The organism is Pedobacter metabolipauper (assembly GCF_004362715.1).
Taxonomy (GTDB): Bacteria; Bacteroidota; Bacteroidia; order Sphingobacteriales; family Sphingobacteriaceae; genus Pedobacter; species Pedobacter metabolipauper.
In genome coordinates, this window is the sequence record NZ_SNYC01000003.1 from 1,171,823 (window position 1) to 1,287,165 (window position 115,343).

The 115,343-nt window shown below is 39.8% G+C and carries 110 protein-coding genes and 2 pseudogenes (2 of these 112 running past the window's edge); 49 read left to right on the forward strand and 63 right to left on the reverse strand.

The window, feature by feature from the left end; all coding sequences use genetic code 11:
- The 6 genes from pta to ATK78_RS05135 form a co-directional block, all read right to left on the reverse strand.
- Positions 1 to 2,036, reverse strand: partial view of a phosphate acetyltransferase gene (pta, locus tag ATK78_RS05110; protein WP_133574957.1) — the 5' portion only. It extends 58 nt beyond the left edge of the window; the window shows 2,036 of its 2,094 coding nt (coding positions 1-2,036); it begins with the start codon at positions 2,034 to 2,036; its stop codon lies off the left edge, out of view.
- A gap of 18 nt (positions 2,037 to 2,054) precedes the next feature.
- The gene (locus ATK78_RS05115; RefSeq protein WP_133574958.1) at positions 2,055 to 2,819 is read right to left on the reverse strand and encodes a CHASE3 domain-containing protein; all 765 of its coding nucleotides are present in this window, start codon (positions 2,817 to 2,819) and stop codon (positions 2,055 to 2,057) included.
- A gap of 107 nt (positions 2,820 to 2,926) precedes the next feature.
- A complete protein-coding gene (locus tag ATK78_RS05120; protein ID WP_243732443.1) occupies positions 2,927 to 5,068 on the reverse strand; it encodes a xanthine dehydrogenase family protein molybdopterin-binding subunit in 2,142 nt (713 codons plus the stop codon).
- A gap of 1 nt (position 5,069) precedes the next feature.
- Positions 5,070 to 6,053 (reverse strand): FAD binding domain-containing protein, encoded by a 984-nt coding sequence (locus ATK78_RS05125; protein ID WP_133574959.1) that lies wholly within the window; start codon positions 6,051 to 6,053, stop codon positions 5,070 to 5,072.
- Positions 6,050 to 6,676 carry a (2Fe-2S)-binding protein gene (locus ATK78_RS05130; RefSeq protein WP_133574960.1) on the reverse strand — a complete coding sequence of 209 codons (627 nt, stop codon included), beginning with the start codon at positions 6,674 to 6,676 and terminating at the stop codon, positions 6,050 to 6,052. Before ATK78_RS05130 ends, ATK78_RS05125 begins: the two co-directional genes overlap by 4 nt.
- Before the next feature lie 100 nt (positions 6,677 to 6,776).
- Positions 6,777 to 8,012, reverse strand: a complete 1,236-nt coding sequence (locus ATK78_RS05135; protein ID WP_166664828.1) for a peptidoglycan DD-metalloendopeptidase family protein — start codon at positions 8,010 to 8,012, stop codon at positions 6,777 to 6,779.
- Positions 8,013 to 8,335: 323 nt separating this feature from the next.
- Between ATK78_RS05135 and ATK78_RS05140 the strand changes: the two genes are divergently transcribed.
- From ATK78_RS05140 to ATK78_RS05150, 3 genes are all read left to right on the forward strand, one after another.
- Positions 8,336 to 8,665: a helix-turn-helix domain-containing protein gene (locus ATK78_RS05140; RefSeq protein ID WP_133574962.1), complete on the forward strand. Its 330-nt coding sequence runs from the start codon at positions 8,336 to 8,338 to the stop codon at positions 8,663 to 8,665.
- Positions 8,666 to 8,722: 57 nt separating this feature from the next.
- Positions 8,723 to 9,811 (forward strand): AI-2E family transporter, encoded by a 1,089-nt coding sequence (locus ATK78_RS05145; RefSeq protein ID WP_133574963.1) that lies wholly within the window; start codon positions 8,723 to 8,725, stop codon positions 9,809 to 9,811.
- Positions 9,812 to 9,930: 119 nt separating this feature from the next.
- Complete coding sequence (locus ATK78_RS05150) at positions 9,931 to 10,503, forward strand: RNA polymerase sigma factor (RefSeq protein ID WP_133575290.1); 573 nt, start codon at positions 9,931 to 9,933, stop codon at positions 10,501 to 10,503.
- 17 nt (positions 10,504 to 10,520) lie between these two features.
- Here the strand turns inward: ATK78_RS05150 and ATK78_RS05155 are convergent, their stop codons facing one another.
- Positions 10,521 to 11,774: a flavin monoamine oxidase family protein gene (locus tag ATK78_RS05155; RefSeq protein ID WP_133574964.1), complete on the reverse strand. Its 1,254-nt coding sequence runs from the start codon at positions 11,772 to 11,774 to the stop codon at positions 10,521 to 10,523.
- 133 nt (positions 11,775 to 11,907) lie between these two features.
- Between ATK78_RS05155 and ATK78_RS05160 the strand changes: the two genes are divergently transcribed.
- The gene (locus ATK78_RS05160; protein WP_133574965.1) at positions 11,908 to 12,288 is read left to right on the forward strand and encodes a YtxH domain-containing protein; all 381 of its coding nucleotides are present in this window, start codon (positions 11,908 to 11,910) and stop codon (positions 12,286 to 12,288) included.
- A gap of 210 nt (positions 12,289 to 12,498) precedes the next feature.
- Here ATK78_RS05160 and ATK78_RS05165 read toward each other — a convergent pair whose 3' ends face one another.
- Entirely contained in the window at positions 12,499 to 12,966 is a 468-nt protein-coding gene (locus tag ATK78_RS05165; protein WP_133574966.1) for a low affinity iron permease family protein, read from the reverse strand.
- A gap of 135 nt (positions 12,967 to 13,101) precedes the next feature.
- On the opposite strand from ATK78_RS05165, the gene ATK78_RS05170 reads away from it, so the two are divergent.
- Positions 13,102 to 13,530: an MFS transporter gene (locus ATK78_RS05170; protein WP_133574967.1), complete on the forward strand. Its 429-nt coding sequence runs from the start codon at positions 13,102 to 13,104 to the stop codon at positions 13,528 to 13,530.
- Here the strand turns inward: ATK78_RS05170 and ATK78_RS05175 are convergent.
- Positions 13,469 to 13,816 carry a hypothetical protein gene (locus tag ATK78_RS05175; RefSeq protein WP_133574968.1) on the reverse strand — a complete coding sequence of 116 codons (348 nt, stop codon included), beginning with the start codon at positions 13,814 to 13,816 and terminating at the stop codon, positions 13,469 to 13,471. The genes ATK78_RS05170 and ATK78_RS05175 overlap by 62 nt on opposite strands.
- A gap of 70 nt (positions 13,817 to 13,886) precedes the next feature.
- On the opposite strand from ATK78_RS05175, the gene ATK78_RS05180 reads away from it, so the two are divergent.
- Positions 13,887 to 15,440 carry an FAD-dependent oxidoreductase gene (locus ATK78_RS05180; RefSeq protein WP_133574969.1) on the forward strand — a complete coding sequence of 518 codons (1,554 nt, stop codon included), beginning with the start codon at positions 13,887 to 13,889 and terminating at the stop codon, positions 15,438 to 15,440.
- Here ATK78_RS05180 and ATK78_RS05185 read toward each other — a convergent pair.
- Positions 15,427 to 15,681, reverse strand: coding sequence for a hypothetical protein (locus ATK78_RS05185; RefSeq protein ID WP_133574970.1), 255 nt, complete (start codon positions 15,679 to 15,681; stop codon positions 15,427 to 15,429). The genes ATK78_RS05180 and ATK78_RS05185 overlap by 14 nt on opposite strands.
- A 150-nt stretch (positions 15,682 to 15,831) precedes the next feature.
- Between ATK78_RS05185 and ATK78_RS22690 the strand changes: the two genes are divergently transcribed.
- On the forward strand, positions 15,832 to 15,996 hold the full coding sequence (locus ATK78_RS22690; RefSeq protein WP_166664829.1) for a hypothetical protein: 165 nt from the start codon (positions 15,832 to 15,834) through the stop codon (positions 15,994 to 15,996).
- Here the strand turns inward: ATK78_RS22690 and ATK78_RS05190 are convergent.
- The 3 genes from ATK78_RS05190 to ATK78_RS05200 are packed head-to-tail and all read right to left on the reverse strand — an operon-like array spanning position 15,986 to position 17,872.
- Positions 15,986 to 16,639 carry a YceH family protein gene (locus ATK78_RS05190; RefSeq protein WP_133574971.1) on the reverse strand — a complete coding sequence of 218 codons (654 nt, stop codon included), beginning with the start codon at positions 16,637 to 16,639 and terminating at the stop codon, positions 15,986 to 15,988. The two genes, ATK78_RS22690 and ATK78_RS05190, sit on opposite strands and share 11 nt — an antisense overlap.
- A gap of 12 nt (positions 16,640 to 16,651) precedes the next feature.
- A complete protein-coding gene (mgrA, locus tag ATK78_RS05195) occupies positions 16,652 to 17,641 on the reverse strand; it encodes an L-glyceraldehyde 3-phosphate reductase (protein WP_133574972.1) in 990 nt (329 codons plus the stop codon).
- A gap of 51 nt (positions 17,642 to 17,692) precedes the next feature.
- Positions 17,693 to 17,872 (reverse strand): histone H1, encoded by a 180-nt coding sequence (locus ATK78_RS05200; RefSeq protein ID WP_133574973.1) that lies wholly within the window; start codon positions 17,870 to 17,872, stop codon positions 17,693 to 17,695.
- A gap of 158 nt (positions 17,873 to 18,030) precedes the next feature.
- Here ATK78_RS05200 and ATK78_RS05205 point away from each other — a divergent pair, with 158 nt between their 5' ends.
- The gene (locus ATK78_RS05205; RefSeq protein WP_133574974.1) at positions 18,031 to 18,393 is read left to right on the forward strand and encodes a response regulator transcription factor; all 363 of its coding nucleotides are present in this window, start codon (positions 18,031 to 18,033) and stop codon (positions 18,391 to 18,393) included.
- On the opposite strand, the gene ATK78_RS05210 is transcribed toward ATK78_RS05205, so the two are convergent.
- The gene (locus ATK78_RS05210; RefSeq protein ID WP_133574975.1) at positions 18,394 to 19,164 is read right to left on the reverse strand and encodes a queuosine precursor transporter; all 771 of its coding nucleotides are present in this window, start codon (positions 19,162 to 19,164) and stop codon (positions 18,394 to 18,396) included.
- 66 nt (positions 19,165 to 19,230) lie between these two features.
- Here ATK78_RS05210 and ATK78_RS05215 point away from each other — a divergent pair, with 66 nt between their 5' ends.
- The 6 genes from ATK78_RS05215 to ATK78_RS05240 all read left to right on the forward strand — a co-directional run bounded on the left by ATK78_RS05215 (position 19,231) and on the right by ATK78_RS05240 (position 25,864).
- On the forward strand, positions 19,231 to 20,376 hold the full coding sequence (locus ATK78_RS05215) for a methionine aminotransferase (RefSeq protein WP_133574976.1): 1,146 nt from the start codon (positions 19,231 to 19,233) through the stop codon (positions 20,374 to 20,376).
- Between the two features lie 23 nt (positions 20,377 to 20,399).
- Positions 20,400 to 21,203, forward strand: a complete 804-nt coding sequence (locus ATK78_RS05220) for a nitrilase family protein (protein ID WP_243732444.1) — start codon at positions 20,400 to 20,402, stop codon at positions 21,201 to 21,203.
- A gap of 15 nt (positions 21,204 to 21,218) precedes the next feature.
- Positions 21,219 to 22,253 (forward strand): N(4)-(beta-N-acetylglucosaminyl)-L-asparaginase, encoded by a 1,035-nt coding sequence (locus ATK78_RS05225; protein WP_133574977.1) that lies wholly within the window; start codon positions 21,219 to 21,221, stop codon positions 22,251 to 22,253.
- 121 nt (positions 22,254 to 22,374) lie between these two features.
- A complete protein-coding gene (locus ATK78_RS05230; protein ID WP_133574978.1) occupies positions 22,375 to 23,115 on the forward strand; it encodes a copper homeostasis protein CutC in 741 nt (246 codons plus the stop codon).
- A gap of 56 nt (positions 23,116 to 23,171) precedes the next feature.
- Positions 23,172 to 24,959, forward strand: a complete 1,788-nt coding sequence (lepA, locus tag ATK78_RS05235) for a translation elongation factor 4 (protein WP_133574979.1) — start codon at positions 23,172 to 23,174, stop codon at positions 24,957 to 24,959.
- A 23-nt stretch (positions 24,960 to 24,982) separates the two neighbouring features.
- Entirely contained in the window at positions 24,983 to 25,864 is an 882-nt protein-coding gene (locus tag ATK78_RS05240; RefSeq protein WP_133574980.1) for a bifunctional 5,10-methylenetetrahydrofolate dehydrogenase/5,10-methenyltetrahydrofolate cyclohydrolase, read from the forward strand.
- A gap of 3 nt (positions 25,865 to 25,867) precedes the next feature.
- Here ATK78_RS05240 and ATK78_RS05245 read toward each other — a convergent pair whose 3' ends face one another.
- Together ATK78_RS05245 and ATK78_RS05250 are read right to left on the reverse strand one after the other, a co-directional pair.
- Complete coding sequence (locus ATK78_RS05245; RefSeq protein ID WP_243732445.1) at positions 25,868 to 26,197, reverse strand: Rieske (2Fe-2S) protein; 330 nt, start codon at positions 26,195 to 26,197, stop codon at positions 25,868 to 25,870.
- A 136-nt stretch (positions 26,198 to 26,333) separates the two neighbouring features.
- Positions 26,334 to 27,173 (reverse strand): hypothetical protein, encoded by an 840-nt coding sequence (locus ATK78_RS05250; protein ID WP_133574982.1) that lies wholly within the window; start codon positions 27,171 to 27,173, stop codon positions 26,334 to 26,336.
- 28 nt (positions 27,174 to 27,201) lie between these two features.
- Between ATK78_RS05250 and ATK78_RS05255 the strand changes: the two genes are divergently transcribed.
- A complete protein-coding gene (locus ATK78_RS05255; protein ID WP_133574983.1) occupies positions 27,202 to 27,825 on the forward strand; it encodes a 7-carboxy-7-deazaguanine synthase QueE in 624 nt (207 codons plus the stop codon).
- Between the two features lie 51 nt (positions 27,826 to 27,876).
- The gene (locus ATK78_RS05260; protein ID WP_133574984.1) at positions 27,877 to 29,772 is read left to right on the forward strand and encodes an OmpA family protein; all 1,896 of its coding nucleotides are present in this window, start codon (positions 27,877 to 27,879) and stop codon (positions 29,770 to 29,772) included.
- A gap of 134 nt (positions 29,773 to 29,906) precedes the next feature.
- On the opposite strand, the gene kdsA is transcribed toward ATK78_RS05260, so the two are convergent.
- The gene (gene kdsA / locus ATK78_RS05265; RefSeq protein ID WP_133574985.1) at positions 29,907 to 30,722 is read right to left on the reverse strand and encodes a 3-deoxy-8-phosphooctulonate synthase; all 816 of its coding nucleotides are present in this window, start codon (positions 30,720 to 30,722) and stop codon (positions 29,907 to 29,909) included.
- A 16-nt stretch (positions 30,723 to 30,738) separates the two neighbouring features.
- Entirely contained in the window at positions 30,739 to 32,928 is a 2,190-nt protein-coding gene (recQ, locus tag ATK78_RS05270) for a DNA helicase RecQ (RefSeq protein WP_133574986.1), read from the reverse strand.
- 88 nt (positions 32,929 to 33,016) lie between these two features.
- On the opposite strand from recQ, the gene ATK78_RS05275 reads away from it, so the two are divergent.
- The 3 genes from ATK78_RS05275 (at position 33,017) to ATK78_RS05285 (ending at position 36,443) form a co-directional block, all read left to right on the forward strand.
- Positions 33,017 to 33,982, forward strand: coding sequence for a KpsF/GutQ family sugar-phosphate isomerase (locus ATK78_RS05275; protein ID WP_133574987.1), 966 nt, complete (start codon positions 33,017 to 33,019; stop codon positions 33,980 to 33,982).
- Between the two features lie 11 nt (positions 33,983 to 33,993).
- Positions 33,994 to 35,085: a mannose-1-phosphate guanylyltransferase gene (locus ATK78_RS05280; protein ID WP_133574988.1), complete on the forward strand. Its 1,092-nt coding sequence runs from the start codon at positions 33,994 to 33,996 to the stop codon at positions 35,083 to 35,085.
- Positions 35,086 to 35,171: 86 nt separating this feature from the next.
- Positions 35,172 to 36,443 (forward strand): Hsp70 family protein, encoded by a 1,272-nt coding sequence (locus ATK78_RS05285; protein WP_133574989.1) that lies wholly within the window; start codon positions 35,172 to 35,174, stop codon positions 36,441 to 36,443.
- 9 nt (positions 36,444 to 36,452) lie between these two features.
- Here ATK78_RS05285 and rlmB read toward each other — a convergent pair whose 3' ends face one another.
- Positions 36,453 to 37,223, reverse strand: coding sequence for a 23S rRNA (guanosine(2251)-2'-O)-methyltransferase RlmB (gene rlmB, locus ATK78_RS05290; RefSeq protein WP_133574990.1), 771 nt, complete (start codon positions 37,221 to 37,223; stop codon positions 36,453 to 36,455).
- Between the two features lie 205 nt (positions 37,224 to 37,428).
- Between rlmB and dnaB the strand changes: the two genes are divergently transcribed.
- A complete protein-coding gene (gene dnaB / locus ATK78_RS05295) occupies positions 37,429 to 39,003 on the forward strand; it encodes a replicative DNA helicase (protein WP_133574991.1) in 1,575 nt (524 codons plus the stop codon).
- A gap of 62 nt (positions 39,004 to 39,065) precedes the next feature.
- On the opposite strand, the gene chrA is transcribed toward dnaB, so the two are convergent.
- Together chrA and ATK78_RS05305 are read right to left on the reverse strand one after the other, a co-directional pair.
- On the reverse strand, positions 39,066 to 40,268 hold the full coding sequence (gene chrA / locus ATK78_RS05300; RefSeq protein ID WP_133574992.1) for a chromate efflux transporter: 1,203 nt from the start codon (positions 40,266 to 40,268) through the stop codon (positions 39,066 to 39,068).
- A gap of 5 nt (positions 40,269 to 40,273) precedes the next feature.
- On the reverse strand, positions 40,274 to 40,609 hold the full coding sequence (locus ATK78_RS05305) for a tetratricopeptide repeat protein (RefSeq protein WP_133574993.1): 336 nt from the start codon (positions 40,607 to 40,609) through the stop codon (positions 40,274 to 40,276).
- 87 nt (positions 40,610 to 40,696) lie between these two features.
- Between ATK78_RS05305 and ATK78_RS05310 the strand changes: the two genes are divergently transcribed.
- The 5 genes from ATK78_RS05310 (at position 40,697) to ATK78_RS05330 (ending at position 45,671) form a co-directional block, all read left to right on the forward strand.
- Entirely contained in the window at positions 40,697 to 41,434 is a 738-nt protein-coding gene (locus ATK78_RS05310) for an electron transfer flavoprotein subunit beta/FixA family protein (protein ID WP_133574994.1), read from the forward strand.
- A gap of 39 nt (positions 41,435 to 41,473) precedes the next feature.
- Complete coding sequence (locus ATK78_RS05315; protein ID WP_133574995.1) at positions 41,474 to 42,445, forward strand: electron transfer flavoprotein subunit alpha/FixB family protein; 972 nt, start codon at positions 41,474 to 41,476, stop codon at positions 42,443 to 42,445.
- Positions 42,446 to 42,490: 45 nt separating this feature from the next.
- Positions 42,491 to 43,105, forward strand: a complete 615-nt coding sequence (locus ATK78_RS05320; protein ID WP_133574996.1) for a bifunctional nuclease family protein — start codon at positions 42,491 to 42,493, stop codon at positions 43,103 to 43,105.
- Between the two features lie 149 nt (positions 43,106 to 43,254).
- Positions 43,255 to 44,520 (forward strand): nucleoside permease, encoded by a 1,266-nt coding sequence (locus ATK78_RS05325; RefSeq protein ID WP_133574997.1) that lies wholly within the window; start codon positions 43,255 to 43,257, stop codon positions 44,518 to 44,520.
- A gap of 11 nt (positions 44,521 to 44,531) precedes the next feature.
- Complete coding sequence (locus ATK78_RS05330) at positions 44,532 to 45,671, forward strand: DUF3667 domain-containing protein (RefSeq protein ID WP_133574998.1); 1,140 nt, start codon at positions 44,532 to 44,534, stop codon at positions 45,669 to 45,671.
- Positions 45,672 to 45,763: 92 nt separating this feature from the next.
- Here ATK78_RS05330 and ATK78_RS05335 read toward each other — a convergent pair whose 3' ends face one another.
- From ATK78_RS05335 to ATK78_RS05395, 13 genes are all read right to left on the reverse strand, one after another.
- On the reverse strand, positions 45,764 to 47,050 hold the full coding sequence (locus tag ATK78_RS05335; protein WP_133574999.1) for a citrate synthase: 1,287 nt from the start codon (positions 47,048 to 47,050) through the stop codon (positions 45,764 to 45,766).
- A gap of 126 nt (positions 47,051 to 47,176) precedes the next feature.
- The gene (locus ATK78_RS05340) at positions 47,177 to 47,707 is read right to left on the reverse strand and encodes a DUF3347 domain-containing protein (RefSeq protein ID WP_133575000.1); all 531 of its coding nucleotides are present in this window, start codon (positions 47,705 to 47,707) and stop codon (positions 47,177 to 47,179) included.
- 144 nt (positions 47,708 to 47,851) lie between these two features.
- Positions 47,852 to 48,391 (reverse strand): hypothetical protein, encoded by a 540-nt coding sequence (locus ATK78_RS05345; protein WP_133575001.1) that lies wholly within the window; start codon positions 48,389 to 48,391, stop codon positions 47,852 to 47,854.
- A 210-nt stretch (positions 48,392 to 48,601) separates the two neighbouring features.
- Positions 48,602 to 49,111, reverse strand: a complete 510-nt coding sequence (locus ATK78_RS05350; protein WP_133575002.1) for a hypothetical protein — start codon at positions 49,109 to 49,111, stop codon at positions 48,602 to 48,604.
- 144 nt (positions 49,112 to 49,255) lie between these two features.
- Positions 49,256 to 50,257, reverse strand: a complete 1,002-nt coding sequence (locus tag ATK78_RS05355; RefSeq protein ID WP_133575003.1) for a tRNA (adenosine(37)-N6)-dimethylallyltransferase — start codon at positions 50,255 to 50,257, stop codon at positions 49,256 to 49,258.
- Positions 50,257 to 51,054 carry a hypothetical protein gene (locus ATK78_RS05360; RefSeq protein ID WP_133575004.1) on the reverse strand — a complete coding sequence of 266 codons (798 nt, stop codon included), beginning with the start codon at positions 51,052 to 51,054 and terminating at the stop codon, positions 50,257 to 50,259. The genes ATK78_RS05355 and ATK78_RS05360 overlap by 1 nt, the downstream gene beginning before the upstream one ends.
- Positions 51,045 to 51,422 carry a hypothetical protein gene (locus ATK78_RS05365; protein ID WP_133575005.1) on the reverse strand — a complete coding sequence of 126 codons (378 nt, stop codon included), beginning with the start codon at positions 51,420 to 51,422 and terminating at the stop codon, positions 51,045 to 51,047. Before ATK78_RS05365 ends, ATK78_RS05360 begins: the two co-directional genes overlap by 10 nt.
- A 54-nt stretch (positions 51,423 to 51,476) precedes the next feature.
- Positions 51,477 to 53,336 (reverse strand): DNA topoisomerase III, encoded by a 1,860-nt coding sequence (topB, locus tag ATK78_RS05370; RefSeq protein ID WP_133575006.1) that lies wholly within the window; start codon positions 53,334 to 53,336, stop codon positions 51,477 to 51,479.
- Between the two features lie 2 nt (positions 53,337 to 53,338).
- Positions 53,339 to 54,238 (reverse strand): histone deacetylase family protein, encoded by a 900-nt coding sequence (locus tag ATK78_RS05375; RefSeq protein WP_133575007.1) that lies wholly within the window; start codon positions 54,236 to 54,238, stop codon positions 53,339 to 53,341.
- A gap of 1 nt (position 54,239) precedes the next feature.
- The gene (locus ATK78_RS05380) at positions 54,240 to 55,100 is read right to left on the reverse strand and encodes a bestrophin family protein (protein WP_133575008.1); all 861 of its coding nucleotides are present in this window, start codon (positions 55,098 to 55,100) and stop codon (positions 54,240 to 54,242) included.
- Entirely contained in the window at positions 55,097 to 56,386 is a 1,290-nt protein-coding gene (gene kynU, locus ATK78_RS05385) for a kynureninase (RefSeq protein ID WP_133575009.1), read from the reverse strand. Before kynU ends, ATK78_RS05380 begins: the two co-directional genes overlap by 4 nt.
- An 82-nt stretch (positions 56,387 to 56,468) precedes the next feature.
- Entirely contained in the window at positions 56,469 to 57,074 is a 606-nt protein-coding gene (locus ATK78_RS05390; RefSeq protein WP_133575010.1) for a DNA-3-methyladenine glycosylase, read from the reverse strand.
- Positions 57,067 to 57,543, reverse strand: coding sequence for a GAF domain-containing protein (locus ATK78_RS05395; protein WP_133575011.1), 477 nt, complete (start codon positions 57,541 to 57,543; stop codon positions 57,067 to 57,069). Before ATK78_RS05395 ends, ATK78_RS05390 begins: the two co-directional genes overlap by 8 nt.
- Before the next feature lie 118 nt (positions 57,544 to 57,661).
- Here ATK78_RS05395 and ATK78_RS05400 point away from each other — a divergent pair, with 118 nt between their 5' ends.
- The 4 genes from ATK78_RS05400 (at position 57,662) to ATK78_RS05415 (ending at position 61,406) form a co-directional block, all read left to right on the forward strand.
- Positions 57,662 to 59,830, forward strand: coding sequence for a S46 family peptidase (locus ATK78_RS05400; protein ID WP_133575012.1), 2,169 nt, complete (start codon positions 57,662 to 57,664; stop codon positions 59,828 to 59,830).
- Between the two features lie 9 nt (positions 59,831 to 59,839).
- Positions 59,840 to 60,091: a hypothetical protein gene (locus tag ATK78_RS05405; RefSeq protein ID WP_133575013.1), complete on the forward strand. Its 252-nt coding sequence runs from the start codon at positions 59,840 to 59,842 to the stop codon at positions 60,089 to 60,091.
- Positions 60,092 to 60,414: 323 nt separating this feature from the next.
- Entirely contained in the window at positions 60,415 to 60,975 is a 561-nt protein-coding gene (locus ATK78_RS05410; protein WP_133575014.1) for a hypothetical protein, read from the forward strand.
- 269 nt (positions 60,976 to 61,244) lie between these two features.
- Complete coding sequence (locus ATK78_RS05415) at positions 61,245 to 61,406, forward strand: hypothetical protein (RefSeq protein WP_243732446.1); 162 nt, start codon at positions 61,245 to 61,247, stop codon at positions 61,404 to 61,406.
- Between the two features lie 102 nt (positions 61,407 to 61,508).
- On the opposite strand, the gene ATK78_RS05420 is transcribed toward ATK78_RS05415, so the two are convergent.
- On the reverse strand, positions 61,509 to 62,675 hold the full coding sequence (locus ATK78_RS05420) for a glycosyltransferase family 2 protein (RefSeq protein WP_133575015.1): 1,167 nt from the start codon (positions 62,673 to 62,675) through the stop codon (positions 61,509 to 61,511).
- Positions 62,676 to 62,677: 2 nt separating this feature from the next.
- Positions 62,678 to 63,592 (reverse strand): glycosyltransferase family 2 protein, encoded by a 915-nt coding sequence (locus ATK78_RS05425; RefSeq protein ID WP_133575016.1) that lies wholly within the window; start codon positions 63,590 to 63,592, stop codon positions 62,678 to 62,680.
- 42 nt (positions 63,593 to 63,634) lie between these two features.
- Between ATK78_RS05425 and ATK78_RS05430 the strand changes: the two genes are divergently transcribed.
- The 8 genes from ATK78_RS05430 to ATK78_RS05465 all read left to right on the forward strand — a co-directional run bounded on the left by ATK78_RS05430 (position 63,635) and on the right by ATK78_RS05465 (position 71,861).
- On the forward strand, positions 63,635 to 64,177 hold the full coding sequence (locus ATK78_RS05430) for a hypothetical protein (RefSeq protein ID WP_133575017.1): 543 nt from the start codon (positions 63,635 to 63,637) through the stop codon (positions 64,175 to 64,177).
- Positions 64,170 to 65,294, forward strand: coding sequence for a PP2C family protein-serine/threonine phosphatase (locus tag ATK78_RS05435; RefSeq protein WP_133575018.1), 1,125 nt, complete (start codon positions 64,170 to 64,172; stop codon positions 65,292 to 65,294). Before ATK78_RS05430 ends, ATK78_RS05435 begins: the two co-directional genes overlap by 8 nt.
- A complete protein-coding gene (locus tag ATK78_RS05440; RefSeq protein WP_133575019.1) occupies positions 65,294 to 65,629 on the forward strand; it encodes an STAS domain-containing protein in 336 nt (111 codons plus the stop codon). The genes ATK78_RS05435 and ATK78_RS05440 overlap by 1 nt, the downstream gene beginning before the upstream one ends.
- Positions 65,630 to 66,157, forward strand: a complete 528-nt coding sequence (locus tag ATK78_RS05445) for an ATP-binding protein (RefSeq protein ID WP_133575020.1) — start codon at positions 65,630 to 65,632, stop codon at positions 66,155 to 66,157.
- Positions 66,158 to 66,345: 188 nt separating this feature from the next.
- Entirely contained in the window at positions 66,346 to 68,424 is a 2,079-nt protein-coding gene (locus ATK78_RS05450) for an LruC domain-containing protein (RefSeq protein WP_133575021.1), read from the forward strand.
- A 206-nt stretch (positions 68,425 to 68,630) separates the two neighbouring features.
- Positions 68,631 to 69,869 carry an MBOAT family O-acyltransferase gene (locus ATK78_RS05455; protein WP_243732447.1) on the forward strand — a complete coding sequence of 413 codons (1,239 nt, stop codon included), beginning with the start codon at positions 68,631 to 68,633 and terminating at the stop codon, positions 69,867 to 69,869.
- 3 nt (positions 69,870 to 69,872) lie between these two features.
- Positions 69,873 to 70,700 (forward strand): hypothetical protein, encoded by an 828-nt coding sequence (locus tag ATK78_RS05460; RefSeq protein ID WP_133575023.1) that lies wholly within the window; start codon positions 69,873 to 69,875, stop codon positions 70,698 to 70,700.
- 39 nt (positions 70,701 to 70,739) lie between these two features.
- On the forward strand, positions 70,740 to 71,861 hold the full coding sequence (locus ATK78_RS05465) for an acyltransferase family protein (protein ID WP_133575024.1): 1,122 nt from the start codon (positions 70,740 to 70,742) through the stop codon (positions 71,859 to 71,861).
- Positions 71,862 to 71,958: 97 nt separating this feature from the next.
- Here ATK78_RS05465 and ATK78_RS05470 read toward each other — a convergent pair whose 3' ends face one another.
- Complete coding sequence (locus tag ATK78_RS05470) at positions 71,959 to 72,747, reverse strand: glycosyltransferase (RefSeq protein WP_133575025.1); 789 nt, start codon at positions 72,745 to 72,747, stop codon at positions 71,959 to 71,961.
- Between the two features lie 177 nt (positions 72,748 to 72,924).
- Between ATK78_RS05470 and ATK78_RS05475 the strand changes: the two genes are divergently transcribed.
- Positions 72,925 to 73,908, forward strand: a complete 984-nt coding sequence (locus ATK78_RS05475) for a CgeB family protein (protein WP_133575026.1) — start codon at positions 72,925 to 72,927, stop codon at positions 73,906 to 73,908.
- Here the strand turns inward: ATK78_RS05475 and ATK78_RS05480 are convergent.
- The 4 genes from ATK78_RS05480 to ATK78_RS05495 form a co-directional block, all read right to left on the reverse strand.
- Positions 73,905 to 74,702 (reverse strand): glycosyltransferase family 2 protein, encoded by a 798-nt coding sequence (locus ATK78_RS05480; protein WP_133575027.1) that lies wholly within the window; start codon positions 74,700 to 74,702, stop codon positions 73,905 to 73,907. The two genes, ATK78_RS05475 and ATK78_RS05480, sit on opposite strands and share 4 nt — an antisense overlap.
- A 42-nt stretch (positions 74,703 to 74,744) precedes the next feature.
- Complete coding sequence (locus ATK78_RS05485; protein ID WP_133575028.1) at positions 74,745 to 75,650, reverse strand: hypothetical protein; 906 nt, start codon at positions 75,648 to 75,650, stop codon at positions 74,745 to 74,747.
- Positions 75,651 to 75,652: 2 nt separating this feature from the next.
- A complete protein-coding gene (locus tag ATK78_RS05490) occupies positions 75,653 to 77,014 on the reverse strand; it encodes an MBOAT family O-acyltransferase (RefSeq protein WP_208112299.1) in 1,362 nt (453 codons plus the stop codon).
- Positions 77,015 to 77,091: 77 nt separating this feature from the next.
- Positions 77,092 to 77,898 carry a glycosyltransferase gene (locus ATK78_RS05495; RefSeq protein ID WP_133575030.1) on the reverse strand — a complete coding sequence of 269 codons (807 nt, stop codon included), beginning with the start codon at positions 77,896 to 77,898 and terminating at the stop codon, positions 77,092 to 77,094.
- Between the two features lie 161 nt (positions 77,899 to 78,059).
- Here ATK78_RS05495 and ATK78_RS05500 point away from each other — a divergent pair, with 161 nt between their 5' ends.
- From ATK78_RS05500 to ATK78_RS05515, 4 genes are read left to right on the forward strand one after another with little or no spacing between them, the layout of a single operon-like run.
- A complete protein-coding gene (locus ATK78_RS05500; protein ID WP_208112300.1) occupies positions 78,060 to 79,007 on the forward strand; it encodes a hypothetical protein in 948 nt (315 codons plus the stop codon).
- Positions 79,007 to 80,338, forward strand: coding sequence for a flippase (locus ATK78_RS05505; RefSeq protein WP_133575031.1), 1,332 nt, complete (start codon positions 79,007 to 79,009; stop codon positions 80,336 to 80,338). Before ATK78_RS05500 ends, ATK78_RS05505 begins: the two co-directional genes overlap by 1 nt.
- Positions 80,339 to 80,341: 3 nt before the next feature.
- Positions 80,342 to 81,154, forward strand: coding sequence for an alpha-1,2-fucosyltransferase (locus ATK78_RS05510; protein WP_133575032.1), 813 nt, complete (start codon positions 80,342 to 80,344; stop codon positions 81,152 to 81,154).
- Positions 81,155 to 81,174: 20 nt separating this feature from the next.
- Positions 81,175 to 82,386 carry a glycosyltransferase gene (locus tag ATK78_RS05515; RefSeq protein ID WP_133575033.1) on the forward strand — a complete coding sequence of 404 codons (1,212 nt, stop codon included), beginning with the start codon at positions 81,175 to 81,177 and terminating at the stop codon, positions 82,384 to 82,386.
- Here ATK78_RS05515 and ATK78_RS05520 read toward each other — a convergent pair.
- The 6 genes from ATK78_RS05520 to ATK78_RS05545 form a co-directional block, all read right to left on the reverse strand.
- Positions 82,383 to 83,594 (reverse strand): glycosyltransferase family protein, encoded by a 1,212-nt coding sequence (locus ATK78_RS05520; protein ID WP_133575034.1) that lies wholly within the window; start codon positions 83,592 to 83,594, stop codon positions 82,383 to 82,385. The two genes, ATK78_RS05515 and ATK78_RS05520, sit on opposite strands and share 4 nt — an antisense overlap.
- Before the next feature lie 21 nt (positions 83,595 to 83,615).
- Positions 83,616 to 84,788, reverse strand: coding sequence for an acyltransferase family protein (locus ATK78_RS05525; RefSeq protein WP_133575035.1), 1,173 nt, complete (start codon positions 84,786 to 84,788; stop codon positions 83,616 to 83,618).
- Between the two features lie 93 nt (positions 84,789 to 84,881).
- Positions 84,882 to 86,366 (reverse strand): O-antigen ligase family protein, encoded by a 1,485-nt coding sequence (locus ATK78_RS05530; RefSeq protein ID WP_133575036.1) that lies wholly within the window; start codon positions 86,364 to 86,366, stop codon positions 84,882 to 84,884.
- Between the two features lie 2 nt (positions 86,367 to 86,368).
- Positions 86,369 to 87,544 (reverse strand): glycosyltransferase, encoded by a 1,176-nt coding sequence (locus ATK78_RS05535; RefSeq protein ID WP_133575037.1) that lies wholly within the window; start codon positions 87,542 to 87,544, stop codon positions 86,369 to 86,371.
- Between the two features lie 6 nt (positions 87,545 to 87,550).
- A complete protein-coding gene (locus ATK78_RS05540; RefSeq protein ID WP_133575038.1) occupies positions 87,551 to 89,716 on the reverse strand; it encodes a lipopolysaccharide biosynthesis protein in 2,166 nt (721 codons plus the stop codon).
- Positions 89,716 to 90,417, reverse strand: coding sequence for a TolC family protein (locus tag ATK78_RS05545; RefSeq protein ID WP_133575039.1), 702 nt, complete (start codon positions 90,415 to 90,417; stop codon positions 89,716 to 89,718). Before ATK78_RS05545 ends, ATK78_RS05540 begins: the two co-directional genes overlap by 1 nt.
- 86 nt (positions 90,418 to 90,503) lie before the next feature.
- On the opposite strand from ATK78_RS05545, the gene ATK78_RS05550 reads away from it, so the two are divergent.
- The 4 genes from ATK78_RS05550 to ATK78_RS05565 all read left to right on the forward strand — a co-directional run bounded on the left by ATK78_RS05550 (position 90,504) and on the right by ATK78_RS05565 (position 99,244).
- Complete coding sequence (locus ATK78_RS05550) at positions 90,504 to 91,139, forward strand: acyltransferase (protein WP_133575040.1); 636 nt, start codon at positions 90,504 to 90,506, stop codon at positions 91,137 to 91,139.
- A 256-nt stretch (positions 91,140 to 91,395) separates the two neighbouring features.
- Positions 91,396 to 96,168 carry an Ig-like domain-containing protein gene (locus ATK78_RS05555; protein WP_208112301.1) on the forward strand — a complete coding sequence of 1,591 codons (4,773 nt, stop codon included), beginning with the start codon at positions 91,396 to 91,398 and terminating at the stop codon, positions 96,166 to 96,168.
- Position 96,169: 1 nt separating this feature from the next.
- Positions 96,170 to 97,105, forward strand: coding sequence for a PorP/SprF family type IX secretion system membrane protein (locus ATK78_RS05560; protein ID WP_133575042.1), 936 nt, complete (start codon positions 96,170 to 96,172; stop codon positions 97,103 to 97,105).
- Between the two features lie 3 nt (positions 97,106 to 97,108).
- On the forward strand, positions 97,109 to 99,244 hold the full coding sequence (locus ATK78_RS05565; RefSeq protein WP_243732448.1) for an OmpA family protein: 2,136 nt from the start codon (positions 97,109 to 97,111) through the stop codon (positions 99,242 to 99,244).
- A 202-nt stretch (positions 99,245 to 99,446) separates the two neighbouring features.
- Here the strand turns inward: ATK78_RS05565 and ATK78_RS05570 are convergent, their stop codons facing one another.
- The 4 genes from ATK78_RS05570 to ATK78_RS05585 all read right to left on the reverse strand — a co-directional run bounded on the left by ATK78_RS05570 (position 99,447) and on the right by ATK78_RS05585 (position 101,826).
- Positions 99,447 to 100,502, reverse strand: a complete 1,056-nt coding sequence (locus ATK78_RS05570) for a sugar transferase (protein WP_133575043.1) — start codon at positions 100,500 to 100,502, stop codon at positions 99,447 to 99,449.
- Positions 100,503 to 100,504: 2 nt separating this feature from the next.
- Positions 100,505 to 100,897: a response regulator gene (locus ATK78_RS05575; protein ID WP_133575044.1), complete on the reverse strand. Its 393-nt coding sequence runs from the start codon at positions 100,895 to 100,897 to the stop codon at positions 100,505 to 100,507.
- A 162-nt stretch (positions 100,898 to 101,059) separates the two neighbouring features.
- Positions 101,060 to 101,533 carry a YMGG-like glycine zipper-containing protein gene (locus ATK78_RS05580; protein ID WP_133575045.1) on the reverse strand — a complete coding sequence of 158 codons (474 nt, stop codon included), beginning with the start codon at positions 101,531 to 101,533 and terminating at the stop codon, positions 101,060 to 101,062.
- Between the two features lie 53 nt (positions 101,534 to 101,586).
- Positions 101,587 to 101,826 carry a hypothetical protein gene (locus ATK78_RS05585; protein WP_133575046.1) on the reverse strand — a complete coding sequence of 80 codons (240 nt, stop codon included), beginning with the start codon at positions 101,824 to 101,826 and terminating at the stop codon, positions 101,587 to 101,589.
- Positions 101,827 to 102,057: 231 nt separating this feature from the next.
- Here ATK78_RS05585 and ATK78_RS05590 point away from each other — a divergent pair, with 231 nt between their 5' ends.
- From ATK78_RS05590 to ATK78_RS05600, 3 genes are all read left to right on the forward strand, one after another.
- The gene (locus ATK78_RS05590; protein ID WP_133575047.1) at positions 102,058 to 102,879 is read left to right on the forward strand and encodes an SDR family oxidoreductase; all 822 of its coding nucleotides are present in this window, start codon (positions 102,058 to 102,060) and stop codon (positions 102,877 to 102,879) included.
- 60 nt (positions 102,880 to 102,939) lie between these two features.
- The gene (locus ATK78_RS05595) at positions 102,940 to 104,328 is read left to right on the forward strand and encodes an MBL fold metallo-hydrolase (protein ID WP_133575048.1); all 1,389 of its coding nucleotides are present in this window, start codon (positions 102,940 to 102,942) and stop codon (positions 104,326 to 104,328) included.
- A 210-nt stretch (positions 104,329 to 104,538) separates the two neighbouring features.
- Positions 104,539 to 105,888, forward strand: a complete 1,350-nt coding sequence (locus tag ATK78_RS05600) for an OmpA family protein (RefSeq protein ID WP_133575049.1) — start codon at positions 104,539 to 104,541, stop codon at positions 105,886 to 105,888.
- A 150-nt stretch (positions 105,889 to 106,038) separates the two neighbouring features.
- Here the strand turns inward: ATK78_RS05600 and ATK78_RS05605 are convergent, their stop codons facing one another.
- From ATK78_RS05605 to ATK78_RS05655, 12 genes and pseudogenes are all read right to left on the reverse strand, one after another.
- Entirely contained in the window at positions 106,039 to 106,341 is a 303-nt protein-coding gene (locus ATK78_RS05605; RefSeq protein ID WP_133575050.1) for a hypothetical protein, read from the reverse strand.
- Positions 106,342 to 106,600: 259 nt separating this feature from the next.
- Positions 106,601 to 107,050 (reverse strand): hypothetical protein, encoded by a 450-nt coding sequence (locus ATK78_RS05610; protein WP_133575051.1) that lies wholly within the window; start codon positions 107,048 to 107,050, stop codon positions 106,601 to 106,603.
- Positions 107,050 to 107,835, reverse strand: a pseudogene (locus ATK78_RS05615) (RHS repeat-associated core domain-containing protein); the annotation flags it as partial. The pseudogene ATK78_RS05615 and the gene ATK78_RS05610, both read right to left, overlap by 1 nt.
- Positions 107,836 to 107,967: 132 nt before the next feature.
- Entirely contained in the window at positions 107,968 to 108,165 is a 198-nt protein-coding gene (locus ATK78_RS05620; protein ID WP_133575052.1) for a hypothetical protein, read from the reverse strand.
- 384 nt (positions 108,166 to 108,549) lie between these two features.
- Entirely contained in the window at positions 108,550 to 108,690 is a 141-nt protein-coding gene (locus ATK78_RS22695; RefSeq protein WP_166664830.1) for a hypothetical protein, read from the reverse strand.
- A gap of 313 nt (positions 108,691 to 109,003) precedes the next feature.
- On the reverse strand, positions 109,004 to 109,432 hold the full coding sequence (locus tag ATK78_RS05625) for a hypothetical protein (RefSeq protein ID WP_133575053.1): 429 nt from the start codon (positions 109,430 to 109,432) through the stop codon (positions 109,004 to 109,006).
- A 286-nt stretch (positions 109,433 to 109,718) separates the two neighbouring features.
- Positions 109,719 to 110,150, reverse strand: a complete 432-nt coding sequence (locus ATK78_RS05630) for a hypothetical protein (RefSeq protein WP_133575054.1) — start codon at positions 110,148 to 110,150, stop codon at positions 109,719 to 109,721.
- A 9-nt stretch (positions 110,151 to 110,159) separates the two neighbouring features.
- Positions 110,160 to 110,690, reverse strand: a complete 531-nt coding sequence (locus ATK78_RS22870; RefSeq protein ID WP_243732463.1) for a hypothetical protein — start codon at positions 110,688 to 110,690, stop codon at positions 110,160 to 110,162.
- 21 nt (positions 110,691 to 110,711) lie between these two features.
- Positions 110,712 to 110,855, reverse strand: a pseudogene (locus ATK78_RS23045) (RHS repeat-associated core domain-containing protein); the annotation flags it as partial.
- 152 nt (positions 110,856 to 111,007) lie between these two features.
- The gene (locus ATK78_RS05645) at positions 111,008 to 111,376 is read right to left on the reverse strand and encodes a hypothetical protein (protein WP_133575055.1); all 369 of its coding nucleotides are present in this window, start codon (positions 111,374 to 111,376) and stop codon (positions 111,008 to 111,010) included.
- 13 nt (positions 111,377 to 111,389) lie between these two features.
- Positions 111,390 to 114,797: an RHS repeat domain-containing protein gene (locus tag ATK78_RS22980; protein WP_243732450.1), complete on the reverse strand. Its 3,408-nt coding sequence runs from the start codon at positions 114,795 to 114,797 to the stop codon at positions 111,390 to 111,392.
- Between the two features lie 7 nt (positions 114,798 to 114,804).
- Positions 114,805 to 115,343: the 3' portion of a hypothetical protein gene (locus ATK78_RS05655; protein ID WP_133575056.1), read on the reverse strand. 2,806 nt of this gene lie beyond the right edge of the window; 539 of the gene's 3,345 nt are visible here — the last part of the coding sequence; its start codon lies beyond the right edge, outside the window — the gene reads right to left on this strand; the stop codon is at positions 114,805 to 114,807.

The window sequence follows — 115,343 nt, forward strand, 5'->3', positions numbered from 1 at the left end:
GTACAACCACGGCTCAGGTCATTAATGGGTTTATTTAAGCCTTGCAGCATTGGGCCTATCGCTAAGGCGCCGGTTTCCCGCTGCACGGCCTTATAGGTATTGTTTCCTGTATTCAGATCCGGGAAGATCAGCACACTTGCTCTTCCTGCAACTTCTGATCCAGGTAATTTTTGCTGACCTACGAGCGGATCTACCGCGGCATCATATTGAATCGGTCCTTCTATCTTTAAATCCGGGCGCCTGGCCTTAACAATTGCCGTTGCGGTTCTTACACGTTCTACGTCTTCCCCCTCGCCCGAACTGCCTGATGAATAGGACAGCATCGCAATTCTCGGTTCTATGCCAAAGCGTGCACTGCTTTCTGCGGATGAGATTGCTATTTCTGCAAGTTGTTCTGCGGTTGGATTTGGATTTACTGCGCAATCTCCAAATATAGCTACGCGCTCGGGCAGGCACATGAAAAAGATGGAAGATACTACCGATACACCTGGTTTTGTTTTCACAAACTGCAATGCCGGCCGTATGGTATGCTGGGTAGTATGCACTGCTCCTGAAACCATTCCATCGGCATGGCCTTTGTACACCATCATGGTTCCGAAATACGATACATCGGTCATCATATCCCTGGCCATCTCCATATTCACATTCTTGGTTTTACGCAGTTCATATAAGGTTTCTACATAATCATCATAATGTTCTGATTGTGCCGGGTTATGGATATGAATGGAATTAATATCCAGGCTTAGCCCTAATCTTTTAATGGTTGTTCCGATCTCCAATGGATCGCCAAGCAGGGTAATGTCTACAATATCCTGGGACACCAGTCTTTCAACAGCCTTTAAGATCCGCTCATCTGTTCCTTCCGGAAGCACAATGTGTTTTTTCTGGCTTTTAGCCCATTTTACCAGCTGGTACTGAAACATATGCGGCGTGATGCCTTCATAATGGAAGGTGATGATCTTATCATCGAGCATCTGCATGTCTACATATTTTTCAAATATGTCAATTGCGAGTTCTATTTTTTTACGGTTATCAATGGTGATCTTGGAATGAATAGATCCAATGGCTGTAGTTGTTTCAAAGGTTCCCTTTTGCACGGATATAATAGGGATTACGGTTTGAAGTCCCTGAATTAACCGCAGCATGGGTTCATCAGGTAAACTTCCTGCAGTAAGCACAATACCTGCCACTTTCGGATAATTTGCCGATAGATTAGCTTGCAGGGATCCAATTATAATGTCGCCACGATCGCCAGGCGTAATGATCAGTACATTTTCCTTAATATGGCTTAAAAAATTAGGCAGCATCATGGCACCGGTTACAAAATTATCAACCTGGTTGGCCATCAAATCTTCACCAAACAGCACTTTTGCATTTAGGGCCTGGGTAATCTCTTTCATGGTTGGGCTTTGCAGTCCGCTTTCCATTGGGATGATGGTAACCATAAGATCTGCCGGCAGCTGTGCAGTTAATGCAAGTCTTACTTTATCTGCATCTTCGGGGTTAACCATATTGGCAATCACCCCAAGCACCTGGACATCACGAAGCAGGAAATTTCTGTAAATGTTAACGGCAGTATTTACGAGCTGTGTAGCTGTTTTAAGTTTTCCGGTAACAACAATAACTACAGGTGCTCCGAGATTCTTGGCAATCAGTGCATTAGATTCGAACTCAAATGCAATACCTTCGCCCAGAAAATCACTTCCTTCTATTACGGTAAAATCATAATTATCTTCTAATTTCTTATACTTACTGATGATGGTATTGATCATCTCCCCGGTATGCTCTGACTCACTTTGCTGCAATACCTGCTGGCGGGTAAAGGCAAAGGTATCTGCATAATTAATGGGAAGGGAAAAATAGTCAAGAATGGCCTCAATGTGCTGCTCCTTTTGTGAATGGTCGTCTTCTGCGATAATGGGTTTAAAATAACCCACCTTTTGTGTTTTGGCAAGAAGCATATTGACCATTCCAAATGCAATTACGGATTTACCGGTATAGGGTTCTGCTGATGCTATAAAAATGTTCTTAGTCATAAGGAGCGGGATTTAATTCTATTCCAATTCGGATTTATCGATTCTGGTACTGTAATCTCCATCGGCAATCTTTTTAGCAATATTGCCGATGATTTCAATCTGTTTTTCTTTTTTCTCTTCTTTACGGATCAGCTCGTTTTGCAGGTCTACCGTGATCTGCGCATCTTTTCTTACCCGGTAATAAAATACAATGGTAATGATCATGGAGATTAATGCTGCAATACCAATTGCAATTGGGGTAAATACAGCGAATTTATTCATTTCTGCATTTCGTATGATCATCAGTTTATCTTCCCGGCTTGTCATGGCATTGATTACCAAACGTACAGAGTCCATAATTTGTTTACCTCTTAATAAGGTAGATGTAGAAGGCGGAATGCCTCTTTTCTTATCGGCCACGGTACCATCAATAATTTCGAACTTTTCTTTGATGAGATTTTCGAGTACCGGAAGGTCTTTTTGCTGTGAACTGTTGTCGATCGTCAGCATTTGAACCGAATTAAAGAAGTCCATTACGTCATCTTTAGCTCCGGTATAGGGTTCTAGAAAAGTTTCTTCATTTGACAAAAGATATCCACGCTGCCCGGTTTCGGCATCTTTCATTCGTGAAACCAGTTTATCGAGACCAAGTTTAACTTCTGCAGTATGATCCACCCATTGCTGGCTATCAATCAGTTGTGTAATACTAATGTAGGATAAAACTGAACTTAGGATCAAGATCAGTAAAGAAAAGCCAAACCCAATTAACAAGTTTCGTTTTGAGCGTTTTTGGATACGTTCCATAAAAAATTACGATAGTTTTTATGGCTTTAAAGATATAGGTAAAAGTTAGGAAAGCAAAGACAATATCGCTGGTGTTTACATTAAAACACCAGCGATTTGAAAACCCGTTAAGAAAGGATCTTATCTGGTGTAATTGGCAATGTTCTGATCCGCTTGCCGGTCGCATTAAATACGGCATTGGCTACGGCTGCTGAGAAGCCGATCAATGCGATCTCGCCCATCCCCTTTGCTCCCATCGGGTTGGTATAAGGGTCTGGTTTATTGATAAATATAACATCGATATCCGGAACATCGGCATTTACCGGCACGTGGTAATCGGCAAAGTTGTTATTGATAAATTTTCCATAGCGGTGATCAATCACTGATTCTTCTGTTAGTGCCATTCCAATGCCGCCTACCGCACCGCCAACCATCTGGCTTCTTGCTGTTTTCGGACTTACGATCTTACCGGAATCACCTACAGATACAATTTTAGATACTTTAACTACGCCGGTAAGCTCATGTACTTTAACTTCTACAAAATGAATGGAGAAGGAATACATAGAATACTTACTTTGATCGTTACCCGGACTGGATTCTTTTGTGACTTCTATAGATGGAAGGTTATTCTTTTTAAGGATCTCGGCAATGGGATCCGTCACGCTCATTCCGCTGTTGGCTGCAAGTTCTGCGAGGTTATTCTTTAACGCTGTGCAGGCATCGTGTACCGCGGAGCCTACGGTTGACATGGTTGCCGAACCACCCTGGCTTGGTGCAGGCGGTAAGGAAGAATCGCCCAGTTCAAAGGTGATCTTATTTACCGGAACGCCCAGTACACCATGTGCTACCTGAACCATTCCTGTTCCCGTACCCGGACCGATGTCACTTGAGGCACTTTGCAGCAGCAGCCTTCCATCGGCATACCATACCCCACGTACGGTTGCCTTTCCTCTTCCGGCACTAAATACCCCAGTACTCATCCCATAGCCTACCAGCCATTGACCTTCTTTATTTTGCCGCGGCTCATTCTTTCTTTTACTCCATCCCAGTTTGTCTGCGCCCAGCTTATAGGCTTCATCAACGTATTTACTGGAGAAGGGCCTGTTCTTTTCCGGATCGGTTTCTGCATAATTCTTTAGCCGGAATGCGATTGGATCCATCTTCAGTGCATGTGCCATTTCATCCATTGCACTTTCCAATGCAAATGCTCCGGTAGCTTCTCCGGGTCCGCGCATCCAGATTGGGGTTCCCACATCCAGCGGAAGTATTTTATAGGAAGTGTTTACATTGGGCGACTTATACATGAATTTAGTCATATTGACGATGTTCTCTGTAAAATCTTCATAGGAAGAGGTCTGGCCTATAGCATGATGCGTTATACCTTTCAGCACTCCATCCTGATCTGCACCCAATCCTATCTTTTGCCAGGCATGCGGCCTGTGGCCCACCAGTGTAAACATCTGATCCCTGGTAATGACCAGTTTTACAGGACGTTTAACTTTCTTTGCGGCCATGACCACTGCTATTTCAACCGGCCAGGTACGAAGTGCCATTCCGAATCCACCGCCTACAAACTCTGAGTTGACCTGTACATTTTCCATAGGGATCATGAAGGTTGATGAGATCGTATTTTGAGTTGCCTTTACACCCTGTGTTTTTGCATATACAGTAACCCTGTTTTCGGTATCCCAGTGCGCAAGCATCCCATGAAGCTCCATTGGATTATGGGTTTCTGTAGGTAATATATATTCTTGTTCAATGGTGACTGCCGAATTTTTATAGGCCTCTGCCTCTCCTCTTACATAGAATGCAGAAGATGGGTTTCTTGGTGGTTTGGCTTTACTGATATTTTCATCAAAATCAGTAGCATGTATTTCCTTATTGTAACTAACCTTTACAAGCGCAGCTGCATATACCGCACGCTCATAGGTATCGGCCACGACCATAGCTACAGGCTGTCCGTTAAATGCGATCTTGTCGGTATAAAATATTTTTAGCGTTCCGTTTGGAACAGGTTTGGTATTTGATGCTTCATAGCCTTTTACTTCAGGCCGGTTTAAATGGGAGACTACCGCCAGTACCCCCGGTGCCCGTTCAGCAGCTTTGCTGTCAATTCCGGTTATGGTGCCTTTGGTTATTGTTGAGGGCACCAACACACCATACGTTATACCGGGCAGCTGGTATTCTGCAAAGTATTTTGCTTTACCGGTAACCTTATCTATCCCATCAACGCGATCGGTATCGTCTTTTAATAGTGAGTTCTTCATCATGTTACGCTTTTGATTTGGCCTGGTTTAACGCTTCAATAATTGAATTGGGTGCCAACTTTAATTTAAAATTATTTTGGCCAAAAGATTTCGAACCTTTTAAAGCAATCTCAGATGCCAGTTTAAAATTGACTTCTGTGGCGTCTTTTCCGGTTAAAAAAGCTTCTGCTTCTGTTAAACGCCAGGGCTTGTGTGCTACCCCGCCCATAGCCAGGCGCACCTTAATGATCCGATTAGACTTCAATTCTAAGCCTGCTGCAACGGAGACCAATGCAAACGCATACGATGCACGGTCGCGGACCTTTAAATAATAGGAGTTCTCTGCAAGTGTATTTAATGGTATTTCTACGCGTATGATCATTTCATTTGCCTGAAGATTATTATCCTTTTCCGGAGTAGCGCCGGGCAAACGGTGAAAATCTACAAAGCTGATTTTTCTTTCTCCCTTTGGGTTCATGATCACCACTTGGGCATCCAATGCTGCGAGGGCGATGCACATGTCGCTCGGATGAACGGCAATACAGGCTTCTGAAGTTCCAAAAATAGCATGCATCCGGTTATATCCTTCTTTAGCACCACACCCTGTTCCGGGTTCCCGTTTATTGCATGGCATGGTAATGTCATAAAAATAACCACACCGGGTGCGCTGCATCATATTACCCCCTACAGTAGCCATATTTCTTAACTGGGCGGATGCACCCGCATTTAATGCTTGTGACAATAAAGGAAATCTTTGTTTTACAACCGCGTGTTCTGCGACTGCGGCATTGGTAGCCAGGGCACCTATATGTAATATATTCCCTTTAAGTTCTATTTGTTTTAAAGGAACATTATTGATATCGATTAGCTTTTCCGGAGCGGTTACCCCGCGTTTCATAAGATCTACAAGGTTGGTTCCGCCTGCAATAAATTTAGCCGTTTTATCTTTACCCAGCGAATCTACGGCCGCTTTCGATGTTGTGGTTCTGATGTATTGAAAATTGATCATACCGTACCTCCTGATTTTTGAACTTCTTCAATTGCATCTACTATATTTGGATAGGCACCACAACGGCATATATTACCGCTCATATACTCCCTGATATCTGCTTTTGATTTGGCATGACCTTCCCGGACACATGCTACAGCAGACATGATCTGGCCTGGTGTACAATAGCCGCATTGAAAACCATCGTGTTTAATGAATGCCGCCTGCATGGGGTGCAGCGTATCGCCTGTGGCGAGTCCTTCTATTGTAGTAATGCTTTTACCTTCGTTCATGACTGCTAGACTTAGACAGGAATTTACACGTACTCCGTCTACATGAACGGTACAGGCACCGCATTGCCCATGATCACATCCTTTTTTTGTTCCTGTTAACTGCAGTTCTTCCCTCAACAGATCAAGCAGGGTAACCCTGGGTTCAATGGACAATGCATGTTTGCTGCCATTTACATTTAAGGTTAGCGGTATCTTTTCAAACAAAGCGGCAAAGCGCTCATCTACCTTTTTATCTGCGGCCTTAAGTACGGTGACCGGGGTAAGTGCCAGCGCAGTATATAAGGTGGATTGCTTTAGAAAATCCCTCCTGCTATCTTTTTCAGGACAGTTATTGGTTTTTTTATCCGCCATAGTTTAATCTGTTTTAATCCATTTCATGATTTATTAAGTTCGTTATTTCATCTCTTAAAAAATCAATTATTTGATATTTAGAAGCAATCCATTTAATCGCTTAGGGTTTAACCAAAGATTTGATCCAACCTGATTCGTTATTGTTTGCTATAATTAGCTGATAATCTTCAAACTGTCCAAGTAAGCTGACCTCATCGCCTGCCTTAACCGTTAATTTAACAGCGGCAAGGCTATCCGGGTGATCATATACCGGCTGTGACGGAGCTTTTATTTTAATACTGCGCAAAGGTTTTGTAACGGACGAAACCCGGTTATCCCTGATAAAACCAATTACCCCATTGGGGAGTTCGGCACGGTACCATGCACCATTGGCTGCTCCAATATGAAGTATATTTTCGGATTTAAGCGCAGCAATGACTGCAGATCCTGCATCTGGCAGCAGATGCAGCGCTGTATTGTTGGTTGTGCGGACCGTGGCATTGAGGTTATTGAGGGAGGCTGAAATATTTGGTGCTGGGTTAACTACCGGATTGATATATGGAAACGGATCTATTGTGCCGGATGAAGTATAGATTCCAAAATGGAGGTGCGGTGCTGTGGTACGCGCATTACCGGTATTTCCCATTAAACCCAGTGTATCTCCTGGCAATACCTGCTGTCCTTCTACAGCAATCTGCCGATCTAAATGCGCATAATACAGCGTATAATCCTTGTTCAGAGGTCTCAGCCATACCACTTTGCCACCCAGGTTATTTTCATTAACCCGCGTAACGGTACCAGCAGCTGCAGCAACCACCGGGGTCCTGAATGCCGAGAAAATATCTACACCTTCATGTTTTCTTGAATTTGCATCGCGGCCATCACCAAAGAAACTCTGGATCTGGTTTTTACCGGTTGTGCTGAGCGGATATCCCAATGATGGACCAGAAGTAATCTCTAATGTATATTGGCCGCTGCGCAGCAATTCTGGCTGCATCCGGATCAGATATGTTGCATTTTCATCGGCATCAAATGAAATTGGGCTGTTTAGTGTGTCAGACGAAGCAATCAATTTTGACTTTCCATTGTCTTTAATCTCCATAATATCCAGGTAGATCATAAATTGTTCCGCTGGTTTTTTAACGATGCTCACCTGGATCTTCTTTCCCTTTACTGCGGTAAAGCGGTAAGCAGCTGCGGGAACTCTTTCTGCAGAAAAATATCCGGTCTCGCGAAAAGGGATTTTTATAGACAGTGCTTTTTCTAAACTTTGATCTGCCGCCTTGATCCATGCAGTACCCATTGCTGTCCGGTCCAGACCGGCACTAATCAGTTTTCTTTTATACTGTTCATGCAAAGATGCAGGCTTAAATAAATTAACTGCTCCAGAATTGCAAGAAAACAAACTGGCAGTAAATACAACAGTAAAAAATTTGATTATTTTAATTTTATCAAGTATGCTCATTAAGTATAAATTATATCTACATTTAAACAGCGTAATTCCCCATTTCGTTTTGTAACAACTTAAAGATACTGCAAGAAATAAAAGCTGATTTGTTTAATATTACTATAAATGTTATAACACGAAATCCAAGCCTTTTTTATTTCCGTATGTATAATTTTATTGCATTTAACCGAAATTAAAAGCAAGTTTATCACACACCTAATTAAACGAACGTCATGAACACAATTGGTAAAAATATCAGACAGATCCGTCAAAAAAATGGATGGAACCAGGCACATGTTGCAAAAAGACTCAGTATTTCTACGCCTGCGCTTTGTAAGATTGAAACTGGAATAACAGATATCAATTACTCAAGACTTGATCAAATTGCAAACCTTTTTGAAATCTCCATAGTTAATCTTTTGTTTGAAGAAGGTGAAAACCCGCAGTCCGAACGTCAGGAAGAAGTTAATTTGCTTAAAGAAAAATTGATGCAGAGGGAACAAGAGATTAATAAGCTTGAAAAGAAATTGATTGAGCTTTACGAAGAAGCCCGAAGAAAATAAGCTCCTGTGCGTTTTTAATTATTGGTTTGGAAATTGCTATTGTAGCTAAAAACCATTATGCAAAAACTTCAACACAGTGTATATTCCCTTCTATTTTTAGTTCTGGCTTTTAGCAGCCTATTTTTTGCCCGGGATTTTTTAATCCCGGTTGCAATGGCGGCTATATTCTCCATGCTGTTTATAAAGCTTTGCGGCTGGTTTGAAAAAAAGGGCAGCAGCAGGGGTATGGCCGCTTTATACTGCGTATTAATTTTTATAGCTGCAATTTCATTGATTGTATTTCTGTTGAGCTGGCAATTGAGCAGCCTGGCAGAAAACATCGATGAGATGAAACAAAGACTGATCAGTTTTTTTAACCGTGCCCGTGTCTGGATCAATGAAAGTGCAGGCATATCTCTTAAAGCGCAGGAGAAAATGGTTAAAGAACAAAGTGAAAGTGGTTCTGCAAGTGCAGGAAGCATGGCAGCAAGCTTTGCCGCCAGTATTTTCAGCATGCTGGTTAACACGGTACTTGTGCTGGTTTACATGTATTTATTTTTAGTTTACCGGTCACACTTAAAAAAGTTCATTCTGAAACTTGTTCCAAGGGACGAGAAGAACACGACTGTGAATGTGGTTGATGAGGCTGGTAAAGTAGCCCAGCATTACCTAAGTGGCTTGGGTGCTATGATTGCTGTGCTTTGGGTAATGTACGGCATCGGTTTTAGCCTGGTTGGTGTAGAAAATGCGATCTTTTTTGCTGTGCTTTGCGGACTTCTGGAGATCATCCCTTTTATTGGAAATCTGACCGGCACATCAATTACTGTGCTGGCCGTACTGGCCCAGGGAGGCAGCGGTAAAATGGTTATTTTAGTAATTGCTACATACCTTGTCGTTCAATTCATACAGACCTATATTCTGGAACCCCTGATCGTGGGAGAACAAGTAAATATCAATCCCCTTTTTACAATTATGGTACTGGTTTTAGGTGAGATGCTTTGGGGGGTTCCCGGCATGATCCTGGCCATCCCATTACTGGGAATAATTAAAATAATCTGTGACCACGTTCCTGATTTACAGCCTTATGGCTTTTTAATAGGTATAGAAAATCAGAAAAGTAAAAGAACAGGTGTCCTTGATAAAATCAGGAATTTATTTAAACGGTAGCATTTATGATACATTAAAATAAAACATAGAGCTATCAGGAATATCAACATATAAGGGCTTGAATTTTGTAAAATAACAGATAATCCTAATTGTTGATTATGGTAGCTTTAATACTTCCAATGTTTAATAATAATCCCGATTCCAATACAGAAGTAAATATTCCAAGGCCTGATGAGTCTGATCTTATCAATGGTTTAAAAAATGGAGAAGAACTCGCGTACTCGAAACTTTATAAAATGTATGCTGCTACCCTTTTGGGGATTATTTGCAGAATTGTAAAAACAGAGGAAATTGCAGAGGATGTGCTTCAGGAAACGTTTATTAAAATCGGAAGGTCAATTGGCCAATATGAGCCGGCTAAAGGGAGGTTGTTTACGTGGATGGCACGTTTAGCGAGAAATTCAGCAATTGACCACTTAAGAAGCCGTGGCAATTTAAACAGCAACAAAAATAATGACCTTGACATGGTATCTAATGAAGTTGACAGTTCTTATAACACAACTTATAACCCGGATACCATTGGTATAAAAAAGCTCACCTATACACTCAATGATTCTCAGAAACAAGTACTGGATCTGATCTATTTTGAGGGCTATACCCATACTGAAGTAGCTGAACGGCTACAAATACCTATTGGAACCGTTAAAACACGGATTCGGATGGCCATTCAAAATCTTCGTAAATTCTTTTAACCTAAGCTTCACTTAGATCAGCCAATGATCTTAGTTACCATTTGCTGTGCACTTACAATGGCTGCTTCTACCGTGCCGGGATGTGCACCCGTATACATTCCCTCACCCGCAAAATATAGGGTATCCTGAACCGGCTCATTCAGAATCTTTAAGGCTTCCAGGGTCTGTGGTGTTTTATAGGTGTATGCTCCGAGTATTGATTTTTGCCTCTGCCAGTTAAATACCTGCCAGGACAGCAACATTTCTTTTATGCGGGTTACCGGAAGGTTAAAAATAGATGCAACAGATGAAAGTGCCTGCTCCAGAAGTACTCCTTCTCCATACTTACTCAGTTCGATTGCCTTGTTACCTCCTACCCATCCGGTTAGAATAAAGGACTTTTCCGGAAGTTGGGTCCACCAGGTGGGAAAAACTTCCTGACTCAGAAAAAAACCGGCGTCTTTTTTCCAAAACCGTTCTTTAAATGACAAAAGTACTTTGATCACTCCCCCATAGCCTATATGCTGCGATGCTTCAAAGTAGTCGGTTAGTGCCGGCTTAAAGCTTAGGTCGAGTCCGCCCTTCTTCTGAAGGATACTTACCGGAACAGTAATTACACATTTTTGGGCATGATGTGTTAAATGATCTACCGTACTGACGGTTACACTTCCTTCTTTCCAACTGATTTCTTTTACAATTGAATGGTTAATCAATTTACAACCTTTCTTTCTGCATGCTGAAACGAGATACCTAATGAGTTTTCCATATCCGCCTTCTACCCGGTAGTCATCAGTTTCATTTACCCATTCCAGATGAAGTGATTTTACACTTACCCGATCGGGATCTGCGATATCGAATCCTTCTGCATATGCCCTTGCCTCTGCACGAAGCTCAGTATACCCGGTTCCGGGAAAATAATCATGCAAAAAATTATTCAGGGTTATGTCGGTTTCTATTTCTCCCATTTTTCGGATTAACACCTCCCAGCCATCAATCATCTCTGGCTGCTGCTGAAGGCTCCTGTTTTTTTTGCGGTACATTTCTCCGGAAACCGGCACATACCCTATTCCCGCTTCTTTGAGCAGTGCGATGGTTTGTGCGGCATCTCCATGAATAAATTCTGCACCGCCTTCAATTGTTGAATTAAAGCTCTGCTTATTTATAGAACAGATCCTGCCCCCAAATTTGCGGAGGGCTTCCAGCAGGATCACGTCATATTTACCGGACAATTCTCTTGCTGCGACCAGTCCGGAAATACCGCCTCCGATTACAATTACCGTTTCTCGATTCATTGGGTTTAATGATTACTTTTTATAAAGTACCTCAGTATTCAAATTGTTTTACAGACCTTATTGAATACCTCCGGCCAGGTCAATTTATGAAACACTTTTGAATTACAGGTGTTAACTTTAGAAACCTATGATTATGAAATATAAAAAGTTATTATCCACTCTTCAAGGAAGCAAGGATCACACACTGCCTGCAGTTGCTTTAGTAGCTGGTTTGGCTATTGGTGCTGCATTGGGAATATTGTTTGCACCTAAAAAAGGAAAAGATACCCGCGATACGATTACTGACGCTACTGCTGAGTTTACAGATCTGGTCATGAAAAAATTCAAAGAGGCTAAAGACAAGATCTTGAATTCAGAAAAGATAACAGAAATTAAGGAACAGGCAGTGGAAAGTGCCTGGGAGAAAGCCAGGGACGTCGCAGATCATTTGAAAGGACCGGAAGATCAAGCCATTGATCCCACAATAATCAATGTGTCATCTGCTGGAACTTCTGCCTGGAAAGAAAACGGTTAAGCTTAATAAAACCGGTTGACTTCTATAGATTAATCTAAAACTCAGTTTCAGGAAAATAATCAATGGATGCTGTGGGGAATATTGACCTTGCTATTTAAATTCAAAAATAGAACATCTGTTTAAAAATAGAACATCCGTTTAAATAAAACCAGCAGTTCCACGTTTGAAACTGCTGGTTTTAATACTTGTATTATTTAGTAAGGAGGCAGATCATTCGTCTCCGGGATCTGCTGCCTTTTTATTCCTTTTAGCCATATGCAGATCCTGAGCAGCATCTATAGAGTGTGACTTATGAATATCATCATCTGCCTCAGATATATCAGATAATTTCTGATAGTACTTATGAAGTACATCCAGCTCAGATTCCGTCAGGTCTTCAATATCTACCATGCGGTTACTGGCATGCCTGCTGGCTGCTATCAGTTCATTCAATTTCAGCTGTATTGCTTTAGAGTCTTTGTTCTGTGATTTCTGAATTAAGAATACCATTAAAAATGTAATGATCGTTGTGCCGGTATTGATCACCAGCTGCCAGGTATCAGAATAATTAAATACAGGTCCGGTAATGATCCAGATCACCACGATCAGTACCGCTACGCCAAAAGCTACCGGGCTACCAGTCCAATTGGTAATCTTAGTAGAAACCCTTTCAAAAACATTGTGCTCATTCTTTTTCATTTTACAGGTATTAAACTTATGAATCTCTAATATAGGATTATAACAGCATGTTCTTATATTCCATCTGTTCATTCCTTTTTTCTACAGAACAATGCCTGTTATTTTTTGTTTTTAACGTACAACACATATATATCTATGGAAACGAACCCTTACTGGATCTTTATTCTTGCCTTACCCGTAGCCTGTATTGCCTGGACAGTTACCAAAGAAGAAGTATTCAGGGAACCCAGGGAATATTGCGTAGAAAAATCAAAGAGCTGTAAAAACATTTTTAAAAGAAAGCTTTTTTATATGCTTACCTGTGAGTATTGCTTTAGTCACTATGTGACCTTGTTTCTATTGGTCATCACCAAATACACCTTATTGTACCCGGATTGGAGGGGATATCTGATCGCTGGTTTCTCTATCGTGTGGATTGCAAACGTATATATGAGCATTTATAACCTGATTCGCATTGATCTTAAGAAAGAGAAACTGATTGTACAAAAAGAAGAAGAAAAGATCAGGAATAACTCCGGCTTATCTGATCACCTATCTTCTGAACAACAGGTTCTTTTAAAATAAACCTGATATCGTCCAATGGATCCTGGTACTCATACATTGGATGTGTACCAGGATCCAGATCTTCTATAGAAACTGCCTCCCAGTTTTCTCCTGCTGCGCCCATGAAAATTTCGCCTACCAAACCACCATGGTATACGATTTTATAACTCCCGGCTTCCTGCGGATGTATATTCAGGTCAATTTTCCTACCCTGTTCTTCTATAATGATGTTGAATGGATCCATATATAAAACCAACAATCTGATAAAAAAATAGTTTGGGCCGAATTCGATTTGTTTAAGGATCATGCAAACCATTTTAGGGGTCATCATGTTCTAGTGCTGAAGCCAATATCTTTAACCTTGAAAGTATCAGACCATGAATAACGACAAAAAAAACACCTCTGAAAGGGACAGTTCTACCATTAGCGTATGGCAGGAAGGCCTTGAAAGACCAGCTGCTAACCCGGGGCAACCTGCCGATCAAACCATTTATGATGTTTTGATCGTTGGTGCTGGCCTTACAGGAATTACTACTGCATTAATGCTTCAGCATGCTGGTAAGCAATGTATTTTGATTGAAGGAAATACAATAGGCTATGGCACAACCGGGGGGACTTCTGCCCATTTAAATACCTTCTTTGATGCTACCTATCCGGAAATAGATCAGGATTTTGGAACCGATGCATCCAGGCTTGTAGCCGAAGGCGGAAAAGAAGCGTTCTCACTCATTTCTGCATTTGTCAATAAATATAACATCGATTGCGATCTTGAATATAAAGATGCGTACCTGTTCTCAGAAAATGAGAAGGAAAGCAAACAACTGGCAGACATTCTGAAAGCTTCAAAAAATGCTGGAATAGCTGTTGATGAAGCAAATGAAAATGGTGTCCCCATTTCTTTTGACCAGGCTATCCTGTTTAAAGATCAGGGTCAGTTTCATCCATTAAAATACGGCTATGCACTTGTTGAAGCCTTTAAAAGTGCAGGTGGCAAAGTCCTTGAAAATACGTTCATTGATAAGGCAACATATGAAGATGATGTCCATACGGTTTGGTCCGGGGATACTCTTTTAAAAGGTAAAAATCTGATCTATGCAACGCATATCCCTCCGGGGATCAATATTTTAAGTCTGAGGTGCGCTCCTTACCGCAGTTACGTACTCGGTATTAAACTAAAAGATGAGGCTTATCCAGACGCACTTTCCTACGACATGCAGGAACCTTATCATTACTTTCGAAGCCATGTAATTGAAGGACAAAGATACCTGATCCTTGGCGGAGAAGATCACAAGACAGGCCATGATGATCCTGAGATGGCATTTAACAACCTGGAAGCTTATGCTAGGAAACATTTTAAGGTTGATGCAGTTACCTATAAATGGTCTGCCCAATACTATGTTCCTGCCGATGGCTTGCCCTACATTGGCATTCATCCGCAAGGTAATGAGCATACTTTCATAGCTACTGGATTTAACGGAAATGGAATGATGTTTGGAACATTATCAGCAAAGATCATCTGCGACCTGATCCTTGGAAACGAATCTAAATATGCAAAATTATTTAGTCCGTCCAGAATTAAACCAATTGCTGGCTTCATGGACTTTGTAAAAGAAAATGCAGATGTTGCTTACCACTTTGTAGCTGACCGTTTTTCTGCGAAGGAAATAGAATCGCTTACTGAAATAAAAGCTGGCGAAGGCCAGATTATTGAATATAAAGATCAAAAACTCGCAGTTTACAAGGATAGTAGTGGAAAGATATCGGCTTTAGATCCGGTGTGTACGCATGCGGGATGCATCGTAAAATTCAATACCTCAGAAAAAAGCTGGGATTGTCCCTGTCACGGCGGCAGGTTTAGCATTGACGGAAAAGTATTAAATGGCCCGCCAACACAAGACCTGAAAGCCTATGACCTTACTACTTTGAAATGATCCTTTCCTGCTCATCCTCATCCTCATCGCGCTTATTTCCGAGATGTGTGTTTGGCAAATCTCCATTTTCCCGCTCCTTTTCAAAATCAGTAGGCTGATCATTTAAATTCTCTATTTCGGGTAACTCTGCATCAGTTCTTTTATCTGTACTGCTATTAAACCTTGGGACATTCAGGTCCTGAGGTTTTTCAACATTATAATCTTCAGATTCGGGTTTTGGGGTTTGCTTATTATTTTCCATGGCTAATGTGTTTAATTGGTGACTGGTAATTAAACAGAGGGCTGGATTAAAAGTTTGCCATTAGCCATAGATATGTCAAATACCATTAAAAGTTTAAACATATAAAATTTATTTATACTTTTGACTAAAATAACCATTTGGTCAAGAATTATGAAAATCATTACACCGTTATTCGCATTGATCCTGTTGCTTACTGCATGTGGCGGTAATACAGAAAAAATTCAGCTTAGGGCTCCTGAGCAAAGTACCGCAGACAGCACATCAGCAAAATTATCTACAGACTCCGTTGCTGTGGATACCACTATTATCCCATGAGTTCTTTCATTAATTTATCAAAGGCGTCCTTCATTTCAGCCAGTTCTGACTCTACTTTGGTAAGGCGTTCTTCTAAATTTCCTGAAGTTTTACTGAAGTATTCTTCTGGTGATTCTTCCAGTGTAAGATCCGGGGTTCCGCTCAGCAAATGAATATACCGGGTTTCTTTCTGACCGGCACGTTTAGGCAGCTGCATAACGTAAGGGATCTCTGGTCCGGAAAGTCCTTCCAACACTTCCTGTACCTCTTCTAAAGATTCAAATTCATACAACCTTCCTGAATTGGTATTCAGTTCACCGGGGGTTTGGGCTCCCCTGAGCAAGAGTAAACAAATGATGGCTACTTCTTTGGGTGTTACCGGAAAAACGATTGCAAAATTATGTTTATACTTAATGCTTCTGCTTGATCCGCCTGTTGCTGTGGAGATCAGTCCTTTTCTTTTTAAAGCATCCAGCGTTAATACCACGATCTGCTCATCATACTGCACCACCGGTTTACGTGATGTTTTCTGATTACAAGCTGCTGTAATTGAATTGATGGTCATCGGATAATACTCAGGAGTTGTTTTAGATTTCTCCATCAATACACCGAGAATCCTGATTTCTTCTGCGTTTAAAACGGGTAAAGATTGTGCCTGATCCATTCCATAAAAAGGTTAACGTAAGATATCTTCAATTTTAATCAGCTCTTCCGGACTAAAACTGGTATTATTTAAACAAAGTAAGGAGTCTGCCAATTGTTCTGGTTTACTTGCCCCTACTAAAACAGAGGTAATCCTTTCATCCCTAAGGATCCAGGACAAGGCCATTTGAGCAAGCTTTTGTCCACGGTCTGCAGCAATTGCATTCAGCTGGTTTAGCTGGTCAATCCTTGCAGCTGTCAGCTGGTCTTCCTGCAATGCACCATGCGTTTTCGCAGCACGGGAATCGGACGGGATCCCTTTTAAATATTTATTGGTAAGCATTCCCTGTGCCAGTGGTGAAAATGGAATACACCCAATTCCTTCTGCTGATAAAAGGTCTAACAGTCCATCCTCTATCCATCGTTCATACATAGAGTACTTTGGCTGATGGATCAGGCATGGTGTTCCCAACGCTTTGAGGATCTTTATCGCCGCTGCTGCTTCTGCAGGTTTATAATTGGAGATACCTACATACAATGCCTTTCCCTGGCGAACAATAAGATCTAATGCAGCCATGGTCTCTTCCAACGGCGTTTCCGGATCGGGACGGTGGTGATAGAATATATCTACGTAATCCAGTTCCATTCTTTTCAGGCTCTGGTCAAGACTGGAAACCAGGTACTTTTTAGAACCCCAATCTCCATAAGGGCCATCCCACATCGTATAACCTGCTTTTGAAGATATGATCATTTCATCGCGATAGCCTGAAAAATCACGCTTCAGCAATTTTCCGAAATTCTCTTCTGCCGATCCTGGAGGGGGGCCATAATTATTGGCAAGGTCAAAATGGGTAATGCCACTATCAAAAGCGAGTTTGAGGATGGCACTTGAATTTTCTAACTGATCTACATGGCCGAAATTATGCCATAAGCCAAGGGAAATGGCAGGAAGTTTAACACCGCTATTGCCGCAACGGCGATACTGCATCTGGCTATATCGGTTAGAATTTGGTAGGTAGGGCATATTTTGAGTATATTCAGCAACAGGAGGCCTGCTGCTGAATATGAATTAAATTTATTTATCAGTATTCTTTTTTTCTGTGATTTCAGTACGGATATCCTGAGCAAGAACTTTTAAGTCCTGCATTGCTTTACGTACTCTTGTTCCTGCAGCACTGTTACCAGCATTATAAAATTTCTCTGCATCTGCTTCTACTGAAGCTAATAGTTCTTTAACTTTTGAAAATTTTTCCATATTTTGATTTTTTAATTTGTAGGCCAAATATATATTATTTTAGAAATAAACGCGCATAACTTATCCTCCATTGCGTTTTTTGTTCTTAAATACTTCTTTTAAAAAACATTTTTTATTTCCATTGGTTACTTTTTTTGAAACAAAGCACCTGAAAAAATATGGATAAAGTTATATATGTAGTTGAGGATGATGATGATATCCGGTTTATCATTGAGTATATTCTGATAGAAAACGGTTATTTGGTTCAAACGTTCGCAACGGCTAAAGAATTTCACGATGAAATGGAAAAAGCCCACCCAGACCTCATTCTACTCGATGTAATGCTGCCTGATGCGAATGGAATGGACATATGCAGAGCGTTAAAAACAAATGAAAATACCAGGCACATCACGCTTGTGATCATGTCTGCCCATGCTGCAGAAAAGGCTGTTCTGGAAGAAGCCTGTGCTGATGATTTTATCAGTAAGCCTTTTGATCTGGACGAAATGGTGATGCGGATCCAGAAATTAATAGGGCGCTGATTATCCCCTTCCTGCCATTTTTATTAAACGCTGTGACAGGTCTTTTCCTAAATAGCCATCTATGATGCTATGAACTACATATAGTATAGGTGTCATTAGAATGGCCACCACAAATTTGTAGGTATAATTAACGAGCCCGATTGCCGCTACCATCTGCCAGCTCCAGTTGTATTGGGGATTCAGATAAAAGGCGATAAAAATAACCACAAAGCTATCTATAAACTGTGAAACGAGCGTTGATCCGGTTGCACGAAGCCACAATGCCCGGTCGCCGGTAATCTTTTTAATCTTGTGAAAAATAAGCACATCGGCAATCTGTCCGATAATAAAGGCGACAATAGACCCTACAATGATCCACATGCCCTGGCCAAATATTCCGGCAAATGCATTATTCATGTTTGTAGATTGTCCGTTTATCTTTTGGTTTATCCAAAAATCAGCTGGTGTAAGATTCATTGCTGCACCTACGATTACAAATGCATAAGAAATCAGCAATGCAGTAATGATAGATAAAAACCGGACCTGTTTAACCCCAAAATACTCATTGATAATGTCGGTCATGATAAATATAAGCGGCCAGGTGAGTACGCCGGCAGACATGTTAAAGGAAAGTCCCTTTACCCCCATTAAATTAATGTCAAAATGCTTAATACCTAATGTACCTTCAACAGTAAATATTTTTACACCGATAAATTCTGAAAGAATCGCATTGGCGACAAAAAAAGTACCTAAAACGAGCAACAATCTGCTCTCTTTTGTTTTAAAACTCATAGCAGGTTGAAATTATTAAATAATTTTGATATAAGAGGATAAATATTATTTCTATTTTAGCTTTACATGATCCCTATACAATCTAAACTACCAGGCGTTGGTACCACCATATTCTCAGTGATGTCTAAATTGGCTGAAGAATATAATGCAATCAATCTTTCTCAGGGTTTTCCTGATTATGAATGTGATCCTAAACTGATCAGTTTGATTACCGACTCAATGAAAATGGGTTATAACCAATACGCTCCCATGCCCGGATTGCCTGCATTACGAACCATCCTGGCTGAAAAAGTAAGTACCCTGTACCAGGCTTCTTATGATCCGGATACAGAAATAACCATTACTGCCGGCGGTACACAAGCTATTTTTACGGCGCTTGCCTGCTGCATTAACCCTGGCGATGAAGTCATCATCTTTGAGCCTGCTTACGACTCCTACGCTCCTGCCATTAAATTATTGGGTGGTTTGGTAAAACCTGTTGAACTGAGTCCCCCTGATTATGAGATTGATTGGGAAATGATTAAAAAACTGCTTACTGTAAATACAAAAATGATCATCCTGAACAATCCGCAAAATCCAACGGGTTGTATCTGGTCTGAAAAAGATATGCAGGCCCTGATCAGGTTAATTAAGGATACGGATATCCTGATCTTAAGTGATGAAGTTTACGAGCACATCACGTTTGACGAACAAGACCACAAAAGTGTGGCTTTATATCCGGAGCTTAAGGAACGCAGTTTTATTGTGGCTTCATTTGGCAAACTACTTCATGCTACCGGATGGAAATTAGGTTACTGTATGGCTCCTGATTATTTAATGAAAGAATTTAGAAAAGTACACCAGTTTAATGTGTTCAGCGTAAATACGCCCATGCAGGTTGGTATTGCCAACTATCTTAAAGATCCGGATACCTATACCGGGCTGTCTGCTTTCTTTCAACAAAAGAGGGACCTGTTCCGCGATATGATGGGTAAAACCAAATTTAAATTATTACCTTGTAAGGGCTCTTATTTTCAATGCGTTACTTACAGTCACCTGGATGATTTGAAAGATACTGACATGGCTGTAAAGCTTATTAAAACCTGTGGCGTGGCTAGTATACCGGTTTCTGCATTTTATACTAAAAATACAGACCACCATGTTTTACGCTTTTGTTTTGCTAAAAAGCAAGAAACTTTAGAAAAAGCCGTTGAAAGACTAATGAAACTATAATTTACATCCCCTAAATTAAAATTATGGAGCATTCAGACCAGCTGAATATCAATAACCTTAAGATTACCATATTCCAGGCCTACCTGTTTTGGGAGAACATCGATAAAAATCTGCAGAACCTTGCATTAAGGCTTTCTATGGGTATTAAAGAAAAGACTGATCTGATCATTTTGCCTGAAATGTTCAACACTGGTTTTAGCATGAATGCTGAAGTCCTTGCTGAAGAAATGAATGGAAAAACGATGACCTGGATGTCTGCAACTGCAAAAAAATATGAATGTGTAGTTACCGGAAGCCTAATCATCAAAGAAAACGGACAGTATTACAACCGTCTGATCTGGATGCTGGCAGATGGAAGCTGCAGCTTTTATGATAAACGGCATTTATTCGGACTTGGCGAAGAGGATCAAAACTATACTCCAGGTACAGATAAGGTTATTGTTTCCCTTAAAGGCTGGAAGATCCGTTTGGCCATTTGCTATGACCTTCGCTTCCCGGTTTGGCTCCGCAACCAAAATGAAGAATACGATATCCTGCTATTAATCGCCAGCTGGCCGGATAAAAGATCTTCACACTGGAACGCCCTGATCCCTGCACGTGCTATAGAAAACCAAAGCTATGTAATTGGAACAAACCGCGTTGGCCATGACGGCAAGGAGGTTTACCATAGCGGACATTCGCAATGCATTGATCCGATGGGTAAAACCATTTATTACAAACCCGAGGACGAAGACCTGTATACCTTTAGCATCAGTTATGATGAGCTGGTAAAAACACGGAGCAATTTTCCTTTTCTCAAAGATGCCGATCACTTTACCTTACTTTAAATTAAACACGCCATCATGTTTAACCGTAGAAAATTTATAAAAGCAACTGCCCTGTCTGCAACACTACTTGCCGTTGACCGGAAAAATGCTGCAGGTATGATCCCTCAAAATTCTGGCCATGCAGAGGTAAAGCCCATTGTAATCTCTACCTGGGATTTTGGGATTGCGGCTAACCAGGCTGCCTGGAAGGTGCTGTCTGCCGGAGGCCGGTCTTTGGACGCTGTTGAACAAGGTGTTCATGTGCCCGAAGCCGATCCTAAAAACCAGTCTGTTGGTTATGGGGGGCTGCCGGACCGTGATGGTCACGTTACACTGGATGCCTGCATTATGGATGAATCCGGGAATTGCGGCTCCGTAGCCGGACTGGAGCACATCATGCATCCAATATCTGTTGCCCGGATGGTGATGGAAAAAACACCGCATGTGATGCTTGTTGGCGATGGTGCCCTGCAATTTGCCCTTGAAAATGGCTTCAAAAAGGAAAACCTGCTCACAAAAGAAAGTGAGGCTGCCTGGAAAGAATGGCTAAAAACGGCAAAATATGCGCCGGTCATGAACATTGAAAACAAACTTTACGATAAAGCATCCCCTACTAAATTACCCGGAAACCAGTACAACCACGATACCATTGGCATGCTTGCCATTGATGCCAAAGGAAATATATCTGGCGCCTGCACAACCAGCGGTATGGCATATAAACTGCATGGCCGGGTTGGCGATAGTCCGATAATAGGCGCTGGCTTATATGTTGACAATGAAGTGGGCGGTGCTACCTCAACCGGTGTTGGTGAAGAAGTAATCCGGAATGTAGGCAGTTTCCTGGTTGTTGAACTGATGCGCCAGGGGTACTCTCCTGAAAATGCCTGTAAGGAAGCGGTGATGAGAATCATTAAGAAAAAACCAGAAACGGCTAAAAATATCCAGGTAGGCTTTCTTGCTATGAATAAAAAGGGGGAATATGGAGCCTATGCAATCCAGAAAGGCTTTAGCTTTGCGGTTTGTAATGCTAAAAAGAATGACCTTCTGATTCCCGGCAATAGTTATTACTAACCTTTAAAATATAATTGGTCTTAAGATATCAATGAATTTTAAGTATTTTAATATTTTAAGTATGATTAGCCCTTTAAATATTACTACCCTTTTAAATATAAAAACCTTTTAAATTAACACGATGGTGAATATGGAAGTCTGCGCCAATTCCGTTCGTTCTGCCCTTGCGGCGCAGGAAGGCGGAGCGATACGCGTAGAACTTTGTGATAATTTACAAGAAGGCGGTACTACGCCAAGCCATGCCCAGATTGCACTGGCTAAAAAATTATTGTCTATAAAGGTATACCCGATCATCCGTCCGCGTGGTGGTGATTTTTTATACTCTGACCTGGAATTCAGCATCATGAAAGATGACATTAAGGTCTGCAAATCGCTGAATTGTGATGGTGTTGTGATCGGGATCTTAACTGCCGACGGCAGTGTTGATCAGGAAAGGTGTGCTGAGCTTATTAAGATCGCTAAGCCAATGGGCGTTACCTTTCACCGCGCGTTCGACATGACCAATGATCTGGAAAAGGCACTGGAGGTGATCATTGACCTCGGCTGTGAGCGGGTATTAACATCTGGCGGCGAGGCTACGGCCCTCCAGGGTGCCGGTAGGTTAGCCAGCCTGATTACACAGGCTAACTGCAGAATTGTCATCATGCCTGGTTCTGGAATATCAATAGCTAACATTTCTGATATTATCGGTACTACCGGTGCCAAAGAATTTCATGCTTCTGCCAAACAGCCTGTAAACAGTGAAATGCAGTTTAAAAATGCGAGGCTGAGCATGGGTACCGGAACCGATGAATTTACCTTTGAGGTAACCGACAGCAAAACGGTAAAAAACTTAATTGAACTGGCCAATAGTGCCGAATAATCAGCTGTTAAAATACCGTAAAATAATTCAGCCAAAATCTTATCTTTGCGCCACTGATGAAGCATATACGTAATTTTTGCATAATTGCACATATTGACCACGGAAAAAGCACCTTGGCTGACCGTTTACTTGAGTATACCAATACGATTACCCAAAGGGAATCACAAGCGCAATTGCTTGATGACATGGATCTGGAACGTGAACGTGGGATAACTATTAAAAGCCATGCCATCCAAATGGACTATGTTCAGGATGGGCAGCCTTATATATTAAACCTTATCGACACACCCGGACACGTAGATTTCTCTTATGAGGTATCCCGTTCCATCGCTGCTTGCGAAGGTGCATTATTGATTGTTGATGCGTCACAGGGAATTCAGGCACAGACCATTTCAAACCTTTACCTTGCCTTAGAGCATGATCTGGAGATCATTCCTATCTTAAATAAGATGGATCTTCCCGGTGCAATGCCTGAAGAGGTTAAAGACCAGATCATCGAGCTGATTGGCTGTAAACGGGAAGAGATCATTCCTGCATCGGGTAAGACCGGCCAGGGGGTTTTTGATATATTACGTGCCATTGTAGAGCGTGTTCCTGCTCCTGTCGGCAATCCCGAAAGTGAGCTTCAGGCATTGATCTTTGATTCTGTATTTAATTCTTTCAGAGGTATCATTGCTTATTTTAAAGTGCTTAACGGCGAGATCCGTAAGGGTGATAAGGTAAAATTCGTTGCTACAGGCAAAGAGTACATTGCTGAAGAAGTAGGTACCTTAAAACTTAAACAAGCACCCAAAGACGTCATCAAAACGGGTGATGTTGGTTATATCATTTCTGGTATTAAAGAAGCCAGGGAAGTAAAGGTTGGAGACACCATTACCCATAAGGACAAACCTAGTTTAGAGCCTATTAAAGGTTTTGAAGAGGTTAAACCGATGGTATTTGCCGGGATCTATCCGGTTGATACCGATGAGTTTGAAGAATTAAGGGAAGCCATGCATAAGCTTCAGCTGAATGATGCCTCTATTGTATTTGAGCCTGAATCTTCTGCTGCACTTGGATTTGGATTCCGTTGCGGATTTCTTGGCATGCTCCACATGGAGATTATCCAGGAACGTTTGGAGCGCGAATTTGACATGACGGTAATTACTACCGTTCCCAACGTGTCTTACCAGGCTATGACGACCAAATCTGATTTGATCATTGTAAACAACCCTTCAGACTTACCTGATCCAAGTAAGCTGGAATATGTTGAAGAGCCTTACATCAAAGCAAACATCATCACTAAGTCTGAGTTTGTTGGCCCGGTTATGTCACTTTGTATTCAGAAAAGAGGAATCATTGTCAATCAATCTTATCTGACTTCAGACCGCGTCGAACTGATTTTTGAGATCCCCATGGGTGAAATTGTATTCGATTTCTACGATCGTCTGAAAACAATTTCTAAAGGATATGCTTCATTTGATTATCACCAGATCGGCTATCGCAGATCTGACCTGGTAAGATTGGACATCTTACTGAATGCAGAGCCTGTTGATGCGCTTTCTTCATTGATCCACCGGAGCAACTCTTATGATTTTGGTAAAAGGATCTGTGAGAAATTACGGGAATTAATTCCGCGCCAGCAGTTTGAGATCATCATACAAGCTTCTATTGGTGCAAAGATCATTGCCCGTGAAACGGTAAAAGCGTTGCGTAAAGATGTTACTGCAAAATGTTATGGTGGTGATATTTCCAGAAAGCGCAAGCTCCTGGAAAAACAGAAAAAAGGTAAAAAACGCATGCGTCAGGTAGGTAATGTGGAAATTCCGCAAACCGCATTTATGGCCGTATTGAAATTAGATTAATTTATAGCACACAACACAATATCATGCAGTTATTGGACGGGAAATATGTATCAGAAAAAGTTAAGCTTGAGATTGCCGATGAAGCCGCAGCTTTTTTAGCAGAAAGCGGTAGAAAACCTCACCTGGTTGCCATCTTAGTTGGTAATGATGGAGGAAGTGAGACTTATGTGGCCAGTAAAATGAAAAACTGTGAGAAGGTTGGTTTTCAATCTTCCCTGGTTAGATACGATACAAGTGTGACCGAAGCTGAACTGCTTCAGAAAATCGAAGAGATTAACCAGGATGCAGGTGTTGACGGACTAATTGTTCAGCTGCCTCTTCCAAAACATATTGATCCTGAAAAAGTAACGGAAACCATCGATTACCGTAAAGATGTGGACGGCTTTCATCCTGTAAACTTAGGCCGGATGATGCGTAACCTGCCCTGCTTTATTCCTGCTACTCCGTACGGCATCATGATGATGCTGCAAGCCTATCATATTGATACGGTTGGCAAACACTGTGTGGTGGTTGGCCGCAGCAATATTGTGGGTAGCCCGATGAGTATCTTAATGGCACGCAATGCTAATCCTGGAAACTGTACCGTAACCCTTACCCATAGCAAAACAGCCAATCTGAAAGAGATGATCTTACAGGCTGATATTGTTATTGCGGCTATTGGAAAGAAAAACTTCATTACTGCTGATATGATCAAGCCTGGTGCGGTGATCATCGACGTGGGCATGAACCGGGAAACATCTACCCAAACCAAGTCTGGTTATAAGTTGTATGGAGATGTAGATTTTGAAAACGTATCCCCAATAGCATCATGGATTACCCCGGTTCCCGGTGGCGTAGGATTGATGACCATTGTCGGTTTGCTGAAAAATACACTGGCATCTGCAAAGAAAGAAATCTATTCTTAAGGCTTAGCGCCATAGCTTTTTCAACCAACTTTCTTTAAAGCCGGCATAGATGCCATCTGGCCGGATTTCAACCGGGTACCTATCGATATAATCGCCCTGTCCCTCAGCGCCGCGTCCGGTTTTAAGGCTGTATTCCCAACGGTGAACCGGGCAGATCAGGTGTCCGTTCTTACACCAGCCACCGCTTAGGGTGCCGCCTGCATGCGGACAGCTATTCTGTACGAGGTAAAACTCACCTTCATTTTTAACTAAACATAGTTTTTTACCGCGAACAGTAACCTGAAGCACAAAATCGTGATCAGGAATCTTTTCTTCTATTTTAACCCAGTTCAAAATAAACAGCTTTAGTTTACCTTACAAACAGCTTTTGAATATTAATACGCACAAGCACCCTGTAGTGCATTGGAAAATGCAAGCGTTGAGAACGGAGAGCGCGTAATTTTCTAAGCACATATAAACCCGCCTTTGATTAGTAACTAACTTTAAAATTAAGCATTTCAGGATTTTTGATCGCATCCATCATGTCTACTTCCAACTTAAATTGTTTTTTATCTGCTGAAAGCACAGCCTTTGGATTGTCAACACTTTTTGCTGCTCTCGGAAGATTAATGATAATGGCATAAGGAATTGGCGGCATTTTCATATTCATACCTTCCAGCATCGCAAATGAATCTTTATCCTTTGCTATTTTTTGAGCCATTAACTCTGGTTTTATTTTACGTTCAAAAGAATTGGGGGTAATAATAAGATCATACTCCTTATTTGAAATGGGCAATACATCTTTATCTTTATTCGACTCCGCATCCTCCTGGGGAGCATTTCCAACCGGGATAATATCCGATTTTATTTGCGCCCTTTTAACTATGTTATTAAAATCACGAACAAAATAATTCATGTCATCCAGGTTATCACCGCTGCTGGTATACCTGATTAGGATGAGCCCTTCTTTCAAATTTATTTTCTGAGAAAGGTTCGTATTGGCAAGTATACGCAACTGCTGCTTGTTTAATGTTTTCAAAACACTGTCCGGGGTAGCTTTAGCAATATTGATCACCGTATCCTTATTCTTAATGGATGGATTATTTAACAACGAATCCGGGACCATTCCTTTAAACGCTTTAAATAACGAACCTACGTTTACCTCATAACTTAATTTATAGGAACCATTGGCATTCAGCGTGTATGTTTCTGTAGTATCAAAACAAGAGCTCAACAAAACACAAAAGATGGCAAGGAGCAGTAAACGAGAGATTTTCATAGATTGGTCATTAAAAGCCCTCAATATAGGGATATTAACTATTGCTTCCATTATTTTATTTAACTTTGTTGAATTATATATGGCACATCAAATACCAGCAGACGGCACGTTGCTTCCTTTAATGGAAGAGTTTTATACGATACAGGGAGAAGGATTTAATACCGGGAAAGCAGCTTATTTTATTCGTCTGGGTGGATGTGATGTAGGTTGCCACTGGTGCGATGTTAAAGAAAGCTGGGATGCAGAGCTTCATCCGCTTACCCATGCTGATGATATTGTTGCTAAAGCAGATGGTTTTCCAGGTAAGGCAGTAGTCATTACAGGTGGTGAGCCACTCATCTATAACCTGGATTATCTGACTAAAAAACTTCATGAAAGAAAGATCTTAACCTTTATTGAAACCTCAGGTGCCTATCCCCTTTCCGGTGATTGGGACTGGATCTGTTTATCACCTAAGAAATTTAAGGCACCAAGACCTGACATCACCCCGTTTGCAAATGAACTTAAGGTAATTGTTTTCAATAAAAGTGATTTTGACTGGGCAGAAAAATATGCAGAAACAGTTTCTGATACCTGCAAACTTTACCTGCAGCCTGAATGGTCAAAATCTAAGGAAATTACCCCTTTGATCATAGACTATGTGATGGCCAATCCGAAATGGGAGATCTCTTTACAAACGCACAAGTATTTAAACATTCCTTAGCTTTTATAAGCTATTTGTGTTAGATTTAATTTAACAGTTAAACCAGCACACATGAAGAACCTCTTGTTCGTTTTCTTCTTTTATTTGATGATCCTGAACGTTACGGCGCAAAATGCGGTGAATAAAAAGGCACAGGCTAATTTTGAGAAGGCACAGGCTCATTTGTCAGATAACAGCTACGATGCGGCCATTGAAGATCTGAATGAGGCCGTTAAGGCCGATCCCAATTTCCAGCTTGCTTACCTGCAACTCGGTGATCTGAACCGGAGGGTTAAAAACTTTGAAGCTTCTAAAACAGCCTATAAAAAAGCCATAAGCCTGGCACCTGATGCCGATGTACGTATGTATTACGGTTTGGCCGAAGCTGAATTAAACACTGGTGAATACAGTAATGCGCTGATCAATATTGGCTTATTCATAAAAAACTATAAAGGTACTGACAAAGTATTCATTCATAAAGTCCTTAAATATCAAAAGGATTGTGAGTTTGCGATTGAAGCCATTAAACATCCGGTAAAATATGAACCTAAAAATCTGGGGAATGAGATCAACTCCGTAAACAGGGATTATTTTCCGGCAATAACTGCCGATGGTGAACAAATGATCTTTAGCCGCAACATCAATGGAAATGAGGATTTTTACACGGCTTTAAAGATCAATAACTCCTGGGCCAAACCAACTCCGCTAAGTACTGCGATCAATACCTCTCAATTTAATGAAGGTGCACAATCAATTACACCTGATGGCCTCTACCTGTTTTTTACAGGATGTAACCGCCCGGATGGCCTCGGCCGCTGTGATATCTATGTAAGTCATAAAGGTGGTAAAAATTGGGGCGAACCTTTTAACCTGGGAGCGCCAATCAATACAACCTATTGGGAATCTCAGCCTGCAATAAGTCCGGATGGCAATACCCTTTATTTTGTAAGCAACCGGCCTGATGGTTTCGGCGGACATGACATTTGGAAAAGTACCCTTAAAAGTGATGGTTACTGGTCTGAACCGGAGAACCTCGGCCCGGAGATTAATACCCCATATGATGAACATACCCCTTTTATTCATCCGGATGGAAAAACGCTATACTTTTCTTCCGATGGATGGCCTGGAATGGGAAATAAGGACATCTTTCTAAGCCGATTAACAGATTCGGGTCGCTGGGGAAAACCAGAAAACATGGGGTATCCCATCAATACCTTTAATGAAGAAACGGGTTTAATCGTTACACCTGATGGTTCTGAAGGTTTATTTTCATCTGTGCTAAAAGATGGTTATGGAGATATGGACATCTATAGTTTTCAAATGCCTGAAGATAAAAAACCGCTTCCCATTACCTATGTTAAAGGTATTGTGATTGATATGGAAACCAAGTCCTTTTTAGAGGCGCAGGTACATGTGGTAAACCTGAATACCGGTAAAACGGAATACAATGACAATACTTCTAAAGAAACCGGCAGCTTTCTTACCGTAATGCCTGTCGGTTCTGATCATGCATTTAATGTGAGCGCAGATGGTTATCTTTTCTATTCTGAGAATTATCAGCTAAACGTTTCATCCATAAATAAACCTACGATCATTGAGATCGGGCTCCGCAAACTGAAGGTTGGAGATGATGTGGTCTTAAAGAATATCTTTTTCAATACCAATGAATACCGTATTCTGCCGGCTTCAGTAACCGAACTGGCCACTTTAACTGAATTGTTAAAAAACAATCCGAATTTACAAATTGAGATTCAGGGACATACTGACAATGTGGGTAATGTACTACAGAATGAGAAGCTGTCATTAAATAGGGCTAAAGCTGTTTATGACTACCTGATCCAACAAAAAATTTCAGCAGAACGCCTGATCTATAAAGGCTATGGTGAAAAAAAACCGATCGTGCCTAATGATTCTGAAGCGCAAAGAAAACAAAATAGAAGAACCTCATTTATAATTACCAGGATCTAGAATTACTTGCCGTTCTTCTGGCGATGGTATTAAAAGAAAGTACCAGCTGTAGAAACAAAGAAAGATGTTAACATCTGAAAAGCAGGTAATGTAAGTATTTAAATAAGAAAGAAGTATTTAGAATCAGAAAAGCGTTAAATAACTGCTTTTCTGATTCTAATTAATTTAACAAGCAGCTCTTCCAATAGATCGAGGTGCAGCATGTTTGCGCCGTCAGACTTTGCATTGGCAGGATCTGGATGGGTTTCTATAAATAAGCCATCTGCTCCTACAGCAATGGCGGCTTTAGCTATTGTTCCAATCAGTTCAGGTTTACCGCCTGTTACCCCGCTGCTTTGATTGGGTTGCTGCAGGGAATGCGTACAATCCATCACAACAGGCACACCAAAACCTTGCATTTCGGGTAATCCGCGGTAATCAACGATCAGATCCTGGTAGCCAAAGGTATTGCCCCGGTCGGTAAGGATTACGCGGTCATTACCTGCTTCTATAATCTTTTCAACTGCAAACTTCATAGAGCCGGCAGATAAAAATTGTCCTTTTTTAACGTTTACAACCTTATTGGTTTTCGCCGCAGCAACCAGCAGATCTGTCTGTCTGCATAAAAAAGCAGGGATCTGCAGCACATCTACGTAAGCGGCTGCCATGGCAGCTTCTTCGTGGGCATGAATATCGGTTACCGTTGGAACACCAAAGGTCTTCCCGATCTTCTCCAGGATCTTCAGTGCTTTTTCATCGCCAATACCGGCAAAAGAACTGCCTTTAGAACGATTGGCTTTACGGTATGATCCTTTAAAGATATAAGGGATCTCTAGTTTATCAGTTATGGTAACTATCTTTTCTGCAATGCGCATGGCAATTTCTTCGCCTTCGATGGCACAAGGGCCAGCCATTAAAAAGAAGTTATCCGATTGTATGTGCTTTAAATTTTCTAAAGGGAAATTGATCATGTTTATGTTATCTGCTTTAATTGCCCAGTTCAGACATGAATTTAATACGCATCAGCTGTATCTCTTCACGTGAATAATCGGACTCTCCTAGTTCTTTTAGTGCTTCATCAATGGAATCGTTTTCTGCAGACTGGAAATAATCGAATACCTCATCCTGACGATCTTCATCAATAACCTCATCTACAAAATATCCAAGATTTAGCTTGGTGCCGGAATTTACAATGGCTTCTACTTCTTTTAAAATATCATCGTAAGTTATTCCCTTCGATTTAGCAATATCTTCAAGGCCTATTTTACGATCAATGTTTTGGATGATCGATACTTTAAGCTGGGATTTATTGGCCTGTGTTTTAATGATCAGGTCGATTGGACGCTCTACATCATTGTCTTCCACATATTTCTTGATCAGTTCCAGAAAGGGACCACCAAACTTAAGTGCTTTACCATTCCCTACTCCGGAGATCTGCTTCAGCTCATCCATTGCAATTGGATAATGGGTGCACATCTCTTCCAGTGATGGATCCTGAAATACCACAAAAGGAGGTACATTTTTTTGCTTCGCTATTTTCTTTCTCAGATCTTTCAGCAACTGCAGCAGTTGTGTATCTAAAGTTCCGGTACCGTGCTTAACGTCATCTTCATCGTCATCAGCAGCACTTTCAATAGGCTCGTTCAGAACAAACTTAAGGGCATATGGATTTTCGATAAAATTATGCCCTAAGGTAGTTAAGCCCAGCAGTCCATAATTATCAATATCCTTGGAAAGGAAATTATTTAAAACGGCCTGACGGATCAGTGATTTCCAGTGATTCTCACCTTCTACTATTCCTATTGCAAATTCAGGGATCTTTGAATGTTCGTAAGCAATGGTCTGGGCAGTTTCTGAGCCCATGATCACGTTTAAAATATGGGTATCGTCAAATTTCTCACCAATTCTGGCAATCAATTTTAAGACTACGCTTAGGGATTCTTCGGCCTCAAACAATTTCTTAGGCTTTTTGCAGTTATCGCACATGCAGTTACAGCCTGTCTCATTGAAATTTTCTCCAAAATAATGAAGGATCTGCTTTCTCCTGCAAACGCCTGATTCTGCATAATCAATCACTTCTTTCAAGATCTGCGTACCTATTTCACGCTCAGCAACCGGTTTATCTTTCATAAACTTGGCCAGCTTGTCTACATCTTTTTGTGCATAAAAGGCAATACAGATCCCTTCTCCGCCATCTCTTCCGGCTCTTCCGGTTTCCTGGTAATAGCCCTCCATGCTTTTTGGAATGTCGTGATGGATTACAAAGCGAACGTCTGGTTTATCAATGCCCATTCCAAATGCAATAGTGGCAACAATAACTTCTACATCTTCCATCAGGAACTTATCCTGGGTATCAGCCCTTACCTTAGGCTCCAAACCGGCATGATAAGGTAAGGCCTTTATGCCATTTAGGTTCAGCGTTTCTGCTACCTCTTCTACCTTTTTACGGCTTAGGCAATAGATAATTCCTGATTTGCCGGTATTGTACTTGATGTAACGGATAATTTCTTTGATTACATCCCGTTTCGGACGGATCTCATAAAACAGGTTGGGCCGGTTAAAGGACGATTTAAATAAGGTGGCATCAGACATTTGTAAGTTCTTGATGATGTCTTGCTGCACCTTAGGTGTTGCCGTAGCGGTAAGTGCAATAATTGGAATGTCTTCACCCAATCCCTGGATCACCTGTCTGATCTTTCTGTATTCCGGTCTGAAATCATGTCCCCACTCAGAAATACAGTGTGCTTCATCAACTGCAACAAAAGAAATGGTGATCAGTTTAAGAAATTCAATATTCTCCTGTTTGGAGAGAGATTCTGGTGCAACGTATAATAATTTGGTTTGACCGCTTAGTAAATCACTTTTTACCTGGGCAATTTCGGTTTTATTCAGAGAGGAGTTTAAAAAGTGGGCAATGCTGTCACTTCCCCCAAAGGCCCTTAACTGATCTACCTGGTTCTTCATCAGCGCAATTAGCGGTGATATGACTATAGCTGTACCTTCCTGCATTAACGCAGGCAACTGGTAACAAATAGATTTCCCCCCTCCCGTTGGCATAATAACAAACGTATTCCTTTTTTCAAGGATATTGGTGATGATAGACTCCTGATCACCTTTAAAATTATCAAAACCAAAAAAGGTTTGTAAGTTGTCAAACAACGACTTTTTCACATCCATTTCGTGTATAAAATATTCAGTGCTATTTTTACCTCAAAATAACATAATTTTGCACTAATTAAAGCATCAATATACTAATAATTTCTGTTTGAAAAGTAAAAAATCCATAATAGGTACGGCTGTTAACACTTTACATTTAGAAGCGCAAGCAATTTTGGGCTTAATTGACAATATAAACGATGATTTTACAGAAATAATTGACTTGATTATAGAAAGTAAAGGTCGTGTTATTGTGACTGGAATTGGCAAAAGTGCCATCATTGCACAAAAGATTGTCGCCACTTTTAATTCTACAGGCACCCCTTCTATCTTCATGCATGCTGCAGATGCCGTTCATGGCGACCTTGGAATGATCCAAAAGGATGATATTGTGATGTGTTTATCCAAAAGCGGGAACACTCCTGAAATTAAGGTTCTGGCGCCTTTACTAAAACAGTCTGGAAATATTTTGATTGGAATGGTTGGACAGCTTAATTCTGATCTGGCGATGCAGGCGGATTTTGTGCTGAACACTTTTGTAGAAAAGGAAGCCTGTCCGAATAACCTTGCCCCTACAACCAGCACAACTGCCCAGTTGGCTATGGGCGATGCCTTAGCAGTTTGCCTGCTTCATGCGCGTGATTTTAATGAAGAAGATTTTGCCAGGTTTCATCCCGGAGGTGCGCTGGGCAGAAGATTGTATCTAAAAGCCGGAGATATTGCGTTAAAGAACGCGAAACCGCGCATCCACCCCGCTGCATCTGTTAAAGATGTGATCATAGAAATTAGCCAAAACCGTTTAGGTACTGTTGTTGTTATTGAAAACGATACCATTTTGGGTATCATAACGGATGGCGATATCCGCAGAATGCTTGAGCAATATTCTGATCTTAGTGACATTACGGCCAGGGACCTGATGAATACGAATCCTAAAACCATCGATAGAGATCAGCTTGCTGTTCAGGCACTTGAACTTATAAAGCAAAATAATATTACACAATTATTGGTAACTGATAAGAAAAGTTATTTTGGAATGATACATTTACACGATCTTCTTCAGGAAGGTATAATTTAAGAATTGCGCAGATGAATAAAAACAATTACGCCTTGATCATGGCTGGTGGTGTTGGAAGCCGCTTTTGGCCGGTAAGCAGAACTGAATATCCCAAACAATTTATCGATTTTTTTGGAGTTGGTAAAACACTGATCCAAAGCACCTACGACCGTTTCCTGAAAATTTGCCCTCCTGAAAATATTTTTATAGTTACCAATGAGATCTATACCGATATCATTAAAGAACAACTGCCTGGTATAGGCGATAACCAGATCCTCGCTGAGCCGATCATGCGCAATACAGCACCTTGTGTGTCGTATGGTTCCATGAAAATTGCTCAGCTGAATCCAAACGCGACCATCGTTGTGGCTCCTTCTGATCATACGATTACCAACCCGGAAGCATTTGTAACTGCCATTGAACGGTCTCTTAAAGCCGCCTCTGAAAACGATTGCTTAATTACACTCGGCATAAAACCAAGTCGCCCGGACACCGGATATGGGTACATTCAATACACAGAAAGTGTACTGGAAACAGATCCTGAAATCTTTAAAGTAAAGATCTTCACTGAAAAACCCAACCTGGACCTGGCTAAGTCTTTCGTCCAAAGCGGAGATTTTCTATGGAATGCAGGTATCTTCATCTGGTCTGCCAAATCTATAAACAAGGCCTTTTTAACGCATTTACCAGACATGCATGAGATCTTCCAGCAAGGAAACTCATCGTACAATACAGACACTGAAAAAGAGTTTATAGGCAATGCCTATCAGCAATGTATCAATATATCGATCGACTTTGCCATTATGGAAAAAGCGGATAATGTATACGTACTGCCTGCTGACTTTGGCTGGTCTGACCTGGGTACATGGGCTTCTATTTATGACATTGCCGAACACGATTATGTAGGAAATGCCGTCATCCCTTCTGAAAAGGTGATGATGTTCAATTCATCAAATTGCATGGTCAATGTTCCTAAAAATAAATTGGTGATCTTACAGGACCTTCACGATTATATCGTAGTTGAATCCAATGACACCCTATTGATCTGTCCAAGATCTGCAGAGCAAAGCATTAAACAGATTGTGGCTGATGTAAAGTCTAAATTTGGTACAAAATACATCTAGTAGTCTTTTCCTGCATTCTTTAACACATCCGGACATAGCTGAACAAGCTGGCCCGGATGTATTTTTTTATTAAATTTTTAACTGTAATGAGTAAGTTTCTTTATGGGATTGATTTTGGTACTACCAACTCTGCCCTTTCAATTTATGATGAAGAAAAGAAAGAGATCATAAAAACGATTACCGTACCTTCCATACTCTACTTCCTGAATGAACAAAAAGCTACTGAGCCTTTAAAGTATGTAGTTGGTGAAGAAGCCATTGCAGCTTACATCAATGAGGGTATGAAAGGCCGGTTCATGAAATCGGTAAAACGTATTTTACCGAGAAGCAGTTTTATAGAAACCAGGATACACAACCGTAAATATACGGCCTCAGACCTGGTTACACTGATCTTAAAGGAACTAAAGACCAAAGCCGATGAAATTATTGGTTATGATTGTGGTAAGGCCATTATTGGCCGGCCTGTATTTTTTGACGATGACAATACGGATAAGGATGCACTGGCACAACGACGCCTGATGAAAGCTGCTGAAAACGCTGGGTTTACTGACTTTAGATTTCAATTTGAGCCTATTGGAGCAGCCTTTGCCTATGAAAAGACAATTACAAAGAAAGAAAAGGTACTTGTAGCCGATCTTGGCGGCGGAACTACGGACTTTACCTTCCTGGAACTGGATCCTGATAAAGTTGGAAGCAAGAACAGAAGAAAAGACATTATTGCTACGGGCGGTATCTACATTGGTGGTGATAGCTTTGACTCCGCATTTATGTGGGAAAAAGGAACGCCTTATTTTGGAAAACACACTGTTTATGAAGCTGCACCGGGAAAGATGCTTACGGTACCTGTTTCGTTGTTCGCAAATATCTGTTCATGGGAACAAATGAACTTTTTTAACGGACTGAAAGTAAAGAACGATATGCAGAATTATTATCACTTTTCTAAAAAAGACAGGAAGTTCAAAAACCTGCTGACCCTTACAGATAATAACCTTGGATATTCCGTTTTTCAGGCCATTGAGAAAACAAAGATCGATCTTTCAAAGGGAACGCGTTCACAGTTCTTCTATTCCAATATGGAAATTGATATTGATGAAATGATCACCATTGATCAATATGATACGATCATCAATAAAGACATCCAAAAGATCAGCCAATACCTGGATGTTTTTTTAAGCAAATATCAAATACAGCCTGAACATATTGACAGTTTATTCCTTACCGGTGGAACCTCTTTGGTATCTGCTGTAAAGAACCTGTTTCAAACCAGGTTTCCGAATACGCCCATACATTCCGGTGATAATTTTATAAGTGTTGCCAAAGGCCTCGCTTACAGCGGATATTTATTTGAAGAGGAATAAAATATAAGATTAAGCTAAGGTACGCTGGCGGATGGCTTCATAAAGAATAACACCGGCTGATACAGATACATTTAATGAACTGATCTCTCCAATCATTGGTATTTTAGCCAGGTAATTGGACATCCGCATAATTTCATTGGAGATTCCTTCATCTTCAGCTCCCATTACAATGGCTGTCGGTGCGGTGTAATCGGGTGCATAGATCAGATCAGTTGTTTTTTCTGTACAAGCTACAATCTGCAGACCACATTCCTGTAAAAATAAAGCCGTTTTATGAAGGTTTGCATGTCTGCATACCGGAATCGTAAATAACGCACCTGCCGATGTTTTAATCGCATCTGCATTGATCTGCGCAGAATTTTTTGTTGGAACGATGATCGCATGAACTCCTGCACAGGCAGCTGTTCTTGCTATTGCACCCATATTTCTAACGTCCGTTATTCCATCAAGGATCAGTACCAAAGGTGTTTCTCCTTTTTCATAGATCGCTGGAATGATGTCTTCAATTTTCTGAAAGGTAATGGCAGAGATTACGGCAATGACACCCTGGTGGTTCTTTTGCGTCATCCGGTTCAATTTCTCTACTGGAACGTTATGTACAGGTGCATCTACATCCTTTAATAAGGCTTTTAACTCTACAATGATCTCACCGGTCAAACCACGTTGAATATAAATGCTTTCGATATCTTTTCCTGCCTTAATAGCCTCTATTACAGCACGTATACCAAATACAAATTCATTATTTTCTTTGGGTCTTGCTGGTCTTCTCGGGTTTTCCATTCTTTATAATTGAAGCGCAAAAGTAGCTGAATTTATGGGAATATGTACAGGTATTTTTTGGCAGCCTGAATTCTTCTTATCCACATCCTGTTGTTAGCAAATTGATGAAAATGATTTATGCGTTGTTAAAACATCTTTATCAGCTCTGTTAAAATGTGTATAAACAATTTCCGGCAGGACCTAATTTTTGTCTATTTTTGTACTTATGAGTATCGATAACGGATCACAGGGACAAGACAAAACAAATTTTACAGCAAGGAAAAGTAGATTGAATAATTCTATGAATACCCTTGGCAAAATACCGCCGCAAGCTATAGATCTTGAGGAGGCTGTTCTTGGTGCACTCATGCTTGAAAAAGATGCTTTATCCACCGTAATTGACATTTTAAAACCCGAAGTGTTTTATCATGAAGCTCATAAAAAGATCTTTGAAGCCATCCAGGGCCTGTTCCAAAAATCTAAACCGGTAGATATTTTAACGGTTACTTCTGAACTGCGTACACTTGGTCTGCTGGAAATGGTTGGTGGTGCCTATTACATTACCAATTTAACCAACCGGGTAGCTTCTGCGGCAAATATTGAATACCATGCCCGGATCATCTCCCAAAAATATATCCAGCGCGAATTGATCCGCATCTCCTCAGAGATCATTCAAAACGCATATGAAGATACCACAGATATCTTTGACCTGCTGGATCACGCTGAAAAGAATCTGTTTGACATTGCCCAGAATAATTTACGCAGGGATACCCAGAAAATGGACGAGATCATCAAACAATCTCTGGCCACACTGGAAGAACTTCGTGGTAAAAGCGATGGCCTAACCGGTGTTCCATCTGGTTTTACGGATCTGGACCGCATTACCGGCGGATGGCAGCCATCCGATCTGGTAATCATTGCTGCACGTCCCGCAATGGGAAAAACGGCATTCGTTCTTACCTGTGCCCGTAATGCTGCCGTTGATTTCAAAAGACCGGTTGTTGTATTCTCCCTGGAGATGTCGTCCGTTCAGCTCGTTAATCGTTTAATTTCCGGAGAAACCGAGATTGAACAGGAAAAGATCCGTAAAGGAAACCTTGCAGAATGGGAATGGCAGCAACTGCACAGCAAGATTGGAACATTAACTGAAGCCCCTTTATTAATAGATGATACCCCTGCCCTGAACATCTTTGAATTTCGTGCAAAATGCAGACGTCTTAAATCTCAGTACGACCTGCAGCTGATCATTATCGATTACCTGCAGCTGATGCATGGTAAAGGTGAAGGTCAAAGCGGTGGTGGTAACAGGGAGCAGGAGATCGGTAGTATCTCAAGGGCATTAAAATCAGTTGCCAAAGAATTAAACGTACCTGTTTTAGCACTGTCACAATTGAGTCGTGCCGTAGAAAGCAGACCCGGAGCAAATGGTAAAAGACCTATGCTTTCAGATTTGAGGGAATCTGGCTCTATTGAGCAGGATGCGGATATGGTATTGTTTCTCTATCGTCCTGAGTATTACGGGATCACTGAAGATGAGCAAGGCCGTTCACAGGCTGGTATTGGTGAGGTGATCATTGCCAAGCACAGGAATGGTGAAACCGGAATTGTACCACTGCGCTTTATCGGTAAGTATGTGAAGTTTACGGATCTTGAAGAAAGCTTTTCTGCGCCTACTTCTTTTTCTATGGATAACACCAATGCCGGTATGCATCCATCTCAGGATTTTGATAAACCTGCTGGTAATGTGATCATCAAACCGTCACGCATGGATGACATGCACGACGAAGATGCTCCTTTCTAAACTTGAGAATGTGAGAACGTGAGAACGTTGGGAGCAAGTTAAGAGAACGTGAGAACCATTTACTAAAAGAAATATCCGATCAGGATTCCAGCCAGAACAATAAATGGCGGACTTATTTTCGTAAAATTCAGGATCAGAAATGTAGCAATCAGGATGCCTATGGCCAAAAAATCCAGGCCGATCGGTTTAACCAGCAGCATAAATGCGGCGATGATAAAACCCACACTTACCGCATTAATCCCGCCCAGCGAGTATTTAATCCGGGTAATCTTTTTTAGATCTTCCCAAAACGGCACAATAAACAAGACCAGGATCAGTCCCGGCAAGTTGATTCCAAGCACAGCTACCGTTCCCCCAAGAATCTGCCCCGTTAACCCATATCCGAAATTACGCATGCTTAATGCCCCAATATAGCTGGTAAACGAAAAAGTAGGCCCTGGTAATGCTTGCTGAATTGCAAAGCCGGACAAGAAGCCCGAAGCGTCCAGGTAATGCTTCATCTCCACAAACTCGGTAAACATCAGGGGTACAAGCACCTGACCTCCACCAAATATGAAGATCCCGTTCCGGTAAAAATTCTCGAATAAACGAATTGGTAAGCTAAACGGAGATGTTCTGTTGACGATTGCACCCAGCAGGGCCAGGAAAAGCAGAACACCAACAAAATAGATCAGCTTTTTACGGTTGATATCGGAGAATAACCTTACCCGGATGTCACTTTCTTCTTTGGGCGTTTCCAGGGCAGAAGAAATCATTCCACCAATTAAGATGGCAAATGGAAACACATAGGCGTTTCTTAGAACAAAGGTAGAGATAGCTGCTGTAACGGCTAAAAATATGGATACCTGTGACACAAGCACCCGCTTAGACAGGTTATAGGCACCAAAGGCAACAATTCCCAGGGCAATTGGCTGAATGTATTCCAGGATATCCGCGAATTTTTTCTGCTGATCGAATTTCGCAAAACTGATTGCCGCAAAGGTCATTAATGCTGCAGAGGGTAAGATCCAAATGATGAATGTAAGGATTGACAATTTTATTCCGCCAACCTTATAGCCAATCCCAACCAGTGTTTGCGTAGAAGCCGGCCCCGGAAGGATCTGCGCTAAGGCATTCAGCTCAAGCAATTCCTCCTCAGAAATATACCTGGTGGTTTTTACGAAATATTTGAGAAGAAGTGCAAGGTGTGCCTGCGCCCCTCCGAAAGCAGTAAATGTGAAAAAAAACACATCCCTGATAAACAAAAGTTCCCGCTTGGTTAACATGTTAATTAATCGTCTTCGTAATCTAGTCCGGCAGCAGAATTATAAGCACCCTGAAGCTCAGAAAAAGCATGCATATCCCTTTTATTTCTCGTAACAACCATTCCCTTTTGATACACTTCAATGGCTTCTACGGTCTTTCCTGTCTTTTCAAGCAATTTACCCAAATGATAATACGTACCCACATAATCCGGATGTTCTGAAGTCAGTTTATAATAATATTCAAATGCCTTTTCCTGGTCATTTGAAGAATTATATTCAGTTGCTAATGCGTATAAAACAAAAGGATCATTTGGATCGTTTGTTAAAAACTCTAATAACTTAGCCAATCGGGTATTTTGCATTTTTTATCCCTGCTTTTTTAATTAGATTTGCAAAAAGACAATTTAAGCTTATCAAGCCTTATTACCTTTAAAAACAAATTTATAAGTATGAAAATATTAGTTTGTATCAGTAACGTGCCCGACACAACCACAAAAATAACCTTTACGAATGATAATACACAATTCAATACCGCAGGAGTACAATATATTGTAAATCCATACGATGAGATTGCATTATCGAGGGCTATTGAGCTTTGCGAGGGTGGAAAAGGCACCGTAACTGTATTGAATGTTGGCGAGAGTCAAACCGACCCAACCATAAGAAAAGCACTGGCAATCGGCGCAGATGATGCGGTAAGAGTTAATGCTGCACCAAGAGATGCTTACTTTGTTGCCTATCAAATTGCAGAGTACGTGAAATCAACTGATTTCGATATCATTTTATGCGGACGGGAATCTATTGATTACAATGGATCTCAGGTTGCAGCAATGGTTGGCGAATTTTTAGATATCCCATCTATCTCCATCATCAAAAAATTAGATTACGATGGTACCACTGCAACGATAGAACGTGAAATTGAAGGTGGTAAAGAAGTAATTTCTGTAACCGGAAAATTCATAGCGAGCTGTTCTGAAGGTACAGCAGAACCCAAGATCCCGAATATGCGTGGAATCATGTCTGCCAGAACCAAGCCGCTACAGGTTATCGAAGCTAAAGAAATTGCACAGGTTACCAAAGTTCAGCAGTTTGAAACCCCTCCTGCACGTGGGGCAGTTAAGCTGATCCCTGCTGAAGAGACAGAAAAATTAATCGATCTATTACACCAGGAAGCTAAAGTTATCTAATTAAAGTATTCCAAATTCAAAATATTTAATAAAGATCCTATGTCAGTTTTAGTATATGTAGAACAAGTAGATGGTAAGTTTAAGAAATCTGTTTTCGAAGCAGTATCTTATGCTAAAGCCATTGCAGATAAACAAGACGGTAATCTAATCGCTATATCTATTGGTAATGTGGAAGAAAGTGAACTCAAAGAACTTGGTAAATACGGAGTTTCTAAGATCCTTAATGTTTCAAATGACCAATTAAAGAATTTTGTGAATCAGGCTTATGCTTCCATCATCGCAGAGGCTGCAAAAAAAGAAAGTGCAGAAGTAGTGGTATTGTCCAGTTCCTTTTCAGGAAAAGGCCTGGCCCCGCGCGTTGCCGTTAAACTGGAAGCCGGCCTGGCAGATGGTGCAGTAGAACTGCCTGTTTTGGATGGCGGAAAATTCCTGATTAAAAAAACAGCATTCTCTGGTAAAGCATTTGCCATATCTGAACTTACCTCTGCAGTAAAGGTCATTGCATTAAATCCCAATGCCTTTGGCGTTAAAGAATCTGCTGTTGATGCCGCTATCGAAGCCTTTAGCCCGGAGATCAAATCAACAGACCTGAATGCAATCGTTAAAGAAATTGTACGGGCAACCAATAAGGTCTCTTTACCAGATGCTGAATTGGTAGTTTCTGCTGGAAGAGGACTGAAAGGCCCTGAGAACTGGGGAATGATCGAAGAACTTGCCGGCTTACTTGGCGCAGCAACGGCATGTTCCAAGCCTGTTTCTGATGCAGACTGGAGACCACATTCAGAACATGTTGGTCAGACTGGTATAGCGATCAGCCCGAATTTATACATTGCTATTGGAATTTCTGGGGCTATCCAGCATTTAGCAGGTGTAAGTTCATCTAAGGTTATTGTTGTAATCAATAAAGACCCTGAAGCTCCTTTCTTTAAGGTAGCTGATTATGGAATAGTTGGTGATGCCTTTGAGGTTGTCCCTAAATTAATTGAAGCGTTAAAAGCACATAAAGGTTAATATATGGGGCGTGCTTAAATATTAAGCACGCTCCTATTATTTAATATGAAAAAAGTAAAACTTGATATCGTTGGTTTATCCTATAGCCAAACTCAGTCGGGGGCGTATGCCCTTGTTCTTGGAGAAGTAAATGGCAGGAGACGTTTGCCCATTATTATCGGTGCATTCGAAGCACAGGCTATTGCCATAGAAATTGAGAAAATGACTCCAAGCAGGCCATTAACTCATGATCTGTTTAAAACATTTGCACAAACGTATAACATTGAGATCAAGGAGGTATTGATATACAACCTGGTTGAAGGTGTATTTTTTGCTAAACTGATCTGCACTGACGGTCAGGGCACACAGGAAATTGATGCAAGAACCTCCGATGCAATCGCATTGGCTGTCCGCTTTAATGCGGTGATCTATACTTATGAATTCATTTTATCTTCTGCAGGAATTGTGATCGAAGGCAACGACTTTCTATTTTTGGAGAATATAGATGCCATCCCTAAAGAACAGGGAACAGAAGATATCAACACTTCTATACCGGGATCGAGTTATAAGTCATATTCTGCTGAAGAGTTACTGGAAAAATTACAGGATGCCATTTCTAAAGAACTCTATGAAAAGGCCGCAAAGATCCGTGATGAGATAAACAAAAGAAATCTTAAATAATTTACCAATAATCGACGGTATTTTTGTTTAAAAAACTAATTTAATACCTAATTTTCGGGTAAAAGCAAACTTTTTTATCTCATTTTAGAATTTGATTTAAAATTAGTTTTATATTCAGCTTTTACTTTTAAATCAAACAAACTATTGTTATGAATGTTAAGTTCCGCTTAACTCTGATGAATTTTTTACAATTCTTTATCTGGGGATCATGGTTAATTACGATTGGAGTTTATTGGTTTCAAAACAGGCAATGGTCGGGTGCAGAGTTTGGGGCAATCTTCTCAACCATGGGAATCTCTTCCATATTTATGCCGGCAATAACCGGAATTATTTCGGACCGTTTTATTAACGCGGAAAAACTTTACGGCATACTTCATATATTGGGGTCTATTGTGCTCTTCAGCTTACCCATGGTTGATAATCCGACTACTTTTTTTTGGGTGATCCTCCTGAATATGATGTGCTACATGCCAACCCTGTCCCTATCCATTACAGTTGCCTTTTCGGCATTAAAAAGTGCTGATAAAGACGTGGTAAAAGACTATCCGCCAATCCGGATCTGGGGAACCATTGGATTCATTGCTGCACTATGGGTAGTGAGTCTAACCGGAAATGAATCTTCATCAAACCAGTTCTATATTGCTTCTGCAGTTTCTTTGGCTTTAGGCATCTATTCATTCACTTTGCCCAAATGCCCGCCATTATCCAATAAGGTAGATACGAAATCATTTGTCGATGCATTCGGCTTAAGGGCCTTTACCTTGTTTAAAGAAAGTAAATTCGTGGTATTCTTTCTTTTCTCTATGTTCTTAGGAGCTGCTTTACAGCTAACCAATGCCTATGGGGATACGTTTCTTCATGACTTCAAAAATGTTCCGGAATTTAAAGACCTGCTGGCTGTCAAATATCCAGCGATCATTATGTCGATCTCTCAGATCTCTGAAACCTTGTTTATCCTGGCCATCCCGTTCTTTTTAAGAAAGTTCGGAATTAAATATGTGATGCTGTTCAGCATGATTGCCTGGGTACTTCGTTTTGGCCTTTTTGCATTTGCAGATCCTGCAGGTGGCCTGTGGATGATCATCTTATCGTGTATCATTTATGGTATGGCTTTCGATTTCTTTAACATTTCAGGATCTTTATTTGTAGAGACACAGGTTGATGAAAAAATAAGAGGCAGTGCCCAGGGATTGTTTATGATGATGGTCAATGGATTCGGTGCACTTTTCGGTAGTTTTGCCAGTGGATTGATCATTGAAAAGTTCTTCACTTTTGCAGACCAAAGTAAGGACTGGCATAGCATCTGGATTACTTTTGCATCCTATACCCTCGTATTGGCTATTGTCTTTCCTTTTATATTTAAATATAAACATAACCGTGCAGAAGCACTGGCCATAAAAGCCATGAACCACTAATTCGATACGCCATGTCGGGTAAATATAGAAAAGAACACAACTGTCTGAATTGCGGAAGCCACGTAGAGGCACATTACTGCAGTCAATGCGGACAGCCTAACGTGGAATTAAAAGAGTCTTTCTGGACTTTTATCATCCATAGTATTGGACACTACCTTCATTTCGATTCTAAGTTTTTTCAAACTTTAAAGCCCCTGCTTACTAAACCAGGACTGGTTACGCTTGATTATATTGCCGGTAAAAGAGCCCGCTATATCAACCCGGTAAGCATGTATATCTTTGTCTCGATTGTTTATTTTTTGGTAGTGCCGCATTCCAAAACAAATAGCCACAACACCGAAAAGGATGGCCTGGCAGTTCCCGGAAAAGAGAAACAATTTACGGCTAAATCTTTAGAAGCAACCAGAAAAGAACTCGACAGCAATGCAGCTGATTTTGGGGGCGTGGTTAAATATTCAGCAGAAAAAGGATACGATGCACTGGTCAAACAAAGTTTTAAAAACTTGAGCTTCACAGAGCAGCAGATTTATATTGATGACTTAAAAAAACAGAACAAAGCCTCTCAATCAGATCATTTTGAAGAATTGATCACTTCTTTTCAAAGGATGCATACGCTGAAACAAGACAGTACTTTTGAATCATACAGCAACAGGCAGGCTAAACTTCCGGAATCGGAAAGAGATAACTGGTTTGAAAGGCAGATTAAAAAGAGGGATATCCGGATTGCTGCTAAATCTGCAAAAGGTGAATGGAGCATTGAGGCAGAACTGATCAAGTATAAGCCAAAGCAATATTTCTTACTGATGCCCCTTCTGGCATTCTTTATCATGCTCAACTTTAGAAAGAACCACATTTATTACCTGGATCACCTGATTTTCACCATCCATGGTATGACGGCCTATTTTATTGTTTCGATCGTATGTGTTCCGTCAATCAAATATATATTTGGTATTGGATCCTTTATGGGGGAGCTGATCGAATTTGGCATCGTAATCTGGATTTGCTGGTATCTGTATAAAGGGTTAAAAGTATTTTATAATAGAAGCAGAAAGGCTACGATCATCAAAATGATCTGGTTGTTCATCCTTTATGGAGCCTCACTTTACATTACCGAATCCATCATCCGGAATACGATCTATTTAATGACCTAAGCTTTAACAGAACAAGCTATATGAAGCTCATTTTATCACATAAAAAAAACGCAGGATAGCTTCCTGCGTTTTTTTTATGTGATCTGTAAGATCTATCTTCCTTCCAGTTCAACAAACTCACGATTGGTATGACCAACATAAATTTGACGCGGGCGGCCAATAGGTTCTTTGTTCTCATGCATTTCTTTCCATTGTGCAATCCATCCCGGCAGGCGGCCTAACGCAAACAATACGGTAAACATATCAGTTGGGAAACCTAAAGCCCTGTAAATAATGCCGGAGTAAAAGTCAACGTTTGGATATAACTTGCGTTCCACAAAATAAGGATCACTCAATGCGGCTTCTTCTAATTTCTTGGCAATTTCTAAAACAGGATCATCAATACCTAATTTCTCCAGAATATCATCACACGCTTTCTTAATGATCTTGGCTCTTGGATCAAAGTTCTTATAAACCCGGTGACCAAATCCCATCATACGGAAAGGATCATTTTTATCTTTCGCTTTATTGATCCATTTTTCTGTATCTCCTCCATCCTCTTTAATGCGCTCCAGCATCTCTATAACTGCCTGGTTTGCTCCGCCATGCAACGGACCCCATAATGCAGAGATACCAGCTGAAACAGATGCATACAGGTTACAATCAGATGAACCTACCATTCTTACAGTTGATGCCGAACAATTTTGTTCATGGTCAGCATGTAAGATCAATAAAGTATTCATGGCGGTAACTACTACCGGATCTATATCTACTTCTTCCGTACGCTGACCGAATATCATATTCAGAAAGTTACTTACATAATCGTATTTGTTTTTAGGATAGATTAGCGGGTGTCCTAAAGATTTTTTATAGATGAAAGATACAATCGTTGGAAATTTAGCCAATAACTTAATCATGGTCAGATCCATGGTTTCAGGTGATGAATTGGCGTTTAAAGATTCCGGGTAAAAAGTAGACAGAGAACATACCAATGAAGCAAGCTGTGCCATTGGGTGTGACTTAGAAGGGTATCCGTCCAGAAACTTCTTCATATCCTCATGGATTAAGGTATGCATTCTGATTTCACTTTGAAATCCATCCAGCTCGCTCTGTTTAGGCAGATCGCCATATATCAATAAATAGGCAACTTCAAGGAATGTAGATTTTTCAGCCAGTTCTTCAATTGGATAACCCCTGTATTTTAAAATACCTTTTTCACCATCCAGAAAAGTTATCGCACTTTTTGTAGAACCTGTATTTTTATATCCAAAGTCTAAAGTGATGTGACCGGTTAGGTCCCTTAACTTGGAAATATCTATTGCCCGTTCCCCTTCGGTACCAGTTATTACGGGGAATTCGTATACTTTCCCATCAATCTTAATTTCTACGATATCTGACATATATATTTTTATTAAAATTTATAATAAACAAAACTACCTAATCCATTTTGGATTAGTGTGGACTCCATTATAACAAAACTGTTAAATAATTATTAAAAGCTGGTCACAATGAGGTAAGAATCACAATTATTTTGCAGTTTTGATCTCTTCAATTACTGCTCCGCACTCCATCATTTCATCTCCATAGTATGGATTCTGAATATTTTTTTCTGATGCCAGCCAATCGCCGCCATTACCTTCGTTTGCCATTGGACAATGCTGAACATAGATCGCTCCCTTTTTCAGGTCCGCGTGCTTAAATAAGGCAATCACATCTGAACTTAGCGCAGTAAATGCGGTACGTTGTGCAATAATGTCTTTTGCAGAAGCAATCTTCCCGGCAGTAACCGAGGTACTTTCACATCCTTTATAATCGGCAAGACTTGTTTCTAATTTTGCGGCTTCGGCTTTAGCGGCTTCGAACTGTGTTTTAACCAAAGCATCCTTCAGGGAAATATAATCCTCATAGATGCGCTGAACTTTAGCATCACTTAACTCAACATGAGCTGCACTCTTGGTTTCTTTGGAAGTACTATCGGAAGAACGCTCCGTCTTTTTTTCTGCATTTGTACAGGAAACAGCGATCATGATGATGCAGGCTGCAAAATATTTTTTCATGAATAATAAAGTTTATTTGGTTAAAAAGCTATCCCAGCTCCGTTCAATATTTCATTTCGGCTTAAAATAGCATTTTAATTTTAAATAATAAAAAAGCCCCTGAAAAAATCAGGGGCTTTAACGATAAGGTATTAAAATTCAATGTTATAATTTGAAGCCATAAGCTAAGCGCAAAGCAAACTGACCATTTTGAGGTCTGTATGTGCTTGAAGCACTATCCTGAGTGTAACCTTCATATCTTGCACTCAGGTCTAAACCACCTGACCATGCATATCCTAAACCACCTGAATAGATAAATGACGTTTTAGATCCGTCTTTAATTCCGAAACCAGCACCTGCTTCACCCAATAGATATAAAGCTCCAATTTGCGGGAATACTTTAACACCACCTTTTACAGGGATAAAATCGTAATCATCGCCAGCATTATCTTTAGCCATCATTCTGGTATAACCACCTGATGCAACAATAGATAATTCTCTGGAAAGGTCAAATTGTAAACGTGCATCGGCACCAAGACCGTATTCAAATGGAGAACCTTTAGTTGGAAGACCACCGCTAATTCCGATGCCTAAACGAACACCTTTAGAGCTGTCCATAGTTTCCATTGTTTGAGCTTTTAGTCCTGTTGAAGCAACAGTTAAGAGAACCGCTGCAGTTGCGAAAAATTTAGTAATTGTTTTCATGATTGTTTTTCTAATTGATGTGTATAAATGTTGATATTAAATACGTTGCAAAATCCAGATCAGTTTTATATTAATTTAACCTAACTGATCCGCTGAGAGCGGTGAGAGCGGTGAGAATACATTAACTGAGATTTTGTTAAAAAGTAAGGCCCTTGTCTAATCAGACTGGAGACAAGGGCCTTATTAAATTATACTTTAATTGTAATTCGATTATAGTCTGAAACCGTAAGCGATACGTAAGGCAACCTGTCCAACAGATCCGCCATTATATTCAGCACCTTCATAACGCAATCCAAGGTCTAAACCGTTATCAAAACCATAACCTACACCCGGAGCCCATAAGAAAGCTGTTTTCTGACCATCTTTAGTACCAAATCCAGCACCTAGCTCTCCTGAGAAATAAGCACTTTCAGCAAAAAATATTTTTGCTCCTGCTTTAACAGGAATCATTGACAGGTCATCACCTATATAATCATCTTTCAATGAGAAATTAGTATAACCAGCAGAAAGGATACCTGAAATGTTAGAGCTGAAATCTTTTTGCAATCTCAAATCCCCACCTACTGCGAAGCTATATGCCTTGGTTGTAGGTACACCTAAGTTTAATCCGATTCCTAAGCGAAGCGCTTTTGAATCTCCAGATTGTGCATTAACATTTGTTGTAAAGAATATAGCTAAAGCAGCTGCTGCCGTTGCTAGAAATTTTGTAGATTTTTTCATTTTCTGATCGTTTATTTAAAGTTTAATGAAACCAATTGTTTCTGTACTGTCCACTTTACAAAACGTGTGCCATACTTAAAAAATAAATAAATATTGACTTAAAAACACTACAGGAAAAATAAACGAATATTTATTTCACAAAACTTAAACAAATGCGTTGAAATGGCCTTGATATACCGCCAGCGCCTGTTGAACCAATTCTTGTGGATTGTCTGATTTTAGCCAGTGAATATATACCCCGTCTTTTTCCATTTTCCTAAAAAATGTCATTTGACGTTTAGCATACTGACATATCGCAATGGTCAATTTTTCTTTGAGTTCTGTGAGATCCATTTCTCCAAAAAGATACGCTGCAATAAACTTATATTCAAGACCATAGAAAGTGAGCATATCTTTGCTTATACCCCGGTCTAAAAGTGTTTTCACTTCTTCAATCATCCCCGCTTTAAACCTTGCTTCCAATCTAACTGCTATTCTGTTTCTCCTAAGTATCACCTCAGATTCAAGACCAATAATCAAAGGATTTATTACCGGCCGTTCTGGCTTAATCAGGGTATTATATTTTAAATAATTAGAAATTTCTATAGCACGGATCAATCGCTTATGAGAAGATAGATCTGCATGACCTGTAAATTCATGAGGATACGCTGACAAATGGCTTCTTAAATCTTCAATTGTTAATGCTTTTAAGGACAATCGAAGTGTCTCATTTACCGGAATTGCCGTATATTCATGCTGCTGTAAGAGACTATGAATGTACATTCCGGTACCTCCGCAAAGTATTGGAAGAATATTTTTAGCTGTCAATTCATTAAATACCGCATAAAAATCTTCCTTAAATTCATTTACGTTGTAGTGATCACCGGCCTGCTTTATATCGATCAGGTGATACGGGATTAGTTTTCCATTGATCTTATATTCATTAAGATCTTTTCCCGTACCTATATCCATGCCTTTAAACACCTGACGGCTATCTGCACTAATGATCTCAGCGCGCGCTATGTTACCGGACCTGACTTTATGATTTCTAGTCTGCCTAGCGTTTTCAGTTTGTTGTGTACCGATTGCATCTGCAAGCTGAACAGCCAGACGGGTTTTACCAGAAGCTGTTGGCCCCAATATTATAAGTAAGGGATTACCGTTCATTATAGATATAATATGTATTTTAAGTTACCGGTATTGAATATTTTAATAAAGTCAGGCTCAGAACGATCATCTGGTAAACGGTGCGGAAAATACCGGATTAGTTCCTTTTTATCCAAATATATAACAGATGGCTGGGTAATTTCGGAGCACTCAAATCCAGATTCTTTATAGGCCTGCCCCAGCGACCAATCCCTGTCAGCATAGCTCATGATGTCATTGGGCTGATATAGCCCAATAAAATGCTTCAGAAGTTTAGTAAAACCACCGGTCACAGTGTATCCCGTTAAGCTTGCAAAACGAATCAGCTCAGCAGACCGATAACCAGGATCTGTATTTTTCATTCTCCTTAGGTTGCTAAAACCAGCAACAGCAACAATTTGATCATTATATTTAAGTGCAAATTTATAACGGCACTTAGCAGATGCCTGCAAGTGGTTATGGTTAAAGAAATCATCTGCAGTCTGCTGATCTACAGATATCACCTGCGTTTTTCTGCCATGAATTCGCTGATTAAATCCCAGGATTGAAGTAATTCTGCCCAGCACCTGTTCCTTACGCGTATGCCAGATATCTTGCCAGAGATGTACCAGATAAATCCCATTCTGCTGGTACCTTTCCTGAAGCGCAATCAATTCAGCAGGATTATCCAGGTCTGCTGATACCAGATGAATACTGAAATTTTTAGGCCCAAAGTGTATCAGCTGAAAGACGCCGTCTGCTGATAAACTCAATGTTACCTTAAAAAGAATAGAAAGGCTGTTCCGTACATCTTCCAGCCAGGGTAATTTTATATCCAACCGCTTTCTTTATAAATTTTATAGCCAACGGCTAATGCTTCATCAATTTGGGCCATGAGCAGATCATCCAGTTCTTTTATTTCAAAACATGATCTATCCTTTAACAATTTCAAAAGATCAGCACCAACGCTTCCATTAAGATCTGTTGTCCCATTTACTCCCATCAGATTGAAGGCCACATAACCGTCTTCAATAACTACACTGGCAAAAAACACTTCATGTACCTGCCGATCTTCAATAACTACATTTTTATCGCTCCACAGATCATAATTGGTTTCGCTGTTTGTACGGTTACTAAAACCCAATGTGGCATAAGGCTGTAAAGAAGCCCTTATGGTTTGAAAAATCTCAACAAGGTCTGTTTTCATTGTCTAAAATTAATGATTCGATATATGTAAACAACAGCTAAATAGGCATATTGTTTATACTTTGGGCTGTGCCGGCTGTTTATCTGAACTAAATTTTTCAGCCAGCCCTGCTCCGGCTAAAAGCAGTTCATTGGTAATTGTGCGCGTGTAATCGGTAATCTCAGCTTTAAAATCAATGACAGAAGCTCCTGACCGGATCTCTTCAAGCCGCTTCTCCCATTGTCCGGTTAGTTCTGCCTGCGCTATTTTTTTATCTTTAACCACATCATAAACAGCAAGCCCCTTATTTGTTGGTACCAGGTTACGCTTTTCACGGATAATGTACTCCCTGTTAATTAATGTTTCAATGATTGCGGCCCGTGTTGCAGGAGTTCCCAAGCCGCTATCCTTCATGGCATACCTCAGTTCTTCATCCTCAATGTCCTTACCCGAAGTTTCAAGCGCCTTTAAAAGCGATGCTTCATTGTATAAAGGCTTAGGCTTGGTTTGCTTTTCCAGTAAAGCTTTATTTACGATAGGCAACTCTTCTCCTTTCTTTACTTTAGGTAAGGAAGGATTTTCTTCATCTTTTTTATCCTCATCTGTATCATTAAATACGGATCTCCAGCCTGCAGACCGGATCACGGTACCATTAGCCATAAATACAGATCCGGATTCAATTGTAATTTTGGTGATCTCTTTAACACATTCCTGATGAAAAGCTTCCAGCATCCTCCCAACAACCATATCATAAATTGCCTGCTTATCGCCAGTCAGCTGATAAGGAGATTCGCCGGTTGGCAATATGGCATGGTGATCTGTTACTTTCTTCGCATTCACACTTCTTTTGTTCAGTGCGACTGTTTTTAAAAATTCCGCCTGTTTGCCAAAATCTTTATGTGTGGTTAATTTATCAATAAGATTAGGAACACCTGCAAATACATCATCACCAATATACCTGCTGCCAGTACGCGGATAAGTAACCAGCTTGCTCTCATACAAGCCCTGTAAAAGATTTAAAGTCTGATCGGCAGTAAAACCCTTCTTTTTATTTGCTTCTTGCTGCAGGCTGCTCAGATCATGCAATAAGGGCGGTGGTTCTTTTCTTGGCTTTGCTTCAACCGTTAAGATCTTTCCGCCATTTGGAAAACCTGAGGCAGCATCTTCGATCCTGGCAAACAGTTCTTCGGCTTCTTCTTTTTTATCGAAGTTATTTACAGAAACCGCTCTAAATAACTGTCCATCCTTATCAAGTTGTATGGCCAGCTGGTAATACAATTGAGGTACAAAGTTTTTGATCTCGAGAAACCTCGAACAGATCATGGCCAATGTTGGCGTTTGAACCCTTCCCAGCGAAAGCACGGAACGTGCCCCTGCAGAAATACTTAAGGCTTGTGTGGCATTCATACCAACCAACCAATCAGATTCCGACCTGCAGTGTGCAGAGTTGAATAAGGTATCGTAATCTGTACCCGGCTTAAGATTTCTAAAACCTTCTTTGATGGCTTCATCGGTCTGCGAAGAGATCCAAAGCCGTTTAAAGGGTTTCTTGCATTTTAAAAAATAATAGATATACCGAAAGATCAATTCACCTTCTCTCCCGGCATCCGTTGCAACAATGATCTCTGTAGCTTCATCAAATAACTTCTTAATGATGTCCAGCTGTTTTCTAACTCCCGGATCTTCAACCAGGCCATCTTTTGTTTTAATCTTACGGATGCCCAACTTAAACTTAGCGGGCAGCATCGGCAAATGCTGTCTGCGCCAACCGATAAACCCATATTCCTGTGGTGGTGCCAATTGCAGAAGATGCCCGAAGGCCCAGGTAAATGAATATCCCTTTCCTTCTATATAACCATCCTTCTTTCCGGTTGCACCGAAGACCTTAGCCAACTCACGCGCCACTGAAGGCTTCTCTGCAATTACAATCTTCATAATTATTCAAAAATATCTAGTCCTACCTTAAAGGTATTACAATGTGCATCTACAATATCTTTTATATCGGTAGAATAACCACCACCCATACTTACCTGAACCGGCAGTCCCTGGTCCTTACAAAACTGAAATACGATCCTGTCCCGTTCCCTGCAGGCGGCTTTGGTTAATGATAGCTTCCCTAATTTATCACTTTCTAAAACATCAACACCCGATAGGTAAAAAACAAAGTCAGGCTTAAAAGCTAATAAATTTGGAAGAGCATCATTAAGCTCAGCCAAGAACAGATCGTCACCTGTTCCATCCGCTAAGGCAATGTCCAGATCGGACTGCTCTTTCCGAAATGGAAAATTCTTGTCCCCATGCATAGAAAAGGTGAATACATTTGGTTCCTGAGCAAAGATCTCAGCTGTACCGTTACCCTGATGTACATCTAAATCAATTATCAATATACGTTTAGCTAAATTATTATTCAATAAGTAGTTAGCTGCAATAGCCTGATCATTTAACAGGCAAAAACCTTCACCCCAATTGCTCCCTGCGTGGTGCGTGCCGCCAGCAACATTAAATGCAATACTATGCCGCAAGGCATATAATGCGCCGTCTACTGTACCTTGTGCGATCCGAACTTCCCGCTCAACAAGTTGGGCAGACAACGGAAAACCAATGCGGCGCTGTTCCTTTTCTGAAAGCGTAAGATCACGAAGCTGTTCCCAATACGTCTGTTCATGAGAAAGCAGAATGACTGATTCCTTTAAAGGTTCAGGAGCGAACAAGTTATCTGTAGTGATTACACCTTCATGCAGCAGCTGCTCAGGAATAAGTTCATATTTGAGCATTGGGAAACGATGCCCTTCAGGCAGCGGATGTGCATAAAGTGAATGCCAGGCAATTTTAATCATCCTAGTTCAGGATCTCTCCTACGTGTTTTTCAATGTTATTGCAAATCTCATCAACAGGCAGATCATTGGCATCCATTCCAAAAGGATTTTCAATTTCTTCAGCAATTAATTCTAAACTGGCCAGTACATAGAGGATAAACGGAACAATAGGTATCACAAAATAACCGAGGCTGAATACCCATCCAAATGGCAGGGTAATCACATAGATAAAGATAAATTTCTTGATGAAAGCACTGTATGAATATGGAATAGGTGTTTTCATAATACGCTCACAGCCACCGCATATATCTGTAAACAGATTAACATCTGAATTAAGTATAATTAACTGTTCCTGACTGATCTTTCCAGCAGACTGCAGATCAAATACACGCGATGATATGCTGCCTGCTACCTGGTTGGGAATGTGTTTTCCGCCGTCAACTTCGATCAGCAGGCTATTCTTACCAAAATAAAGCTTTTCCCTCAAATGCTCCTTCAACGCAAAAGCATATTTAGGGATTGCATATTCAAAGAACTCCAGTTCTGTTGAATCTAATTTTAGTGATCTGAGCTTTATGGCAAAATTACGGCTAACGTTAGTGAGTGATCCGAGCAGTTTGCGGCCTTCCCACCACCTGTCATATGAAGTATTGGTTCTAAAAACGAGCAGCATGGAAATTACAAAACCCAGCAAACTGTGCATCATGCCAATATTTTTGACGTATGTAGTTTCAGAAAGCCTCAGATAATTCAGTTCCAGGTAAGCAATGATGCCAGAGAAAATACTCACGCTAATCATTAAAGGCCACAATTTTCTAAAGGTATCTGCCTTATGAATGTGAAAAATGAATGTAAACCAATCTTTCGGATTATAATTGATCATGCTAAAACCTCCTTACAAATCTTTAATAATAATACCCCGGTAGTATAAACATCCTCAAAGGAATTGTATAGCGGAACCGGACTCAACCGGATTACGTTAGGTTCTCTCCAGTCGCCCAATACATTTTGGGCAACCAATTCTTTAAAGATAGCCTTTCCTTCCTGTCTGGCAATGATAGAAACCTGGGCACCGCGATCCTGCTCTGCAGCAGGAGTGATTATTTTAAACTGCTCCGATCCAAGAGCTTTATTCACCTCATTTATAATGTAAAACAAGTAACTGGTTAAATTTTTACTTTTAGATCGAAGTACATCCATATACCCTGCTTTTTCGAAAATCTGCAGGGATGCATGATATAAAGCCATTGGCATAACCTGCGTACAGCTTACTTGCCATCCATCTGCACCTGCTTCAGGTACAAATCCTTTCTCCATCTTAAAACGCTGTTCTTCCTGGTAACCCCACCATCCTGTAAACCGGTTTAAACTGGTATCTGAAAAGTGCTTATCATGAACAAAGATACCGCTAATCCCACCAGGACCTGAATTCTGATATTTATAAGAACACCAGCAGGCAAAGTCAATATCCCAATCGTGAAGTTTTAAAGGAACATTCCCCGCAGCATGAGCAAGATCAAATCCCACTATAGCTCCTGCGGCATGCCCTGCCCGAGTGATTGCTTCCATATCGAACCATTGCCCTGTAAAGTAGTTGATCCCGCCAAAGAGCACCAACGCAATTTCATCTGCAGAATTATCGATTGCAGCAACAATATCTTCCGTTCTTAATGTATATGCTCCTGCTCCGGGAGCAACTTCGATAATGGCATCTTTGGGATCATATCCGTGAAAACGAACCTGGCTCTCTATGGCATATTGATCTGATGGAAATGCACCGGCTTCCATAATGATCTTAAACCGTTTTGCTGTCGGCCTGTAGAAACTAACGAGCAGTAAATGAAGATTTACAGTCAGTGTATTCATCGGACAAACCTCTAAAACACTTGCCCCAACTATTGGTGCCATCAACTTTTTCAGTTCTTTATGGTAAAACATCCATGGACTATCCCCTTCAAACCAACCCTCAACGGCAAGGTTCTGCCAATTGTTTAACTGAACATCCAGCACCTCTCTCGCCACTTTAGGTTGTAACCCTAATGAATTGCCGCACAAATAAATAAAGGGTTTATTATTTTGTTGAGGAAACAGAAATTCCTGCCTCAATCCGCGGAGTGGATCAGCAAGATCCATACGGCGTGCAAAAGTTAGATTGTTGTCAAAATTCATTAATTCAAAAGTACATAATAATGTAACGAATCTGCACAGTGTGCAAAAGTCATGCGATTGGTGCAGACTAATTGTTTTACAACTACTTATTCGGCTTACTCACAAATTTACTTCCCATGATGTAATATCGCCAGGGTAAAAGTGCATGGTCATCAGCGTATGCAACGCCAACGCGCGGCGACGAAATAACCTGTTCATCCAAAATCACAGAACCGGCATCGGCAATCCAAATCTCGTCTCCTAACAGATCTTTGGCATTTAAACCTTTATCTATTCCCAACGCCTTGGCAAGTGCCCCCGGACCAGCAGTTAAATTCGGTTTTAAGCGGTCTGTGTTTCTTCTTTGAAGCATAATATCCAAACCGGCAGTAGGCTCCAGTCCCCGGATTAAAACGGCATGAGGAACACCCTTAGGAGCAGTTACCACATTAAACAGGTGATGTATGCCATAACACAGATAAACGTAAGACAAGCCGCCTTCCTCATACATGATCTGGGTGCGGCTGGTAAACCTTCCGCCATAAGCATGCGATGCCTTATCTTCAATACCCTTATACGCCTCGGTTTCTACAATCATCCCTCCGGTTAGCTGACCATCAATATCTGTAAACAAATACTTGCCCAATAACTGCCTGGCAAGCACATTTACATCTTCACTCTGATAAAAAGAATAAGGCAATTTAGTCATTTAATAAACTAATTATTTTATTTAAGTACAATGCATCAACATCATCGAAATGAGAAAGATATTCACTATCAACATCCAATACCCCAATCACTTCTCCATCCTTAAAAATTGGCAGGACAATTTCTGACCGGGAAGCAGATGCACAAGCAATATGACCTGGAAAGTCATCCACATCAGGCACAATGATCGTATCAGCCTGCTGCCAGGATGCACCGCAAACCCCTCGTCCTTTTTTGATTCGGGTACATGCTACAGGCCCCTGAAAAGGACCCAAAACAAGTTCATCTTCTTTAACCAGGTAAAAGCCGACCCAAAACCAATTGAACTGCTCTTTTAAAGCCGCAGCAATGTTTGCCAGGTTGGCGATTTGATCATGCTCTCCTGTAATCAAGGCTTCTATTTGCGGAACAATAGAACGGTATTGTTCTTCTTTACCGGCATTAGTTATAATCTGAAGGTCTTCAGCCATTGTTGATCTTTTTAGTTACAGCAAAAATACTAAACCATCTTCTTAATCCTGCCATGAGCATGTAAAACCCTAATTAAATCATTAAGTTTGGAGTTTTAGAATCCTATTAATTACACCAATGAATAAGAAAACCTTATTTTTTACTTCACTATTGGCGCTCGGAATAGTTCAGTCAGGTTATATAGCACGCGAAGAAGGGATGTTTCCTTTAAGCGAGATCAGTAAACTTGATTTAAAGAAAGCTGGCCTGAAGATCGATCAAAATGAGATCTATAACCCAAATGGTACGAGCCTGGTAGATGCCCTGGTCAATGTGGGCGGCTGTACCGGTTCATTCATTTCTGATGCAGGATTAATCATCACCAACCACCATTGTGCATTCAGTGCAGTTCAGCTTGCCAGCACACCTGAACACGACTACCTTAATGATGGTTTTGTAGCAAATTCTTATGAACAGGAAATTGAAGCAAAGAATTTAACCTGCCGGATTACCGACAGTTATGAAGATGTTTCAGACCGGGTACTTGGTGCTGTAGCCCAGATTGAAGATCCGGCATCGAGGTTAAAATTAATCAATGATGTGATGAAAAACATAGTTGCTGAAGCGGAGAAAAAGGATCCTGGTATTAAAGCCGAAGTTTCAGAAATGTTCATTGGAAAGACCTATGTACTGTTTCGGTATAAAACCATCCAGGACGTAAGACTGGTCTATGTTCCAAACCGGCAGATTGGTGAGTATGGCGGAGAGACCGACAATTGGGTATGGCCGCGTCACACTGGCGACTTCTCTTTTATGCGTGCTTATGTAGCGCCTGATGGATCTCCGGCTAAATTTTCAAAGAATAACGTACCCTATAAACCTAAGAAATTCTTAAAGGTAAATCCAAAAGGGACCACTGAAGAAGATTTTGTGTTTATACTCGGCTATCCTGGTAAGACATTCCGCCACCGTCCAGCTGAATTTATTGCCTACCAGCAAAAATATCTATTGCCTTACGTATCCGATCTTTATGAATTCCAGAATACAACTTTTGAGAATATAGGTAAAAGAAATAAGGCTACGGAACTCAAACTAGCCACCAGAATTAAACGCAATGCAAACACCTTAAAGAACTACAGAGGAAAATTACAAGGTCTTAAAGGAATAGATCTTATTGCGCAGAAGAAACAGGAAGATGCGGGCTTAGCAGAATTTATCAATAGCAATGTGCCCATAAAAGAAAAATACGGCACATTGATGACCGATATTGACAATTTGTATCAAATGATAAATGGAGATGCCCAAAGGGATCTTTGGTTTGCACAGATCTACAATTCAACCAGTTTGCTCACCGTCTCTAAAAATTTAAACAGCTTTAAAACTGAATTGGACGCACAGCCGATTGCACAGAAGCAGGATTACTTTGATAAGAATATCACCAAATTAAAGCAAACTTTAAATACTACTTACGAAGCATACGATATTGAGGCAGACCGGCGCATCTTTAAAAGGATGCTTACGGATGCAGCGGCACTCAGTATGAACCAGAAAGTAACTGCTGTTAATAAAGTTACCAGTAAAGGATCTAATAGTACTGCTGCAATTGATGAATACATAGAAAATACATTTGGATTAACCCGGCTTAAAGACCCGGATTATGTAATGAACACCCTGCTTCAATCACCAAGGTCAATAGCAGCCTATAATGATGGGCTATTGTTATTTGAGAAAGACCTGGCGAAACAGGTATTAGAGCTTAAACCAGAAAAAGACCGCAGAGAAGGGATATTAAATAAACTGATGGGCGACTATGTAAATGTAAAGGAGAAATTCCTGAAAAAGGATTTCGTTCCGGATGCAAACAGCACGCTCAGATTAACCTATGGGTACGTTAGGGGATATTCTCCTGCAGACGCGTCCTACATGCAGCCTTACACCAGCATCAAAGGAATATTGGAGAAAGGAACTACAGGAAATCCTGATTTCGCCTATCCTGCCCAAATAAAAACATTATGGAATGCAAAGGACTTTGGGACTTTTGCCAAAAAAGAGCTGAATGATGTTCCAGTATCATTTCTATACAATATGGATACTACCGGAGGCAACTCAGGCTCTCCGATCATGAATGCAAATGGTGAACTGATAGGTGTAAATTTTGACCGTGCTTACGGTGCTACCATCAATGACTATGCATGGAATGAAAGCTACAGCAGATCTATCGGAGTAGATATCCGTTATATATTATGGGTAGCTTCTAAAATTGATAAAGCAGATTTCCTGCTTAAAGAAATTGGCATCAAACTTTAATCTAAAAACATGAGAGTACTCGCAGAATTACCACATCCCGAATGCAAGATCACCCTGTTTAATATGAACCAAAAATACATCGTTAAATTTGAACAGGGAACATTGGAACAAAGCTATAAATTGTCTGAACTTGACCTCAGTGGAGGAGGGGCAAATGAGATCTTTCAAATCCTGGATGAAGAATTTATAGCTACTGTTGTCGCTCGCTTTAAGGAGATGAGAACAGATTTTTCTGCAGCTTATAACAGGCAGCAGTATTAATTGATAAAGATCATGATAAAATGCTGTTATACAGCTTCTTTTATTGTAATTCAGAATAATATTCTGCAATTACGAAGAATTTCAATAAACAGATCCAGCCACAAAAGAAGTTAAGGTTTATTACAGAGTAAATAAAGATTCTGATAAACAAATGATTATGATATAACACAAAACATTATTTTGAGGCTTAAAACTGCCAAATAAATGGGAGATTTAAGGGATTAAGGTTCAAAATTGGGTATTTTAAATACCTGCTAAACTAAGGATCTAATAACCGATATTTTATTGATATTTGCATATGATCCGATCATTAAAATTTTAACATGAGACAAAAAATATTTGTACTGCTCCAGCTGACCGCCTTAATCTTACTGACCTTTTCCTCCTGCAATAAAGTAGAAGATTCATTAACCAGGGATGTGATCGTCAATCCGCAAAGTATAGAATATACCATTCCAATTATCAGTAATACAAATTCAAATGCAGCAATGGGAGAAGTAAATATTCCTATTGATCTGGACGCATTGATTAAAGATCAGGCACCCGGCTTTGGAACAAATTCGGTAACAAGTGCAAAATTGACCGGCATTAAAATTGACCTGGTAGATACCTTGTTAACAGCAAACAACTTTGCCAACCTGGAGAACATTTCGGTAAAAATTGAAACCGCTTCGCAAACGCTCAATAACGCAGCCACCTTAAGTAACCCGGATGTAAAAAACGGCACACTAAGAATACCTGTAATGGTAACAGATACTGATGTAAAAAATGTACTGAAGGAAGCACCGGTAAAATTCATTTTAACTGGTAAGGCAAGAAGAGTAACCACAGTAACGCTAAAGGCAAAGATCAGTACTACGTTTACTGTTACTGTTGAACGGTAGTGCTTACATTTGATTTTTGGCTAAATTTTAGTATATTTGCATAAAACGGGGTATCATTATACTATTTCTCTTATAATTACTTGCCAGCCAATATATATGGCTGGGTTCATTTTCTCCTGGTTGCTGATCCGTTGCCACCCGAGAATTATTATATTCAGACACATCAATGCAGCACATTGAACTTATAAAGACTGAACAGGTAAAAGCAGAGAAAAGTTATTTATTTAACTAAATACATTGAACTTATGGCTAAATCTCAGGCTACCTTCATGAAGAAGCAACTAGAAAAAAACCGACAAAAGAAAAAAGAAGATAAAGAACAACGCAAGCAGGAACGTCAGCAAAACTCATCAGGAGGAGACCTGGAAAGCATGATGGCTTACGTAAACGAATTTGGGGAGATTGTCTCTACCCCGCCAGAAAAAAAATAATAAAAGCCGCCCCCGAGCGGCTTTTATTATTTAAATCTGTTTTGTAGCTATTGGAATATCTATATCATCCGGATAGCTATAAATCTATATGCATTATACACCTTACTTTCTAACTGCTTTTTCCCAGATTACAGACTGTTCTCCAAAAAAGTACCTGTGTAATCCGGCAAGGACGGCATAGTTCATCATACAAAAATAGTAGGGGACAAAAAGCAGCTTTACACGAACCTTTTTATCCTCCAGTACTTTACCTAACCAGGCGGATAGATAAAACAGGATCTGTCCGCCAAAAATACATCCGTACACAATAGAAGGATTGTTCAATACAATGATCAGGTTAAGTATAAAAGCGGCAATCATTAAGAACGGTGTAATGGTCCATCTTAATACGCGGTGACTAACGTATTGAAAGGATAATACCGGAAACTGAAATGGGTTAAGCAATGATTTTAGCCAGATTACAGACTGGATCCCTCCTGCTGCAATTCTTACTTTGCGCTTTAATTCTTCTTTAATATTTGCAGATGAGGTTTCCTGTGCATAAGCCTCAGGTTCATAAACGATCACATACCCCTTTTCTGCAATCCGCATAGAGATCATAAAATCATCCAGGACACTATTAACAGGCACTGGCACATACAAGCTTTTGCGGATACTGAATAATTCTCCCGCGGCACCAACAACGGAATAAAGCTCCGAATCCCAGGCTTTAAGCTTCGATTCATATTTCCAGTAAAACCCCTCTCCGGCAGTAGCATCTGCTGATGCATCAACCATTACCCGCTTTTCTCCGGCAATAGCACCAACATTTTCATCCGCATAATGACGGCAGATCAAGACCAATGCATCTGCATTTAAAAATGTATTGGCATCTGTAAACACAATAACTTCTGAAGTTACCTGTTCAATAGCCCGGTGAACGGCCGAGATCTTACCCTTCCGCTCAGGGGCATGAAGCAATTTGATCTCCGGATATTTCGCAACCAGCTCATTGGTCCCATCAGATGAGCCATCTGTTACAAAGACCAATTCCAGCTTTCCTGCAGGATAATTCAGCTCCAAAGTGTTTTTAATTTTCTCATCAATGAAATCAGCTTCATTGTATGCAGCAACAATGAGTGTACATGATGGCAGGCTATTAAAATCATATTGCTTTCTTTTTGAGGTTTTAATGATCCTTTTGATCCGAACCATAAGATACAACAAGATACCGTAACCGAAAAAAGTATAAAAAACGAGGAATATTGCTATCCAGAATGAAATGATCATAATTATTTTAAAGTAAAGCCTAAATGTTTGCTGTTTATCGGATTTTTAATGTTCCAGCCAATTGCACGGAAAAGTACCGGGATAAAAGAAGATGTCCGGTCTGCAAGGTATTTCAGAATATTGCGGGGAGTTACAAAGCATAAAAAGTAACTGTAAAAAAATAGTTTATGGTGCAGATCTGCATTGCGCCGTATAAATAAGATCCGGTTACGGTTCATAAAATACTCCTTTAATGCGCTGTTCTTTCCTACTGCCAGCGATTCTTTGTGATAAATCAGCGCATTGGTATTGATCCAGATCTCAAAACCGGCACGTTTTATTTTTTCACACCAGTCCATCTCTTCATAATATAGAAAATAATTCTCTTCCATCAGCCCTGCCTGCTCCAAAGCCTTTCTCGTAATCATCATGGCTGCACCATGTATATATCCTGTGGGCTCCGCTTTACCGGCATACTGTCCTTTGTCGGTCTCAAATTGACCAATGCAGGCATTGCGGCAGGTATAATAGTTCATCGGTGTAAAACCAGCATATTGAATGGTGGCTTTGCTGTCGTAATAATTTATTTGAGGAGAAACAATCCCAATCGTGGGATTATGATCCAGCGTAGCAGATAACTCTTCTAAAATACCAGCTGTAAACTCAGTATCATTATTCACCAGAAACAGGTATTCTCCGTTCGCCTGTGTAATCCCTAAATTGTTCCCTCCTGCAAAACCCAGATTCTTTTCTGAACGTATGTAGTTTACCCGGTGTATATTACTTGTAAAATAAGTTTTGTTATCTGCAGCACTTCCATTATCAACTAAAATAATCTCTATATTAGCTTTTGGATAATACAGATCAATGGATTTAAGCAATGCCAGTGTAGCCTCAGGCTGGTTAAAATTTACAGTTACAATTGATATTAAACCCATTTATTAGTTAAACTTTTACAAACACCATCAAAATAGCATATTTTGACCGACAAAAAGAAACTTACTGACGATTTAAAAAGTTTTGAATCCCTTGACGTTAAGGATGAGGTCTTGATGGAAAAGCTTCAGGAATTTATCATTTTGCTTGAAAAGAGCGAGTTAGACTCCCAAAATGTAAAAGGAATTAAGACCAGGATTGATAAAGTATTAGACGAAAAATTAGAAGGAAAAGAACTCATCAGGAACATTCGCGAAGTCAGTTCCGCATCCATGAATAAGCTCGACCAGCTGGACCAGCTGGAGATCTTATTGGCCAACAACCATTTTGATTCAGCAAATGCCAAAAGCAACCGTTTCAAATTAGGAATGTATAAAGGGATAAAAATTGTAATTGGCTTTTTATTTATTACCTTGGGTTTTGCAATGATTATAATGCCTGCCCCTCCTTATTTTGAAATGTTTGTTATTTTCAACTTTAACTGGGACGATGGCTTTACATTAATGGATCTGATTTCTTTAATTATAATTGCGGTAGGGATATATATTATTATTAAATCTGTATTTAACATAAAAACTGATGAATAGAACCATCTTGTTGGTAGATGATGACATTATTCAACTGAGACTGTTTGAAAAATTACTCACATCTAATGGCTATTCGTGCAGAATCGCATTATCAGTTGATGAAGCTGAGCTGATCCTGAAAGAAGAAACCCCGGATCTGATCATCTCTGATTATGAAATGCCCGTAAGGAATGGCTTTGAATTCAGAAGGCACCTGCTTACTGAAGAAACGTATAAGAACATTCCATTCTTATTTCTAACATCAGTCAACGACCATGACTTTGTACAGCAAGGGCTGGATTTAAAAGCGATTGATTACATCACAAAGAATACCCCTCCTACACATGTATTGTCAAAAATAGATAACCTGCTCCAGGCAGTACGCGAACACTATGAACGCTCACTCGGTGAAATTAAGGGAATAGCGGAGAAATTAAACTTAAGGAATATTCCTAAAAAGGCGCCAGTACTAAAGAATTTTTCTATTAGCTATTTCAACCAGTCCTTTCAAAACCAGCCGGGCGGAGATTTCATAGACTTTATTAAGGTCAATGACCGGTATACATTTATTGTACTTGGTGATGTAATGGGTAAAAAATGGGGTGCCTGGTTTTTTTCTTTTAGTTTCTTAAGCTATATTAGGTCTGCCATTAGATTGTGTGTATTTGATGAAAATTATTCACTATCACAGATTATGAATAAGCTGAACCGGGTAATCTATGCAGACGAGCTTTTAGGCGAAATATTTTCAACACTCAGCATCGTCCTTGTAGATGATGAACTTGGAACTATAAAATATGCAGGTGCCGGAGATCTTCCGCTCCTGAAGTTTGAGAAGGACAGTGAAGGATTAAAACCTTTTAAATCTGATGGTATATTACTGGGATTTGCGGAACATGGAAATTACAACGAAATAGACATAGCGATGGGTGAGGAAGAAGAGATCTATTTAATTTCTGACGGCATGATCGATTTTGAGGTAGATGGAAAAAAACGATCTGATCTTAAATTATTCGAAGAAAAGCTGTTTAACCTTAAAAAAAATAAGGTAACAGCAGATGAGATAAAGAACAATTTATTCAACAAGCACGTTTCTCAGGTAGACGACTGCAGCATTATTATATTAAAAAAAATCTAATGGACATTACAAAACAAAACATCAATGATGTTTTATTAATTACTATTGAAGATAAAGATGCCAACCTATCCAAATCAGAACATTTTAAGGAGCAGGTACTCAATGAAATTACCCTTGGTGCAAGAAAATTGATCGTATCCTTTGAACGGGTAGAATATATTGACAGTTCATTTCTGGGCGCCATGGTTGCCATATTGAAGAACTTACTGCCACAGGATGGTAAACTAGTACTTATAGAACTTAATAGTGATATCAATAACTTATTTGAACTTACCCGGCTTGACAAGATCTTTGATCTAAAAGATTCTCTTGAAACAGCCCTAAAAGAATTTTAGATGAAATTCCTGCCTGTAACTATAGATCTGGAGATCCCGAACGACATTGATAAGCTATATGATTATGCAAAAAGGGTATTGGCAAATATCCTTGAGCATGTTGAATTGGATGTATCACAGCAGCAAAGAATTAAACTTATACTTGTTGAACTGGTAACCAATTCAATCAAACATACTTCAGATCCAAATACCCAGCTTCAACTGATCATTGATCATCCGCATTTAAGTATCCAAAAAATGGAGAAAGGCCTTCAAATACAGTTTAGTGCCTCTTCACCGCAAATTCCATTTGAAAATATAGACCATATCCTGAAAATTAGTTTCTCACAGGAAAATAAACACCAGATCCAGCCCTTAGATCAATATCGGTTCAGATTTCTAAATCCATTCAAAGATGAAGGTCTCAGTATAGATCACATGCCAGAACATTTTGGATTGTACATTATTACCCTTGCATCGGATAGTTTCATTTATCAATACGACCCTCAATTAAAGGAAAACAGGTATATTGTAAATATTGACCTGTAATTACAATTTTTGGCACAGCACTCACTACGTAGAAAATATTCCCCAATAGGGGAATATGACCCTACTAAAAAAGAACATTAAAACCAGAAATCCCCATTCTTTTACAGCATATGCCCCCTTTTATTCTGGCATTATTTTCAAGTACATAAGCTGATACTTAATCATTATTTAATTTCCCGCTCAGCTTTATGAACAAGAACTTACTCTTAATTACACTCAGCACTGCCTTCCTTTTTCTTATCGGATGTAAAAAAGAAATATCCGGAACTGAAGATCCATCTAAAGTAGCAGGAGAAAAAGTAGCTCCTGATGGCTTTGCATATCAAACCACTAAAAAGGTTGATATTGATGTTAGGCTATTGAGCCGTAATGATAAACCGGTTACCGGAGTATTGGTTTCTTTATACGATCCTGCCAATCCGATTATTGGAAAAGAGATCACTAAGGTTATGAGTGATAAAAATGGATATATCAGAACAAGTATCGTGGTCCCTTCATCATTAGATACCATAATTATAGATCCTGCTTATGTAGGGTTAATCCGTAATGCAAAAGCTTACATACAAAACAATAGCCTATCTGCTATTATTGGTGGTCAGCAGGGATTTAGCGGAAATATCGTCATACAGAAATCAGTTGCAGAATCAAAGAAATTAAGTTATGTAATGAGTTCGGGCATAAGTTCAATTGGTAAAAACGCAGATAATGCAGCAGCATATATGTACAGCACTGGTGATTATGATGCACTAGGCAGGCCAAAAAACTTAGAACCGGTAGATAATATTGATTTTTCTGAATTGATGAAACAAATCAATCATGCACTTCCTGAAAGACAAGCCGTAAAAGAAAAATACATCGCTACACAAGTTCCTTCAGACCTTAGAATTGAAAAATTAGCAGACGTATGGATCACCTTCGTACATGAAGGTGCAGATTACAGAAACTCTTTTGCCTATTATACCTACCCTACCGCTCAAAAACCTACCAAACCAGAAGACATTAACGATATCCATTTAATATTCCCCAATGCATCCCTTAAAGGTGCTGTTGGTGAAGGCAACATGCTGCAAGGAGATAAAGTTAAGATTGGAAGATTTCCAGCAGGAACCTCTATAGGATTCGTGTTACTGCAGGATGCTTACAGGGGATCTGGCGTTATAAATTATGGCGCAACCAAATTCTTCTCAACAGAAGGCCTTAACCCTGAAACCGACAACCGCTTAAAAAGACATAACGTTGTTTTAAACAATGTTGCTCAAAAAACATTCCTGATTGGTTTTGAAGACATCAACAGAATGCCAAACCAGGGAAGTGATCAGGATTTTAACGATCTTGTGGTATATGCACAGTCTAATCCGGTTGAAGCAATTTCACCAGTTGATGTTCCTTTCCTGGATGAAGACATTGTTGATACAGATTCAGATGGTGTACCAGACTACTTAGACAAATATCCGAAAGATCCTGAAAGAGCTTATGATCGTTATTACCCAAGTGAAGATGTATGGGGAACTACAGGTTTTGAAGACATGTGGCCATTAGAAGGTGATTACGATCTGAATGACCTGGTAATAAGCTACCGCTATAAGTTTGCAATGAATTCAACAAACTTTGTAGTAGACATGACCGCTGAATACAAACCACTTGCTGCCGGTGCTGAATTTCAGAATGGATTTGGTGTTCAATTACCGATCCTTCCCGGACAAATAAAAAATGTTACCGGGATGAATATATCCGGCAATTACATCAAACTTGACAGTAAAGGTTTGGAAAGCAATCAGCGTAATGCGGTTATAATACCTTTTGACAACTACAGGAATCTATTTGGAGCAGGTACAGGATATATAAATACACGCCCAAATACCGCTAAAATCGAAAGTGACGCAGTAACACTTCTACTTACATTTAACAGTCCTATTGATGATGAATTTACCGCATCGGCACCATTTAACCCGTTTATGATCAGTAACCTGGAACGTGGCAAAGAAGTCCATTTGGTAAATCATCAACCAACAGATCTTGCAAATATTAAATTGCTGAAATCTGCAGCAGACGATTCTGATGCAGGTTCCGGACGGTATTACATCACCAGGGAGAACAGGCCATTTGCACTCGACTTCTTCGGACCTTTTAACTACCCGCAAGAAAGTGTATCAATTACAGACGTTTATCTTCATTTTTCAGAATGGGCAAGATCAGGCGGATTAAAATATCCGGACTGGTATGAAAACTATAACGGCTATATCAACACCAAACTTATTTATAAATAACGCGTACCGTGTTATTTAACTCTCTCAGTTTTGCCTTTTTTTTACCAACAGTATTAATTCTTTACTGGCATTTTACGAAAAGTAACTTGAAGCTACAGAACATCCTTCTGTTGATTTCAAGTTACTTTTTTTATGCCTGCTGGGATTACAGGTTTTTATTCCTTCTTATCTTTTCTACCCTTCTTGATTATTTTACGGGTATTAAAATGAGTGAAGCAAAGAGCCAAACATCAAAAAAAATATGGTTCTGGATCAGTATTGTAATTAACCTTGGCTTTTTAGGCGCGTTCAAATATTTCAATTTCTTTGTAAGCTCATTTTCTGAAGCGATCTCCATGCTGGGTTTCCAGATCAACCTGGAAACACTTAAATTCATTCTGCCGGTTGGCATTTCCTTTTACACGTTTCATGGATTATCCTATGTTATCGACATTTATAAGAACAGGATAGAGCCGGAAAGAAACTTTGTCACCTATTCTCTCTTTGTTAGCTTTTTCCCGCTCCTGGTTGCCGGGCCTATAGAACGGGCCACCCACCTGTTGCCTCAAATTAAAAGGCAAAGAACATTTAACTATGCTAAAACGATTGACGGACTCCGGCAGATCCTCTGGGGACTATTTAAAAAAATAGTGATCGCTGATAATTGCAGTGAGTATGCCAATTATATCTTCAATGACAGCGGCCACCATTCAGGAAGCACCTTAGTTTTGGGTGCACTCCTTTTCACTTTTCAGATTTACTGTGATTTTTCAGGGTATTCAGATATTGCATTGGGTACGGCCAGGCTTTTTGGGATCGAATTGTTAAAGAACTTTTCCTTTCCCTACTTCTCAAGAGATATCGCAGAATTTTGGCGTCGCTGGCACATTTCCTTATCTACCTGGTTTAGAGACTATCTATACATCCCATTGGGTGGAAGCAGAGGTGGGATACCAATGAAGGTTAGAAATACATTCATCATATTTATCGTAAGCGGTTTTTGGCACGGAGCCAACTGGACCTTTTTGTGCTGGGGGTTTTTAAACGCCCTTTACATCATGCCATCCATCCTGTTCAGCACGAACAGAAGCAATCTTGATACGGTTGCCCAGGGTAAATACTTACCCTCTTTCAGAGAGCTGACAGCGATGCTCCTTACATTTGGATTAACGGTGTTTGCATGGATTATTTTCAGGGCAGAGAACATCAGCCATGCCTATCAGTATATCAAAGGAATTTTTTCCAGGTCGCTATTTACAGTACCAGACATCCTGCCTAAAACAGTATTGATCTTAACAGGAGTATTCATGCTGATGGAATGGTTTGGCAGGGAGCAGCAGTTTGCCATTGCACGTGCTGGCGCAGGATGGCCAAGACCATTAAGGTGGGTATTCTACCTGGTTCTGGTTCAATTCATCATTTTCTATGCCGGTAAAGAACAACAGTTTATTTATTTTGAATTCTAGCCTGTGAAAGATCTATATATTAAATTGTCCTTTTTCATCTTATTATCCGCGATCATTTATCACATTAAGCCTTTATACTTGTTTTATAATGACAGGTATATGGAAACCGTGGCAGGAAAAGAAATTTATCACGCCATCCATAAAAGTAAGTCTAAGAATAAGTGTAAAAAACTATTGTTAGGTGATAGTGTTGCAGAGCAATTATTTAGTAACGAAACCGATCATGGAAACACAACCTCATTAGCTACCAATGCGGCAGTTACCATGGCAGGGCAATTCTTTCTTTTAAATAATTATCTGAATGCAGGCAATAAAATTGACACGGTATACCTGCTTTTCAGACCTTTAAGCTTCGGAAAGAATTTGGATGAGCAATTCACTTATCATTATTTCTTAAAACCATTTTACAATCAGGAATACATTCCTTTATTTACTAAAACAGCAATACAGCAAGCTGAAAAAATACCTTATGCCCAGTTCTGCAGTTACCCAACTTTTTTAACCACAAACTGGGCACCCGATTTTGTGTCGAAAGACAAAAACAAGTTCACATTCCTGTCACCGATATCTGTTGAATATTTACAAAAGATCCAGCAGCTGGCCAGCCTTAAACATTTTAAGTTTATCATACTTTCTACACCAATGAGCCATATTTTCAAACGGAAAATAGCAGCAATGAATCAGCAAGAGATCACAGAATATGGCCTTCAAAATGAATTTGGAGACTATTTCAAATCAATCACCTATCTTAACGACAGTAACTTTGTGGATAATATTCATTTGAAAGACCCGGTAGCCTATCGGACACATTACAAACAAGAAATCAATTAAATAATATACAGAAGCGGGAAATACTGATCATTATTTGCTATGAAATACATTAAACAATTAAACAGCCTAAGGGCAATTGCTGTGATCCTCGTGATCGCATCTCATTGGCTTGCGGCAACCCATATTTTAAATACATTGCCCTTAGGGCAAATGGGTGTTGATATATTTTTTGTTCTAAGCGGATTTCTGATCACCTCCATATTACTTCAAAATAAGGAACTGGCAGAACAGGAACAGTTATCAAAAGTCAAAGTGCTAAAAGTTTTTTACTGGCGCAGAACACTACGGATCTTTCCAATTTATTATCTTACCATTACGATCCTCTACCTGATCGGAGAAAATACAGGTACAGATATCCGTTCTTCTATCGGCTATTTTTTAACTTACACATCTAATTTCTATTTCTTTAATATTTCAGCCTGGGACGGTCTTTTGTCTCATCTATGGTCACTTGCCGTAGAAGAACAATTCTACCTGTTCTGGCCGTTTCTCATGCTGTATATCAACAGTAAATACCTTAGACCAATGATCTTTATCTTTATTGCCGTTGGGATTGGAAGCCAGTACCTCTTGCAGGATGTACCCATGAACAGGATCTTAACCATAACCTGCTTTGATGGATTTGGACTTGGCGCATTGCTTGCCTGGCAAATCAGATATAGATCAATCAGCAAGCTTTATATGGTACTCAGTGTGGCCTGCATGGTTGCCGTCGCCGTTTTCTGTTTCGGCGTATATCAAAAGCAATGGACATTTATTCCATTGAGAACATTGATATCGATTATCTCCCTGTGGATAATTCTATACATATACCGGTATGAATCCTCAGATCAGTTGCGATTTAAATTTATCCTGAACAATAAGGTCTTAATCTTTCTTGGAAAGATCAGCTATGGATTGTATCTGTATCACAACATGATCCCGGTATTCCACAACCGGTTTTTAATCGGATACCTGGGGATTAATATCCCCGGTTATTTTGGAAGCTATGAAGGCAAGATCTTCCAATTGGAAAACATTTGTCTGTTGATCGGAATATCCTGGCTGTCATTCGTGCTGATTGAAAACCCATTTCTAAAAATGAAGTCTAAATTTGACCACTTACTTGCAAAACCAGCAAAAGCATCAGACAATCAGATCATTCCAGCTACAATCCATTAATCTCTATTAAAGGTTATAATTGAACTGGAAATCGCCCCATTATAGAGCGGGTGCTAACAGTCGTTAGCATTACCTCATCACGTATTTCTTAGAGATCTTATCTTTTAAACTTTGTATCGATATGAAGGTCATAATTATACTTAAAGAAGCGGTATACAGCCCTTACTCCTGCTACTAAAGGATTGCCGCTTTGTTTCCAGTTACTTCGTTGCACGGTACTAGGTTCTGCTGCAGAATTTTCCTGGATAAACAAACTGTTAAAATCATCATAAAACAGGGCTTTACCATGATTCTGTATAAAGGAAACGCACATTTCATATTCCGTTTTATCCGATTTAATACCTTCTGTATATTTCCCAAAGCGGTCAAAAAAGGTACTTCTTCTTAAATGGGGATGATCACTGTAATTGTATATTTTATTCTTATCCATAAACCAGGGCTTATACAGCATCTTAGAAAAACCTTTCTTATAGGACTGCAGGTAAGGATGTCTGAAATAGGCATAAAAGCGGGCAATATCGATCTCCGGTTCTTCATTCATGAGTTGTAAAGCATCCATAAAATGAGGCAGAAAGATGGATGTAGGAATAAAATCCTCCTGAACATACAAGGTGTATGGTGTTTTTACAGCCATTTGGCCTTTATTGAGATTATTTCCAAGGCCACCATTTACAGGGGTGGTAACCAGCATAAAATCAAATTGTTCTTCAAGTTCCTTAAGCCGGTTTAAGTGCAGTTCGCTACTTGCATCATCTGATACGATAATTTGATTGAAATATATTTCCTGGTCCTTAAAAGTACGCAGCAGCCGTTCTAAAGAACTGCTCCTATTGAAATGCGTAATCAATAAAGAGACGTTTTCAAACCGGTTTTCTTTGGTATTCATGAATAGTAATTTTATGCGTATTTACAATACAGGCTTTAAACCAAAGATATTAAATAAAATGACTCTGCAAGGCCCTATTGTATATTTTATAGCATCAAATTGGGGCTTTAAATTGTATCAAAACTAATTTTAATTCTTACCTTAACGAGCTATTAGAAATCACGATACCCGGTTACAATGACAGACTATACCACTGCACTAAAAGATAAGCTTCATGGAAAAAAGGTACTTTTTATAGGTGCTAAATTCTACTACTTTAATGAGGAGATCATTTCTAAGATGAAAAAGTATGGGGCTGAAGTAACCTTTTATTACGAACGCAACGTTTCTTTAAAATATGGCATCGCTAAAAACATATTTCCTAAATATGCAGCGGTACTTGAAGATACCCATTATAAGAACATCATAAAGGATGTGCATGGTAAGCCTTTTGATTACCTGTTTGTGATCCGCGGATATAAGATGGAATCCTGGTTTATTGAAGAACTGAAAAGACAATCACCTGGTCTTAAAACAATCATGTACCAGTGGGATTCGATATACAACTGGGAATGCGACTACAGATACTTAATCCCTGATTTTGATGTGACCAAAACCTTTGATTATAAAGATGCTGCTGACCTCGGACTGGAATATGTACCAACTTTTCATACCGATGAGTTTAAAACAGCAGCTACTCAGAAACCGATATATGACCTGTTCTTTTTTGGTGGCTATTCGTATACCAGATATGAGTTTGTAAAGAGATTTAATGCCTATGCAAAAGAGCGGAATATCAAGCTGAAGATCCATCTCGCAATCAGTCTTAAATATTACCTCAGGGAACGTTTATCAGGTAACAAGCTGGATTTAAAACTATTGGCATTACGCCAGCTGAATAAGCAGGAGTATTTTTCATTGTTTAATAAATCAAACATCATTGTAGACTATACAAATCCCGCACAAACAGGAATTACAATGAGAACGCTGGATGCGCTGGGAGCTGGTAAAAAGGTATTAACATCTAATGAATATATTAAGAAAGAACCAGGTTACAATCCGGAACAAGTGGCAACTTTTGATCCTGCCAACATCCATATCGATTCTGAATTCTTATCCCATCAAACATTCCCAGCCCAGGATTACTCCATTGAAAGATGGTTGAATTCGATATTTGATTAATCCTTTTTTAAGGATGGATACGCATTAAAGTCCTTATGGAACTTAACCATTTTATATTGCAGATAGATCTTGCGAAGTAAACGGGTAAACAAGTTTGTACTGTTTTTCCAGTCTTTTCTGTAACTGGCAGTACTTGGCTCGTCAGCATTATTCATTTGATCAAATAACCCATCAATTTTATTAAAAATAAAACCCTTTCCACCATTCTTTAGAAAAGAAAGACTCATATTATATTCTGCAATATCTACATTTACCCCTTCTTTATACCTTCCGAACTTGTCCAGAAAATCACTTCTTCTAAGATGAGGATGGTCACTATAGCAATAAAACTTCATGTAACCAGGGTACCACAGTTTAAAATCCATAAGCTCAAAACCCTTCTCAAAAGGCTTTCTGTATGCATACGGATAATAAGCATAGAAGCGGGCAATATCCATTTCAGTATGTGTATCTAAAAGTTGCAGTGCATCAGAAAAATGTTCCGGGAATACATCTTTTGGAACAAAGTCTTCCTGAACATATAAGGTAAACGGTTTGGTAACCGCATCCTGACCTTTATTGATGTTATTGCCCAATCCTTTATTAACCGGAGTAGTAACAAGTTTAAAGTTAAACTCATCCTTAAAGGCTTCCAGTTTATCGAGATGCTCCGGCCGGCTAGCATCATCAGAAACTATGATTTCTCCAAATTTACATTCAAGAGACTGCATTTTGGTCAGCAATCTTCTTAATGATCCCGATCTGTTGTAGTGTGTAATTAATAAAGAAACATTGCTAAAATCCCTGCTGCCCATAAATAAATATCAATCTTAAACTTGAATGAACGAATATAATAATTAACGGAAGATCTCCATGATCTGTTTTGTAAAATCGGTTGCCCCACTTTTAGAAAGGTGAATCTCGTTGAAGAACATTTTTGGATCATTTCCGTATAAGTCCCCATAATTATAATAAGCAACACCTTTAGATTTCATCAAATTGCCAAACGCCACTGCATTATTTTTGTAATCGTTATCAATGATAATATCTGCTACTGGTGCTGTAAATAAGATCAGTTTGATGTTGTACTGTTTACACAGATCAATGATGAGATTTAAAAATTTGTATTTACCCTTCAGATCAAAAGTCATATGACGTAGTTTTTCTGGGGCCTTATAATTCACATTGGGGTAAAAGAAATCACCAAATTGATCAAAATCTTGCGGAAGCACACTAAACTTATCATTGATCACCTCATGAATTCCCCAAAGCGTATTGTATTTTGCATACCGATAAAAAGGAATATAGCGGTATGCATACCATTCCTTACCAAATTGTTTAAAGTGATCAAAAACCACGTCATCTTTAATATAAGGGAAAAACTTAGGTACTGCAAATTCAAACACCTCTTCCATATCAGAAGAAAATGGATCTACTTGCAGATAGAGCTTTTTCACTGTATTATTTTTGAGCAGGAAAAGTTTAAGCATCAGATACTGATCGGGAATTGAACTGCCGTCTACCGAAATATTTATCCCCTTTTTTCCCGTACTATCGCCAATCTGGGGAATATCAATCGTTGTAAAGGCTCTGGAACTACCATGTATGGCATAATCAAACTTCTGATCTTTCACCTTATCCAGCCATTGGATCTTCGTATAATTTCCTTTTTGAAATACATAGGTAAACCCAAGATCAAGCAGCCAAAACAGAAATAAAGAAACCAGAAAAAGAATAAATAGGTGCTGAAATAGTCTTTTCATAGTTAAAACTGAAAGTAAATAAAGCTGCTTTGAGAAACGAGTACCCCAAACAATGCGATCAACAAGATAAGAGAAATATAGCAAGCAAAGCGAACAGGACGGTACGTATAAAAGTTCTTTTGTACGAATTCAAACTCCCAACCCTTTTCAAAGATCACCAGTAAAAGGATCAATGGGATGCCAATTGCAAAATTATAAATGTCTGCACCAGTCATTTGCTTAATTTCAGCGGTAAAGGAATGGCTAAAATCAAATAAGTTTCTGATAATCGTAAAAGAATCGCTTACTGTATTGGCCCTGAAAAAGATCCATGCAAAACTAACAATTGAGAAGGTCCATATTAAACTTAAAAATCCGGGAAGTTTAAAAGGCATAAACTTCAACTTAGCATTTAAGGATTCAATAGAAATTAAGACCCCATGAATGGCACCCCAAATGATAAAGTTCAAGCTGGCACCATGCCAAATCCCGGAAACCAGAAACGTGATGAATAAATTGAAGATCCAGCGTGCCATTGGAACCCGGTTACCACCTAAAGGAATGTATAAGTAATCCCGGAACCAGGTTGATAATGAGATGTGCCATTTGTCCCAAAACTCCTTGATCGAATGAGAAAAATAAGGTTTATTAAAATTCTTTACCAAGTCTACCCCCATTGTTTTGGCAACCCCGATTGCAATATCAGAATATCCGGAGAAATCACAATAAATTTGAAATGCAAAAAATATGGTAGCCAGCAATACTGCGGTACCGTGGTAAGACTCCGGACTATTATACACAATGTTTACAAAGAAAGCCAACCGGTCTGCCACAACGATCTTCTTAAATAATCCCCATAAAATCAATCTCCCGCCCTTTACCATATTAGCAGGATCTAAAGGCTGCAGATTATTTAATTGCGGCAGCAGGATTTGCGGCCTGTTGATCGGACCGGCCACCAACTGCGGGAAAAAGGAAACGAACAGTGCAAACCGTCCAAAGTTCCGCTCTGCTTTGATGTTCTTCCGGTATACTTCTACCGTATAGCTGATACTTTGAAACGTATAAAAAGAGATTCCAACAGGAAGCAAGATCTTTGCCGCATTTAAAAAGAACGGAATATTCATCAGTGATGATGCCGTATTTACGCTTCCTATAAAGAAATTGAAGTATTTAAAATAAAAAAGCAAACCCAGATTGGTTACAATGCTGAGCATCAGCAAGGCTTTTCGTTTTTTCTGATCGGATGAATCTTCAATATTTCTGGCAACAAAAAAATCAATGGTAGCAGGAAAGAAAAGCAAGAAGATATATTGCCAGCGCCAGCACATATAAAAGAATAAGCTGGCAATGAGCAGCATGATCCAGGTGTACTTTCTTGGCAAAAAGTAATATAAAACTAAAACTGTTGAAAAAAACAGGATGAAGTTGATGGAGTTGAACAGCATTTTTTAATCCGTGTTTATTTTTTCGATAAGGTTCTTAACACTCTTTTAACGGTTCCTTTAACCAGGCCACCGTCCAATTGGATCCTGCGGTCGGTAGTCCACACGAGGGCCTTGATGTCATTGACAAGATGAAGCTTTCCAAAGCCTTTATTTCTAAGCTTAAGCGCGAGCCATCCATCCTCATTCGTACCCGGCGGATGGTTAAAGCCATCTACCTGTAGTCCCTGTTCCCTTCTAAAGCCAGAGTTAAAGCCATAAACATTTACAGCTTCATCTTTTATCTTTTTATTGATCCAGCGGGAGAACTCAGCAATATATTCGTAAAAGAAGTAGGTTAGCCTGCCTGTTCCGGCAGTAGGCACCAATGCGAACTGACCATAGGTAAGTGCCACCTGATCATTATCCAAAGGTTTTACCATCAGTTCAATCCAATCTTCCGGATAGATGCTATCTGCATCGGCATTCAGAATATATTTCCCCCTGGCTTCAGACAACCCCATGTTCCTGGAAACCGTAATTCCCTGTACCGGTTGAAACACACATTTTACACCACAAGCAACCGCAAGTTGCTGGGTTTTGTCCTTTGAATTGTTATCCACCACAATAATTTCTACACTTCTGTTGGTTTTATTGGTACATAGTGAGGTAAGTGTAGCTACAATATTCTCTTCTTCATTGTATGCAGGAATTACAATACTCACTTCTGGCGAATCTTTATAGAGTGCCGAATAGCCTTGAGAAGCCAAATTGCACATTTCCTGCGACGTATTTTTTTGTGTGGTGTATTTTAATATTTGAGCAGGAATTTTTATAGGTCTCATCAATAATTAGGTATTGTTTAAGGCTTTGATATCGAATAATGAATTTGAGGATTTAGTAAAGTTATGAATAGTTAGATTAGTTCATAACCTTCCGCAAACTTTTTTCAATTAAAAGTCTATATTTAACTCTTTAATTGCTCTCTTTAATAGATAATACCTTTATGTTTAAAAAAATACTACTAAAAGTCCTTGGTTTGTTCGTAATCATCAGGTATCCAAATGTTCCTAAGGGATACCGCTACTTTTATAGAGATACTTACATTTGCCAGCTCACCCAATTGAAATATATTTTCAAAGATTATATCGTTAAAAAACCATACAAAAAGATCTGTTTCAGCGGAGAATTTACGCCAGACATCGCCTTTGCGCTTCCATTTGCCTACTGGCATTTTAACAACGGCACTCTTCTAACAACAGAAGGTGCAAAATACACCAATGAATTATATTTCTTTTCTCCCTCACATACCGAAAGCTTTGACACGAGAACCACGGAAGGAAATTATAATTTTGAAACACCCAGAATTCTGTATAGTCAGGATTACAACATGAGCAAGTGGACTCCGGTTCCCTTAAAAGCGATGTACAAAAACGACATTTATGTATACAGCAAACCGATCTTAATTGTGGCCAACCGCTATAATATGGAATGGGACGGCCCACCGGTAAGTTTCCTCAGTGTGGCCTATCTGGAGATTCTGTTTAATAAATACAAGGATAAGTACCAGATCATTTACAACAGGCCAAGACCGGAAAACATTACAAATGACAACAGTGACATCTACGATCTAAACGAATACGAATGGATTGAAGAAAATTATCCGGATATCATATTGATGGAGAACCTGTTCAAAGAGAATAAGGGAAAAGCCAATAATTTTAATCATCTGCAAATGATGGTATATGCCAATGCCGATCATTTTGTATCTACACACGGAGGCACCGGGGCTTTGGCCAGTTATTTTGGAGGAGTAAACATCATCCTGTCTAAAAAAGGCGGAGAACATCATTTCGACTGCTTCCATAAACTATATACTAAACTCTCGGGAGCTAAAATGTTCCATGCAAAAACTGAAGAAGAAGTCACTGAATTTTTAGAAGAAAACTATTAATGAAATCACAAAATGATCACTACTGGATCAAATCTGGTATTATAAATATCGCTCAAAACTTCTCCGGGACATTGATCAACCTGGTTACCTTTGTGGTGCTGGTCAGGCTGTTGAGCAAAAATGATTATGGTGTTTGGGGCATTTACCTGCAAACGATCATGATCCTGGAAGTGATAAGAAGCGGTCTGATCCAAAGTGCACTTATTAAATTCATGGCTGGTTCAGATAAGAAAGAGCATTCAGATATCTTTTCCGCTACCCTTACCATTAGTGGCGCCATTACAATAGTCTGTATTTTATTAAACTTTATTTTTGCTGGCTCCCTATCCAGGTTGTTAAAGGCACCGGAAATGGAGCCCATGTTCTATGTATACAACATTGTATTTTTCTTCTCGGGGATCTTGTCTCAGTTTAATTGCATAGAACAGGCAAATTTTAAATATACAGGCATATTTGTAAGCGGGTTGGTGCGTCAGGCCATCCTGTGTATCTTCATTTGTATTGTATACTTTTTCAAGTTAAATACAACTTTAATGAGCCTGGTATATGTTCAGATTGTTGCCGTAATCGTCAGCATGATGATCTCCTGGTTCTACGTAAAAAAATTCATCCAGCTTTCCTATAGTTTCAGCAAGCATTGGATTAAAAAAATACTTCATTATGGTAAATATGCATTTGCCACTTCGGTGAGTTCGATCCTATCCGGAACCATTGACCAGTGGATGCTTGCCGGATTAATTTCACCAGCCGCTTCAGGTACATTTAATATCGCCATACGTGTAGTGAATCTAATAGATATACCAACCAATGCAGTAGCCACCATTGTGTTTCCACAAAGTGCAAAGCGAATAGAAACAGGAGGAAAAGAAGCCATTAAATACCTGTATGAAAAGTCTGTCGGGACCATCCTGGCTATGGTTATTCCTGTGATCATTTTCATTTATATATTTGACGGGTACATCATTGATATTCTGGCTGGAAATAAATACGCAGATTCAGTCCCTATCCTTAACATCACCTTGTTATATTGCGTGTTAAACCCATTTGGAAGACAGTTCGGCGTGATTATCGATTCCATTGGAAAAACGCGGATCACATTTATCATCGTTATTGTAAATACAATCGTGATCCTAACCTTAAACTACATTTTAATCCGTAAATACGGAGTTATAGGATCTGCTTATGCCACACTTGTTGCTAACATCTTCGGTTTTACAATCGCACAAATCGTACTGTGGAGAGAGCTCCGTGTAAATGCACTAAACTCGTTTGTATACGCTTATAAATTTTACCCGGAATTCATCAATAAATACATCTTAAAAAAAGGCTAAAGCATGGTTGGAATAAAATTTATAGGCAGGTTAGGAAATCAAATATTTCAGTACGCCTTCTTTCAATATTTAAAGACGAATAATCCCAGGCAGTCATTTTTCTTCGTTAACCCGCACCATGGGTATCTAACCAAATACTTTGAGCTGGAACCCTTTCAAAACCTCACACTTGGATCTAAAGCCTATTCAGTTTATGCACGGATCATCCCTAAGATAATCGGTTTTAAAGAGATCTATATTGAAAGCATCCAGGTTCCAAAAAAAGTAGATGTAAGGAACTGGACCATTTATAAAGGATTCTTTCAAACAGATTTCTATGTTAAAAATATTATTGGCAACTTTAAGATCAATATTAAAAAAGAGTTCACTGATCAATTTGAACTGGAGTTTGGCGAACTTTTCAGGACCAGAAAAACAGTAGTTGTACACATCAGAAGAACAGATTATTTAAATTATGGAAAGCGCGATATTTCATTGCCAATGGAATATTTTAAAAAAAGACTTAATGATCTCGGCAATATAGATGACCATTCGGTATTCTTTGTAAGTGATGACATCGAATATGTAAAAGATTATTTTAAAGAGCAGTCAAACTACATATTCTCATCAAACAACGAGATTACCGATTTTCAGATCATTAAGAATGCAGATATAGCCATCATCTCTAACAGTAGTTTTGCCTGGTGGGCAGCTTACCTTTCTGAAAAAGACAATAAAGTCTACGCGCCAAAAAATTGGCTGGGCTTTAGAATTGGCAAAGAGCATCCAAAAAAGGTGATGACGGATAAATTTACATGGTGCACCGTCATTGATTAGTTATTTAATTTAATTATCCAATGAAGATCTTACACATCACAGCATACATTACCGGCGGAGCTGGAATAGCTGTAAAGCGTTTACATGAAGCGCTGTTAGCGCAGAACATAGACTCAAAGATTCTGTGTATGTATGCCATTGATGAAAATATATCCAGGGAAGTATATGTATTGAATAAGTCGATGAGCCTTGCCGATAAATTACTGGGCAGGTTTCATATGGATAAAAAAAGCAAATTAATGGCTAATCTGGAAGGCAAGTATGAAGCCTTCACCTTTCCATTTTCTACCTATAAACTACACGAACATCCATTGGTATTGGAAGCGGATATTATCCATCTGCATTGGATCTCTGACTTTGTAGACCTGGATTCTTTTTTATCAGCAGTAAAAAAACCAATCGTCTGGACCGCACATGACCTAAACCCAATTCTAGGTGGATTTCATTATGAGCAGGATGTAACGCGTAACCCATCTTTTTTCAAACTGGAAGAAAAACTAAAACAGGAAAAACACCAATATATCCTAAAATCAAATATTCAGTTTATTGGCAGCAGCACCTTAACCGTTAATAAGATCAGGGAGTACCTGCCATCCGTTAAATGTATCAAGATTCCATGCATATTGGATACCGTTAACTTTAAACCTGTTGATAAAAAAATAGCGAGAAAGGCGCTGAACTTAGACGACACATCCATCCTGCTGGGCACCGGTGCAGACAGCCTGGAAAACTATAGAAAAGGCTACTGGCTTCTGATGCAGGCCATCTTGGATTTAACAGATACAGAGAAACAACAAATTAAGGTGATTTCTTTTGGTGATGTTAAGAAAAAGCAGCATCACGATCCCGAAATTCCAGAAGTTATACAATTTGAACCATTATACAACAAAAGGCTCCATTCCCTGGTTTATTCAAGCATGGATTTCTTTATTGTCCCTTCACTGGAAGAGACATTTGGCCTTACCGGTACAGAAGCATTATTGTGCAATACACCTCTAATTGCTGCAGATACAGGAGGAATGTCAGATTATACAACTGAAGGTGTCAATGGAACATTGTTTAAACCAGGCAGTGCGGCAGAACTTACTATAAAGATTAAAGAAGTCATCCACCGTCAAAAAGATGAAGTATCTGCTAGGGACTGCCGAACAGCAATATTAAAATGGTATACCGAACAAGATCCGGTAAACCGGCACATCGAGCTGTATAAAGAACTGATCCAACAGGCTTAGCCCAGCTTATTTTTATAGAATTCATAAAGCAGGGTGCTCAACTGGGATATCCGTTTCTCCCAGGTATTTTCTGAAGCAATGGAAAGCCGCTCCTGCTTAGCTGCTTCATTATCATTCTCCAGATAAAAGTTAACCGCTGCAGTAAAATCTTCTGCATTGCCGCAATAAAGAACCGCATCTTTTGTGAATTCTTTAAGATCTAAATTAAAGTTTGTAGCCACAATGGGCTTGCCTGCACCCAAATATTCAAAAAGCTTTAGCGGAAAGATCGTATAACTTACATCATCCTTTTTAAACGGGATCATCGCAACATCAAAACCTTTAATGATCGAAGGCATTTCTTCATAAGGTAATCTTCCGGTGAAATAAACATTGGAACTACTGGTAAAACCGGGAGGAATAAATTCTTCGGAGACAGGGCCGACAAAAACAAAGCTCTTATCGGGATTATCAAGGATGACCTGTGCGAGCAATGGAAAATCCATTCTTCGCTCGATATGGCCAAAATAACCGATAACAGGTGAAGGAATATCTGCAAGGATGGCATTTACAGGGAGATCAGGATTCAATGCCTTAGAACTGTGTTCCAGGTCTGCCGCATTTGCAACAAAGAATGTATTTTCATTCATTGTCAACTTTTCACGGTACAGCTGCTTACTGGTACAAACCACAAGGTCAGACACATTCGCCATAATACGTTCAGATACTACACCATGCTTTTTATCGTAGTCAATGATCAGCGGATCCACACATTGATATACCGTGAGTGTGGCTTTTATCTTTCTCCCAATTTCGGGATAATGAAAATTAAAGGAGTTGATAAAAATAAAATCGTTAACCTGATGCTTCTTTAGCACCTTTCTAATTTTAGCCGCAATCCGCGCTTCATTAAACTGGAGCAGGAACCTGTACAGCTTACCTTCCGGAAGAAAGTTAATGGAAAGTACAGGTGGCGTTATAACCACCTTCAATCGTTCAATAGCGGTATCGATGACAGAAACATCAGAAGAACTGAAGTGTTTTTTACGAACTTCATAACCGGCTGTTCCTTTTTCTTTAAAATAGTCCTTTAGCGTATACGGATAATCAACATAAAAGACATCATTGTCTGCAGCAAGATACTTTGCTGTCGTAAAACTGGTAGACTCATAAATGCCATCAAATTTTGCTGCACCTAAAATTACAATAGTTTCATTTTTTAATTTCATGGGTCAATTTATTAAGCAATTTTAAGCAGCCCTATTAAAGATTGCTTTGATTTTCCCGGACAATGTTGAGGGCCAGTTTTTATCCATGAATGGTTTTTCAAATAACAGGAAAAAAATACTGCTCAACAGGAGAACAACAGGTATAAACAGCATTAACTGCAGCAATAGATTTACGGTATAGTTATTAGTAAAAGAAATATTTTTAGTCAGCCGGATAAAAAACTCAGAGAAAGGTAAGTGGATCAGGTAGATTGTGTAGCACATCCCTCCTATAGACATGATCCATTTATTGGTGATGAAGCGGTTTACAAAATTTCCTTTAAATGCAGCAATAAAGAAGATAAATAGAGAGATCAGAACAGCAAACCTGCTGATGAGTTCATAACTCCAGCTCCAGGAATAAATCAGGCTTGATAAGGCTAAAACAGCAACAAGATCATACCAGGTATTCTTTTTAAGGTCATTCCATTCACACAAATAAAGATCAGCCAGTATAAAACCGGCAAGGAAATAATGCAGATGTCCGAGAATACTGAAGCTATATGGGTTCAGGTAAAATTTAAAATATTGCTGTACCAGTACCAGTATCACAATGAAAGCTACATTGATCATCCTTCTAACTATTTTATCCTTAATGTAAAAGAAGAAATAAGCCAATAGTGGTGCAAGTATATAGAATTGAACCTCAATCTCAAGGGTCCAGGTTGGCGGGTTAAAGGGAGACCATTCATTGTAAATGATGGCATGGGTATAGGTAATATTCGCTAAATAATGCGGCAGATAATCTAAAAAAGCCACATGCTTCTGAAAGATGAAGATGAGAAAGAATACCGTCATCCAAATGATATAAGGCGGTTCCAAACGGGTAAGCCTCCTCCAGAAATAGGAACCTATATTTACTTTTTTAGTTTCTTTAAGTCTGTGAGCAGCAAATGGAAGTGCAAGTACAAAACCACTGATCGCGAAAAAAATATAGACACCTAAAAATCCACGGTTAGCCAGAAAATAAGCAGTTGTAGTTTCTGGAGCAGCAGTAAAGGCAACACTTGTATTGCGCTCAAAACGCTCAGAAAGATGCTGGATCAGCACAGGTAATATAGCAACAAACCTTAAACCATCAATTTCCCGGATGAGTTTTCCACCGGAGGTTACCCTGGTTAGCCTGGATGGTAATGACAGTAAAAGCTTATACATAAATTATTTCTTATTGGAAAAATAGCCACTGATAAAACCAATCAAAAAAAGAAGCGCTGCTGGAAATGCTATAATTTCAAAAGGCATATTCTGTTATTTAATGAGTTCTTTATTTTTCTTATCCGCGCGCGCTGCGCTCTCCGCGCTCTCCGCTCTCTTTGCAATCTGATCGTCTAAATAAGGGGCCATGATCACAAAGGACCAGGACATATATAAAATTACAGATGAAGGAAATCCATTCATTACCTCATTTCCATAACTGCAAAAGAAGATCCCAGTACCGCCTGATGTAAGTGCAATACATTTAACCCGTAACGCATCATCCCTGATGTTCCAAACAATGCCGCTGCATTTACCAATCAGGTACATGATCAATGAGAACCAGATTACCAAACCAACCACACCATACATTACCCAGATCTTAACCCAGTAACTGTCTGGCGGCACTTTAGAAAGGTAGTTATCTTTATTGTACTTACTCCCGTTCATGCCGATCACACCAACACCACCACCAAAAGGAAGCCCGGACATCACCTTAGCCAGTTTCTTCTGGTTAATAAACCTCGCATTTAAAGAGGGGTCTGAAGGATCCAATGCTGTTCTAAGCCGTACGATCTGGTATACGCCGCTACCTATTGTTGTATATTTCAAAACCCCGATAAAGAGTGCCCCAAATATAGAACCGATGATAAGTACCTTAAAATTCTTACTTAGAAAAATGGAGAATACAGCAGCAACCAATAATGCAAACAATGCGCCCCTGGTACCAGAGATCAACATTCCATAAAATAAAAATGCACCGGATATTCCCAAAAGCAATCTTTTCCATTTCTTAAAAGGCCCCATTGCAAGAATAAACGCAACAACAGACATTGCAGCCTGAGAAGCACCAAATTGCCCGGCATCGGTATAAAAAGAAAAGATCCTTAACCGGCCATCAACAATGTGGGTAAAGTCACCCCCGTCATCTAACCAGGCCTGCTCTGCCGGCGATACACCGATCACCATTTGTTTAAGACCATAAACTAAAGCAAGCACCGATAAGCCAATGATCAGTATAATAAAAAGATCGAGGTCCTTCTTTCTGTCAAACAACAGGAAAGCCAGCGGAGCGATCAGTATCCAGTTCATGGTGGTAAAACGAAGCTCCATGAACCAACCCATAACGCTGGCACCGGTAGGATTTAATACTTCAATAAGGTTGATGATAAACCAGATCAGTGCCACAATGCAATGGTCATTTTTTAAGCTTTTCCAGTTATATTCAGAACGGTGAAACAACAAGGATAGCCATGTAAAACCAAGCAGTACCTCCATCAGCGGACCAAAAGGCAGGCCGGTATTTTTAAGTAAGCCGGCAATGATAAAACAATAGATCAGATAAGCAATAAAGCCAACCCGTGGACTTGCAAAAACCGCGTAAGTAAAAACCAGTGCGCCAGTAATCAGGAAAGGGACAAATACAGCAACCATCCCCATCTCAACGGTAAGTAATGACGCAATAACTGAAAATGCCAATGCGACGCCAATGATGACCAGCTTTCTTTTAATATCTATTGGCGAGTGTCTTGACCACATAATTATTTCTTTTGGTGATCGTGTTTTGTAGCTACATTTCTTTCATTCGGGATCATAGACTTAACCAAAGAAACGAACTGGTAAAAAATAAACACCGGAATAAAACGCAATGCCTGATAAATCCTTTTATCGGTTTTAGAATTTGATAACGCGATCAAAAAACTTAAGATAAAGATCAGAAACGCAATTGATAAAATGACGCTTACTACAGGATTAATAAATAAATTTAAGAAGATCAGCAAAAAAGCCATCGACAGGAACATAAATAAGGGTGGTCGTAGCAGGATAATCCCAAACAGGAATTGGTTTAAGCTAAAATTTTTAATTCCATTAGTTACCAGTCCAAAGCCAAACTTGAAAAACCTAAACCAGGTATTGATCCAGCGTGACCGCTGATTAACCAATTGTTTGGAAGTAGCTGTTTTCTGATCGTAAACGAGTGCTTCATCACTAAATGCGATGCGTTTATTCAATTTTAAGATCTGTGCCTGAAGTACCTTATCAAATCCTGCTCCTTTAACTGCCGTATTTTCTAAAACCTGCCGGTAAAGATCCGTTTTAAAGGCCATACCAGAACCAGATAACGTGGCAGAAGAACCCAGTTCAAAAAGTATCTTCCCATCGTAAAAATGGTAATAAATATCCCGGGCGGCATCCAGATTGGCAATGGTTGAATTTAAGTTCTTAGCTGCCCTAACACCCTGAACGGCATCAAAGCCCAGATCAAAATATATGTTTAGCCCAACCATAAGTCCCGGATCAGCCAGGTTATCGCTATCCATGATCAACAATACCTCATGCTCCCGGATAAAATTCGTTATGGCATAAAAGTGTGACTTGATATTGCTGGCCAGCACCACTTCTGGAAAAAGCACTTTTACCCGCTCGTCTGTAAACACCAAGTTGTCAGAAGGACTGCAGTGATCAGCCACCACATAGATCGTATAATTACTGTAGTTTGTTGCTAAAATAGAATTCACCACATCAGGAACAAGATCTGTCTGTTCATAAGCGGTAATGATTATCGCATAATCCCGATCTGAAGACGGTATAGAATGACTGCTTTTTTTAGACTTTATTTTCCAGCAAATGAATAAGAACAGTGGAAATATAAGATTAAAACCAACAATTAATTCGATAAGATGAAGAAAGCCATAAACGAGATCAAATGCAGCCATGAACCATTACAGTTTAAAAAACTCCTGCTGATTATTAGCTTTAGTGACCATGTTCAAGATCCAGCCTCTGAAAGAACCACTGTTCTTTAACAAAGAAATATAGTTATTATCCTTTTCACTGATCGTTTTACCCGATTTAAATACCGTAACTGTATCGGAAGAAAAAGATAACCATTCTTTAGACTGCATCACTTCGCTAAGCGCACCGGTTTCAATGATCACAAAATCATATCTGCTCTTTGCCCAATCCAGTTTTGACTTGATCTTATCATAGCCAACAAGCTCCATTAGTGAAATGTCTTCGCCCCTGTTTTTTAATACATCAATTGTACCGGGTTCTACGTAATCGTTAATATGGATCTTATCCTGCAAGAAATCTTCCAGGTAAGCGGTAGATGTAGAAGAATTGCTAATGTGCGGATTCTTAAAATTACCGTCAATTAAAAGCACTTTAAGATTTGTCATTTTCCAGGCATAAGCAAGGCTAAACGATACAAACGTTTTTCCAACCTGGGAGTTTACACTGGTAACAAGCAGCACCTTGTCTTTCATAACCGATTCAATCTCATATCGCAGCGACCTGAGCTGGTTACGGAACTCAATAAGCTCAGCATCTTCCAACTCACTTTTCCACAATCCCCTTAAATCAACCGATTGATTTTCCAGCTTACTAACCACACCTAAGATGGGACCATCTGTGGCCTTATACAATTCACGCGTAGTAGCGATGCTGGTATCAGAAAGAAATATAATGAATAACGCAAGTACACAGAAACTAAAACTGATCACCGCACTTAAAATTACCAGTAAAACTTTTTTAGATGGCTGGGCCAATCCGCCAACGCCCAGTTGAACGAGGTTCATTTTACTCTCAAAACCTGTTTCCAAGCTGGAAAGATTGTATTTATTCAAGATGTCTAAATATTCTTTACTCGCAATATCCACGTTCATTTCTAACGTTTGAACTTCGGCCTCTTTGGGTACCAGTAAAGTAAACTGACTGGTTAAAGAACGTATTTTATTTTCCAGTGAATTGATGCTGTACCTTGAAATATCCATCTGGATTTCCAGATTTAGCTTTTGCGAGATCAATTCCTGTTTCGTATTGAATGGATTGGTAACATATTCGTCCGATGATCTGTTGATCTGTTCGGTTAAACGGCTACTCAATGAATCATAACTTTTCTTATAACCCTCATCCAGGTCATTATTTAAATACAACGTATATAAAGAGCTAAGCTCTTCTTTGGTATTGATGATAGACTGGTTCAGCTTAGAAAGCTTAGCTTCAATATAACTGCGCTCCTGCGGGTTAAATTTCCGGTCAATTTCATTCAAAGCCCCCGCATAAGAAGAAGTTTTTTCAATTGCCTCCTGTTTCTTGGTATCGTATTCAAGGATCAGGGTATACAGCTGCTTAGACTGTTCAGAGAGGTTAAGTACCCCATTTCTAATCTTATAACTTCTCAAATCCGCCATTTTCAAGGCCAGAGTATCGGTTTTTTCACGAAGCAGGTCCCTTAAGAAATTATTGGCCTTAACCTGATTTGCTTTTAACAGCACACCATAACTTTTAATGAATTCGGTTGAAATGGTATTTACCAAAAAGGCAGAAAGATCAGGACTCTCAGCTTCGATCTGTACGGTAATAAAATCACTGTCTCCGGAACGAAAGGTAAGTAGTTTACCCCTGATCTCATCCGCGTGGTAACCCATAGACTCTATAACCTTATACAATCCATTTTCATCCGGATTAGAAACAGAGAGCTCTTCATTTAACGCATATTTCTTACGATATACATCTAAAGCATGTTTCCTAGCCTCAGGAACTAAAGATTCCAATAGTTTACTTTTCGCTTTAAATGGCTTGTCGGATGTAAGATCGTGTATGATCAACAGATAAGAAACCTGGTTCAATACCCGTTTCATCTTGATCATTTCAAGGAGGTTGCTAAATTGCTGACGAACCTGGTCACCCTGGATGGTTTGTATAATTACAGATTGCTGACTTGTTTCATCCACAATCCCTGTTGAGATCTGTGCCTGCGACATGTATACACTTTTCAGGTTCCGCACCAAAAAATAAGTGATGATCACAGATATGATCGGAACAATGATCAGTAAAAGCCTGAATTGCTTGAGAAATTTTAAAAATTTGAATACTTCTGTCATTATTTTATTTCTTCTAATCTTTTTACCGTTAATTCTTCTAATGACACTTTAGCATTTAAATAATTGGCTTCTGCCTGAAGTTTGGTTTGCAACGCAGAACTCAATGATGTTGAAGCACTATTGTATTCTAAAAAAGTAGCTTCCGCTTTTTGATATTTGATCTTGATCGCGTTGAAATTACTTTGAGCATCTTTATAAGTATCGTTTACCGGAGCAAGTGATTTTTGATATTGAAGAAATACAATATATCTGGATTTAACCATCGCTTCAAGCTGCAGGAAGTATTCTGCCTGAGATGCCTCAGCAATTTTAATTTGTTCTTTTGCCTTTTTAATCTGACTTGGCTTAGCAAGTAATGAACCCGGACTAATAGAGATCCCAAATTGATAACCGGTTAAGAGGTCTGCTGTTTGGAGATCTACCAACGCATTTGCGTTGGGCTCATTGGAACGTGCAACATATTGAAAAGTAAAAGGATCCAGCCAGGAAATTTTTGCTCCTGCCAGTTCACTTTTAGCTATATTTATCTGGCCGCTAAAGTTTTTAACCCGTGGATAGTTCGCCCTTGCCTCTGCAACTAACTTCTCCATATAGAGGTAAGATACTTCACTTAAAATGCTTTCCTGAGCAATTAACTGCTCTGCACGCGTAAGCATCGTAACGAGGATCATCAGGAAAAAAAGGACTTTTTTATAATTCATAAAATATGCGCAGTAAAATTCAAATATATGGTTCTGAATTAAAATATACTAATATTGTACCACATAATGAATAAATTGAATCCATCATGAAATTGTTATTAGAAAGGTTAAAAAATAATGCTCAATTCAAAAAAATCGCACACTGGATGATGATCCCTTCAGGAGAGGCCAGACCACGTTTATGGATCAAGTGGTTTGTAAATCCTTTTTTTCACAAGCATAAAAAAGGGAGTAAGATCAGATATAGAACCAGGATGGACGTTTTACCTTTTAATTTATTTGAAATTGGCAAAAAAGCTGTAATAGAAGATTTTAGCGTTGTAAACAATGGAGTTGGCGCAGTAATTATTGGTGATGAAACACTGGTTGGAATGAGCAATGTGATCATTGGCCCGGTTACCATTGGCAATCACGTAATAACTGCCCAAAACGTCGTTATGAGTGGATTAAACCATGAATATCAGGACATAAGTATCCCCATTTCGCAACAAAAAGTAACCACTAAGCCTATAAAAATTGATGATGAATGCTGGATCGGTGCAAATGTTGTAATTACTGCCGGAGTTAATATTGGCAAGCATTCTGTAATTGGGGCAGGGTCTGTAGTTACTAAAGACATTCCACCCTATTCTGTGGCACTCGGAAATCCTGCTAAAATAATTAAGACCTATGATCCTGTCAGCAATTCCTGGGTAAATACGAGAACGAAAAGTGTGGATTAATATTCGTAAAACGAGTAAATTATTCTCCATCAATTTCCTCGCTATTTATGGATTTAAAGTATGAACTATATTTAAGATTAACTGTAAAGACAAATAGCATCTAATTAGTAATATATAGTACAACTTTTAATGAACATAATGAATAAGCTAGATATATGGCCTTATTTTTGGTTTCTTTGTATATTAGAATAAACCATTACAACCTGACTTTATGATAAAATTTTTACGGTTTTCAGTAATTCTTATACTTGGACTGTTGATAAAGACATCGGCTTATGCGCAGTTCCCATATGTAGAAAGTTTTCGAAGTTCTACAGCAACCGGAATCGTATTTGGCGGGGCACCATCTGCCTTTTTAACTGCCGCTGGCAGTTCATCCAATGGAGGAACACCTATTGATCCTATCGGTTCAGGATGGTTAAGGCTAACCAACAATGCCCAAAATCAAAAAGGCTATGCCTATAGTACATCGAACTTCCCTTCCAGCAACGGTTTGCGCGTTGACTTTGAATACGCCATTTACGGCGGAAGCCGCGCAGACGGGATTAGCTTTTTCTTATTTGATGCCACAGCAAGTCCATTTACGATTGGTGGTTTCGGCGGATCTTTGGGATATGCACAAATTACCACAACAAATCCAATCTCTGAAGGGGTAAGTAAAGGATACCTGGCCATTGGGCTTGATGAATATGGAAACTTTTCTAACAACAATGAAGGCCGCCAGGGTGGAATTGGCTTCCGCCCAGGTTCTGTAACCTTAAGAGGTAAAGGAAACGGTGCGGCTACTACACCTGACAACTATAGATTCCTGACTTCAGAACACCCGGATGAACTGGGTGCATCCTTGATTGGAGACGGAAGTCAGCGCATCAGTGATCCAACCAATATGGCTTATCGTAAAGTGGCCATTGAACTGATCCCAAATCCGGCAGGAGGTTATAATATCAATGTATATATCACAAAAGGCGGTTCCCCGCAGCAACGGGTTAAGATCATAGATAATTATTACTACCCGGATGCAGCACCTACCTCCCTAAGATATGGTTTTGCATCATCTACCGGTGATGAAACAAATTTTCATGAGATCAGAAATGTTGCGATCGACTTATACACTACCAACCCGATCACATTAAATGATGCAGCCAATGCGTGCCGCGGAATTACTTCAAGCCTTGATGTTACCTTAAATGATAAAGCAAATGAGTCCAATACCACACTCGATAAAACCAGTGTAGATTTAAATCCATCAATAGCTGGTGTTCAAAGTACATTTACAGTTGCCGGACAAGGTACATTTTCTGTTGATGTATTGGGGATCGTACAATTTGTACCTGAGCCAACTTTTCTGGGCAGCTCAACAGCATCCTATACCATTAAAGATTCACAGGGCATCCTTTCCAACGTATCTACCATTACATTTAATTATTCTGCTCCTCCTACAACACCTAATGCTGGTCCAAATGAAAGCATCAATGTTTTTACACCGACAGGCAGTTATACCTTACAAGGCAGTGCTTCAAGCATTGGCACCTGGTCACAGGTTTCGGGACCAAATACCGCAGTATTTACAAATCCAGCATTAAACACCACAACAGTTACCAACTTAATCTCTGGCACCTATGTGTTTAGATGGAGGGTAACTACCGCCGGTGGCTGTTCAGAATTTGACGATGTACAGCTCATCGTTAACCATCCCCCGGTTGCAGTCAATGATGTGGCCACCACCCCATTAAATACGCCGGTAGATATTCCTATCGTTAACAATGACAATGACGACACTGGTAACCCTTCCATACCAAGGGCAAGCATCCTCATCAAAACACCACCGGCTCACGGAAGTTTAACCATTAACTATACAACCGGAGTGGTAACCTATGATCCGGTTACTGGTTATACAGGCAGCGATAGCTTTACATATACTGTAAAAGATGTAAATAACGCAGAATCAAATATTGCCACGGTAACTATTGTAGTTAATAAGTCGCTTGTCGGCCTGGATGATATCGCTGCAACAACAACCAATACACCTGTTATTGTTCGCGTCCTGGACAATGATCCAAAGAAAATAGGCGCATCTGTACTGAAGGTCTTAGATCCTTCACATGGGATCATTGCCGTAAATCTGGATGGAACCGTAACGTATACACCAAGTCCGGGATACAGTGGTAAAGATATATTCACCTACAAGCTGGTAGACGGAAACGGAGAAGAATCCGATCCGATTACAGTTAATTTAACCGTTAAACCGGCAGGGGTAACTGACAATGCAAATTCAGTTGCCGGAGTTACCGTAATTATACCGGTTAAAGATAATGATCCGGGTAAAACAGGCACAACGGTAGTCATACCCGTTACACCTCCGGCAAGTGGAACAATAAGTCTTAACCCTGCCGGAAATGTAGTATATGTTCCTGCACCCGGCTTCTCTGGTAAGGATGTTTTCACTTATAAATTAAAAACTATAGATGATGTAGAGTCTGATCCGGTAACCGTTAATGTAACCATCAAACCAATTGGTTCTCCGGATATGGTAACCACTACGCCCAACCAGGCGGTAATGCTCCCAATTAAAGACAATGACTTGAGTAAAACGGGTACAACGATCGTTTTAACCTCAAATCCACCAAACGGAACAGTGACCATCATAGACGGTTCAGTAATCTACAGTCCAAGAACAGGCTTTTCAGGTAAGGACAGCTTCAATTATATTTTAAGAACAGCTGATGGGGTTGACTCTGACCCAATTCCGGTAGATATTATTGTTAAACCGATTGGATCTGCTGACAATGTGACCACACCTCCAAATACACCCATCAATATTTCGGTAATAGACAATGACCTAAGTAAAACCGGGACTACGCCAGCCATCTCCTCTGGCCCGGTAAATGGAACAGCGGTTGTAAACGGAAAAACAGTTATCTATACACCCAGACCAGATTACACAGGTAAGGATGTATTTACTTACACACTTACCACCATTGATGGAATAGAGTCAGATCCGATCACAGTCAATGTGACCATCAGACCAGTTGGCTCTCCAGATAATGTTACTACTCCATTAAATACAGCGATTACCATTTCGATCAAAGACAATGACGCAAGTAAAACCGGTACTACACCATCTTTAGTAGCTAACCCTGCGCATGGTACCGTAACGATCAATGCAAACGGACAGGCAGTTTACGTACCCGTTACCGGATATTCAGGTACTGATGTATTTACTTATAAGCTGACCACTGCTGACGGAGTTGATTCAGACCCAATTACAGTTACGGTAACCATATCAGCAATTATTCCTGCTCCGGACTTTAATGTAGTAATCCCGGCAAACACTCCATATACAGTTGATGTTCCTTTAGCACCAGGAAACTCAGTAACTGTTACGATCCCGCCTAAAAATGGAACAGTTACATTTGATCCGGCAACAGGTAAACCAATTTATACGCCTAATGCTGGTTATTCCGGACCTGATGATTTTACCTATATCATAAAAGATCCTGGCGGCAATCAATCTACGCCAGGCAAGGTGACCATTACAGTGATCAAACCGGCCAAAGTTGGTCTGGCAAAATCATTGGTTGCCAATGTTAGAAATGCAAATGGAAGTACCACCTTAAGTTATGTATTTACAATTGTTAATTTAGGTGATATTGCCATTGAAAGATTAACCCTTACCGATGATCTTGCACTGGCTTTCCCTGGCAGAACATTTACCGTTAACCGCTTAGCAGCCAATGGTACGTTGCGGGCAAACAGCAACTTTAACGGCATCTCCATTAAAGAAATGCTCTTATTGACAAGTACGCTTGCCTCAAATGGAAGAGCACAGGTAGAGCTCGATATTACTGTGGCGGCCAGCACACAAAGCGGAACATATTCGAATAGCGCAACTGCACAGGGATTCTCAGTGAGCAATGGCGCAGTAACTACAGATGTTTCTACAAATGGTTTAGTTCCAGACCCAATTACGGCAGGAGATGTTAGCCCATCTGTTCCTACCCTTGCGCCAATATTGGTTGCACCAAATATTACGGTTCCGGTAAATACCGGACAACCGGTTATTATAGACATTACACCACCAACCGGCGGTACAATTGTCATTACCAAACAACCAACCAATGGCAGGATTACCTTTGACCCGGCAACAGGAAAACCAATCTATACACCTAATCCGGGTTACAGCGGACCAGATGATTTCATCTATGTGATCAGAGATGCAAATGGAAATGAATCTCAGCCTGGAACGGTAACCATTACGGTAACTAAACCTGCAAAAATTGGATTGGCAAAATCATTAAGATCCAACGTTAAAAACTTTGATGGTACCTATAACCTGATCTACAGACTTACCTTAAAGAACTATGGCGATGTGGCCATTGAAAGGGTTAGCCTTACAGACAATCTTGCACTGGCATTTACAGGGGCAAATTATGAGATTATTAATGTATCGGCAGGATCATCAAACCTAAGATTAAATACCAGCTATAACGGAAACACAGTAACCAACCTCCTGCTGGCTACGAGTACACTTCCTGCAAACTCAGCTGCAAATTCAACAGACTATGTTGATGTAGAGATCAGGGTTACGCTTTTGGAAGAAGAAGGCAGATACAACAACTTCGCCATTGCTGAGGGTAACTCGGTAAGTGATGGAAGCCAGACTTCAGATCAATCTACAAACGGATTGCTTCCCGACCCTAATAATGATGGAGATGTAACTCCTTCAATATTAACCGGGGTTGTATTAACCCAGGGATCAGTAAAGATCCCGGGAGGTTTTTCTCCAAACAATGATGGCATCAATGACTTCTTCGTTGTTGAAAATACACTGGGTAAAAAGATCAGCCTGGAGGTATTTAACAGATGGGGCAACCGGATTTACCGCGCTACCGATTACCAGAATAACTGGTCTGGTAAAACTACCGAAGGTGTATACGTAGGCGACGATGTACCATCAGGCACTTATTATTATATCATTATGATTGATGGCACAAATAAACGCGTAGGGTTTATAACGATTAACAGATAACATGAAACTAAATAAGAAATTCATACTTACGTTCAGCATGGCTTGCATGATGTTGGTTGCAAATGCACAACAGGATGCGATGTATACGCAATACATGTTCAATACTCTGGCTATTAATCCTGCTTATGCAGGAAGCCGGAATGTAACTTCGGCCACTGCCCTGTTCAGAAATCAGTGGACAGGAATTGACGGCGCACCTAAAACAGGTACCATTACGCTGGATGCACCGGTTTTTGATAAAAGAATCGGCCTGGGTGTTCAGTTCATTTCTGATAAATTAGGGATCACACAAACCAATACCGGTGTGATCAGTGCTGCCTACAGGATCAGAATGGACGAGGGAACGCTGGCTTTTGGTATTCAGGGAAGTGTAAGCCAATTCCGTGCAGATTATACCAGTGTACTGTTAAATAGTCCGGGTTCTGGTTATGACCCGGCATTTGCAGATAATGTAAGTAAAACGCTATTCAACTTTGGAACCGGTGTATACTACAACTCTGATAAATTCTATATCGGGCTGTCGGCACAAGACCTGATCAGTAATAAACTTACCCCTTACGAATCTCCAAATACAGATCTGAGAAATACACAGTCCATGCACTTGTTTTTAGCGAGTGGTTATGTATTCTCTTTATCTGAAGATTTCAAATTTAAACCATCATTCCTGATCAAAGGGGTAAAAGGTGCTCCCATTGAGGGGGATATCAATGCTACACTTTGGATCAAGGATGTAATTGGTCTGGGTGCACAATACCGTACCAGTGCAGATGTTGCCGGTTTAATAGAAATACAAGCCACTCCGCAGATCCGGATTGGATATAGCTACGATTACAGTACAACAGCATTAAAAGCCTTTAATTCAGGAAGCCATGAAATCATGCTTAGGTATGAGTTTGGGTTTGGAAAAGGTAAAATTCTATCTCCAAGATATTTTTAATATATGATGAAATTAACTACACATAAGGTTATCCTTTCTCTTTCATTTGTTTTAATGATTGGAAGTAATGCTGCTTTCTCCCAAACACCGGCAGAGAAAGTTAACCTGACAAAGGCAACCACTGAATTTAATTCATTACGGTACATCTCAGCAATCAAAGAACTGAACAGTATTTTAAAAATAGATACCGGAAATGTAAAGGCGCTGGAAATGATCGCCTACAGCTATAAAATGGTTAAAAGCTATGATGAAGCACTATATTGGTATGAAAAGCTTTCTAAACAGAAAGTAATAAAGCCAGAATGGTCGCTCAATTATGCAGAGGTTTTGGCCAACAACCAACAATATGAAAGATCTGAAGGATGGTATAGAAAGTATCTGGGTTCTGTTCCAACGGATATCCGTGCAGCTTCATTTTCTAAAACCGACCCGGGTCAGTTCAATAAGAATTTAGGAAAATGGAAAGTATCATTCACCAACTTAAACTCGCTGGGCTCTGACTACTCCCCTGCCTATTATAAAGAAGGATTAATTTTTACCAGCAACAGGCAAACACAGAAAATATCACGTCGGATCTTTGAATGGGACAATACCCCATTTTCTAATCTGTATGTAGTTCCGTCGTTAAAAAGCATTAAAACCGTAGATCCGGATAGCGTGATGGGTGCTGCACAAGGCAAAAACAGTAAACTATACCGTTTTAATGACGATGATACCGCTCCCACCAGTAACGATACAAAGACCATCGGCCAATTCAATACCTCACTGGAACGGGATACCCTTGGCATCCTTTTGGAAAAAGGACTTAATCTATCCCGTTTAAAGGGCGCACTTAACTCGAAATTCCATGATGGTTCTGCCGCAGTGTTTCCTGACGGGTCAATTATATTTACCCGCAATAATTACTATAAAGGCAGAACACAGCAAAGTATGGATGGAGTAAACAAATTGAAATTGTATACCGTATCCGGTGAGAATTTAAACCACATTACTGAATTTCCATACAACAGCAATGAATATTCTACCGGACACCCTACGTTAAATAAAACAGGAGACATCCTGATCTTTGCATCAGACAGACCAGGTGGTTACGGAGGTTCTGATCTTTACTATTGCGTTCGTGCCGGATACGGACAGTGGACCAGACCTGTAAATATGGGTAAGAAGATCAATACAGAAGGTAATGAGCTTTTCCCTTACCTGAATAATGATGTACTGATGTTTGCATCAACCGGACACCCGGGTTTAGGCGGACTCGATCTGTTTGAAATTGTATTAAAAGAAATGAAACCCGTTGGCGAGCCTAAAAATATGGGGGCTCCGATAAATACCTCTAAAGATGACTTCGGGATCATCCGCGCAGAAGATGGAAAAAGTGGTTTCTTCAGCTCTAACAGAAAAGGAAACGATGACATTTATAAATTTAGCAAATCTACATATTCAATTACCTTAAAAGGTACAGTAACAGACGCTAAAACAAGAATACCCTTACCGGGAAGCAGAATCCTGTTACACCATCTGGATGGAACAGACACCATTCGTACCAATGCAAAAGGTGAGTACATGAAAGAGATCCCCGCAGAAACCGATTATGAGGCAACTGCACAGAAGTTGGGTTATGTAAATAACATTGGCTTTGTAAGTTCAGTAGGAATTACCCAGGATTCTGTGGTAAGAATGGATATTAAGCTGAATAAAACGGAAACCGCACAACAATTTGTAATCAGCAACTGTGATTCACTGAAAAAGATCTTCGCGGTCCAGAACATCTATTATGACCTGGACAGGTCAGAGATCAGATACGATGCAAGACCGGCACTAGATGAGCTTGCAGCCTTAATGATGAAGTATCCGGAGATTACAGTGATCACTTCAAGTCACTGCGACAGCAGGGCTTCTGAGGCTTATAACAGGAGCTTATCATTACGCAGGGCAGAATCTTCCAAAACATACCTGATATCAAAAGGAATCTCACCTTCCAGGGTTAGTGTAGAGTATTATGGTAAAACCAGGTTATTGAACAGATGTTTCGACGGTGTGCCATGTTCAGAGGCAGATCAGCAATTAAACAGGAGAACAGAATTTGATGTGATCTTAAACGGTGTTAACATTACCCGTCAGAATTGCAGCGACAAATAATAGCATAAACAACAAACAAAAAAAGGATGATCTTTTAATGAAGATCATCCTTTTTTTATGCGGTGTAGTGCATCAACTATTCAATTGTCAGATCAATCGAACACCTGTTCAATCAGGTTTCAACAGCATCTTTCAACACGAGAGAGTTGATTAATACCCGGAATAAACGTTACGCTTTGTAGAAGTTTTGAAATGGGGAATATTAAACCTTTTCCTTCTGAACAGCAGCAGGAAGGGTTTTCATGAGGATCTTAAGATCAAGCCAGAAAGAGTGGTTCTGCGCGTAAAAGTTGTCCAGGCGTTTACGTTCACGTTCAGACATATCGGCTTTCCCCCTTCTGCTCACCTGCCATAAACCGGTTAAGCCAGCAGGACCAAGAAAGCGCATGCTCCATTCATTAGAGGTCAACATTTCTGCCTCATATAAAGGCAAAGGGCGGTTACCCACTAAAGACATATCTCCAATGAACACATTAAACAGCTGTGGCAGTTCGTCAATACTATAGGTCCTGATAAACTGGCCAAATTTGGTAATCCTCGGATCGTTCTTCAGCTTAACAAAGATACTTTTTTGGTCGTCTTCACTTTTATATTGGTTAAGATCACTCAGATCCTGAAGTTCAGCACTTGCACCAGATCTCATGGACCTGAATTTATAAAAGTCAAAAACCCGGTATCCGGTTCCAACCCGCTTACTTTTAAATATAACCGCACCTTTAGATTCGAGCCTGATGATTAACGCAACGATCAATAACAATGGAGACAGGAACAATAAAGCGGAACCAGAAACGAAGATATCAAACAATCGTTTAGGGAAAGGGATTTCATAGGTATAGTCAACTTGTGAAAGATCAGCCAGCTGAGGTTTGATCAATTTAAACTTTACTAAAAATATGATGCGTTCACAAAGGTCATTCAATGGAATCGGAGAAACGTAAAGATCATTTACTTTATGTTTCATGGCCAGCTGCCGGATCTCTTCACTGCGTTTCGGAGATAACAGCACAATAACCAATCCTTTAAGCAACGCACTGCTTTTGATAGATTTTATAAAATTGAAACATTCATGATCGTCATCAACCTCCAAAAGGATCACATCGGGAAGATTAAATAAAGATTGCTCTTTCAAATAAGCCTCTAATGCATTAATGTCAGGCTCCGCATGGACATTAAAAGTTGAGTTCAGCTTTGGGAGCAATTCATTCCCAAAAGATGAAGAAGAAAAAAGTATAGCTATAGAATTTTGGCTATCAATCATAGTTAATATTTTCCGATAGATTCATGTTTTTTAAAAACATCTAAAATTGCTTCTTTTAGTTGTACCGGATTAAAAGGTTTTGGAATAAAAGCGTCGAGTTTAAAGGACATTTGAGAAACTCTTTCTGTCAAATTGTTAGCTCCGGATAATATGATTACCGGGGTATCGCGGTAAAATCCGCTTATTTTTAAGTTATGGATGAAAGAACTTCCATCAAAATAAGGCATTTCCAGATCTGACAAAATTAAGGCAGGTGAGTTACCTTCCTCTAACCAGGTTAATGCTTCAACCCCGCTGTTTTTGATAATCAACTCATAATCATTAGATAAAACAAAGTTTAATAACTTAAGTATACTAACTTCATCATCCACAATCAATATCTGTTTCTTAGCCATTATCGTTTATTATGCGCAAATTTCATCTTTTTTAACCCTTAACGAACATACGAAATATTAGACAAACTGAGCAATATTTTTCAAAAAACTCATAAATTACCTAAAAAAAATACAGCTATCGATAAATTTCGATAGCTGTATTAGAATTATGTTAAATTAATACTAGTTTTTTGGTTGTACTCTACCAGATTTTTTGTCTTTATCGCGGCCAATCAGGTAACCAGCGCCAGCTCCGGCCAATCCACCGATAATTGCACCCCTGCCATCTTTCTTATCGATCAAAATACCACCTAAAGCACCTGCACCAGCACCAATTACAGTACCTTTAGCAGCAGCACTCCATCCTTTTTTCTTGGTAGTGGTAGTGGTCGTCGTGGTACCTTCATTATAAGCTCTCGGAGCTGGGGCAGCTTCACTTTGCTCAGAAAGAAGCAAAGCTCTTTTTTCTTCTCTAACCCTGGCTGCAACAAGCTCATCCTGTTGTTTTTTAACCTCAACCTTTCTAAAACTGTCAAGTTTTAAACTATCCTTTACTGCAACGATGGCCTGTTGTTTAATAGCCGCTTCGTCTTTTGCATTATATGAACAAGCACTAAGCACAGTAGCGATTGTTAGTATTGAAAATAAGTATTTCATAATTTTAATCATTTAGTTTCTAACCATACTTAAGAAAAAATGATGCCAAACTATTATTTGTCATCTAACGGCGAACGTATAATCCGGTCATTGCGATTTGAATCATCATCCTCTCCGTCCGGATTTCCAGAGATCCGTTCATTGTCGTCATTTAATCCAACCTTTAGCGGATCTCCTTCAGAAGACTGATCGGCATCCAGTCCAAGGTTTATGTTTTCTTCATTCCCATCAGGTATGATGTACTTTTTCTTTGGATCTTCAGAGCCGCCTATATTTTTTTGATCATGTCCCATATCTATATTGTATAATGTAAACTTAAATGTGTGATTAACCGTAGAACAAACAAAGCAGGATTAAGTTTCTGGTTAAACGATTCAAAATAATTAAACCAGGTAACCTTATTCGCAATTGTTTACTTTTGATGTCAGCATTTACCGGTTAATCTCACCATGAAATATAATATATGATATATACAGTTCAATATACCATAACATATACCCAACAGCACATAAGCCATTTTTATTATGAACAAAACCATTAGTATATTGGGATGCGGATGGTATGGTTTTGCTTTATCCAAAGTACTAATCGCTAAAAATTACCAGGTAAAAGGGTCTACTACACAGAAGGATAAAACGGCGATGCTTCAAAAAGAAGGAATTGAACCTTATATCGTCAGTTTCGAAGCGGATGCCCAACAATACGATCCCGCATTCTTTGATAGTAACGTACTGATCATTTGCATCCCGCCTAAAAGAAGCACAGCTGAACAGGGATCTTATCCTGATAAGGTCAAGGCCATTGCCCAGGCGGTCAAAGAATCCCGGATCCAACAGGTTATTTTTATCAGTTCAACATCAGTTTACGGGGATTCCAACTCCACATTAACAGAATCTGAGCGGCCTGACCCGGATACCGCATCCGGAAAGGCGATGCTGGAGTCGGAACAGTACCTGCAAAGCCAATCAGCATTCAGTACAACAGTAATCCGTTTTGCCGGATTAATAGGCCCGGGCAGAAATCCGGGAAGATTTTTTGCAGGTAAAGAAAAGGTACCCAATGGCCTTGCCCCCATTAACCTCATCCACCTTGACGACTGTATAGGGATTACCATGGCAATTTTGGAAAAAGAAGCATTTGGATACCTTATCAATGCTTCTTCACCAGATCATACACAAAGGGCGGAATTTTATACCACCGCAGCCTTAAATGCAGGATTGCCAGTACCAACATTTATTAAAGAACTCAAAAACTGGAAAATTATAAGCAGCAATATTGTACCATCTACATTAAAATACAAGTATCTGGTTACCAATTTAACGGATTGGATTACTAAAGATAATTGACGAATTTGGTCTTTACAACCGCATAAAATGATAACTTGCTATTTTTAGGATAAATAAACTATGAAATTAACCATTTGGGGAGCTGCAAGACAAGTAACAGGCAGCATGCACCTGCTGCAGTCAGAAGGCTACAATATATTGATTGACTGCGGACTTGATTATGAAAAAGATACCTATCAGGAAGAAAACCAATACTTCCCGTTCGATCCGTCTTCCATTGATGTAGTTATTCTAACCCATGCCCACATTGACCATACCGGGAACCTGCCAACTCTGGTACGTATGGGATTTGAAGGGCAGGTATTGTGTACCCCTCCTACTGCAGACTTAACAGAATTGCTCTTACTGGATTCTGTCAACATATTTATTAGTAAACAGCAAAAGCGTTCCAGGGGAAGAAGAGGAAGATCAAGTGGACCACAGCCTTTATACCTGCAAAAACACGTGATGGAAACCATGGAACGTGTAGTTACCATTGGTTTTCATAAAGAATTCAACTTAAATGGAAACATCAGTTTAAAATTCATTCCAATAGGACATTTACTAGGTGCAGCAGCAATCATATTAACAGTTAAAGAAAAGGGTACTGAAAAAAAGATTGCGTTTACGGGAGATATTGGACGGAACAATTACCCGGTGTTAGTCAATCCAGAACCTTTACCGCAGGTAGACTACCTGGTATCTGAATCTACCTATGGCGGACGGGTACACAGTACCGATACCACGCTTCAGGAAAAGTTAATAGAAACCATCAATGAATCCTGCATTAAATTTCCGGGACGGTTAATTATCCCGGCATTCAGTATAGGCCGTACACAATCACTGGTCTACTCCTTAAACAAGATCTTTAGCCAGGGTTTACTTCCACCAGTAAAGATCTTTGTTGATAGTCCCCTTGCAAGCTTTGCCACGGACATTTATAGAAAACATCAGCACTTGTTAAATGAAGAATCCCGGGAATTTTACAAGAGTAAAGGTGATGAATTTGAATTTGATGAGCTATCCTATGTCCATGACAAGCGCGAAAGCTTATCGGTTTCAAATTACCATGAACCCTGCATCATCATTTCTTCGGCAGGAATGCTGGAGGGCGGACGGATCCAGGACCACCTGTATTATAATATCCAAAATTACTACTGTACCATCCTGTTCATTGGATACTGTGCAAAGGGTACACTTGGCAACCGCCTGTTAAGAGGCGATCCAATTGTACGGTTAAGGAACCGTGATCTGATGGTATATGCCACCATCAAACAAACGGATCTGTTAAGCGGCCACGGAGATCACAATGACATTATGAACATCATCAAAACACAAGATCCGGCCGCACTTAAAAAAGTATTCCTGGTACATGGTGAAATTAAAAGCATGACCAGCCTGCAAGAGGCGATCGCAGAAGCCGGTTATGAAGTTAATTTACCTGAAAAAGGAGAAACATTTGAGTTATAAAAATATCCAAAAAAGCATAGACTGTATCAAAAAACATACACAATACCCGCTATTCCTTATTTTTCTTTAATCCAGACATTTGACGATTAATGATCTGACTGATAACAATTTCAGAATTAAAACTGACTAAATCCGGCTTTGGCAGGATTATTACAAGTAGGTTATCGTTCAGCAAAACGAGGCTGACTAAAATATCTAACTTGTAAAAAAATGAAATCTAAAATTACAAAAGCAGCGATGGTACTATCCTTAGTAGGATTATCATCGCAATTATTTGCACAGGAGACTACTGCTACTGATGCGCAAACTACAGAAAAATTTTCTAAAAAATATTTCCGTACCTGGTCTATCGGTTTAAATGGTGGTATGCTTACGCACTACACACCATTTAACAACAGACAAAATGGTGATTTCTATACACCACAAGAATCATGGGGTTACGGTGGTTACATTAAAAAACAAATCATTCCAGGATTTGGTATCCAGGCAGATTTCCTTGCTGGTAAAGTAAAGGGCTTCAGACCAAACAACCTTCCCGGTGGTGCAACAGCAGCTCAGCAAAATGCAGGTTTTGAAACCAGTATTGATTGGTCAGCAGCAGTAAGTGGTAATTTCACTATTGCAAACATGAGTTTGAATCAAAAACGTAATGTACTTTCACCTTATGTAACTGCAGGTGCTGGATATATGTCATCTTCAGCAAACACTGATTCACCAACAGGTGCAAGCACAGGTTATGAAGAAAATTGGTTTGTTCCAATAGGTGCAGGTTTCAAACTAGGCTTATCTAAAGGTGTTAACATCGATTTGGGTTATACGGTTAACTTCATGAAGGATAAAAACTTTGATGGTGTAGTTGGAGCAGCTAACGATAGATTCTCTTATGCACATGCAGGTATCGAAATTGCATTGGGCAGAAAAGGAACTTCACAATTACAAAACTACAGTGCAATCGCGGCTATCCGTGAAGAAAGTGCTGAAGAAAACGAAAAATTGAGAAGAGCATTATCATCCGCTGAAGAAAATGCAAGAAGAGACAAAGAAGCAATGGCTGCTAAATATGCACAGGAATTGGGCGATGATGATAACGATGGTGTAGCAAACAAATTTGATAAATGTCCGGGTACACCTGCAAATACGGTAGTTGATGGTGCCGGATGTCCGTTAAAAACTCCTGCTCAGATTATTCGTGAAAAAGTAATCGTTACTGAAGCAGATCGTAAAGTGGTTGATGAAGCCATCAGAAACCTTGAATTTGATTTAGGTAAAGCTACGCTTCGTCCAACTTCATATGCAACATTAAACAAAGTTGCCGAGTTATTGGTAGAGAAAAACTTTAGCTTAAAATTAGCAGGTCACACAGATAACACAGGATCAATGGAATTGAACTTACGTTTATCTAAAGACAGAGCTGAGTCAGTAAAAGCTTACTTAGTATCGCAAGGAGCTAATGCTTCAAGAGTAGAAGCAACAGGATACGGTCCAAACCAACCAATCGCGTCTAACAAGACTGCTGATGGTCGTCAGAAAAACCGTAGAGTAGAATTCTCATTATTCTAGTCTAACCTTAATAAGATTAAAAACCGGCTTACATGAATTTGTAAGCCGGTTTTTTGTTGTTATATATTCCATCCCCTGCTGTCGCGCCTGGCTTTGGCCAACACCATCATTAGGACGCCAAAACAGGCAAAGCATATTAATAAAATCAATTTAATAAATTTGCCTACAGCCTTTCAATTTTTCTCTTGTTTCAATCGATTTTTGCATCACCTCCTGTGAGGTAGAAAAAGCATTAGCATCTAATTCGTGATCGCTTTCATATTGCGAAAATCGGCTGGCCACCTGACTTAACTCGTAGAATACTATCTTTTCTACTTCATTAAAGGACTCATTAACTATTTCTAAATCATACGAATCATAAAATTCATCACAAAAAGTTACATCATTAATTTTACCAGTTAGATATTCGTCAATAAGCCAATATAATCTTCGCTTATCATTTTTATTATACATAATACTGTTTAGTTTGGTGTGAAATATTTAAAGGGTCTTATACGTCTATAGCTTTACAGTTGGTCTAATACGGGGAATGCTTTACAGTTGGTCAAGACCTTTATTGATGCTTTCATCACCAAAAGACATATTCAGCAACTTGCTAAATAGCAAAAGCCCGGTACAATACCGGACTCTTGCAGCCTAATTTTTTAAAGTTAGCTTTGTCCAATCTTTTGGGGTCACTTCAGATCCGGGCTTTTGCTATTTAGAACCTTTTTTATATCGGATCTCCAAACAATCTTTTATAGGTAATAAATTGCTCAGACTTTTCAATGTGATGAACAAAAAATATTGAATTGAGATCTAAGATTTCGAGATTATCTATAATAACAAATCCGTTCAAATGGCAAAATTCAATTACAGAATTTAAGATTTCAGAATAATTATATCTGAAATCAATACGTACGTCGATTCCAGATATTTTACTCCCCTCCAGGAAAAATCTAATGCAGGTGGATTCGCTGTCACCATACAAAATAATGTCACCACTCCAACTTCTACTACGCTCCAACCCACCAGTTAAAGAGTCAAAAAATTCAATTTCAAGATCAAAATTCTCCCAAAAATCAAAGTTATTATAATCATCTAAGGTAATAAAACCCAAAGTTCCTAAATCAGATAAAGCTCCTCTCGGTATTATTTCAATTGTATATTGCCAAATTGCCATTAGTGTTTTGTAAATTGAAAATCTGCTGTTGTCCTATAGCTTCCGTAAGGCAATTGCTCTGCTTGCACCGGCACTTGTGAAAACCCTAACTTTTTAGCTGCCTGCACACGACGGTGACCATCAACCATATATTTGTTGCCTTTATGTTCTATGTATTTTACTGGGTCAGTTATCCCGCCATCTTTTTTAATTAATGCTTCCACTTTTTTTAAGTTTGACCCTGTTGTACCATGTGTAGCCGTTAAATCAAAAGGATTAAGCATATTACTTGCAGCATCTCCATCCTTAATAATTTTCACACCTTCACTTGCCGCTCGACCTTCCTGACCTGTTTTAGCCAATAATGTACCCGTTGTACATTTAGCCAGAGAACCATTGAAAGCTAAAGCACTTGCACCATCACCCAGATGACCCAGGGCATCTTTTATACCACCTTCACTAGGAACCTGAGCCATACTGTATCCTAATCTGCCACCTTCACTGTCTACAGATTGCCATTTCATTCCTGGGGCAGCCTTGTTTATACCTAAAGCGTCACCAGCAGCTGCTACAAGTGTTCTGAGTCCATGTATACCATCTCTAATCGCACCCGCTATGGCCATTCCAGTTTGAACACCAGTTAGATCATCACTTTCATCCGGCCACATTCCATCCGGATCAACAAATCTAATCGGATTATTAAAGGCGTAACTGTATGGCGACCATCTTCTGCCTTGCTCCGTAAGTGGATCTACCACGTTCCACCTTCCAATCACCGGATCATAGAACCTTGCGCCGTAATCTAACGCCCTTATGCAACTTTTTTACAGTTCACCGGATTCGCTGGTAGCGACTTTTCAGCTTTATAAAGAACGTTCCTTTACGGTAAAGTTAGTTTTTTGTTTGGGTTTTACAAGAGGGGTAATTTCGTTCTTCGGTTAATTTCTGCTGTAGGTAAGGTTGATCATATGTTGCAGCAAAGATAGCCTCAGAAGGAAAAGCAGTAAAGGGACTTTCGCGGCATAAACGCTCCTGGCCTTTGCTCTAAGGCCATTTATTCCAAGTTCCCTCGACAGCTCTCCCTTCTTCCGCTTTTGGGGGCTTAACAAATGATCACCCCAAACCTCTATTCTCATGTAGTTGGCTTTGGGTGCAGGGATTAGAGCGGCTCTTTCTGATCAGTAAAAGGTTCCAAAGGGGTTTGGGGAATGGAAGATTCCCCAACTATCTGCGGAGCACCTTGCTGCCGCAGGCCTCGCCATTGGCGGAGCGGGGAAGGTCAGGGAGAGCGGCTATTTACATAATAGCCCATTATAATGACAGCTTTGGTCGTGCCGCCGGGATGGAGCGGCGGCTCTTATAATGTGTATTATGTTATTTAGCTTTGGGCCGGTTTCCGGCAGAAGGAAGGGCCAGGAGAAGGACAGCTAAAGATAGGAGGAAGTAAGCGAAGCGAACTGGCTGGCTTTGAGCTGACCGGGGAGCGTGCGGAGCGGCATTCTTATTTTAAGAAATGGTGTTTATTTAAGAGGATGGTGCTTGTTTAAAGCCTCTTTTAAGTCTTCCAGGTTACTGGTCTGGTAACGTTCGGTACTGCTTACATATTTGTGGCCTGCCATATATTGCACTGTTCTTAAGTCCTTTTCTTTAAGCCAAAGCATAATCACGCTTTGACGGATCTGCACCGCATTCCTGTATTTAGGGTTTAGTTTCTTTAAAGCATAACAAAGAGATGGTCAAGCGCCTCGATGAACTGGAGACATTACCAGAGGACGAAAAAAAGCACATCTTCCATTACATGGATTTGGTAATCAGGGACTATAAAACAAAGAAAACATACAACCCCAAATAACAAAAGCCCGGACTAGCCAGGCTTTTGGTGAAATCTTAAGAACAGCTATACAACTAGAACAATATACTGATGCGTTCCGCCTATTCTTGCTAAATTAGCTATGCATTCCCATTAGGTATATATCACTCTTGTTCCAATTCAATTTTTCGTTTGAAATAAATTCGCTCTGCTTCTTCTTCTTTTTCTACAATTAGCTTATCGTAAGCCAATTTATCCGAACAGAACTCGGGGTAGCCAATCACCATTTGTATATAAGGATAAATGCCTTCATCCTTCCCAATTATTCTAGAATGCCAATTAACGTTTACCTTTTCATCAGTGACTTCAAATAACAGGCAAGGACATACAGAAATCAATCCTTCATCAAGTAAGTAGCCCTGATAGGTTTCAAAAACAACAATTCCCATTACTAAATATTCCTGTCCTACAGTTATTTCTCCATATATGGAATTACCACTTGCACCAAAACGTCCAAATTGTTCATTTGATAACAGTTTACTATCGTATGGCCGTAAATCCAACCCGGTTTTATACAAACATTTTACTTTCATTTCTATTTAAATTTAAAGTCATCAACAGCCTTTAATACATCGCCAGCAAACTTGCCAACATAATGAATAGTTGTTTTAGATCCATCTAATGCTTTATGACTATATTGCAATTTGCTAGCCATCATCGATGCCTTTCTAAGGGATACCAATACCAGAAAAGAATATAATTCTTAATGATAGGCTTCCAAGGGCAGAAAAGTAAAGGTCTGCCTAACTTTCAACTGCTTCATTTTACACTTTTATTTTAAAGAATGATGCTTATTTAGGCCCATTCAAGTCTTCCAGACTACTGGACATTGTATTTGCAAAACGTAATGCAACCATCATGTCTTATTGATAAAATCCAATCCAAGGATGCATCAAATAAATCGATGTCATCAGAAACAGGGAACCATATATCATCAAAGTATTTATCTAAATCCTTTAAATCAAACCTATCTATTCTCTTAAACCGATACCAGTTTATAAAAACCTCCGACAGAGGGTTTATTCCAATGGAATTTAGAACTCTAATCAACCGAAAATCTTCAGTTGCATTAGAGTCTGCATAGAGTGATTGTTTCAACATTAGCTCCTCATCAATATTAAGAACATTAAGATTGTACTTACTTGATAATTGATTCACTAGTTGACGACAACTAGCATCATCCAGTATTCTATAAACTGGAAAAGGCTTTTTGTATTCGCTCTCAAATAAAGAAATTTTAAAATCATCCATAGAATTTATTTAATGGATTGGAATAGCCCCACTATCGCCACCCTTTCCTCGTTTACCATTAGTATAATCCCAATAATTTATATGCGGAAATTCTTCCGGTGATCCAGGTTTAGCGTTAGGATGCGCAGGATCCAAACGATAACCCTTTTTTGAATCTCCTCGTTGGGGGCTACCAAACTTACCGTCTTCCCCCTTTGGCAAAGACTCGCCAGGTTTAAGGTCTAGCTTTTCCTTTGCCTCCCCTAAAGCCTTTTTTGTGCCACTTAAGGAGCCTTTCGAGGCACCTTTCGTACCGGTCTCTGCGCCCTTATTATCTTGTTTTTCAGCTTGCTCTACCTTTAACTGTGGCTGAATTTTAGGCAAAGGTGCACCGCTTGTATTATCTTGAACAGAATCAGAATAATTCCTATTGTTGGAATATTTATCTACACCTGTTTTTATGGTATAACCTACAGCAGCAGTTATCACAACACCAGCAACTACTTCTGCTGTCACATAAGTACCTATTACATCTAGAATTCCAACTACTACTGGTATCAAAGGGAAGAATGCTGGTACTGTCTCCCGCCCATCTGGATCAATAAAACGAATAGGATTATTATTCCCATAAACGTAGGGGGAGAATCGCCTACTCTTTTCCGCCAACGGGTCCACCACATTCCACCTTCCAATCAACGGATCATAAAACCTCGCTCCATAATCGTATGCCCTTACGCAACTTTTTTAAGTTTTGCCGGATTTGCTGGCAGCAACTTTCAGCTTTATAAAGAACGTTCCTTTACGGTAAAGTTAGTTTTTTGTTTGGGTATCTTCGGAGATAGTAGAGTCATGAAATTTTCACCAAAAGTATTTCATTGTTAGGATTTACTATTTAAATATATGAGGTATTCTTCCTGAATCATTCCTCCTGAAACAAATTTATCGACTGAAGCACCGTATTCATTTAATGAAAAATCTATGGCTTCATCTATATTTGAAAAGGTACTTATAATGCCTAATGGCTCATCTGGATCTAATGTTGAGAATTCATAAATATCAATAAAATCTTCATTACCCTCATCAAATGACTCAATATAAGCAACACTATATTCACCATGATGTTCCTTTTCAATACTTATCCATTTTAAAATGGTATAACTATTTTCATCTTTGTATCCCAACCACTGTTCTACTGTCTTGCCTAAGCTTAAATTTGCTTTAAGCTGTTCAATTGTTAAATGTATCATATGATTATTATTATTAATTGGTCATCTCTCTTCCTCTATAGTACCAATGCATTTTTGAATCCTGAACTCTCATTGCTCTAGTTACCCCCTGATTCGCTTTATTTAGATGAGGCACATAACTAGTATGAGCAGGTTTGACTTCATGTATTGCTGAACCAGGCATTTGATCTGCATGATGAAGTTCCAAGGGCATTCTTTTCCCAGCTGCATTTGTTCTAGGAGCAAAATCTAATGGTCCTTGACCATTAGCCGCTCTAGCCAAGTCACCTGTTGTCCAAGGCCCTTGAAATATCATAGGAGTTTCATTTGGACCAAATCCGGTACCGATAGATACATTCGGATCCGTTAATCCCGAGGACTTCCCACTACCACCCCCTTCTAACATCTCCATACCCTGAATTACAGTAACACCTGTCAAAATAACATTAGCAGCAGTTATTTCTCCGTCGGAAAAAATTAAGTTATCCAGAGCATTGATACCTAATGACTCAGCTATCATAAATGTACCCTCAAGAATTGCCGCATTGAATGGTTTGTTCTTCTTGGTTTCAGCAGATGCATTCTTTATTAGCCCAGTTTGATCTCCATTCGGATCCGCTGGCGGTTTAGAAATAGATACTGTAGTAGATCGTTTAGGCTTATCTCCTTCTACCGCCATCATTCCATCAGGATCAATGAACCTGATCGGACTATTAAAGGCATAAGTATATGGCGACCATCTTCTGCCTTGCTCCGCAAGCGGATCAATCACATTCCACCTTCCAATAACCGGATCATAGAACCTCGCTCCATAATCCAGCTGTCCCAACTCTGTTTGCAACTCCTTGCCGTTATAAAGATACTTATTTGTACCAGCCATAGCAACATTTTGCATTCCGAACGGATAATAATTAACTTCCTTCGTTTTCTGGACCAAACCGTTAACCGGGTTCCTGATAAAGCTATATCGTATATTTCCCAGGTGATCTTTTAGATCATACTCATAAATGTAACTGGTTCCACTTTTCCTTGCAGTTCCTTCTCCGGTTTGTATAAAATCTATGGCTCCTGCTGTATACTGGATACCATTTATATAGTCTGACGTAGGTTCTGCACTACTCACCTTTCTCAGCTTTGTTCCATTCGCATCGTAGGTATAAGCAATGGTAGTACTCCCTTTTGTTACCGTAGCCGGCAGGTTCAGCATATTGAAGGTTAAAACCGCTCCATTCCTGCCGTCAGTTTTGGCATTTCCATTAAGATCATAAGCATAAGCGCCTGCACTGACAGAATTTCCGGTTATCGTATTAAGCCGGTTGCTGTTATTCCCCTGATAACTATAGGTAGATATACCCAAACCATCCCGGTTCATCGTTTTTATGTTACCCATAAGATCGTAGGTTAGCACTTCGCTCATGGTTATACCAGTACTTACGCCACTGGTCAGTCTGTTCAGCTTATCATAGTTATAGACAAATTTATTCGCAAACCCGGTTCCCCATTCCTGGGTAGAGATGTTGCCGTTATATTGTGCATTCGATAACGTATCATACCCAAGCTTGATGCTAAACTCATTGGATGACTGTCTTTTTAACCACCCTCTTTCATTATACGCATAAACAGTAGCCTGCAGCCCGTTATGAAGTTTCTTATCTTTTAACTGTCCGGTTTCATTGTAAGAGTTCTCGCTCAATAAAACCTCTGCTAAACCATTTATTTTCAAATAGGTCTGCAGCAATCTGCCCCGGTGGTCATATACAAACCGATTGGCAGTTGTGGTATTGCCGGCAGTAGTACGATGGGTCTTGGTACTTGCCGTTAATTCACCTGCAAAATTATATACATTGGTTATCTGATCGTAGTTACCAACATTAACACTTCCTCCCAGGTAATGCTGCTGATAAACTCTGCCAATCCTGCCTTCGTCATCATAGAGATTGATGGTCCACAGGTAATCTTCTGTTCCCAGTACCTTAACCTTACTCGCCGTTAGCAGCCCCCTGGTCATTGTGCTATAACCGGCACGCGTGTAAGTAGGCAAACCAGGAATAATGTAGCTATCATAATAATTAACCACCTCGATTTGCCTGTTCACCGTACCGTTAGGAACCGCGTTATTGGAATAACCATGCAAACCGTCTGCATCTCGTTGTTCCCAAAACACACCCGTCCAGTTGTTATTAAATGAGCTCTGTATTGATTCCCTGCTCCCCGAATAATTGCCCTCTACCCCGGTCATAATGACACGGCCTAAAGCATCATATTTTTTAAATGAAAAATAAGGATAAGGGGCTCCTGTAGTTTGTGCCTGCACAGCATCCTGAGTAAGCACAACCTGATCCAGTTTATCATAGATGATAACCTCCCATCCTTTGCCGGGTAATTTTTTCTCCACCAATCTGTTTCTTCCATCATACCTGTACTGATAGCAGAAGTTATCCAGAATAGTTTGAGTAGGGACAGATACAGCATCAGGAGTTGCCCCTGGTGGCAGTACAAAGCTCAGGTTTCCAAAATGATCATAAATATAATAGGTTGAAAGTGTCTCAATGGTGTTTGTGGGTGTCCTGTTAAATAGTCTTCTAAGAATAACCTTGCCTTCTTTATCTTTATACTCTTCAATCGTACCAACCTTACCGTCTGCAGGAACCCAATTTTCGTCTTTACTGATGGTCAAAGTAAGGGTACCCACCGGATAGTAACCTGTTCCGGCTAATGTCCTGGTTACTGCACCTGCGGTAACCTGGTTTGCAAAATAAAGTCTTGCCGCAAATCCAGTTGTGGTATAGCTTGCCGAAGTGTTATTGATTCCGTATTCGATCTTTTGGGTATGGCCCGCGGCAAGCTGCCAGGACGGACCTTCTGCGCCCTGTTCTAAAACTCGCCTCAATGGGGAAGCCTCAAACCTGCTTTCAGAGAAAGCACTGTTCGTAATCTGTGTAACGCCAGGCGCCAAGTAGCCTCCGGGATTATTATAAAATGCAGTCTGATCTGCCAAAGCACTGCCTTTAAAACTACCGTTACTCACTGTACTGGAAGCAGTATAAGGCAAATACTTTTTAACCTCCATAAAAAATGCGTCATAAGCTACAGGCTGTACCAGATCCCTGAATGTCGGACTGCCCTGGATCGATATATTTTGCATCGGCATACTAAAACCATTCAGGTATTGTACATCCTGGCTCACTTCACAAACCGTCCATTGCCCATTTATATTTCCGCTGGTTACACCAGCTATCTTAAATATACGGGTTCGTACATAATTTAAATCGTTATTTGGCACCCAGGCCGCAGGAACGCATTCCGGAACCAGGGCTACAGAAAAAATACTTAAGGTATCTGCTTCCGGGATCTCCTGCGCTTTTGCAGCACCTGTTAAAAAGGTAATAAATAAAGTGATTCCCAGCAGGCCATTACAGACAATGGTTAATTTCTTTTTCATAGGTCGCTTATGGTTTATAATGGTAATCATAGCTTTTTATAATATTGCCTTTTTGGTCTTTGATATATTTTAGCCGCTGCAAACTGTCATACACATAGTAAGTCGTCATACCCTTGCTGTCTGTCTGGCTGGTCATTCCAACCAATGGCTCGTACGTATACGAACTTAATAAGGCATCGGCAGGATATATGCTTAAGTCATCATACCAAACATCTCCACCCCCGTTATTATCAACCCGAAAAGCTACGTTGACAACATCGGCAGGTACATCAAACTCCTTTTGAAGGAATAACCATTTACCCGTTACACTTGTCGCCACATAAGTGGTATAATCTGCATAGGCCACGCTCCCGGCACGTTTCATCAATAGATACAATTCCACTGATGGACCGCCACTGTATACCCATCCGGAGAAAACAAACTTCTTTTTTGCGGTAAGATTTACAGGGAGCCATTCTATGTTTTGGCTGTAGCTTTCACCGGCTCCAGGTTTGGAAAGCTTAGCGGCTAATTTCCCGGTATGGACAAGGAAGTTGTCTAAAACTA

Coding starts and splice junctions, on each gene's coding strand:
- ATK78_RS05115 (WP_133574958.1), bottom strand. CDS start 2,819: ATGGAACGTATCCAAAAACGCTCAAAACGAAACTTGTTAATTGGGTTT.
- ATK78_RS05120 (WP_243732443.1), bottom strand. CDS start 5,068: ATGATGAAGAACTCACTATTAAAAGACGATACCGATCGCGTTGATGGG.
- ATK78_RS05125 (WP_133574959.1), bottom strand. CDS start 6,053: ATGATCAATTTTCAATACATCAGAACCACAACATCGAAAGCGGCCGTA.
- ATK78_RS05130 (WP_133574960.1), bottom strand. CDS start 6,676: ATGGCGGATAAAAAAACCAATAACTGTCCTGAAAAAGATAGCAGGAGG.
- ATK78_RS05140 (WP_133574962.1), top strand. CDS start 8,336: ATGAACACAATTGGTAAAAATATCAGACAGATCCGTCAAAAAAATGGA.
- ATK78_RS05145 (WP_133574963.1), top strand. CDS start 8,723: ATGCAAAAACTTCAACACAGTGTATATTCCCTTCTATTTTTAGTTCTG.
- ATK78_RS05150 (WP_133575290.1), top strand. CDS start 9,931: ATGTTTAATAATAATCCCGATTCCAATACAGAAGTAAATATTCCAAGG.
- ATK78_RS05155 (WP_133574964.1), bottom strand. CDS start 11,774: ATGAATCGAGAAACGGTAATTGTAATCGGAGGCGGTATTTCCGGACTG.
- ATK78_RS05160 (WP_133574965.1), top strand. CDS start 11,908: ATGAAATATAAAAAGTTATTATCCACTCTTCAAGGAAGCAAGGATCAC.
- ATK78_RS05165 (WP_133574966.1), bottom strand. CDS start 12,966: ATGAAAAAGAATGAGCACAATGTTTTTGAAAGGGTTTCTACTAAGATT.
- ATK78_RS05170 (WP_133574967.1), top strand. CDS start 13,102: ATGGAAACGAACCCTTACTGGATCTTTATTCTTGCCTTACCCGTAGCC.
- ATK78_RS05175 (WP_133574968.1), bottom strand. CDS start 13,816: ATGATCCTTAAACAAATCGAATTCGGCCCAAACTATTTTTTTATCAGA.
- ATK78_RS05180 (WP_133574969.1), top strand. CDS start 13,887: ATGAATAACGACAAAAAAAACACCTCTGAAAGGGACAGTTCTACCATT.
- ATK78_RS05185 (WP_133574970.1), bottom strand. CDS start 15,681: ATGGAAAATAATAAGCAAACCCCAAAACCCGAATCTGAAGATTATAAT.
- ATK78_RS22690 (WP_166664829.1), top strand. CDS start 15,832: ATGAAAATCATTACACCGTTATTCGCATTGATCCTGTTGCTTACTGCA.
- ATK78_RS05190 (WP_133574971.1), bottom strand. CDS start 16,639: ATGGATCAGGCACAATCTTTACCCGTTTTAAACGCAGAAGAAATCAGG.
- mgrA (WP_133574972.1), bottom strand. CDS start 17,641: ATGCCCTACCTACCAAATTCTAACCGATATAGCCAGATGCAGTATCGC.
- ATK78_RS05200 (WP_133574973.1), bottom strand. CDS start 17,872: ATGGAAAAATTTTCAAAAGTTAAAGAACTATTAGCTTCAGTAGAAGCA.
- ATK78_RS05205 (WP_133574974.1), top strand. CDS start 18,031: ATGGATAAAGTTATATATGTAGTTGAGGATGATGATGATATCCGGTTT.
- ATK78_RS05210 (WP_133574975.1), bottom strand. CDS start 19,164: ATGAGTTTTAAAACAAAAGAGAGCAGATTGTTGCTCGTTTTAGGTACT.
- ATK78_RS05215 (WP_133574976.1), top strand. CDS start 19,231: ATGATCCCTATACAATCTAAACTACCAGGCGTTGGTACCACCATATTC.
- ATK78_RS05220 (WP_243732444.1), top strand. CDS start 20,400: ATGGAGCATTCAGACCAGCTGAATATCAATAACCTTAAGATTACCATA.
- ATK78_RS05225 (WP_133574977.1), top strand. CDS start 21,219: ATGTTTAACCGTAGAAAATTTATAAAAGCAACTGCCCTGTCTGCAACA.
- ATK78_RS05230 (WP_133574978.1), top strand. CDS start 22,375: ATGGTGAATATGGAAGTCTGCGCCAATTCCGTTCGTTCTGCCCTTGCG.
- lepA (WP_133574979.1), top strand. CDS start 23,172: ATGAAGCATATACGTAATTTTTGCATAATTGCACATATTGACCACGGA.
- ATK78_RS05240 (WP_133574980.1), top strand. CDS start 24,983: ATGCAGTTATTGGACGGGAAATATGTATCAGAAAAAGTTAAGCTTGAG.
- ATK78_RS05250 (WP_133574982.1), bottom strand. CDS start 27,173: ATGGAAGCAATAGTTAATATCCCTATATTGAGGGCTTTTAATGACCAA.
- ATK78_RS05255 (WP_133574983.1), top strand. CDS start 27,202: ATGGCACATCAAATACCAGCAGACGGCACGTTGCTTCCTTTAATGGAA.
- ATK78_RS05260 (WP_133574984.1), top strand. CDS start 27,877: ATGAAGAACCTCTTGTTCGTTTTCTTCTTTTATTTGATGATCCTGAAC.
- kdsA (WP_133574985.1), bottom strand. CDS start 30,722: ATGATCAATTTCCCTTTAGAAAATTTAAAGCACATACAATCGGATAAC.
- recQ (WP_133574986.1), bottom strand. CDS start 32,928: ATGGATGTGAAAAAGTCGTTGTTTGACAACTTACAAACCTTTTTTGGT.
- ATK78_RS05280 (WP_133574988.1), top strand. CDS start 33,994: ATGAATAAAAACAATTACGCCTTGATCATGGCTGGTGGTGTTGGAAGC.
- ATK78_RS05285 (WP_133574989.1), top strand. CDS start 35,172: ATGAGTAAGTTTCTTTATGGGATTGATTTTGGTACTACCAACTCTGCC.
- rlmB (WP_133574990.1), bottom strand. CDS start 37,223: ATGGAAAACCCGAGAAGACCAGCAAGACCCAAAGAAAATAATGAATTT.
- dnaB (WP_133574991.1), top strand. CDS start 37,429: ATGAGTATCGATAACGGATCACAGGGACAAGACAAAACAAATTTTACA.
- chrA (WP_133574992.1), bottom strand. CDS start 40,268: ATGTTAACCAAGCGGGAACTTTTGTTTATCAGGGATGTGTTTTTTTTC.
- ATK78_RS05305 (WP_133574993.1), bottom strand. CDS start 40,609: ATGCAAAATACCCGATTGGCTAAGTTATTAGAGTTTTTAACAAACGAT.
- ATK78_RS05310 (WP_133574994.1), top strand. CDS start 40,697: ATGAAAATATTAGTTTGTATCAGTAACGTGCCCGACACAACCACAAAA.
- ATK78_RS05315 (WP_133574995.1), top strand. CDS start 41,474: ATGTCAGTTTTAGTATATGTAGAACAAGTAGATGGTAAGTTTAAGAAA.
- ATK78_RS05320 (WP_133574996.1), top strand. CDS start 42,491: ATGAAAAAAGTAAAACTTGATATCGTTGGTTTATCCTATAGCCAAACT.
- ATK78_RS05325 (WP_133574997.1), top strand. CDS start 43,255: ATGAATGTTAAGTTCCGCTTAACTCTGATGAATTTTTTACAATTCTTT.
- ATK78_RS05330 (WP_133574998.1), top strand. CDS start 44,532: ATGTCGGGTAAATATAGAAAAGAACACAACTGTCTGAATTGCGGAAGC.
- ATK78_RS05335 (WP_133574999.1), bottom strand. CDS start 47,050: ATGTCAGATATCGTAGAAATTAAGATTGATGGGAAAGTATACGAATTC.
- ATK78_RS05340 (WP_133575000.1), bottom strand. CDS start 47,707: ATGAAAAAATATTTTGCAGCCTGCATCATCATGATCGCTGTTTCCTGT.
- ATK78_RS05345 (WP_133575001.1), bottom strand. CDS start 48,391: ATGAAAACAATTACTAAATTTTTCGCAACTGCAGCGGTTCTCTTAACT.
- ATK78_RS05350 (WP_133575002.1), bottom strand. CDS start 49,111: ATGAAAAAATCTACAAAATTTCTAGCAACGGCAGCAGCTGCTTTAGCT.
- ATK78_RS05355 (WP_133575003.1), bottom strand. CDS start 50,257: ATGAACGGTAATCCCTTACTTATAATATTGGGGCCAACAGCTTCTGGT.
- ATK78_RS05365 (WP_133575005.1), bottom strand. CDS start 51,422: ATGAAAACAGACCTTGTTGAGATTTTTCAAACCATAAGGGCTTCTTTA.
- topB (WP_133575006.1), bottom strand. CDS start 53,336: ATGAAGATTGTAATTGCAGAGAAGCCTTCAGTGGCGCGTGAGTTGGCT.
- ATK78_RS05375 (WP_133575007.1), bottom strand. CDS start 54,238: ATGATTAAAATTGCCTGGCATTCACTTTATGCACATCCGCTGCCTGAA.
- ATK78_RS05380 (WP_133575008.1), bottom strand. CDS start 55,100: ATGATCAATTATAATCCGAAAGATTGGTTTACATTCATTTTTCACATT.
- kynU (WP_133575009.1), bottom strand. CDS start 56,386: ATGAATTTTGACAACAATCTAACTTTTGCACGCCGTATGGATCTTGCT.
- ATK78_RS05390 (WP_133575010.1), bottom strand. CDS start 57,074: ATGACTAAATTGCCTTATTCTTTTTATCAGAGTGAAGATGTAAATGTG.
- ATK78_RS05395 (WP_133575011.1), bottom strand. CDS start 57,543: ATGGCTGAAGACCTTCAGATTATAACTAATGCCGGTAAAGAAGAACAA.
- ATK78_RS05400 (WP_133575012.1), top strand. CDS start 57,662: ATGAATAAGAAAACCTTATTTTTTACTTCACTATTGGCGCTCGGAATA.
- ATK78_RS05405 (WP_133575013.1), top strand. CDS start 59,840: ATGAGAGTACTCGCAGAATTACCACATCCCGAATGCAAGATCACCCTG.
- ATK78_RS05410 (WP_133575014.1), top strand. CDS start 60,415: ATGAGACAAAAAATATTTGTACTGCTCCAGCTGACCGCCTTAATCTTA.
- ATK78_RS05415 (WP_243732446.1), top strand. CDS start 61,245: ATGAAGAAGCAACTAGAAAAAAACCGACAAAAGAAAAAAGAAGATAAA.
- ATK78_RS05420 (WP_133575015.1), bottom strand. CDS start 62,675: ATGATCATTTCATTCTGGATAGCAATATTCCTCGTTTTTTATACTTTT.
- ATK78_RS05425 (WP_133575016.1), bottom strand. CDS start 63,592: ATGGGTTTAATATCAATTGTAACTGTAAATTTTAACCAGCCTGAGGCT.
- ATK78_RS05435 (WP_133575018.1), top strand. CDS start 64,170: ATGAATAGAACCATCTTGTTGGTAGATGATGACATTATTCAACTGAGA.
- ATK78_RS05440 (WP_133575019.1), top strand. CDS start 65,294: ATGGACATTACAAAACAAAACATCAATGATGTTTTATTAATTACTATT.
- ATK78_RS05445 (WP_133575020.1), top strand. CDS start 65,630: ATGAAATTCCTGCCTGTAACTATAGATCTGGAGATCCCGAACGACATT.
- ATK78_RS05450 (WP_133575021.1), top strand. CDS start 66,346: ATGAACAAGAACTTACTCTTAATTACACTCAGCACTGCCTTCCTTTTT.
- ATK78_RS05455 (WP_243732447.1), top strand. CDS start 68,631: ATGAGTGAAGCAAAGAGCCAAACATCAAAAAAAATATGGTTCTGGATC.
- ATK78_RS05465 (WP_133575024.1), top strand. CDS start 70,740: ATGAAATACATTAAACAATTAAACAGCCTAAGGGCAATTGCTGTGATC.
- ATK78_RS05470 (WP_133575025.1), bottom strand. CDS start 72,747: ATGAATACCAAAGAAAACCGGTTTGAAAACGTCTCTTTATTGATTACG.
- ATK78_RS05475 (WP_133575026.1), top strand. CDS start 72,925: ATGACAGACTATACCACTGCACTAAAAGATAAGCTTCATGGAAAAAAG.
- ATK78_RS05480 (WP_133575027.1), bottom strand. CDS start 74,702: ATGGGCAGCAGGGATTTTAGCAATGTTTCTTTATTAATTACACACTAC.
- ATK78_RS05485 (WP_133575028.1), bottom strand. CDS start 75,650: ATGAAAAGACTATTTCAGCACCTATTTATTCTTTTTCTGGTTTCTTTA.
- ATK78_RS05495 (WP_133575030.1), bottom strand. CDS start 77,898: ATGAGACCTATAAAAATTCCTGCTCAAATATTAAAATACACCACACAA.
- ATK78_RS05500 (WP_208112300.1), top strand. CDS start 78,060: ATGTTTAAAAAAATACTACTAAAAGTCCTTGGTTTGTTCGTAATCATC.
- ATK78_RS05505 (WP_133575031.1), top strand. CDS start 79,007: ATGAAATCACAAAATGATCACTACTGGATCAAATCTGGTATTATAAAT.
- ATK78_RS05510 (WP_133575032.1), top strand. CDS start 80,342: ATGGTTGGAATAAAATTTATAGGCAGGTTAGGAAATCAAATATTTCAG.
- ATK78_RS05515 (WP_133575033.1), top strand. CDS start 81,175: ATGAAGATCTTACACATCACAGCATACATTACCGGCGGAGCTGGAATA.
- ATK78_RS05520 (WP_133575034.1), bottom strand. CDS start 83,594: ATGAAATTAAAAAATGAAACTATTGTAATTTTAGGTGCAGCAAAATTT.
- ATK78_RS05525 (WP_133575035.1), bottom strand. CDS start 84,788: ATGTATAAGCTTTTACTGTCATTACCATCCAGGCTAACCAGGGTAACC.
- ATK78_RS05530 (WP_133575036.1), bottom strand. CDS start 86,366: ATGTGGTCAAGACACTCGCCAATAGATATTAAAAGAAAGCTGGTCATC.
- ATK78_RS05535 (WP_133575037.1), bottom strand. CDS start 87,544: ATGGCTGCATTTGATCTCGTTTATGGCTTTCTTCATCTTATCGAATTA.
- ATK78_RS05540 (WP_133575038.1), bottom strand. CDS start 89,716: ATGACAGAAGTATTCAAATTTTTAAAATTTCTCAAGCAATTCAGGCTT.
- ATK78_RS05545 (WP_133575039.1), bottom strand. CDS start 90,417: ATGAATTATAAAAAAGTCCTTTTTTTCCTGATGATCCTCGTTACGATG.
- ATK78_RS05550 (WP_133575040.1), top strand. CDS start 90,504: ATGAAATTGTTATTAGAAAGGTTAAAAAATAATGCTCAATTCAAAAAA.
- ATK78_RS05560 (WP_133575042.1), top strand. CDS start 96,170: ATGAAACTAAATAAGAAATTCATACTTACGTTCAGCATGGCTTGCATG.
- ATK78_RS05565 (WP_243732448.1), top strand. CDS start 97,109: ATGATGAAATTAACTACACATAAGGTTATCCTTTCTCTTTCATTTGTT.
- ATK78_RS05570 (WP_133575043.1), bottom strand. CDS start 100,502: ATGATTGATAGCCAAAATTCTATAGCTATACTTTTTTCTTCTTCATCT.
- ATK78_RS05575 (WP_133575044.1), bottom strand. CDS start 100,897: ATGGCTAAGAAACAGATATTGATTGTGGATGATGAAGTTAGTATACTT.
- ATK78_RS05580 (WP_133575045.1), bottom strand. CDS start 101,533: ATGAAATACTTATTTTCAATACTAACAATCGCTACTGTGCTTAGTGCT.
- ATK78_RS05585 (WP_133575046.1), bottom strand. CDS start 101,826: ATGGGACATGATCAAAAAAATATAGGCGGCTCTGAAGATCCAAAGAAA.
- ATK78_RS05590 (WP_133575047.1), top strand. CDS start 102,058: ATGAACAAAACCATTAGTATATTGGGATGCGGATGGTATGGTTTTGCT.
- ATK78_RS05595 (WP_133575048.1), top strand. CDS start 102,940: ATGAAATTAACCATTTGGGGAGCTGCAAGACAAGTAACAGGCAGCATG.
- ATK78_RS05600 (WP_133575049.1), top strand. CDS start 104,539: ATGAAATCTAAAATTACAAAAGCAGCGATGGTACTATCCTTAGTAGGA.
- ATK78_RS05605 (WP_133575050.1), bottom strand. CDS start 106,341: ATGTATAATAAAAATGATAAGCGAAGATTATATTGGCTTATTGACGAA.
- ATK78_RS05610 (WP_133575051.1), bottom strand. CDS start 107,050: ATGGCAATTTGGCAATATACAATTGAAATAATACCGAGAGGAGCTTTA.
- ATK78_RS05620 (WP_133575052.1), bottom strand. CDS start 108,165: ATGAGAATAGAGGTTTGGGGTGATCATTTGTTAAGCCCCCAAAAGCGG.
- ATK78_RS22695 (WP_166664830.1), bottom strand. CDS start 108,690: ATGCTTTGGCTTAAAGAAAAGGACTTAAGAACAGTGCAATATATGGCA.
- ATK78_RS05625 (WP_133575053.1), bottom strand. CDS start 109,432: ATGAAAGTAAAATGTTTGTATAAAACCGGGTTGGATTTACGGCCATAC.
- ATK78_RS05630 (WP_133575054.1), bottom strand. CDS start 110,150: ATGGATGATTTTAAAATTTCTTTATTTGAGAGCGAATACAAAAAGCCT.
- ATK78_RS05645 (WP_133575055.1), bottom strand. CDS start 111,376: ATGATACATTTAACAATTGAACAGCTTAAAGCAAATTTAAGCTTAGGC.
- ATK78_RS22980 (WP_243732450.1), bottom strand. CDS start 114,797: ATGAAAAAGAAATTAACCATTGTCTGTAATGGCCTGCTGGGAATCACT.